This is a genomic window from Sphingomonas sp., assembly GCF_035910975.1.
Lineage (GTDB): Bacteria > Pseudomonadota > Alphaproteobacteria > Sphingomonadales > Sphingomonadaceae > Sphingomonas.
The window spans coordinates 171,573-272,076 of sequence record NZ_JAMHWM010000005.1 but is presented as its reverse complement, the minus strand read 5'-3'; the positions used below and the strand labels follow the sequence as shown (position 1 = coordinate 272,076).

Genomic DNA, 100,504 nt, shown 5'->3' with positions numbered 1-100,504 from the left:
GCGCAGCCCGTTGCGGTTGACGAGCACGATTCCGCTCAGCACCCGGCGATCATCGACCCGAGGCTTGCCGCGGCTCTTGGGAAAGAACGGATGCAGGCGCTCCATCTGCTCTTCCGTCAGCCAAAACAGGTCACTCATCCGCAGTATCCTTGCGGAGCCTGAAGCAGATCGCAGCCCTCACATCAATGGGTCCTGACCCTAAGTGGCGGAGCGGGTGGGAGTCACACAGATCGTATATCAGGTTGAATAATAATATGATTTGCCGGATGGCAACTGGGTGCCCCCTATAACGCCCCCGGCTGGCGGCTGATGGCGGGCCGCACTCCAGTGTACGACTTTACTGATTGATTAGCTGACACAAGCGGTCACGTCCTACCAGCCGCCTCCAGTCTTTCCCGCAGGACGCGCAGGGTCACCACCTGCCGCTCTTGGAACCGCTTCACCATGCCAGCGAGGCGAAGGTTGATCTTGTCCTCCTGGCCGAAAAACCGGTGGCGGTTCCGATATCGCTCCAGCCGCCCGTTCCGCCGATCGGGAAACAGCAAAAAGCGCTCCACGGCGGCACCGCCGTCAATCACCTCGTAAGCCTTCGGCATGTCGTCGAGGAGGCCGTCGTGGATGAGCAGGTTCCGGACGAGTTCAACCTCATGCACTTCATCGCAAGGCTCGAACAACGAGCCCCGTGGCGCGCCCATCTCAAGGCGTTTGCGCTGTCCGAACAGGAAGTTAGCCGACCCCAAGCGCGGGTAGGAGCTGAAATCCAACGGCAAGCCTTCGGTCTCGCGTGCGAGCTTCGCTAGGTAATCCAGCAAACTGTGCATGCGAATGAAAAGGAAGCCGAGCGTCGAATTGAGCCGGGTGACGTTGGGAGACGTACTCCAGCGTAATCCGTCCTGCTGGGCGATCTCAGGCGTGAAGAAGGGCTCCAGGTTGAGAATGCGATAGAATTCGCCTGTGAGCTGGCTGACCTCCTTTGTGCACTCCTGCACCGCCGCGACGAGAGAGCGGACGTCGCAAAGGTAGAGGAAGCGGTTCAAATCCGGGAACGTCGCCAACCGCTGGATGGCCCGCTCGAACTGCTCCCTTGTCACCGACGATTCCGAGTTCAACCCGGCCTCGCTCAGGAATGACGGCAGCCCAGGAAGGCTCGCGTGATACCTTTCGATACCGTTAAAGACACTAGCCGCCAGCACATGGTGGAGCCTGACGCATTCCTCCTTCACTGCATACAGCCCATCATCGTCGAGTGGCCGCCAGCTGCCCATCGGCTCCAGCAGAAACCCTGCGTCATTCCTGCCGTCCCGAAGACGGCTTGGAATGCCGTTCACGTGAAGCACCATGGAATCTGGCCCGACGGGTGACAACCCGGTGTGACCGCTCACGCAGGTCCCGGTACGTTCCCCAGGCGCAGATCCGCCTTACGGACGGAGGGCTTCACGTTGGAATCCACCACGAACTTGACCACGTGCGCGGGTTTATCGGTTACCAGCACCGAAGGCTGGAAGCGCTTCTCGCTGGCCAATTGCTTGACCAACGGCATGAGCGGCTTCCTCTTGTCGGGCGGGAAACCGGTCGGCCAGTAGGCCTCGTCGCAGGGACGCTCCCAGTAACCACCGGCGTTGTAGAACACCATCGGCGTCGGTGACTGCCCCTCGCCCAGATAGTAGTTCTGCGTCGCGTCCTGGAATACCTCCTGCACCGTGCCGGCATTGCCCTCGAAGTAGATGATGCCCTTGTTCGCCAGCGTGACGAGGCCGTCCTCGCGGAGACTGTTGTAGAACATCTTGCTGTGGTGGCTCGCGAACATATTGGGCGGTTCGTGGCCGTAGAGCCAAGTCGGGATGCCCAAGCTGAACTTCTTTTCGGCAGGCTGCGCGTCCCAACTACCCAGGATCTTGGCGCGCGCCTCCATACCCGTGCTCCGCCACGCCTTATCCTCGAATCCCTGGTTCGTGAGGATTGCGCGCACCTCGGCGACCTTAGCATCGGTCTCTCCGGCAAGAAGCGCCCCGAGATTTCCGGCTTCCATCAAGCCGGGACCGCCGCCGGTCAGGATGAGATATCCCTTCTCGGCGAGCGCCTTCGCGATCGCCACGCACTCCCAGTACACGTCGGCCTTTCCAGCCGCGACGTCCTCGTCGCTCAGTCGGCGCTTGAAGTCATGGCCACCCATGATCGCCACAACGTCGCGATCCCTCAGAAACGACCGCACCGACTCCTCCTGCACCGTGTCGTGCAACCGCGCCGCGATCGCCTTGACGGGCTCGAGGTTGCGCGGAACGTTCTTCTTCACGTTGAAGAAATCGAAGCCCGCGAAATCCGGCGTTCCCTCCCAGCCCGAACCGTCCGCGGCGATGCCGGCATACAGATCCGCGACCGTGTAGATGCCCGGCGCGAAGGCCGGGAGTGAGGGAGGCAAGGCCGGCAGATCGGTCACGAGCCCGGCCCCGTCGGCGCGTATCCTGGCGAACACCGCGTCGCCTAGGTCGCACCCAAGAAAGGCGCATCCCTTCAGACTGTGGCGCGACAGAACCTGATCGAGGGACCTCAGGTCAACACCCTGCACCGTCGCGGTCTCGACGACGCCCGAATTCGCCCACTTTTCCGCAGCCGGCAGATCATCAATGAATATCATTACTGTGCCCTCCCAATCGTTATACTAGCTCAGCATTCCAGTTATCAAAGTCGTTTCTAAAGGCTGGCAGCGCTGATCCCACTAACCAATGAAGCGTGTTCGGGCCACTTGACGAACATGCGCAGTATCCGCCTCGGTCGAGCACCATGTCTGCTGGAAGTCGCACAAGAAAAGCACTGTACCCGTAAACTGCGAAGGCTTTGACAACCCCAACAGGTAATGGCCAGACGACGGCACGCACTGGCGAGGTCGATCGTCTTGCTGCTATACACGAAACAGCGCCAGCAGGGCTGCCCCGAGCGTCGTGGCTGGACAGATCACCGAGGGGAGGCCCGAGTGGCGGACTACGAAAAGATCCTTCTGTCCGAATTGGGGATGCACCATCTCCGCACTCCGAACGAGCTCCTCGTTCCGGGTCAAGTCCAGATTCGCCGCGGCAACTTGCCGTTCGGAAGGTTCACGCTCGACGATGTCTTCGATGGCGACTTCACCGGGGTCAGTACCGGCGCTCCCGCCCGGATGGCGGACATCGAGCGGACATCGTCGAACGCCTATGCGATCGACGGCTCAGCGACGTTGACGGGACCGCTGTCCTGGATCGCACGCGCACGCGGATCGATCGGTGCGACCGGCGCCAAGCACGTTCAACTCACCGCGCTGACCGGCGAGATCGTCGAGCTGGATCAAGGAGCGCTGCAGCGAGCTTTGCATGGTGCGACCGCGCGGATGGAGGGCCCGCTCGATGGCGACAGCGTCGCAGTGGTCGTCGTGGCTGTCGCCTCGGTGAAGGAGTTCTCGGTCAAGTTTGACGACGACCGCGGCGCAAGCGTCGCGCTCGACGCATCGGCGGCTGAGGGACTGACCGCCGAGCTTGGCCTGTCAGCCAAATCGACCAGCGCCGGGGGGCTGTCCTTCAGTCTCGACAAGCCGGTGCCGTTTGCAGCCAGGGTTTGGCGGGTCGAACGCAAGTTGCTCGGGCGACGGCTGAGCATCGGGACTTTCCGCGGACCCGTCGAGCTACTCGGCGAGGGGGTCAAACTCGATCCCGACTTCGTCGCGGCGGTCGGCCTGGTCGAGGATGCGATCGACCTGCCGGACTGATCAGAAGGACCAGACACGACGATGCACACATTCCCCGTTCAACGTCGCGAGCACCCAGATGTCGCGCGCCAGGCCCTCTTCATCCCGATGGTCGAACAGCGTCGCGGTTTGGCCGAGCTCGATCCCGTCCAGTCGACCGCTCGTCGACAGTTCGGTCCGGAACTGATCGGAGAAGTCCACCGACCCCGACGAATAGAGTGATAGCTCCAGACTGCTGCGCGCGATCGCTTCTGGAGCGACCAGGCGAACCGCCTTCAAGTCGCCGACCCTCGCGGGCAGTGCGCCAAGCAGACGGGCCCTGAAATGAATGACACGCCGGTCATGAAGATCGACCGTCGCATCGACCCCGACGAGGCAGTCAACGTCAAGCGACTCCAAGGCGCCGCGCACGATGGTCTCGAACTCAGGCCCGGCGTTGTTCCGGATGGCGGCATGGGCCGCCAGCCCAGTCTGCTCGTCGGCTAGAGCCGCCACAGACAGGAGATCCTCGGTCAGATCGTCGATGTCGCCGCTCGCCACGTGCGCCGCCATCGAATCGAGGAGCCGCAGCGCACGGTCCTGTCGCTCTTCGGTTGTAGATCCGTCTAAGCCGAGACGCGCAATCTCGTCGCGCGACTGGCCCACCGCGACCCGCAACTCCGCTTCGACGCCCGGATGCAACCTAACGATTACCTGATGGACGCCCACGGTCCTTATCGGCTGCACCATGACGACGTCAGAAGGCTCGAACGCGAGCCCAAGGCCGCGTGCCTCCCGCGCGATCAGCTTGGGCGAGACCGACCCATATAGCGAACCCATCGACGTCGCGGCCATGACGATGGGGAGCGTCAGGCCGTCGAGCGTAGATGCGAGTTCCTGAGCTCGCTTCGACCTGCGGCGGTCGGCATCCTCGATTACGCTGCGGCGGCGCTCGAATTGCTTGAGGTTTTCGGCGGTGGCACGGATCGCACGGTTGGTCGGTATGAGGAAGTTGCGGGCATGGCCAGGACGCACCTCGATAACATCACCAACTTGGCTGACTGTGCCTCTCCGTCGGAGAGGCTGCAGCAGGATCACGTTCGTCATTCTACGCCACCTTGCTGAATTGGAGGGAGCGCGAAACCAAACGGGCCTGCTCCGGGACAACGAGTTCCGCAGGACCGATGTAGCGATACACGAAGGCCGTGAAGTCATCGCGCTCGAGCCGGTGCACCCGCGCGTCGCTGAAGGCGCGGAAGACGCGGCTCTCCCGGCTTAGCCGATCGTAGAACTCGCGGGTGAAAGGCATCGTCCTGTCGTCGAGGACAGGGCAGAACGGGCCGATCACCGCTGGAACACCGCAATCGCCGGTGAAGTACTCAGCCCAACTTCCTTCAGGTACCTCGTCCGGGGAACCCCAACCATCCCCCATCCGAGCGCCTGAGCAGGCGTTCAGCATGATCGCCGCCACCCTCGCACCGGGGTCGGTGAACGCGCTCTGCGTCGCCTCGTAGTCGTTCGTGAGACGGATCGCACGGACGTCCCGGTCCTCGACCGCATGGCACTGGAAATGAATCCAGGAAGCGGTCGAACCCTTGAACAACCGATCGATCTCCGCCTGCGCCGCACCGCGGTCGCTCACCAGAAGCTGGGTGTGAGGCTCGACACCATTCGGGAACGCCACGTCGAGCGCGTTCATGATCCCGTCGTCGTCATGGTTGCCGCAACTCGGCACCATCTCGTCGTGGAAGAGAACCGCGCCGGACCCGACCACGAGCCCAGGCCGCCGTCCGTTCTGACTCCATGCGTCCGGTCGACTGCCAAGCATGTTGGCGAAACGCCCAACGCCGCCGATCGGCGCCTCGAAGCTGAGAAGCTCGATCGGAACCGGGGCACCTAGTTGATAGATCAGAGAGCCCTTCGCCGAAGCCAGCGCCTCGGTCACCGCCGCGCGCTCCGCGCGTGCGCGCTGCGGGGTGTCGTGGCCGAGAAGCACATCCGACAACTCGGAGCCGATCGCAGTCAGATTGTCGATCACACCATCTGGGTAGCGCGTGTTGCGCATCTCGTCCGCGACGAGCTTCTCGACGTGCCGGACACCCCTAGAAGCGGTGGACGCAGGAGCGTGGAAGCGAAACTGGTCGTCACCGATCAATATCTCGGTGACCCAGCTGGGCGCCCCCCGCCACGTGCGGATATACACATTGACCCTGATTGTGTCAGGCGGCCGCGGTTTCGGCTCCAAACGCGTGGCGATCCCCTGACTTGTCATTCCGCCCCAAAACCCCCAGTTCGACCAAGTCGAATTTGGCAAGTTGGCCGAGAGTTGAAGTGCAGGTCAAGACCGGTTGATGCCGTAATGACCCGCTTTCAGAGTATAGAATGACCCGCTCCCCAGCATAGGCGACCGCCGAACGCCCTTCCGACGTCCCATCGTCGTAGAGCGAATAGCGGATGCGCTCGAGTCTCGACGGTTTCTTCAAACCAAATGAGACCCGAGCCTGGAAGTCGGCGGCAACCTCGATGGCGATCAGCCCTCCCTCGACCCAACTATGTCTGAGCGACCGGAGCGCCAACGGGGTGGTGCCGAAATCGAGCTCCGGCTCGTCACCGAGATCGAGGGCTATGCGGCCAAGATAGCGCCACGATGCGTCGGCGTGACGTGGGGGTAGAGCCCAGCCTTCACTGGTCGTGGCCTCGCATTGCACGAGCAGCGCGGGAATCACCTCGAAGCGTAGCCGCTCGATTTCCAACGCTGCGGAGTCGTCGAAGAAGCTCGGCTGCATCGCACGCTCCGCCCGTCGATGGGCCGATGAGGCAAGGGCCGCCTGCCAAGGTGCGCCCAGCTCGCTGAAGCCCTTACGCGCGTGGCGCAGAGCCTGCACCGTTGCGGGATCAGGCGCCTTTCGCGTCGCTCGAGCCAGCTCCCACCACAGTAGCGTCGACGTGAGCGAGGACGGACGCCCGCCTATCCCCGCAACCCCGCCGGCGCAGGTGCTGGCACATGGTTCCCTCGGATCCGCCGACAATCGGCGAAGCAGTTCCGGATAGTCGCCCGCGTGACGCGCGCGGTGGTCGTATCGCCTCCCCAGCACGAGTGCCGCACCCTCTTGGAAGCGCCCATCGAGGATCAGGTTCCGCAGCGCGGCGCGGACGTCGTCCAGGTTAGGGAGCCCCATCTGCTCCTGTGCGCCACTGATAAAGATCTCGACGGGTTGGTCGCCACTCATGACGGCGGCAACGGAGACCATGCCGCGCGTGCCCGTGAGCATCTCGTCCAGGATCTCGACGCGGCGGCTGGCAAGGGCGCTAAGCAGGCGTCCACGCTCGTCCTCGGTCGCGACGAGGGCGACCAGATTAAAACTGGACGGCAGTGACGACATGACCATTCCTCGAAGAGCGGAAGGGCTAGTGTCCGCATTGAATCAGCAACTCAGATTCGGAGCAAGCGGATTCTGTCGCAGAGCAGCCCGAATGGTGCGCGCCAGAGGCCCTGTGAGAATGCAGCACGTCGGGGCAGGTCAGGAGCCACCCTGATTCTTCGTGGCGTGGCGCTCGGCCATGTAGCGGCCGGGCGAAATGCCGAGCGCCTTCTTGAACATCGTCATGAAGGCGGGGACGCTCTCATAGCCGAGGTCCGTGGCAGCCTGCTGAATGGTGGTGCCACCGGCCATCCATTGCACCGCCAGCACGATTCCGAGCTGCTGACGCCAGCGACCAAAACTCATGCCTGTCTCACGCCTGATCGATCGCAGCAGGGTGCGCTCGCTCATGCCAGCCCGCGCAGCCCAGCTAGCCACGGTGCCGCGCTCGGCGGGTGCGGCGATCATCTCGCCCGTGACTTGCCGCAAACGCGCATCAGCCGGCATCGGCAGGTGCAACCCCTCGACCGGAGCCATCACCAGTTCATCGAGCAGTACCGCCAGCAGTCGAGCATTTGCCCCAGCTTCCTCGTAAAGCAGCGGAAGGCCCGCCGCCCGCACCAGCAGTTCGCGCAGCAACGGGGTAGCAGCGATCGTACGGCAAGCGGCCGGAAGTCGACTGTCGACCTGATCACTGATGAAGGCGCCATAGCCCTCGAGCGCACCGGTGACCTTGATCGAGTGCAGCGCCCCGCCGGGTATCCAAATCGCGCTGCGCGGCGGCACGATCCAAAGTCCGCCTTCGATCTCGCACGCCAAGGCACCCCGCTGGACGAGCAGGATCTGCCCTTTGAGATGGCGGTGCGGCTGCAGCTCGAAATCGACTATCATCTCCGACTTCATGCCGTAGGTTACGATGGCACGCGGCACATCGTCTGGCTCCGTCCATTCCAGCGGTTCGGAACGCTCGTTCAGCAGCGGCACGCGGAGGCACCTGACATGGCGGAAACGAGTAAGATTCTGTCAGTCCTTCGAAGTGACGACACCGCACTGGGCGATTACCTTTCGAACATGCGGCCGTCGAGTGGATTGGCGCGACAAGCGATACGGCCACCGTGGTCGGCGTCATGGATACGGTCGGAGCCGAGGAAAATGCCGCATGGCCGCGTCATGCGGTCGCCCGGAAAATCGAGAAAACGACATGAACACGCGCAAGAGAATCCTGATCAGCGGCGGTGGAATCGCCGGGCCGGCCTGCGCCTATTGGCTCGATCGCCATGGTTTCTCGGTCGTCATCGTCGAAAAAGCCGCCAGCCTTCGCAGTGGAGGCCAGAACGTCGATGTGAAAGGCGCGGGGCAACAGGTGATACGCGAGATGGGCCTTAACCATATAACGAATATGCCGGTCGAAGACGGACGCGGCTTGAGACGAGTGAAGTCGCCTTCGTAAAACGGTATGACCCGCGAAAACCAGATTGAGGACCATCGTGAAGCACAAGTGGGCGATCCAAGTCGCCAGCAACTATTCCTGGTTCGAAAGCCTCGTCGACCGGCACAACCCTGTCGATGTCGGATTTCTGGTCGACACCTACGACGCCCAGCCGAACCAATACGCCATCGTCTCCCACCATCTCGACGACCTAACCGACGAACGTGAGGTAATCGACCGCGCGACGGCGCTGGTGTCGCTGCTCGACGGCGCCCTCCACCTGCAGCAAAGCCATTACGCCGGCATGCACACGATCGACCTGGTCGACCTAGACACGGAATACCGGTCTTCATTCGCGGACGGCAGCGTCCTTGCCGACCCTTTCTCGTCCAAGTGGAGCATGGCGCAGATTCCACAATCCTACGGGCAGCTCCGACTCCCGACAGAGCGTATGCTCTTCATGGCGAGAACCGACGAACTGACCCGCGACATGCTGAGGTTCCTGGGCGTCAACGGTCCAACCTGGATCACACTCTATGCGCTCAAGGACTACATGAAGCGAGGTGGATGGGACGAGAACATGGTCGCCACCGCTGCGGGCGTGCCCGATAACGAGGTCGTGCGCTTCCGCCGCACCGCGAACAACCCGGCGGCGGTTGGGCCGTTCGCGCGACATGGCGAACAGGGGCATGAACCGCCCAAGGTGCCCATGGCGCTCGGCGAGGCCAGCAAGCTCATCCTGTCTGCGACCGGTAAGTTCCTCGACCAGCGGGCGAAGACACTAAAGGTTGCCGGCGCATACATCGCGCAGCAAACTGCAAAGCGCTGACCATATGTCGCGGCGCCAATGTCTGGGTGATGAGAAGAGCAGGTATGCGTCCGCACTGGCAGACGCCTGAATGCACGAGATCATCAAACCACGCTTCGATGCGCTCGCGGGCTACGTTCGCGCCCCCCAGATCCTGTCGCTCGTTCAGGAGGCCGCCTGGTTCGCGTCTGATGGCGAGCGCCTTTTAGGGTTGATCGTCTGGGACCGGATCGACCACGACTTCGGCTGGGTCGTCCTGGGCCGGGACCGGAAGGCCAGATTCCGCGCGATCGCGCAAGACGCGTCGCTGCCCAGCTTCGCCGCCGCGCGCGATGCCTTGGACACCGCGATCGATCTGTACCATCGACAGCCGGACGAGGATTACCACCAAGGAGACGAACGGGGTCGACCTATCGACTTCTTCGCGCCCGTCGTGCCGGCGGCCAGACTGAACCCCAACTTCCGGACGCTGGCCGAACAGCCCCGCTACTCTCCCGCGCGTGACCTGGTCGCTGCGATGATGCGGTTCCACGAGGACACCGATGGGAACTTCATCGAGCAGTTCCAGACGACCGGCTGCGACGCACGCCTATGGGAACTCTACCTCTACGCGGCCTTCACCGAGATAGGCTACGCCATGAGGCCGGACGCGGTGATCCCCGACCTCGTCCTCTCCGGCCGCCTCGGACGCATCGCCATCGAGGCTACGACCGCCAACCCGCCCCAAGGCGTCGCTGTCCCGCCACACCGCACCCGGCAGGAGATCGACGCGTATCTGGCGGACTACGTGCCCATCAAGCTGGCGCGGGCGCTGACACGAAAGCTGAATCATCCGCAGCCGTACTGGCAAGCTGACAGCGTGGACGGGGCACCGTTCGTCATCGCGCTTCAGGACTTCCATGCCCCGGGAGCGATGACGCGGATCGTGCCGATCGCGACCGAATACGTCTTTGGGGTCCGGCATTCCATCGTTGAAGGCGCGATCCAAATCGAGCGCATCGGTGAGCATTCGTTCGGTCGGATGCGCGAGCCGTCGGGATTCTTCGACCTGCCCAACGCCGAGAATGTGAGCGCTGTGATCCTCAATCCACTCGGCACGCTGACCAAGTTCAATCGCATGGGGCAGATCGCTGGCTTCGGCGACCCCCGGGTCCGGATGGTCAGACAAGGGCTCGCCCGCGGCGAAAGCAACGACGTCGACCCCCGACCTTTCAACTTCAGGCACGACGTATCGAAACCCGAATACACCGAGAGCTGGGTCGAGGGCATGGTGGTGCTGCACAACCCGCGAGCCCTAATACCGCTGGAACCAGACCAGATTCCCTACGCAAACCACGAATTCCTGCAGCCGGACGGCAGGATCATGTCGCTCCTACCGGAATTCCAACCATACATGTCGAACACCTCGATCACGCTGGACGGCACGACGGAAACCGTGCCCGACGAGGGTGGACCGGAGATCGATGCATGACGCAGGACGAACGTCAGCCCGGGTCCCCCTCCGCCGCGACGGCGGAGAAGTCGGTCCCCCCGTCGGCCAGGATGCGATAGCCGATCGTCAGCGCATCGCTGGCAGCGCCGCGGCTGTCGTCTTCGACCTTGAGCACCCTCACCGCGGCGTAGAACCCCTCGACATTGCGGATCACCGCGACCTCGCCCGTCTTCACCGTCCTGACGCGCGACGAGTAGTCATGCGCGGTCGCATCGACGACCTCGCCGATCTCGCCGGCGCCGCGCGCGATGGCGATACCGTGGATCGTGCCAGGGTCGTTCATGAGGTGGATGCTCGCATCGCTGGCCTTGGACCACGCCGTCTCAAACGCAGCGGTGCCAGACCCGATCATGTACCGACCGTTGTGCGCGGCATAATCGAACGTGACCTCGCCCGAAAGCGCGCTCGACGCAGGTGGCGGCACGTCGGAGGCCTTACCAGCGGTCGGCGCTACGCCGATCTTCTTGGCGATCTCGACCGCAAGCTGGGCAGGGGTGAACCGGTCGGCGCGCAGGAACTGAAGCGTATCGGGCAGCCCCGGCACCTCGCTGTCGTCGAAACGCACGGGCAGGATGTATTCGGCGGCGTCCTTCATCTGACGGCTAATCGCCGCCCGCCGCTCCTGACGCGTCCAGGCCTTGGCGACATATTCCGCCGAGATGAACATCACGACATACTGCGCGTCGTTGGCGTAGACATGGTGGAAATGCTCCGCACCATCCTTCCCCCACAGTGCATTCGCTTGGAACTCGTCGTAGAAGACGGCGACATGCCGCGCGGCGAGCGCTTGGGCAACATCGTGCACATAAGCACGTTGCTCCCCGGCGAACGACAGCGCGACCTGAAAGGCCCGGGCGGCGGTTGCGCTTGCCACGGGGGCGGCGCGCTGGGGTTCCGGCCGAGGCTCCGCCTGGGCTGGCTCACCCCGCGCCCGGTCGAGACCGACGTCGAACTGGCGGAAGCGATAGTCGATGCGACCCATCAACCCCTCGACGCGGCGATTGATCACCTCCGTCGCAGTGCCCCGTCCGATCATATCCAGCCACTTGTCGAGATCGGTCGCACCGCGCAGCGCGGGCACCAGGTCACGCGCACGAAGGAAGGCCTGATCCCGGCACGTGGCGTAGTCGGTGCCGGGCACTGACTGCATGTGGCGCAGGACGCCGAATGTCTCGTCGAGCGATGCATCGAACCGGTTCTCTATGATGGTCGCCAGCGCCTTCAGCGTGGCTCCAGAGCGCAGCAGCCCCTTGGCCGAATGGCTCGCGATCAGCTCCTCGGCATCGCGCTTTGCCTGACCGGCCGCCTCGTCTCGGATGGTATAAAGACGCGACAGGACGTCATTGACCGTTGGAATTTCCTCGTTCGCCATGGCGCCAATATAATCGGTTCCCGACAACGGGCCACCACCGTCAAGCGTTATAGCGCTCGGCCTGCCAGAAGAGCCGCGGAACCTTGGAACTGCCGCCGGATTTCCCATGTTCGACATGCACTTGCATGTGAGGCGGAGTAGAGCATGGCCAATGGATGGGCCCCCGATGGGGCGGTCCAGGATCAGATCGACGACAGCGTCAACGACGCATTGGCAGAAGCGCGCTCGCGACTGCCAAGCGGCGACGGCCTTGCCGAATGCGAAATGTGCGGCGACGACATCCCGGAACGCCGGCGCTTGGCGCTGCCCGGCGTCCGGACTTGCGTCGCCTGCCAGGGGGAACGGGATCGCAGCTACGTCGCGTCGAGCCCGTTCAACCGCCGCGGCAGCAAGGACAGCCAACTCCGGTGACGCTGACCGCAGTTCAGCAGCCGGACCTATTCGGTGCATCGCTGACGCCAGCGAAGGCCAGCCCGCCAAGCATCCCCGGGCTTCGGCTCTTGGCAGACTTCATCGGCGCCGAGGATGAGGCAGCGCTGATCGAGAGCATAGATGACCAGCAGCTGACGCCGTTCAAGTTTCAGCAATGGGAAGGGAAAAGGCTGACGACCTCGTTCGGCTGGGACTACGATTTCACGGTCGGCGGGATCGCGACCGCCCCACCCATGCCAGACTGGCTGGTACCGATCCGCGACCGGGCCGCCGACTTCGCGGGCTTGTCGCCGGACGCCCTCGTGCAGGCCCTGCTGATCCGCTACGATCCCGGTGCCGGCATCGGGTGGCATCGGGATCGCCCCGTGTTCGGCCACGTCGTCGGTATCTCACTAGGCAACAGCGCGACGATGCGGTTCCGCCGCCGGCGTGATGGCGGCTTCGGCCGCGCGAACGAGGAGCTCGATCCGCGATCGATCTATCACCTCTCGGGAGAGGCGCGGCATGCATGGGAGCACAGCATCACGCCGATGGATATGCCACGCTGGTCGATCACATTGCGAAGCCTTGCCTGAACCCATGCGCTTGGCTGGCGGCCACCCGGTGACGCCCGATGGGCGCTACTTCGTCGTGCGCGGTCGCCTGTGGAGGATGTCAGATCCGAGCATCGCACCGGAGCACCGCGAGCGGCTCGTCCAGGAATTGATGGCGGCACGACGCGCCGTGGCGTCCGCGCGGCGGACAACAGACGCAGCGGGGGAGAACGAAGCGCACGCCGCCGTCGACGCCGCCAAGCATGCACTCGGCGAGCGCGGGCCAGTATGGTGGGCCGACGGCGCGCCGGACCTCAACCGCCACATGGCGCGCACGACGCCCTACGCTGAATGGTATGCGGAAATCGCAGCTGCTTAGACACGGTGGCATGGGGCCACTTCACGATCGCGGTGTGAGCCAAATCCGCGGAGCAATGGTATGAGGTCGTTCGCTGACCGTCAGTCAGCCAGGAGAACATAGTGTCTAGCAGAGGTCATTTCGTCGGACAGATCATCGACGATCTGGACGCCATCGCGCAGCAGGTGCGCCGCCGGGGCGAGCTTGGCCAATTCGATTTGAACCGCACACTCGAGGACTTCTTCAAGGAGATCCTCAACCTGACGCTCGGTATCAATCTGCGCAATCTGAACGAGAAGCACAGCAACGCGCCCGGGCTTGATCTAGGGGATCCTGACGCGAAGGTAGCCTATCAGGTCACTTCGCGAGCCGATGGCCAGAAGGTCGGCGACACGCTGAAGAAGATCTCCGACGTCCAGCTGGCCGCTTACGACAAGATCTACATCTTCGCGATCGGCGAGCGCCAGAAGACATACAAGCTCGACCAGGCGGCTGCGGCGCGCTGCCGCTTCAACGACAGCCATGTCATCGGCATCACCGACGTCTGCCGATTGATCATGGGCGTCGACCTGCCGACGATGCAGGCGATCCACCGCAAGATCGCTGGCGAGCAGGAACGTATCCGCATCGAGTTGCAACCCAGGATCAACGGCGAATACGAGACGACGGTCCTCGACCAGATCGAATCCTTTCCTGACGTCCAGCGGTCGGATGCGTCCAAGCTGTTCAAGCACCCGGCGGCGGAGAGTCTGTTCACGCGCCGCAAGGATGCGCAGAAGGCGCTCGACGCCTTTATCGACGAACTCGAGCGCCTTCCCCGGACGACCCGCGAGTTCTACGGCTGGTTGATCGACAACTCCGACGAGCGGCTGGGCATCGGCAGCGAAGGGCGCCAGATCAACGCCGACCTCGTCGTCGCCAAGACGAAGGGGATGGCGTCGTTCGAGGCCGAGATCCGCCTACTCCGGGCGTGGAAGTTCATCGACCACGAGCAGGATGAGCCGCACCTCTCCGGGCACTTCAGCATCGACTATCCCGGTGCCCGCAGCACGGATCTCGATGAAGCCTTCTCGGGGTTCATCCGCGCGGAGGGGATATCTGCCAGCACCCTGTTCTCGACGATGAACTTCGCGCCGTTCGGGCCGCCGCCGTCGAAGAAGTAAAGCGCTCACCGACGGCGAGAAATGGAATGGTGGACCCGTGGCTATTCCGCCAGTCGCTGGATCATTCGGTCGACAAGCGCCTTGGCCGCGACGCGGTTCGCCGAGCATTCGTATATGAGCTCGAAGACCTTGCGGTAGGTCGCCCGTTCGCCCTTCGGCACCATGTCGAGGGGATCGGCCTCGACGCCTCCACCCACACGCGCGAGCTCGGCCTCGACCGCTGCGACCTCGTTCTCCAGCGTGGCGCGGCGACCTTCCTCAAGCGCCTCGGCGTCGAGCACCTTGCGCATCCGGGCAACCGACTGGAACACACGGCCCATCTCGGCCGCCTGCGTCCCGTCGGAGATCGCGCCTTGGCCGATGACGGCTAGGCGCTCGGCCGCCTCACGCCCGGCGGACTCGAACTCGCGCAGCTTGGAGCGCTGGGTTGAACTCGTCCGGCAGCGGCGCGCGATGTCCCGTCCGATCGGCGACAGCTGGTTCACGAGATTGGCGTAGTGCGTGTTAGCCTCGAACTCGTCGCGCCGCCCGTTCGGGACGATGCGTCGGTCAAGGATATGCACCTCGCCGACCGTCCAGGCGTTGAACCTCGCCTCAGGAAAGATCTGCTCGAGGATGGTGTGATCGCCGACCTGTATGTTGCCCGCGCGAACGCGCACACCCTTGGCCAACGCGCCCACAGGGATCGCGCCGCGATAGTCATGGTGGGCAAACCACCCGACCGCGGCCAGACCACCATCCATGCCCGGCAGCTCGAGCAATGTCAGTTCGTGAATGTCGGTGGTGCTGGCACCAAGGTCGATCGCATCGCGGTGCGGGCGCGTGATGGGCTCGCCGCCGTCGATGGTCACCTGCAATTCGGCGAGCGGACCGACGGCCCGCAGCGCCTCGACAATCGCAGCGCCGTGGTGGAATTGCGGTGCGAACGGCAACGGTGCCACCTGCGACAGATAGGCGTGGACGGCGACGGGATCGAGCAGCCGGTCGCCGCGCTGGCGCACGATCTTCCCGATCTCGACTTCAAAGAAGCGGGGCGGCGAGTCGGCAGCGGGCAGGACGCGGACGTCGACGACATGCGCGACGACGCTGGCGAGGTCGCCAGCGTCAGGGTCGGCGAGCGCCGCGCGAAGGCGGCGCGCGTCCCAAGTCACCTCGGTAACCAGATCCTCGTCCTGCGCGCGGGTGCGGAACGTCAAGTATTGCGCATAGCCGAGCGCCGCCAGTCGGCCGACCCCACGGAAGCCGCGCGCCTCTGTGCCACGCTTGCCGCTGCCACCCAGGGCGAGCAGTCGGTCGAGGACGTCCGCCCGCGGGATCGCGGTGCCGTTGTCGCGGATGCGCACCACGCGCTCGCGCTGGTCGAGCGTGACCTCCACGCGGCCCGGCTCGTCGGCGGCAAGCATTCCCCGGCGACGGGCGTCGTCGATCGCGTCGGCGGCATTCTGCAGATATTCGCGATAGGCGGTCAGCGGTTCGACATACATCGCCGACGAGACCAGCTCGAGCAGATCCTTGCCGATCCGGACGTCATGGGTAGTGGGGCCGTGGTCGTCGCGTGCCATGTCTTGAGCCTTCATGCCGCCATCGGAGGCATCACCGCGTCGGGCGTCTCCGACGTGTCCTCGAAATCCAGTCCCGCGTCCTCGACGCGCTCGTCCTCGGCCAGACCCCGATTGACCTCCTCTGCGGCTTCGGCGCGCCGACTGTTCCACACACCGACCCACTCCTCCTTCGGACGCGGCACGTAGAACGGAAGCACAGCGCGCAACGCATCGGAGTCGGCGTCGTCACGCAAGGTATGGAAGTGCCGAGGATCACGGGAGGAGAGCAGGCCGAGCAACTCGGCCCGGTCTGTCTCGGTGAGCCGGTTGAAGGCGACGCGGTAGTCATCGAGCTCCGGCCTGCCGGGTCCGTTCTCGTAATACTCACGATTGAAAATGAAGTCGTGGGGAAGGGCGAGGATGCGCTCGTAATCGGCGAACGTGTCGCCGAAAGCATGCTTGAAGAATGTCGGCTCGCCGCTGACGACGCCATGCGTCGCTTGCAGGACGATCTGCATCGAGCGGAGCTGGAAGCGGGTCCACTTGTCGCCGATATGGCCGCGATCCGGGCGATCCGTCGGTTGGAAACGCATCGGAAACGACCAGATGCGGACACCCAGTTCCTCGTTGAGGGTGACGTTCAGCCGCATTCGCTCGAACAGGTCGTCGGGGCCGTCGTGGAAGTTGTAGAGCATGTAGTTCGAAAGGTCGTGCAAGCCATATTCATGCGCATACCTGACCGCCTGCTCATACGGCTTGCGAACGCCGAGATGGTCAAACGCGATGCGCAGGGGGCGAAGCGCGATCGAGGCCAGTTCGCGCAGGTACATCGGGTCCTTGCAGAGGATCCGCGCGTCCACGCCCTGGTTGAAGTCGACGCGCCGCTGGACGGCGACCCTTTGCCCAGGCCGTTGCAGCTTTGCGCCAGGCGTGAAGCCGAGATCGCGGATCTCCGCCATAATCTCCTTGAACCGCGCCGACGCAACGACGTTGTTGTCCATCAGGATCAGGTCTTTGCGGGGACCGTACAGCTCGTCGATGGCACGCACCACGCCGGTCAGCGAATCCGTGTCGCGCTGCATGCCTTCGAGCTTGGGCACCCCGCAGAAGTGGCACTTTCGGATACACCCGCGCGAGGTGTAGGCGAAGTAAGCGTCCCTTACTGGATAGCGATACTCGACCTGGTCGAGGATCGAGTAGTCGGGGATCAGATCCTCGATCGGCTTGCCGGACAGGTCGTCGGCGTAAAGTTCCTCTGCGAACTCGTCGAGCTGCAGGGATTGCGCCGGCGCACCGCTCAGAAGGCCCTTTATGAAGCGGACGCCGTGCCAGCGGCCCTCGTCCAGGAACCGCTGGTGCATCAGCGAGGCCGCGATGCCGCCGACGAACACCTTGTCGGCCTGACCGTTCGCGACCTGCAGGGCGAAGTCGATCGTCTCGGCGATCTTGGGATACTCGAACGAGAAGAGGGTGGTGACGTAGATGCGGTCCCACGCCTGGTCGAGCACCGACCGGTCCCTGCCCTTCACGAAGCGCACCCGGTCGTTCTTGCCGCGGGGGCCGTGATACTGCGCGATCTTCATAAGCCCCAGCGGGGGGTACTTATTCTTGTAGTCGGGCTCGATGAGCAGGATGTTCCGATTAGCCATTGGCAACCGCCAATCGGGGGCGGCGGCGAAGTTCGCGCAGGATATCCGCGGCGCGCCGCGCGCCGCCCTCCCCACCAAGTCCGCCGAGTGGACCATCACTGCTCCAGTCCAGCAGGGGTGCGATGTCGCCGACCAACGCGGCGAAATGAGCGGTGTCACACCGCGCCGTCGCCGCCGCCTCGAGAACGAAATCGGCGGCTAATTCGGTCAGGGCGTAGACGCCGACCCCTTTCGTAACCAGGCTTCCCCGTGGCTTGGCGAACGCGTCCGGCATGACCATCGCGACCGCCAACCAGAAATCGTGCGCGATGCGCGCCACATCGTCGAGCGATCTCGGCTTCAGCCGTCTGGTGAGAATACGGCAGGCCTTTTGCATCGTGCGCAGCGACGCGCGACGCTCGAGTCCCGACACCTGGTTCCCGCCGAGGTCGAGGCGGTTATACCATGGCGACGTTGGTTCGTTCTTGAGGTGGAGCGCGACCAGCAGCTCCGGCTTCTCGCTGGCCAGATCAGCGCAGAGCTGGGCATCATGGAAGTCGAGCAGGCTGTTCGACAGGCCCTTCGCCTTGCCGTTGATCACACCGAAGATCTCCATCTCCTCGCGCTCGGTGAGCCCGACGAACGTCATAAACGGCAGTTCGACGTCGAGGTCCGACAGATGGCCGAGGCGATGCTGGCAATCGACCTGCGCGAGCGGCTTTGCCCCCCGCGCCAAGTTCAATATGACGCCCTCCCCACCACCCTGCAGACTCCAACCGTCACCGTCGCTTCCGCGGAGGTTGAACGTGAGTGGGATCGTGGTGCTTTCCGGCCGCTGGGCGTAGCGTCTGAAGTCGAGGCTATGCCGGGAATTCAGGCGCCGCTGGTAGCCGCGCCCAGATGCCTCGTCGAGCACATCCGCGAAGCTCGCGCCATGCAGCACCCGCGCAGACGCGAAGCCTAGCAACACCGGCCTCTCGAGCGACTTGCCGCGCATGCATGGCAAGGTCGTCATCTTATTCATCGGCACCGCCACAATGCCGAATCTGCATTCTAGGAATACAGATAGCAACCTAGCGACAAGCGTCCGATCGGCGCGAAGGCACGGTTCACCGCATATCGGAAAACGCGAAGGCTGGAAGGAAAAGGCGCGCGCACGTGCACGCGATAGGCGGCAGCGGCCGCCAATGTCACCGCAGCGGCGGTTTCTTCGATCCAACAGGGAGAGAGGAAAAGATATGCAGCTCTGAACCAGCCGCCCCAGCGATCATAGGATCCAGCAAGTTAACAAACCGTGCACGCCGACGGCGTCGTCACGGAATTTTTTCCATCGCCGCAGCGCCACCACGCCCCACGCGCCGAAAGGACAGCCATGAACACCGCTTTCGACACCACCAGCATGAACCACATGATCACCGCGATCAGCCAAGAAATGCGCGGCGCATCCCGCAAGACGCACCCGGAGTGCGACACACTATTCATCGGCGGCCCGCCGCCCAGCGACCTCGACCAGCACGCACTCGCCCAATTCGGGCTGAGCAAGAACTGGAAGGTCGTCTACCCGTCGTTCGATCCAGCCGATCCGATGCGTGGTCCGGTCGGCTGCTACGTCGTCGTGACCGACGGGCTGTCCGAGACGATGGTCCTGACGGACGGCCGACTCTGGAAGAACGACCGCCGCAGCATGACCGTCATCGTGTTCGCCAAGCTCGGTATCACGATCCGGGTCAGCTCGAAGGGACGGCTCGTCGTGCGCGACATGGTCGGACGTTACCACGACCACGGCTACGACCTGGCGCTGGAGGGCGTCGCGACGCGCGCCGCGCGTCGGCCTGGCCACACGACGGTCATATCGACCATCGGGCAGCTGCCCACGGTGCTCGACATCCGCACGATGAACCAGGTGTTCGCGAACGCGGAATAATGTCCCGGTGACACGGTGGCGGGGGTGGCTCAGGCCGTTCCCGCCATCCCACCGCTAGGTTCGGTTCCCGACAGGCCGCACCGGCAACGCCCGGAGCGCGTCGAGCACCACGGCGCTCGCAATGACGTCGGCGCGGTTGTAGTCGATGATACGCTCGAGCACGGCGGGATCGCCCGTCCGGCGCCACTCGTCATACCATGCGATACTGCTCGCTCCGCCGGCGTCGGCGGCGTTCCACCTGAACCCCTGCGACTTCGCGATGGCCTTCAGACCGTAGGAGGGCAAAGGCCATTCCGTAGCGGGCGCGACGACGTCGCTGTAGAGATCGACGACGCGCGGCGCGGCGAACAGCGCCTCGACATCGTCCGCGGCGCACACCTCGGGATACCGCCGTTGAAGCATGCGATACGAAGTCCGTTCGTATGGCGAATAGTAGTAGATCGCAGTCGCTTGGTCCGAGGTCAGCAACGCCCACACCTCGGCGAACGCCCGCCGCTCGCCGTCGTCGCCATCGGCGAAGAACGGGATGAAGCGCTCGGTCCAGGCAGCCGGTCCGCCCGTGCGCTCCCAGATTCCGTGCAGGTAGACCAAAGGGCCAGCCGTCGGGTCGGCCTCGATATCGAGGTGCCATTCGCGACCGTAGACGGGCAGGTCCAAGGGCTCTCGTGCGTAGGGAACCGCGCCCGGCGTCGTCGCGAGCAGCGCCCGGTCGCGGAAGCGTTCGAGGCGCGCCATCCCGAGCCCGGGCACTGCGCGCTCGCCCCGCTCCGAGCGGAGGCGGTCGATGTCGAGCTTCGCCAGCTCCGCGCGGTTGGCGGCGAGAGGCTCGATCAGCGTCCGGAGCGAGCGGCCCATTCCGGCGATCAGCGTCAGGTCGTCCGCGTCTTCCATCTCGACCGCGCACACGTCACGCCAATGGCACAGTCCGCACAGCGCCCCCGAAGCCCCGCGTGTCCCGGCCCGGCCGTGGACGATCGCCCGTGCCCTGGCGAGCAGGGCGGCCGCCCGTTCGGACATCGTCCCGCCAGGTGCCGGCGCATCGAGCTCGAACCAAGCGACTTCGCCATCACCACCAACAATGAACGCGCGGGAGGGATCGCCTATGCCGAGCTCGCCGAGCAGGTGCGCGTAGAGCCACACCTGGGCGCCATACTCCATCTTGGGCCGGATTCCGTCCGGCATGAACGGCGTCCCGTTCTTCGCGTCACCGGCGAACCAGACGCCGTCGCGGCGCGACAGGATATCTGGTCGGCCCAACAGATCCCCGTGTCGGAGTTCCGCGCCGAGGACGTGGTCGGCGTCGACTTTCAGCGCCTTCAATGTCGCAGTGAAGCGATCGGCGCGTGCCACTTCGCGCAGATCGACGACGGTGCCGGCCAACGCAGCGAGGACCTTCTCCTCATGCGCCATGCCGCCGTTCCACAGGAGCTCCACGAAAGGCGCGACGGGCGCGCGCGCGTCGGCGTCGCCATGGGCGTCGAGCCAGGGTCGACGTTCGCAGACGACGAGGTCGCGCAACATCGACGCGGTGACGAGGCGCCCGTCAGAAATAGACGTCGCGGTCATCGTCAATAGCCGAAGGGAGGGGGAAGGACACCCGGACGGTGGTGCCCACCGGTCCGGACTCCATGTGCAACGAGCCGCCGCCGCGGTCGACCAGCTGCGACACGATGCCGCGGCCCAGCCCAGTCCCCGATGACCGCGCGCCAGGACGTACACCCGCGCCGTCGTCGCTCACCGCGAGCACCACATCGTCGCCGACGACTTCCAGCGACACCAGCAGCAAGCCGGCGCGGCCATCGAGCGCGTGCCGAACCGCGTTGGTGATGAGCTCCGCTGCGACCAGGACGAAACGGCGCGCCGTATCTCCACCGATCCACGTATCCGGCAGGCTGAGCCGCATCTCGCTACGGCTGGCGGCCGCCGCGCCACCCGCGATCGCCGCACATACCGAGTTGAGGTCGGCGGCGACGTTCACCTGGCGGCGCACCGGGCGCGCTAGGATGCGGTTGAGCTCACCGAACGCCTCGAGCCGACAGACCGCGCTCTCGACCAGCCGTGCGCTTGCCGTTGGTTTCGCCCGGTTCGCCAGCCGCATCGCCGCCATCGCAGCGGCGACCTCGTTGGCGGTCCTGTGCGCGAACTCGTGCAGCAGCAATGCGTCGTCGCAGACCAGGTCGAATGCCGCTGGCTCGGCCAATCCCGGCGATTCCATCATCAGACTTCCCCTTCAGAGCGACACATATCACTCACATATTACTACTCACAAGTAGTAATATGGTTCCGTTGGTTGTGTTCCCGTCCGATCGCGGGACGACGGATGCGTCGGTTCCGGGCCGAGTTTCCACAGGAACACGCGCCCGCACGCGGGAGCGCGTTGCTGTCGGGGCGCGCAAGGTCCATGATGAGCGTCCGCGAACGGCTAGACGGGGGCGGGCGGCCGTGATTGGGGGATCTAAATTGAACGCTGACTGCCGATGGGACAGCGTTCCCGACCGGATAGCGACGCCGTCCTAGGTCAATGGCGACGCGCACCGGCATCCGGATTTATGGCGCGGACCGCGCCCCGACACCGTCAGCGGAAAGCCGCGGCGCGTGAGGCTGCCCGAGATCGCCCCAAGCAGATCCGAATGCCAGCGGCAGATCGTCGAAGCGTTGAACTCGGCCAAGGTGCGCCTGTTCGTCGACGCCAGCGTGCTCATCCACTGCTACGAGATGAGCCGCAGCGCGTGCGAGGAGCTGCTGAATGCGCTGGAGGGGCTGGGTGATCGGGTGCGCGTGCCGATCTGGGCCGCGAAGGAGACCTGGGAGCACACGCGCGCGCTCCCGTCGCGGCAGCCGCTGAGGAAGGTCTCTGGCAGCGTCACCAAGGCGATCGCCCAATTCCGCACCGACAGCCTGCGATTCGTCGACGCACGCACCTTCGAGGACATGACGGCCGATCAGTTTACAGCGGAGGTCGACAGCCTCGTCGCCGCCGCCGACGCCCTTACGCGGCGCACCGAACGGTTCGAACCGGCGCACGACTACGCCAATGCCCGGCTACTACCGTTCATCGCCGACCATTCGCCGTCATCGGACATGCCGGCGATCTACGACGAGGTCAGCCGGACCGGCGAGCAGCGTTACGCACACGAGGTGCCTCCCGGATTCAAGGATGGCGGCACCAAGGAGCCGGCACCAGAAGATCAGGCGGAAGGCTCGACCGCTCAGCTGAAGGGCAAGAAGCGCAACCGTTTCGGCGACCTGATCATGTGGCTCGAGGCACTTCAGGACTGCGAGGCCGGCGAGAGCGAACACCTTATCGTTCTGACCCGCGACAACACCAAGAAGGACTGGGTCTACAATCCCGAGCGCGTGACCGACGACGATGATCGTCTTACCCAGAACGGCGGAGTGGTCACGCTGCCACTACCGCTGCTCGCGCAGGAAGCCCACCGGCGCTGCCCCACGCTGCAGAGCGTGCATGTCATCTCGCTCGAGATGTTCACCCAAGTGCTCCGCTCCAATTTCGGTGGCCGCGTGTCCAACCTGATCCGCGCGCTTCAGCCAGGCGCCGCGGCGCGCCGGCCGACGCGTCCGGCCGAACGGCCAGATCGCGCACCAGCTGGCGGCGCTGCGGCTGCAAACGTCACGTTCAGCTCCGCCGACATGCTGTTCGAGCCAACCGAAGAACAGGCAGCCACGCCGATCTGGCAGGCGATCGCGGGACTGCGCGCCGAGGGTTGGACCGCGCAGAACGAGGCCGCGACTGCCCTGACCGCCCTGCTGCCCGAAGCGGGTCCCGAGGAGGCCAAGCAGATCGGACGTGGCATCGTCGCCGCGAGCAACGAGGATGCGCTGGGCCCACTCGAGCTCGCCGAAGAGGTCCTGGCCGACCCCGAGGCGAGCGCAGAGGTGCGCGCCAACCTGCTCGTCGGCATGCTCGCCGAGACGTATTACAGTGAGGAGGGCGAGGCGAAGAAGCCGCGCGCCCACCCAGAGATCACTGCGAGCCTATTCGCGCACGCCGCCGACGCCGATACGCGCCAAGCCTACACCGCCGCAGTCGGCGTGCCGCTCGAACCACTGCGCCGCGCCTATCTCGCGCTGCCCGAGGAAGATCCTCGCACGCTGCGCGTCGAGATCCAGCTCGCGGACAACACGTTGCAGGGTCTGCAGATTGAGGGCCGCGAGGTGCTGGAGCAGGACGCTCCCGGCTCGCGGCAGATCGTCACTGGCGGCCGCGCCGCGATGATGCCGGTGACCGAGTTGCTGAAGGCGGTCGCTGCGGAATTCGTGGTGCCGTTCGACATGCTCGCGGTCGACGGCCCGACAAGCTACGACGTCGAGATCCCCGAGCGGTTCGGCTTCGTCGGATGGGGACCGGAAACCGGGGAGCAGCTTAGGTGACGTCGCAGCCAGTCAATCCGGAAGCCGTGATGGTCGGCTCCTATTCGCTCGAAAGCCTGACCACAGGCATGTACGAGGACCCGCTGCACTGCGTGCGCGAATACGTGCAGAACGGCTTCGACGCGATACGCGCCGCCCGCGCCGAAGCGATCCTCGCCGAAGCGGACGGACTGGTGACCATCTCCATCACCGGCACACTCAAGCGGCAGACGCTGACCATCGACGACAATGGGATCGGAATTCCGGCCGCGGACGCCGTCGGCGCGCTGGTCTCGGTCGGGGCCAGCCTCAAGCGGTCGAACGCCAACGCAGGGTTCCGCGGCATCGGTCGTCTCGCCGGGGTCGCCTACTGCACATCGCTCAGGTTCACGACGACGACGCGCGGCGAAGCTGTCGCGACCGTCGTGGACTTCGACTGCGGACGGATGCGCAGCTTCATGCGGCCAAGCGCGGATGCCCAGGACGTGCGCACCGTGATCCAGTCCTGTGTCACCACGTCGGAGGAGGCTGCGGCACCCGACGCGCACGGCACCAAGGTCGAGATGATCGGACTGACTGGTCTCGGCATCGAGTTCGCCGAGATCGAGAAGCTGGTGCCCTATCTGCGGCAGGTCTGCCCAACCGACTATTCCGACCGCTTCACCTTCGCAGGCCGCATTCGCGCCTTCGCCGCCGGCGTCGGCCAGTCGATCCCGGTCATCGAGGTCGAGACGCGCTACAAGCGCGAGCGGACTCAGATCCTCAAGGCGTACGATGACGCTACCCCGACATCGAAACCGAAGTCGCCGTCAACGATCACCGATGTCGAGATGGTCAGCTCCGCCGAACTCGGCTGGTTCGGATGGATCGGCAAGTCGAACTTCAAAGGCGAGCTCACCGACGACACGGTCGCCGGCATTCGGTTCAGGGTTAAGAACATCCAGATCGACGGCTCGGACCTGATCGAGACGCTCGCCGCCGAACTGACCACGGGTGGCACCGAAGGACGGCTCCAGCGCTACGCCGTCGGCGAGGTCTACATCTTCAATCAGGCCGTCGTTCCCAACGCGCGGCGCGACGGGTTCGAGGACGGGCAGGCGTGGCGGCAGATACGCGCCGACATCAAGTCGAAGATGGCGAAGCGCGTCGTGACTCTCGTTCGCGCCGCGTCCACCAGCCGCCCGAAGATCAAGGCGATCGCCAACGAGATCGCCACCCTGACGCGACGCCTCGCGGCCGATACCGTCACGGCCGCCGACGCCGACGCGATGGACAAGCAGCTCGACGGTCTCCTCGCCCGTTTGAAGCCCGACAAGCTCACCGGCGGCGAGCCGCACGAGATCGGCGGCTACGTCAGCCAGGTGAAGGGCCTGAAGGAGCGCCTGCAGGAACTGAGGTCGAAACCGCCCACCGACTCTGGAAGCGGCGACGGTGCAGGCGCTGGCACCGGCGACGGCGGTGGTGACGATGATGGCGGTGCCGGTGACGGCGGCGGCGGCCAGGATGGTGGCGGCGCCGACGACGGAGAGGACGACGGTCAGGATGACGCCGACGAGTGGACCGCGGACGAGGTCCTGCCGGCGCTGCGCGCGGTCATGATCCGCGAGCTCGGCGCCGAGGAGACCGATCGGCTCTTCGACCTCGCGTTCGACGATCTGCAAGGCTGATAGCCGACAGACTTCCGACATAGCGGCTCCAACTCGCGGGCCTACCGCGACCGAAAGCGCGTGGATGTAAGGACATCCTTCCGCACCCTTAGCCATGAACTGAAAGTGCCATCGGCGGACGACCACATCGTCCGCCTGCGCAGCGCTTCGCCGCGCCCGAACGCCTTCAGGGACAAAACCGGCAACGTCCGCCCGCACCGCGTCGACGCGGGCGACCTCACACGTGCGCAATCGACGCGACCGAAAGGAACTCCCATGACCAGCAAGACCGGGCGCCGGCTATGGCGCCTCACGTTCGGCCGCCGGATCCGCGACGACGCGATCTTCAACCGCGACGGCGAGATCGCCGAGACCTGGATCGAGAGCGACGCCGCCGCCCGCATCAAAGCTCTGGTGGCGCGCGGTGCCTACTCCACTGACGAGCCGCTGCGCCTCTCGATCCTGTCGGCGGGCCCGCCGAAGACCATCATCGGGACGGTCGTGTGCACGGCGGAGGCGATCGCGGAATGGGATCCGTCGCTGACTGAACTTCCCCCCGGCGACCCCCTGACTGCCGGAACCCGGTCGCCGATGGTGACCCGACTGTCGGTCGTGCGCGACGTCCACGCCGCGCTGTCCAAAGGCGCGGAGGCAGGTATGCTGAGCCAGCGGCAGGTCGACCAGGTCGCGCTGCTCGTGCGCGAGCTGCTCAGCGCCCGGGACTAGCGGGCAGCGGTGACCAGTCCTCCCCGTCGTCGGCAAGCAGCTTGTCCGACACGTCGACCCCGAGCGCCTTCAGCGCCTCGTTGTGCTTCATGATCGCCTGGATCATCGCGCGTCTGGACCAGCGCCGGCGGTCCTTCATCAGCGCCGACGTATCCTCGGGCGCATCGGGCCGGCTCAGGTGCGGCGCCCAGGCGGAGAGGTAGGGTTCGCGATAAAGCGTGGCGGTGCTGAACGTCCCGCCATATTCCTTGGCGACCCGCTTGCGGAACGTCTCGTGATCCGGATCATTGCGCTTGAGCGCGAAATGGATGATCGCACGCTCGACCGCACGCATTCGCTTCGCACCGTCGACCGACCGTCCGCGATCGATCCCGCGCATGTTGCTCCTGACGACCTTCTCGGGATCCTTCCATTCGCGCCCGTCGAGCTCGGCGGTCAGCCGCCCCACCATGTGCTCAAGCGCGACCAGCAGGCGCGCGAGCGTCAGATGATCCTTGTCGAACAGGTACGACGGCCCCCGACGCCCTATCCGCGACGTGCCGATGCGCGTGCGGGTGCGCCGCCGACCCATGAACCGACCCTGCGCATCCCGTCGTTTCGGGGCAGCCGTGGACACGGCCTTAGCCACAGAGCGACAACGTCACGAGGGTTGCCTGGACATGGGCGTTGAACCGCTCGGCCGCGGCCGCCGCGTCGATGGCCGCCGACAGGTCGTAGCTCTTCGGCATCGCCGAGCCCGGGCTGTGGTGCAGCAGCACGCCGATCTCTTGGTAGCTCGCGTCCTCGAGACCCATGGCGGTCGCGAACGTGTAGCGCCCGTCGTGCGAGGTCATGTCGATCACGCCGATGAGCAGCACGGTGCCGTAGAGGGCAAGCTCCTCCGGGATCACCATCTTGCCATCATGCTGGAAGAGGTAGCGCGCGGGCGGCAGTCCGCGGTCGCTTTGGCAGAACGGGACCATCGGAAGCGTCGGTTCGCCCTTGTCGTCCATGCTGCCGAGATAGAAGCGGGTATTCGTGAAGAGCTTCGCCGACTTCATGGCGCCGGCCGACTGCGCGTCGAGGCCGAACTTGCCATGGGTCGACCATCCCTTCGGCTGCAGCGCAACGTAGGGTTGCATCTCGCCATCGACCTTGTGCGACCGGAAGCAGTCCGGGCCCAGTCTGATCTGCAGGATCTCGCCGATGCGCGCACCCCAGCGGATGCCGTAGCTGAGAGCGATGCGGGCGTAGGCCATCGCATGGTAGAACTCGACCAGCGGGATTACGATCAGGCTGTCCTCGGCTTCCGGATCGTCGCCGCGCGCGAACATCGCGATATCGTGATCCTGCGATGAGGGGATCAGGATACCGCGCTTCGGCGAGTCGTATTCTGGCAACCCGTGCCGGGCTGTCCGCTCGCGCCGTCCAAGTTTCACCTTCTCGGAATGGCGGTCCGTCCAGTCCAGAACATCCCACCGGAACAGGTCGACCCACAACGGCTCGACCGCCTCGCCGTCCGGATCGGCCGGCGTGGTGCCACGGTAAACCAGGTGGATCTTGCCCCACCGTCCCGCGTCGTGCTGGACACCGTATGCGCTGCCCTCCCCATGACCCGCAGGCATCCGCCGTTTGACATCCTTGAGTCGATACGATCGGTCGTGGGCGATTGTCAGCAATTCACCTTCGGAGAAGAGTTCGAAGTCGATCGTCTGATCCGTCACGCCGAGCGAACCGTCCGCCCGCACGACCGGCCCGGTCCAACCGAATCCCACCCGCAGTCCCGCATCCATCCGTTGCCGCGCGGTCGGCATCTGCTCGGCGAGCGCAGTGAGAAGCCCCTCCAGCTGCGCGACGCGGTTCTCCATCGCCGCCAGGATCAGCGTCAGCGCCGAAACGATCGGCTCGACCTTCTCGAGACGCTTCCCCTTGCGCGGCTTCCCCAGCTCCTTGATCCTGACATTCAGTCGGTTCTGGTAGCCATCGGCATCGTGGTGCAGTGCCGGCAGGCAGCAGGTCAGCAATTCGGCGTCGTCGCCGAGCACGAGTAGCGCCAGCTTTCTCGCCGTGGTGTCCGCGATCCGCCAGGCAGCCGCCGTCTTGACCCGCGGTTCCTCGATATCAAGCGGAAGAAGCAAGCCTGACGCGTAGAGGTCGAGAGAACGCGTGACGTCTTCCATCGACGTCGACGACTTGAGCTTCATGATGTTGGCGTGCCGGCAGTGATAGCGCACCCACTCGCGCTGATTGGCGAGCGAGTTGCCCTCGGCGGCCTTGGCTATCAGGCAAAGTGCTCCCCGCAACCGGATCGGGCCATCCGGCAGCGCACACAGTCGGCCTACCGACGCCATCGTTGGCAGCACGGTCGCCGGATGTCGCACCTGCGCAAGGTGCGACCGGAACCGGTCGCGCGCCCACGGCGGAAGGATTTCGAGCAGGTCGTCCAGGTCACCGGTCAGACCTCGCCGGTAGTGGTGCGCCCCTTTTCCGACCATCAGGTCTAGCCGGGTCCGCGCCTCCGCGATCAGCGGCTGCGAACCGAGCAAGGCGGTCATGCTGTGGCAGTGCGCACCGTCCTTCCCGAAGAACGCGAGATACGCCCTTAGGGCCACGTCGGGGTGCGGAACCGAGTTCGCGTAGAGGTTGGTGCGCACGCGCCGGTAGAGTTCGAAGAACCCGTCGCCAGGTCCGCGCCCCTCCTTCGCCCACCGCTTCTCCTCCGCTTCCATCCAACCGACGAAGGCCTCCCAAACCGATCCGACCGACCTGTCTCCTCCACGACCGGGCCTGAGGGCCATCGAACGAAACGGGACAGTCACACCCAGCGGCTTCAGCAGTCTGCGTGCCGGCTTCGACACGTGGGCCGCCGCCGAAAGCGTCCAGATGTCGACGCGCTCATGGAAGTGGCGTCCATCGCCCGATGATGCCCTGCGCTCGCCGATGACCAGCCGCGCGCCACGCGACGCGCCTGAAACGCGCGCCTCGCCTGTGCCGGGGACGCCGTGCCGGCGGACCGCGTCGGCGGACACCGTTTCGGACACCGGCGCCACGACTAAGCGAGCCCCGACAGCATCGCGGCGGTCGCGGCGGCGCCCGCCTGGAACGCCGAGGGCTTCTTGACGGTGGAGACGGCGACCTTCTCCGTCGTGCGCTCGTTGAACGTACGTGCCGAGCGGTGCGCCAGCTTCACCACGTGGTGCGCCGAATACCACTTGAGCATCCGCTCGCCGCTCTCCCAGCCCATGTAGGCGATGATCGCCTTGCGCTCGGCGATCTGCTCCACAGCCGACATCGTCAGGCATACGTCCAGCCGGTGGTGCACATATTCGTGTCGCAGATAGTGGAACGACAGGTAGCGACGCCTGCCGGTCAGGCGATACTCGACGTCGTCGATGAACAGGCCCTGCCGCTCAGCCGCGCGGCGGAAGAAGCGATACATCCTGAGGTAGGGAACCGCGTTCACCCCGTCCTCGGTGAACAATGGCATCTGCTTCAACGCCGCGCGCTTCTTCGGATTGGCGGCCCATGCCTTCAACCGCGCGAGCGACATGCCCGATGCGCGCTTGCGCGGTCCGTCGATGAACCGATAGATCCAGGCCATCTGCTCGTCGCCCGGGATAAGCTCGATAACGGTCGCGCCCTCGCTGCCCTTCGTCGTCGCGGTAATGTGTTTGCCGATGTCCTTCGCTGCCGGGCCGCACAGCACATCGTAAATCGTCACCGAGGACACGGAGCACCAGCGGCCACCGCTGTAGCGCGCGAGCCGCGCCAGCCCCTCGATCGCCTCCGGGGTCCCGATGGCCTTCATGCCAACCAGCAGCCGGTCGAAGAACCGCGGGTCGTCGTAGCGCGGGGCGGACGAGGTATCCTTGCCCATCCGCAGCAGACGGTCGGTGTCCGAGCGGTAGCCACGGCCCTTGCGGTTCTCCACCACGTGCGCGCCGCCGGTCCGGCTGAGCTCCTTATTGACCTTGGTCGGATCCTGTCCGCCGAAGACGATCTCCCTCAGTCGTGCGGTTACGTCGCCCAGCGCAACCAGCGCACCGGCGACGCGGCCATGGAGCTCGCCCTTCGGGTGGAGCCATCGGCTGCCGTCCTTCTCCTTCGCGCCCTTCCACGGGATCTCCAGCTGCGCCACGAACGCGTCCGCTACCTCTCGGCAACCCGCGACGCTGGCGATGAACCGCTCGGCCGCGTCCGGGAACTTCCGGTGCGCCACGTTCAACAGCCACAGGAAACTCGCCAGGCTGCTCATCCCGGTCGCGCGGTCCGGCATGGCTGCGAACATCGCGCTGCCGGCGCGCGATATCTGCCGGTGCTGCTTCCCGCGGGGGCCGATCAGCCGGAACGGCACGTCGTGGCCGACCTCCTCCCAGCGATAGGCGTCAAATCCGATGGCGAGCTTCATGGCAGACCATATAGGCCGGGTCAGGAACAAAAGGAACCCTCTTGCGCCATTTGAGCTTTTCCGTTGTTGTCGAAAAGCGGTATCGAAGAGCGCTAGCAGCGCCGCTCGCTCGACTTTTTCTCTTGATTTTTCAATGAGTTGCTGGAATGGGCGGTTCCATTCTCACCTGTGCCGGGTGCGGAAAACCTGCCCTTTCGCCGAGTCATCCGTTTCGAACAGACCATTTTTCAAAGTTCGGTCGGATAATAGCCGATTCTGAAGGTTTTCAGGTGTGGAGCCACAGGTGAGAATGGCCCCCTAAAATCGCTCGCCAAGCCCAAAAATTAGCTTCAGGTGCCGGTCCTGCGCTTGACCTTGATGAACACCTGGCGGCCCGCAACGTCCGCCCATTCGTTCAGCGCCGCCCGGACGCGTTCCGTCTCGTCACGAGGCGTCTTCGCCAACTTCGCCAATGATGCATCCAAGGCCGTAGCCAGCGAGCCCGCGTTGACGGTTACAACGCGCCGGCCCTCCTGACCGCTGCGCCGCATCACAGCCGCGAAGTCCTTCGCGTCGCCCATTTCGACCGACCCGGCGTCATTCTTCTTCGCCGACAGCCCAGCCGGGTGGACCAGAATGAAGTCGTCGAGGGGCGTCGACCGCGATATCCAAGCCCGCGCCAAAAAGGGGCCGGACTCTGCCCACGATGCGTCGACGAGCGCCGCCGCCTGACGCGGCGCGATGCCCGCCGCCAGCAACTCGAAGGTCAGGACGAGCTTCAGGAAATCGGCAACGCCGAACTCCGCGCGGCCGCCGCTGCCGACCTTCTCCACCGTGGCAGGGAAAGGAATGCGCTGGAAATACTTCAGCCGCGCCTCAAGGACGTTGGCCTTGGCGTCGGGATGCAGTCCGGCCAGCACCGTCAGTATCTGGCCGAAGCCCAGGTTCATCGTCGCCTCCGCTCCAACCCTACGCGGCAGACCGGAACATTGGAAGGTCATCCGAAGCATCAGACGCTCGCCTCCTCCAAGATAAATTTCGCGTTCGCTGGCCGAAACCGAACTCAAATCCTAGAACTGGTAGATGAAGACCTTGGCATACGAAAACGTCGGGCCAGACCCGCGCGGATCGACGATCCGAACCCTGGTGGACGCCGCGCTCGGCGACGCGCGACTGCCCATCGGAACGCCCGCGGCCGACGCCATATATGGCCTCTTCCTATCCGAAGCCCGGCAGAAGGGATGGGATATGGCTGAGAAAGCGTGGTCGGAAATCGACGCGGAGACGATCCGAGCCATCGCCCAGGAATTCGAGCTGATGGCCTGGCAAGGCAACCGCATGGACTACCCGCTGCCCGCAGGCACTGAGATGATCGCGTGCATCGGTGGGTTCGTGATCGTCGATGCCGAGCAACTCGGCGTCGACATCGACCGGCCCGGCCTTCATCATTCCGCCGACATGCCCGGCCGGCCCGGCGGCTCGAACCTCGACCTCCTCATGCGGATCATCGAAGAGCTGAGCGCGAACCTCGCCTGCAGGGCAATTGGCATGCCCGAGCTCGTGGTCCGTCTCGTAGACCGCCATCCCGAGCACCACCTGCAGTTCCCGCCGTTCGCGCCGGCCGACAACTTGGTCCTTCAACGCAGCATGGATTTCTCATCGAGCGGCCTGATCTGCTCCTTCGATCGCAGCGAGATCGAGACGATCGCGACAGGCGTCGTGTCCGACATGAGCAGGCTGTACGCCAGCCCGCACATCTTCGCTTCGCGCATCCGGAATGCTCGGCGTGCGGTGGAGGCGATGGCGGCCCATCTGCCAGACGTGCATGTGCGCGCCATGACGCTCGACATCAGCAACCAGTATTCGCAGGGGGACATCCTCGCGGCGGAATTTGAGGCATGGGACCACGCATTCCGGCGGGGGATCGTCGTCCATACGATCGGCCAGCGGTTCGGCTGGAGTGCGCCCCTCGACGTGCCGGGTCTGGACCGGGCCGATACCGTCGCCGCGGTTCACGCGAAGGGCGCCCACGGCTGGGTGAGCGGCGTGGCGCGCTCGATCCTGGAGGCCGCTCCCGGCGGCCCGGCTGCGGCACTCGCCGAGCTTGCGGAGGGGTTCGAGACAAACGTCGTGCTCGCCACCAGCACCCGTCCCCTGAAGCTGCGCCTGTTCTGGCGCCACGGCGTGATCCGCGTCGCCACCCGCGACGGCGACGGCGTCGAAGTCACGGACGAAGTCCTCACGCTACGCCGCCAGGCATTCCCCGAGACGGTGATCACCGCACTGAAAGGCCAACCACTGCACGCAGTTCTCGACAGCCCGTTCCGCTGCGGGTCGCGGATCGAGCATGCCGAGAACAAGGACGGAAACGTGGTGGTCCGCATCAAGCCAGACCCCTGGCTGGTGAACTGCGAGAATGGCCAGATGTGGCCTGACGCTCCGGCCAAGGCGCGACGGACAGGAGTGCCACGTACGGCGAAACTACCGAAAAAAGGATAGGGAGCATGGATGAAGCCGATCGCGGCGCGCAGCGCTACAGGCTCAAGAAATACGACCGGGGAGATCGCCTGCGAACTGGCGCCGCGACGGCGACCGAGCGCGCCAACGCCATCCTCGCCGACCGCCCTGCCGGCGGCTTCGGTCGGCTGACCGTCGCCCCGGGCCTGCCTTACGATCCCGAAAGCGTGATGATCCAGGTGAGGTCGGAAGCATCGGCCGATCTGGCTGGCGCGGAAATGCGCTACGGGGCGCCCAGCGGGACACCCGGCCGGACCTATGTGAAGGTGCTGACCGACGAGATCGTCAGATCGGCAGAGATGCTCTGGGACCGGCGCGCGGCCGCGGCCACGCTGGTCGAGCAGGTCAGGGCGCGGATCGCCGAGACGCTCGGCGGCGATTTCGCGGCCGCCCACGATCCTGCGGTCACGGCCATCGGCGTCGCGGTCGGCGCGTCCGACGGTAGCGTACAAGTCGTGCTCGACGTGGAAACTCTGGGACCCGGCCCAAGCTGGGGGACGAGCCGCACGCAGGGAATGTCCACCGACAGCCTCATCGAGAGGCTGCGCAAGCGGGTAGACGAGCATGTCGATTGCCACGACACTCTGGCCGCCCTCCGTGCCGACCGTATCCGCGGGCGCGCCCAGGACACGGCCGTCCGCGTGCTGCGGGAGGTCGGCATGGACATCGACTTCGCGACCGCCAGTCTCGCGCGCACGGAGCGGCTGGTGTTTGAATTCGGCGATCAAGACGACGAGTTTGTCTGCGACCTCGGCTGGTCGGGCGGCCTCATCAAGTGCCAGCTTTCGTCGAAGGCGCGAGGCTGGCAGCTAATCAACGATGCGCTCTGGATCGACGACGTATCATTCCCCGACGTCCTCCAGGACAGCCTCGTCGGTCGCCGGCTGGGTGAGGTGTTCAGCAACGACCTGCTGCCGTCCGATGCGGTGATCACCTTCGCCGAGGAGAGGCCGGACGGCGCGAAGCACATCCGCCTCGCAATCCCGACGGTCCCAATCCCGGATCCGGACGACAGGCTCGGCTTGGTCATGAAGCGCCGGCTTAGGAGCTGAACGGCGTGCTGGCGCGCCGACGGATTCCCAGGTTAGCCGGTTAGGCCTTTACCGCGACCGATCACGCGCCAGGTGTGTCGAACAATGCGACGACGCCCTCGGCGGCCATCGCCGTGCACTCCCCGATCAGCGCGTCCAGCAGCTGCTCGACGTTACCGGTGTCGTAACCGGACGACGCCAGCGTGTCCGCGCGGAGCCCAAGGAACGCGCGGGTGTAGGATTCCTTGTGCTCGAGCGACCCTTGGTAGGTGTCCATCTCCTTCTTGAAGTTCGTCCAGACGACGCGCGGCGGCGGATAACCCTTCAGACGGTGGTCCAGATAGCATTCGATCGCCGCGGCCCGGCCGTTGATGTCCGCCTGGTTATCGCCTTCCGGTCCCCGCGCCGGAAAGGATCGAAAGCATTCCAGCGACGGCAGCAGCATCGCCCGCAGGTTCGGCGGCAGCGTCAGCGTGCCGACCTTTCCGAAGGCGTCGGCCCCTTCCGCGTCGTTGTCGAACACGAAAACCGTCTGATTGTGGACGTCGATCTTGGCGAGGCCCTCGGCGAACTTGAGGAGGTTGCCGGTGCCCGGGAACGGGTGCCGCTCGCTCACGTCGATGAAGCGGAAGAAATCCGCGACGTCGGGGCGAAGAAGCGCGAGGCCGTGCCGGAGTATATGGGCATCGGAACTGCCCTCGGTCGCGATCAGGAAAGTCTCACGGCGCCGGGCCGACGGGACGAACGCCTCAGCCGTTGCGTAGCCGTTCTCGACGAGCTCGCCGTAGTGCCAGAGCACATCCGTATCGAGGTTCACCCCATTCCCGGCGAAAATGCGGAGCATCAGGTAGGGATGGAGGATGTTGACGCAGGTGCCGAAGTAGCTGCGCTCCGACCAGGCCATGTCATCGTGGTCGAAGCCCCGCGGGATCCGTTCGATGACGTCTATGTCCGACACGAACCTGCCCTTCGGCTTCCGCCGGTCAACCCATTCGTCGTCGGACGTGAGGAACTTGTCGTCCAGGTCGACGATCGGCTGCCGGTTCGCGAAGGCACAGAACTCGTCGAACGACAACGGGTCGGGGATCGGCGGGTCACCCTCATCCTGGAGCGATTCCCGCTCATCCTTCCACTCGACGATCCAATCGGAATAGGCTTTGCGCGCCACATCCAGCGTAAAGCCGAGCATTTCGAGCCGTGGGACGACGTGCCTCAGTTTGCGGACGAAGGCCCACTCCATCGGGGTGGGGTCTTCGCCCTCATCCTCGCAATACTCGCAGTCGATCTGATCGCTACGCACCGTTTGCCGATCGGCTGGCTGGAACAGCGCACCGTGATCGGGGCCGCGATGGTTCTTGGCGTACGTCATGCCAATTCCGCCGAGCTTCAGCTGTATCTCCGTTCCCACGCTACCTAATCACCTCATCTGCCACTGGCTGGCCCAACGGTCGGCTCCACGCAATCGCGTTAAGCCGCCGCGCACTTGATCGACCCGGACGGACTATCAGAAATCGATCAGGGGCCGATATTCGATCAGCCAAGGCGCGATCCCATATTGCCCGAACCGTTCGCGCCGCTTCTCGACATCGCCGAACACGCTGACGATCCACCGCGTGCTCGCCAGATCCACCCGCCGCATGATCTCCTCAAAGTAGGGTTCGTCCACTTCGGCCATCCCATGCCCCATGATCAGGATCTCGCGGAGTCCCGCCAGCCCGTCGAAGAACGGTCGGTTCTCCTCCAGCAGCTTGTCGGTTGGCTTGAAGGTGTCGGCGAAGAACTGGTCGATGTATTCGATACCGTCACGCACGCGCCAGTCGTCGTCCGGCCCTACCGGTCCGAAATTGAGGCTATCCTCCGGTGCGCGGCTCCACCCGTGCCCCAGAACCAGTTCGGAGGCAGGATCGGCAGCGTCGCCGTGAATGTGCAGGATGCGCTCGCGAGCGACGCCGTAGATCTGTTCGAGGGTCGGCGTGTAGTTGAACGACAGGAAGACAGCGGTCGGATCGACGTTCAGCGGACGCCCGACCGTGCCCCTCTGCGGGATCGGCAGACCGCGCACCCATTCGGCGAAGCGCCCACGCAGCCCAGACGACAGGCCGGTCGCGATCTGCTCGAGCTCGTACTGGAAATCGCCATACCCCTCATCGTCGAGGAACTGCGATGCGTAGTCGACCGCTTGGTCCTGATCGAATTCGGCAAGGCAGGTCTCGAAGTCGGCCCAGAAGCGCGCATCGGCCGAGAAATACTCGCCGACCATACGATAGACGGTGGGATCGGCGGCGGCGAGATATCTGGCGAAGTCGCGGAAGTCCGACGGTATGCCGTGATAGCGGTCGAAGCCGTTGCCGATGACGTATAGCCGGGTCGGCGCGGCAACGGTCCTGAAGAGGTCGGCGTGGGTCATCGCGCGTTAGATATGGCCAGCGGGTTAGGTTAGACAGGACCTTCGCGCCCCGCGTCGGGGCACCGACTGCGATGCGCGCCGCAGGTGAAGGCTCGCAATACCCATTGCACTGCGAAACCCAAGATGCCGATCCCCCAGTCGTATTTCGAACTCCGTGACGTCCCGCCGCTGCAGGGTCGATCCTGGATCCCGTTGCGCCTGGTCGTCGAGGCCGAGTTAGAGCCGCCCGCGGCGGACATCGTCAGGATCGAGGAGTGGACGGGCATCGCGACCGCCGCGGTCGACATCGCGCATCGCGACGTCGCTTCCAAGATGGGCTGGACCGGCGACCTCGACATGACGCCGCATCGATCGGCGGTCGAACGCTGGGGATACAGCTCAGTCGACATCTTCCGTTCAGGGCGCCAGCCGATCGGCATCAATCTGGTCATCGACCAGCACGTCGAGGAAGAGAGCCGGAGCATCTGGCACCTGCATCCTGATCTCGTCGTCGCGCTCGGCCTGGTCCGCGAGGAAGACACCTGGTTCCGGCCCGAGGAAGGTTGGGTGGAGGTCGCACGGCTCACGCGGGACGATGGAGGCAGCCCGAAGCTGCTAGAGATCAAGGCCGAGTTCCTCCGCGACTACCTCGCGGCGCGGGGGATGGCGCTCTACTGCTCAAGCTACCGAGAGCGGATCGCCGTGGTAGCGACCAAGCCCTCCTTCAGCTGGCCAAAGGGTCGATTGAAGGAGGAGAAGGATGGCGACCAGCGCGAATGCACGTTGATGGATGCGGACTATCCCGATCCCAAGGGTCACTTCTGGGTGCGGGGTGCGCTCTGGCGGACGGAATGGGTCGAACCCGGAATGCTCAGCACGCGTGTGCGCGGCGATGACGATCCACACACCACCACGTTCGCGCTGAAGAACGACGGCTCCCGGGCGAGCGCGCCGGATCTCATCGGCGCGATGGCATGGCTCCATTTCGAGCCGGCGGTCGTCGCGGCGCTGCTGCGTCACCGGGGCGGCCGCCTGCGCTGGGCGACCGGCGAGACCGGCGCAGTGGGGGCGACGGCGAGCGGGGTCCATTTCGGCGTCAACGATCTCGGGCGGATCACGGTCTTCGCGAAGGACATCGGCCGTCTGCAACCCTGGGAGCAGCGTGTGTGGAGCGCGCACAACGCGACGCCGGACGGCGGCGTCTCCAAGGAACTCTTCGCCGCGCAGATGGAGGTGAACCCCGCGGCGACCACCGCGCCGGAGTACATACTCCCGGCGGCGATCGCCGCGGTCGATGACGCATTCCGCAAGCGGTATGGCACGCCTCTGCTGCGTGACCATGACAGCGTGCCCGGCCTGCTACGGCGTTCACACCGTTTCCTCGCCGCCGACCCGGACGGACTGCTCGAGCTGTCGAAGGAGCTCACCCGCGTCTTCATCGAGCGGATCGACGTCGACGCGATCGCCACGGCGCTGGCCCTTCCCAAGGGGGACAAGAAGCCGGGTTCGTTGAAGGCGCTTGAGAAGCTCGCGGCAAAGCACGGATCCGAAGGCGCCGCCGCGACGATGATGGCCCCGCTGTTCGGCATCTACGATCTCCGTCTCGCCGACGCCCATCTCGGCGGTGGCAAGATAGCGAGCGGCAAGCAGCGTGCCGGCGTCGACGACAGCTATCCGCCGGCGATGCAGGGCCGGCAACTCATCCAGAGTTTCGTCGACGCCCTGCAGGCGATCGCCGGCACGTTGGTCTAGCCGTGCACGGGCCGTCCCCCTTGAACGACGCGGAGGTCGACGCGCTGATCGCCGTTGGCCACGATGTGCTCCTCGCCTTTCCGTCGGCACCCGGCGCATGCGTCATGATGAGTGCCCTCTATGTGGGCAGGCTGCATAGCCTGGGTTACCGATCGGCGAGTCTCGTCGGCGGGATGCTTGCGATCGACGGTGCAGCCGTATTCGGCCACTCCAGGGTGACGGATGACTTCAGCAGGACAAACCTCGACTGGGGCGGTCATGCCTGGATCACCTTCGGCGAGTATCTCGCCGACGTATCGCTGGTGACCACCGCATACAGCAGCAAGGCCCCACGCCGCTTGGCTGACCGCGTGCGAAACCTGCGAAAACCCAATCAACGCCTCTACATCGCGACGCCGGAGGCCGCGTCTACGCACGACGGGCTGACCTTCACTCCACAGATCCAGTTCACAGACGACGAGCTGACAGCGCTTTATCGTGGTGCCCTTACCTTCCTGTCTTGATGATTGCGGTGGCGCAGGCGAAAGGCGAGATGCAGCGCGGCGATCATGCACCCGCGCCCCACGCCATTGCGTCCGCTTCGAGCAACTCGCTGTCGGCGAAGCGATGAAGGTGGGCGCGGCCCGCGCAGGGACCGCGCAGCAGGTCGCCGATCGCAGGCAGACCTCGGCGCAGCGGCACGGTCGATCGCTCGCGACGGGCCATCACGTACAGTAGCAGGATCGCGGTACCGATCACGTCGACCTCGCATCGCTCGACCTCGTAAGGCAGAGCGGGTCCGCGCCCGGCAACAGCCGGCCCGCGCAGGGCGAAGCCGACGCTGGCACAGGCGTCTTCGAGGCTCGCCCAGCGCAACGCACCGTCCATGCTCAGGTCCATCATCACGTCGATGTGCTCGGCGGTTCCGCCGGCGATCGCCTCCGCCGCGCCGCTCTCGCACTGCCACCACCGCATCTGGCGCAAGCGCAACAGCGGCAGGTCGTATGCCTTCCCGTTGAAGGTCGCGAGGAGGCCGCCCTCGGCAACGCGCGTGAGCGCGGTCTCGGCGTTCGCCAGAATGTCCTGCTCGGAATACTCGTCCCGGTGGAACGAGGTGAGCTGGTATCCGGTGCACACACCATCCGGCCCGCGCACGAATTCCAACGTGCTGACGTTGATGATCTCGTTCAGCGGCGAACCCTTCGGAACCGCGCCACCGTTGCGCCGTCCGGTCAGCAGACGCGCAAAACGGTCGGGCGCCGCCTCGACGTCGAGCACCAGACAGGGGATCATTGTGGACGTCATCGAACTATCCGCTCCGCGAAGTCGGCGGGGAAGGTCAGCCCGAACACCAACCGGTGGCCATCGACGCCGCGCTGGAACTGCCCACGCAGCAGCCTGACGATGTTCCTGGCGCGGAGCATCGCGACCGTCGCCGACGCGCAGGACACTGGATTGACTGCGCCTTCGACGCCAACGCCCACCACGAGCCCGTCGTCGTCGTGCGCGATCGCGATGCACATGCGCACCGACTGGCCCATCGGCACGCTCTCCTCCAGATAGTAGAAGAGGTCCGCAACCACTGTCGCCAGCCGGCGTGCGCGATGGGCGTCCATCGCGACGTCCTCCACCGACGAGAGCATCGTCCCGACGACGTCCGACGCCATCTGGATATGCGAGGCCAACCTGCCGAAGAACCGGGCGCAGTCGATCGTTCCGTCTGCGCTGCCGGAAAGCGTGCACTCGACCATCCGCGCGGCGCGTCGACGCCTTCGGTCGAGGTCGGGCACGTCGCCGCCCAGAGGCGCGGGATGCCGCTCACCGAGCCGCCGACGGCGGTCGACCAGCGCACGGCCGATCAGATGGCGCAGAAGGGTGGACTGGCCATCGCCGTCGATCGGGTAAACATATCGCGACATCGCATTCGCCTCAGCATCGAGACGAATACTACTCACAGGTAGTATATTTGTTCCGTTCTTCCCAAGCGACGTGACTGATAGGTCGCCTCAGACCGCTTTCTTAAGCACTCCGCGTGGACGGCTAGGCTTCCGCTCGGCGGGGTTCGCGACGAGTTGCTCGATGCCGGCCATCAATTCGGCGAGCGTCAAGCCGAGGCCTGTCGCGATCTTCCCGATGTTGCCGAGCTGGATGTTCTGCATCCCGGCCTCGACACGCCAGATGTAGCGCGACGCGAGGCCACTGCGCTCACCGAGCGCCTCCTTCGTGATACCAAGACGGTCGCGCTCCTGCGTCACGCGCGTGCCCAGCGCGATGGCCAGCGCCGCCCAGTCCTTCTTCTCACCCCCCGTCGTCATCGCCACACGATACCGACGTCGGACCGCCACGGCTAGCGGCGCGCCTTATGAAAATTAGTTCTCCCCGGACGAAGGATTGATGGAAAGAATGAATCACCGCGCATCGTCGCGGCGGCGTCGGCACCTTCCGTGGCCGCCGCGGCACCCCATATCGTCGCGATGACGAACGATGCCGCCGACCCGACGGGATACGCCGCGCGCTACCGCGCGCTGACCAAGGACACGCGGCAGTGGCTCAGCTACCATTTCGCGGAGGGGCGGGTCACCCCGTTCGGCCATAGGTTGGCCAAGGCGCTGGCGGCGTGCGACGCGCGGCTACCCGGTGCGGGCGAACGCTTCGTGCGCGAGCTCGCCGAGACGCGCTACATCCCGACGAAGGACGATCCCGACGCGTGGAAGCAGGGCTACGAGCAGCTGGTGCAGAAGCTCGCAGAGGTGCTCGTCACACGCGTGGTGGTCGACGCCGACTGGCCGGCCGGCACGACGTTCGCCATCGAGCCGACCAACCCGGCGACCGGGGGTAGGCCGGATCTTGTCGTTGACGCACCGTCTCGGCAATGGCTGTTCGAGATCAAATGCCCCTCGTTCGTAAAACACCAGGAGCAACGGGCGTCGCGCGGCCAGCAGCTGCCCGTTCGAGGGCCGCTCGGAGCGGACGCCGCCATCCGGGCGGACGCGACGCTGCCACGTGACAACACGCTGAAGGACTTCCTCGTCAGCGCGGAGAACAAGTTTCGCGACTTCTCCACCGAACCGAGGACGGGCATCCTGGTCGTGCTGTGGGACGGATATGTGTTCGAGGCGACGTCCGCGCTCAGCCACGAGGAGGCGGGGCTTCTCACTGCGAAATCGTGGCACCTCGATGCAGGTAACCGGGTTCCATTCGACGCGGTCGACGGCGTCATCATCCTGAACCATCTCGAGATCCTGAAGCTCGCGCCGCAGGAACAGCGGACGCGTCGCGACGATCCGTTCACGATCGGTGGCTACGACCAGCCGCCGAACGTCTGGTGCCCGAACCTTGGTGGTGGCGAACTGGATCCATTCGTTGCCGGCATCTTCGACGCGACCCCTCTCGGAAACATGGTCGCCGGCGACTACACGCCCAAGGACTACGTCATGTGGATCGATCTCGACCGGGAGCGCTAAACCGCCGGTCGTTGGCGCGGCGAATTGCAGTCAGGCGGATCCGTCGCCCAGCTTCGTGCCCTTCTTCGCCTTGAAGTTCTCGATCTTCTGGTCGTCGGGCCGCGATGCCTCCCACTCGCGTTCCAGCTCGGCGCGGTGCTTCCTGACCGCCTTCAGGACCGCGCCGATCCCGACCACCCCCTCGTCGCCCGCGATTACCCTTGGGTGCTCCGCGATAGACACGTTCACCTTAACCTGGCCGATCTCGACCGTCACGTGCGGGAAGCCGGGGTGCTTCGATTCGTTCGGGAACAAGTACATCGGGTAGCCCGTCTTCACCCCGACGCGCTTCTCAACCAGCAGCCCGTCGGCCGGCAGGCGGATGCCACCGGCCTCCTTGTATCCTTCGGTCAGAGCGTCGTGCAGACCAACCGACACCAGGACGTCGTCATGACGGATGGCGACGCCGATGTTGGTTCGTTCGAGCGCGTCCCTGAGCAACCCATCAACCACAGCCGATGCCACGCCCTCGTCGCGCAGTGCGGCCGCGACGACCGGCGCCGCGGCGCGCTCGGCGGCTCGCAGTTCCATGCCTCTCTCCACGAAGGGAGCCATCGCCGTCCCCAGTCGAAGCGCGAAATCGAGTTGGTCGGGGCTGGCAGGGGGCGTTCCGGTCATCGCCCCAGCATACACGGCCCAGTCGCGGCGGCCATGTCGGAGGCCTCATTATGCCGTCGTCAACCTAGCTCCTATAACCTTGGTGGAGACATGACGATGAACACCACTTCGCCCTATCTGATCGACGAACCGCCAACATCGACCGGGCGCGCGCTGCTGGCCAGAGCGTTCGCACACTGGTGCGTGTTGCACCATGGTTACGCACCCGAGGAGGTTGCCGCCGCGCTCGGCGGGGATGCGGAAGTGGGGCGAAGCGTGCTGCAGAATGTCCGGTTCGGGGCCAGGCTACTCGGCGAGCTGATCGCCGCCGAAAGGCTGAACACATTCGCGCGACCATTCGGTGCCGGCAGACCCGAGCGGATACCGGCCGGTGACTGGGAGCTGGACGACTTCACCGACCGGTTCGCCCGCTCGGCGATGAACCCAAAGCGTCCGTTCGACAGCGACGCCGAGCCCACGCACTGGATCTTCGTCGATCTCGAGGGTTTCAACACGCTGGTTGAAGAGAGCTGCGCGGACCTGCAGCCAGTGGAGCGGGCCGCGCGCATCATCCGCCGGATCGCGCCCGAGGAGCACTTGCCGCCCGCCACCGGCACATCGTCCGATGACCACGTCCGGCTGCCTGAGGTCATGCGGCGAACGGGCATGTCGCGCAGCACCATCTATCGCCGAATCGAGCAGGGCCGGTTCCCGTCGCAGATCGACATGGACGGCAACATCTCGGCGTGGCGCGAAGGTGAAATTGCCTGTTGGCTGCTTAATCCCAGATAGTCGCCTGCCACTAAGCCAGGCGAGTGCCACGATCCAACGCTGCACCCAAGGCCCATGAATCGGAGCGGCATCCGCACTAGGTCCTCGCCATCAGCGCTCGACGCGCCGCCGCCGGCCCTCGACCAACGCGCTGGCAGGATCAGCCTCCGCCATAATGAGTTCGGCCCAGTCCTCGGCTAGCTCGCGGCGGCGCTCCATGTAAGCGCTGCGATTGTAGACCAGTTCGGTGTGGGACATCCCGGTCGGAGTATGCGCCAGCATCAGGTCGATGATCAGGCGGTCGATCAGCAGGCGCTCGGCACCCGGGTGGGTCCGCTCGATCCTGCTGTTCATGATCGTGCTGAACGAACTCCGCCATCCGTGCGGCACGTGGCGGCCCTTCCAACCCTCGCGGTTGTAGAGGTAGCCAACCGCGTTCTCCGACAGGGGCTTGGTCGATTCGCGGCCGCCCGGGAACACCAGACCGCGGCCGCTCGAGAACGGGCGGACGGCCCTGAGCACCTCGACCGCGGCACCTGACAAAGGGACCTCGTGCTCGAAGGCCTCGTCCTCCCGCAGATCGAGCTCCTGCTTCATCTTCGCGGCGGGCACGCGCCACAACGCTTCGGGCGTTGGAGCGTCGGGTTTCGTCCAATCGACGCCCTCAATCTCCGTCCACAGTACCTCGCGCACCATTCCCGGGCGCTGCGCGGTCAGCCCTAGGAACCGCGAGCTGAGGCGGGTGACAGGCGACGCGGCTGCACGGTCGATGTCTCGTATGAATGTTCTCAGTTTCACGATGTCGGTCAACGCCGGCCGCCGCTTCTTCGGGGGCACCGGCTTCATCGCGTCGCTGAGGTTCGAGGCGGGATTGGCGTTCTTTATCCCGGCCGCGCTCGCGAACTTGAACACCCGTTCGGCGCGCTGCCGCAGCCGATGGGCCGTCTCGATCGCGCCGCGCGCCTCCACCTTGCGCAGCGCGGCCAGCACCAGCCCCTCGTCGATCTGGTCAACGGGAAAGCCGCCGATCTCAGGGAACAGGTTCTGGACCATAGACGTCATCACGTCGTCCGCGTGCACCGGCTTCCACCTGGCGATCTGGCTCGCGTGCCATTCGCGTGCGAACTGCTCGAACGTGTTCTCGTGTCCCGCCTGCCGCGAATGACGCGCGCGCTTCGATTCGAGGCCCGGGTCCTTTCCATGGCGGAGAGCGAGCTTCGCATCGTCGCGCATTTCGCGGGCGCGCTTGAGCGAAACATCGGGATAACTACCAAGCACAAGCCGCCGCTCCTTGCCGCCGAAGCGGTATTTCAGTCGCCACGACTTGTATCCAGCCTTCGTCACGAAGAGGTGCAGGCCTCCGCCGTCAGGCAGCTTGTAGTCGCGGTCGCGCGCTGGCGCGGTGCGCACCCGAGTGTCGGTCAGCATCGATGCCCCCAGGAGTCAGATAGTGATGCCCCCTCGATGCCCCCGGCTTGTGTGCACTTGGATGATGCGGCCTGACACGTCATGCGACACAAAGTGGCAGGAATCCTGAAGTTTTCAAGCCATCTGACACAACATGAAACAGGCTGGGAAACCCAAGTGGCGGAGCGGGAGGGATTCGAACCCTCGATACGGTTTTGCCGTATACTCACTTTCCAGGCGAGCGCCTTCGACCACTCGGCCACCGCTCCGCATTGCTCTGGACGGAGAGCGACCTAGGGGGAAGCGGCGCGTCCTGCAAGTCGGTTGCTCGAGCGCGCGGAGCGTGCCAGCATCGTGCGCATGTCGATCGCTGCCCTGCTCGCCGCCACACTCGCTCCGGTCATGTCCGTTCAGGCCGCACCGGCCGCCGCGCCGCCGCCCAGGCCGTACGACGCGCTACCCGGCGACTGGGTGGCGATCCCCGACGACGAATTGCTGGTCTTCACGCTGGCGAGCGGCCGACGGTTCGTCGTGCGGCTCGCGCCGATGCGCTACACACCCGTCCATGTCGACAATATCCGCAAGCTGGCGCGGGCGGGGTGGTGGGACGGCGAAACCGTCTACCGGGTGCAGGACAATTACGTCGCGCAATGGGGCGACGCCACGGAGAAGAAGGCCCTGCCCGCGAACGTCGTCGCCAATCCGCCGGCCGAATATGTCTGGCCGGTGTTCGATGCGGTCACGACGCTTTCGAAGGCAGATCCCTATGCCAGCCGTGCCGGGTACAGCCGCGACGGCTGGCCGGTCGCGACGAACGGGCGCGAGGCGTGGATCCCGCATTGCTATGCCATGGTCGGGGTCGCGCGCGATCTGGCGCCATCGACGGGATCGGGCAGTGATCTCTATGCCAACATCGGCCATGCGCCGCGTCACCTGGACCGCAACATCGCTATCGTCGGGCGGGTGATCGACGGCATTGACGCGCTGTCGACGCTGCCGCGCGGCACCGGCGGCGGGCTGGGACTGTACGAGGATGCGAAGCAGTATGTTCCGATCGCGACGGCCCGGCTGGTGAGCGACCTTCCGGCTGCCGAACGCCCGCGTTACCAGTATCGCACGACGGAAGGGCCGCGCTTCGCCGCGTGGATAAAATCGCGCGAGAACCGCGAGCCGCCGTTCTTCACGGTGCCCGCGGGCGGGGCAGACATCTGCAACGCGATGCCGCCGGTGCGCAAGGCGCCCTGACGGTCGGGATCGTCGGCACGGACCGGCTTTTCTTTCCGCTGCGGCCTCCTATTTTCCCGGAAGCTGAAAGGGGCGTTTGATGGCCGAGCCGATCCTTGCCGTCCGCGGCGTTTCCAAGATTTATGCGTCAGGCCAGCGCGCGCTGGAGGCGGTCGATCTGGATATCCGCAAGGGTGAGATCGTCGCGCTGCTCGGCCCCAACGGCGCGGGCAAATCGACGCTCATCAACGTGATCTGCGGGGTGGTGAAGCCGTCTTCGGGGACGATCACGGTCGGGGGGCACGACGCGATCCGCGATTTTAAGCCTGCGCGCATGATGATCGGCCTGGTGCCGCAGGAACTGTCGGTCGACATGTTCGAGACGGTGATGGCGACGGTGCGCTTCAGCAGGCGGTTGTTCGGCCGGCCGGGCCATGACGCCTATCTCGAACAACTGCTCAAGGACCTGTCGCTGTGGGACAAGCGCGACAGCAAGATCATGGAATTGTCGGGCGGGATGAAGCGGCGCGTGCTGATCGCCAAGGCGCTTTCGCATGAACCCGACATATTGTTCCTCGACGAGCCTACCGCCGGGGTTGACGTATCCCTGCGGCGCGACATGTGGAAGCTGATCGGTTCCTTACGCGAACGTGGCGTTACGATCATCCTAACGACGCATTACATCGAGGAGGCCGAGGAGATGGCCGATCGCGTCGGCGTCATCACCGGCGGGCGGCTGCTGCTGATCGAGGACAAGGCGGCGCTGATGAAGAAGCTGGGCAAGCGCGAGATGGACATCGCGCTGGTCGACCCGATGACGGCGGTGCCGCTCGAACTCGCCGAATGGTCGCCCAGCCTGGAGAATGACGGCGCGACCTTGCGCTATGTGTTCGATGCGCAGGCCGAGCGGACCGGAATTCCGTCACTGCTGCGCAAGCTGGGCGACATGGGGATCGCGTTCAAGGACCTGGAAACGTCGAAATCGAGCCTGGAGGACATCTTCGTCGACCTGACCGCGCGGAAGGAGGCGGCGTGATGAACCTGCACGGCGTCTGGGCGATCTATCGCTTCGAGATGGCGCGCGCGCTGCGCACCCTGTGGCAGAGCCTGGTCACGCCCGTCATCACCACCAGCCTGTATTTCGTCGTGTTCGGCGGCGCGATCGGCAGCCGGATGCAGTCGGTCGACGGGGTCAGCTACGGCAGCTTCATCGTGCCCGGCCTGATAATGCTGACGCTGCTGACCAATTCGATCGGCAATGCCTCTATCGGGATCTACTTCCCCAAGTTCACCGGCACGATCTACGAATTGCTCTCCGCCCCCGTCTCCGCGATGGAGATGGTGATCGGCTATGTCGGCGCGGCGGCGACCAAATCGGTGGTGCTGGGGCTCATCATCCTCGCCACATCGGCGTTCTTCGTCGATCTTCGCGTCGAACACCCGCTGGCGATGGTCGCGTTCCTGATCCTGACGAGCGTGGCATTCAGCCTGTTCGGCTTCATCATCGGCATCTGGGCGAAAGGGTTCGAGCAGCTCAACTTCGTGCCGGCGCTGCTGGTGACCCCGCTCACCTTTCTGGGCGGCGCCTTTTATTCGATCAGCATGCTGCCGGAACCGTGGCGGACGGTCAGCCTGTTCAACCCGGTGGTGTATCTGGTCAGCGGGTTCCGCTGGAGCTTCTTCGGCCAGGGCGACGTCAGCATCGCGTGGAGCCTGGGCTTCACCGCCGGGTTCCTCGCGCTGTGCCTGGCGGTGATCGCGTGGATTTTTAGGACGGGGTGGCGGCTCAAGAACTAAGTCCCTCTCCCAGTGGGAGAGGGAATAAAATTTACAACCGGTGCTCGCCCTTCACCCAGCGCACCGTGCCGCTGGAGGCGCGCATCACCACGCTTTCGGTCGTCATCCTGTCCGCGCGGCGCTTGACGCCGGCGAGCAGCGATCCGTCGGTCACCCCGGTCGCGGCGAAGATGCAGTCGCCCTTCGCCAGATCGGTCAGGTCATAGATGCGGTCGAGGTCGGTGACGCCCCACTTCGCCGCGCGCGAGCGTTCGGCGTCGTTGCGGAACAGCAGCCGGCCCTTGAACTGCCCGCCGATGCAGCGCAGCGCCGCGCAGGCCAGCACGCCCTCCGGCGCGCCGCCCGAACCCATGTAGACATCGACCGTGGTTTCCGGATCGGTCGTCGCGATCACGCCCGCCACGTCGCCGTCGCCGATCAGCATCACGCCGCAGCCGATCGCGCGCAACTCCGCGATCAGCGCCTCGTGGCGCGGCCGGTCGAGGACGCAGGCGATGATCTCGTGCGGCTGGACACCCTTGGCGGCGGCGATCGCATGGACGTTCTCGGTCGGCGATTTCGCCAGGTCGATCGTCCCTTCGGGATAGCCCGGACCGATCGCCAGCTTTTCCATATAGACGTCGGGCGCGTTGAGCAGGTCGCCTTCCTCCGCGATCGCCAGCACCGCGAGCGCGTTCGGCCCGGCCTTCGCGGTGATCGTCGTGCCTTCGAGCGGATCGAGCGCGATGTCGATCCGCGGCCCCTTGCCGATCGCCGACCCGACCTTTTCGCCGATGAACAGCATCGGTGCCTCGTCGCGCTCGCCCTCGCCGATCACGACGGTGCCGTCCATGTACAGATCGTTGAGCGCGGCGCGCATCGCCTCGACGGCGGCGGCGTCGGCGGCTTTCTCGTCGCCGCGGCCGACCAGTTTCGACGCGGCGATCGCCGCCGCTTCGGTCACGCGCACCATTTCGAGCACCAGGACGCGGTCGAGCACCTTGCTGGCGGTATCGGTCATGACATCCCCTTGTATATTGCGCGCCGCCTAGCGGCGGGGGCCGGGCTTGTCGAGGCTGCGAAAGCCCGGCACGATGTGCGGATGCTGATCGCTGCCCTCCTCCTGATCGCGCCGCAGGAACCGTTCGCCGCCTATCGCGAGGCGACGCGCGCCGAACGCCCCTGCGCCGAGGCGCGGACGGCGGACGAGGTGACGGTGTGCGGTCGGCGCGAGGCGGACAAGCGCTTCCGCGTGCCGTTCGTCGAGGTTCCGGTGCGCGATCTGGTGCCGCGCGAGCGCGCCGCGTTGCTGGAGGACAAGATCGAACGGTGCGGGCGCGAGTTGATGTTCCGCGGTTGCGGCATGGTCGGGGTGACAATGACGACCAGCGCGGCGGGGACGACGCTCAAGCCGCGCAAGCCGGCGCCGTGAGCCTCGCCGTGTTGGTTTGAACTAAGAGCGAAGCGGGTGCCCTGGCCGGCCACGGGCAAAGCCCGTGGCGTCGGACACGCCTCTGGCGCGCCGGCCGGGCTGGCGCTCATCCTTGCCCAACGCTGCGCGTTGATCTCGGGCGCTCAGCCTCAGCCGAGAATATGCATCCACATCGGTTCGCCGGCCAGGCTCTGCGATCCGCGCAGCTTCTCCAGCGCCGCCGCGACGCTGCGCTCCGGGCCTTCGTGGGTGACGATCGCGACCAGCGCATGGCCGTCGGCGGAGGTGCCGCGCTGGATCAGGCTCTCGATCGAAACGCCGGCGTCGCGCATCGCGGCGGCGATTTCCGCCAGCACGCCGACCTTGTCGACGACGGCGAAGCGCAGATAGGCGCGGCCGCGGCGTTCGCCCGCGTCGGCGGGGGCGGGGTGGGCGAGTGCGGTGGCCGGCATCGCGAAGGCCGGGCCGAATTCGCCGCGCGCGATGTCGATCAGGTCGGCGACGACGGCGGACGCGGTCGGTCCGTCGCCGGCGCCCCGGCCCTGGAAGAACAGCCGGCCGACGAAATTGCCGTCGGCGACCACGGCGTTGAGCGATCCGGTGGTGTGCGCCAGCGGGTGATCGACCGGCACCAGATGCGGATGGACACGCTGGAACAGGCCGCCCGCGTCCGCCTCCGCCACGCCGACCAGCCGCACGCGGTAGCCGAGCGCCGCCGCCTCGGCGATGTCGGCGCCCAGCACGTGGCGGATGCCGGTCACCGCCACGTCGTCGAACGCCGGCTGGGTGCCGAACGCCAGGCTCGCGAGCAGCGACAATTTGTGCGCGGCATCGACACCGTCGATGTCGAAGCTGGGATCCGCCTCGGCATAGCCAAGCGCCTGCGCCTCGGCGAGCACCTCGGCGAAGTCGCGACCTTCCGCCTCCATCTTTGACAGGATGAAATTGCAGGTGCCGTTGAGGATGCCGTAGACGCGCTCGATCGCATTCGCCGCCGCGCCCTCGCGCAGCCCCTTGATGACCGGGATGCCGCCGGCCACCGCCGCCTCGAACTTCAGCGCCGCGCCCTTCGCCTCGGCCGCCTCGGCGAGTTCGAGGCCATGGTGCGCCAGCATCGCCTTGTTGGCGGTGACGAACGCCTTGCCCACGCCCAGCGTCTTGCGCGCGAGGGTGAGGGCGGGGCCGTCCGATCCACCGATCAGCTCGACGACGACGTCGGCGCCAGGGTGTTCGGCGAGAGCCGTGGTGTCGTCGATCCAGTCGAAGCGCGACAGATCGACCCCGCGATCCTTGGCGCGATCGCGCGCGGAGACGGCGACGACCTCGATCCGGCGGCCGGCACGGCGCTCGATCAGATCGCGGTTGGCGTCGAGCAGGCGAATGACGCCGCCGCCCACGGTGCCAAGCCCGGCCAGTGCTACGCGAAGCGGTTCGGTCACGGTCGTCCCCCTTTTACAGGGGATTGCGCCTAGCGGCTAAGCCGGTCGCAGAACAAGCCCGCATCCGGCCAAGAAAAGCTACTTCTTGATGAGGCCGATCTCGACCAGCCGTTCCTGCAGGTAATCATGGCTGCTGATCGGCGTTTCGTAGCGGTTCGGGCGATCCGCGCCGATCGTGCCGGGCAGCGTTTCGATCATGAAATCGGGCGCGGGGTGCAGGAAGAACGGCATCGAATAACGCGAGAAGCCGCGCCGTTCGGGCGCCGGGTTGACGACGCGGTGGGTGGTCGAGGGCAGGACGTGGTTGGTCAGCCGCTGGAGCATGTCGCCGACGTTGACCACCATCGCTCCGGCGGGCGGCTTGACCGGAAGCCAGGTGCCGTTCTTTTCCAGTAGTTCGAGCCCCGCCTCCTCGGCGCCGAGCAGCAGGGTGATGAGGTTGATGTCCTCATGCGCGCCGGCGCGGACCTCGGGCGCGTCTGCGGCGACCGGCGGATAGTGGAGCAGGCGCAGGACCGAATTGCCGTCCTCCACCGCATGTTCGAACCAGTCCCGGTCAAGGTCGAGGTGCAGCGCGATCGCCGACAGCAGGCGCAGGCCCGCATCATCCAGCGCCTTGAACAGGTCGAGGAAGGTCTGGCGGAAACCGTCGGGCCGGTCCGGCCAGAGGTTCGCTGGCATGTGGCTTTCGAAGCGGTGGCCCTTCGCCAGTTCGCGGCCGACGTGCCAGAACTCCTTCAGGTCGACATGCGTCGCGCCCTTGGCGATCTCGGTCTTGAACGGGGTGTAGCCGCGCGCACCACCGCCGCCTTCGACGAAGAACCGGCGCTTGTCCTCCTCCGGCTGGTCGAAGAACGCCCTGGTCATCGCCCAGGCGCGTTCGACGACATCGTCCGGCACGCCGTGGTTGCTGACCATCGCGAAGCCGAACCGCTCGAACGATTCGCCGAGCGCGTGCGCGAAGCCTTTGGGATCGGCGGCCTGCGAGGCCATGTCGAGCAGCGGAACCTGGGCCATCGGAGTATCGGGCATCGGGGCGAGTCCTGTGAATATCGAAGGTTCTATATAGCGGCCCAAGCGAGCCAAATCATCCCGTTCGCCCTGAGCTTGTCGAAGAGCTGTCCTTCTTGCGCGCAACATGGCCTGCGGCCCGAAGAAAGGGCAGGGCTTCGACAGGCTCAGTCCGAACGGGCCGGGGGGCCTCCTGTCAGATCGCGTCGAGCGCCGCCGCGAAATCGGCGATCAGATCGTCGGCGTCCTCGACCCCGATCGATATGCGCACCAGCGAATCGGTGATGCCCAGCGCGTCCTTGCGCTCCTGCGGCACCGACAGGTGGGTCATCCCGGCGGGGTGCGACGCCAGCGTCTCGGTGCCGCCCAGGCTGACCGCCAGCTTGGCGATCTTGAGGTTGTCGAGGAAGGCGAACGCCTCCGCCTCGCCGCCCTTAAGATACAGCGAGAAGGTCGATCCCGCGCCCGAACAGTGCCGGCGATAGATATCGGCCTGCCGCGGATCGCCGCCATTCTCCAGGAAACCGAGATAGCCCACGCGGTCGACCTTGGGATGATCGCGCAGGAAGGCGCAGACCTTCGCCGCATTTTCGCCCGCGCGGCTCATCCGCAGCTCCAGCGTCTCCAGCGAACGCAGCAGCATCCAGGCGGTATTGGGATCGCAGATCGTGCCGATCGTGTTGCGCATCAGGCGGATGGTGTTGATGTGTTCCTTCGACCCCAGCACGCCGCCGGCGACCAGATCGCTGTGCCCGCCGGCATATTTGGTCAGCGAATAGACGACCAGATCGGCGCCCTGCTCCATCGGCTTCGCCCACAGCGGGCCGAGGAAGGTGTTGTCGATCGCGATCGGGGGCCTCGCATCGCCGAAGATCGCGTCGCGGCTGGCCGTCACCGCCTCGACGTCGACCAGCGCGTTGGTCGGGTTGGCGGGGCTTTCGAGATAGATCAGCGCGACGTCGCCGTTCGCCTTCGCCTGTGTCATCACCGCATCGATCTGCTCGCGCGTCGCGCCGGCAGGGAAATCGAGCCACTTCACCCCGAACTTGCCCAGGATGCGGCCGATCAGCGTCTCCGTCGCGGCATAGAGCGGCCCCGAATGGACGATGGTGTCGCCGGGCTTGACCATCGCGAGGAACAGGGTGGCGATCGCCGACATGCCGCTGGAGAAGGCCAGCGCGTCCTCCGCCTCCTCCCAGATCGCCAGGCGATCCTCCAGGATTTCCTGGTTCGGGCCGTTGAAGCGCGAGTAGACAAGGCCTTCCGCCCCGCCGGGCCGCTTGCCGGTCACGCCCTCGAAATGACGCTTGCCGGCGGCGGCGTTGGGGAACACGAAGGTCGAGGTCAGGAAGATCGGCGGCTTCAGCGACCCTTCCGACAGCATCGGATCATAGCCGTGGCCCATCATCAGGGTCGAAGGCTTCAGCTTCCTGCCGCCGATCGTCTTCGGGCCAGGGTCGCCCTTGCCCTGCGGGGCGGGGGCGCCGGTCACGTCTGCTTCGGTCTTGTCGGTCATCGTCCACTCCGGGTGTCGTATGGCGGAGTTCTAGCCGATCGTATCAATCGAAACCAGTTAGCCCGATGATGCTGATCTGCCGTCCCGCGTCGCCCTCGCCGCGATGGGTGCTGCGGCGATAGCTGAAGAAACGCGCTTCATCGGCATAGGTGTCCGCGCCGACGATCTCGACGGTGCGGACACCGGCGGCGGCGAGACGGTGGGCGACATAGCCGGCGAGGTCGAACATCGCATGGCCGGGCGCGGCGTCGCGGAAGAAACGGTCGGCCTCGCCCGCATCGGCGACGAAACGGGCGCGGAAGGCCTCGTCCACTTCATAGCTCGCCTGCGCGATGCACGGGCCGATCGCGGCAACGATGCGGGAACGGTCGGCGCCCAGCGTCTCCATCGCCAGCAACGTCGTGTCGGTCACGCCGGCCAGAGCGCCCTTCCACCCCGCGTGCGCCGCCCCGACCACGCCGGCGTCACGATCGGCGAACAGCACCGGCGCGCAGTCGGCGGTCAGGATTCCGAGCGCGATGCCCGGCCGGTCGGTGACCAGCGCGTCGGCATGCGGGCGCAGCGCGTCGTCGAATGGTTCGAGTACCGCGACCGCCTCGGCGCCGTGAACCTGATGGACGGTCGCGAGCCGGCCGCCGGGCAGCACGACATCGGTCGCGCGCCGGCGGTTCTCCGCGATCAGGGCCGGGTTGTCGTGCGATCCGGTGCCGACGTTCAGGCTGGCATAGCCGCCGTCCGAGACGCCGCCGGTACGGCCGAGGAAACCATGCGCGACGCCGTCCAGCGCGGCGGCGCGGATGACCTCCACGTTCACAGCGCGAGTACCATCATCCGGTCCTCGTCGACATGGTCGCCGACCGCGAAGTCGAAGCGGCCGACATCGACGAAGCCATAGCGCGCGTAAAAGGCCTTGGCGCGGTGGTTGTTGACATAGACGCTGAGCGCCAGCGTGCCGGCGCCCCGCGCGCGGGCCTGCCCTATCGCCCAGTCCATCAGCACCGGCCCGGCCCCGTCACCATGGTGCGAGGCAAGGACATAGAGCTGGTAGAGTTCGACCGCGTTGGCGTTTTCCGCGTCAGGAATGGGCAGGGCGTTGGGCCCAACCTTGGCGAAGCCGACGATGCGCCCGTCGTCGATCGCGAGGCGGATCGCGAAATCGGGGTCGCCGATCTGGCTCGGCAGTCCGTCCGCTCCGAAGGCCTGGTCGAGGAAGGCTGACAGGTCCTCCGCGCGATAGAGGCTGCCGAAGGTGTCGGTGAAACTGCGTTTCGCCATCGCGGCGAGTTCGCACCCGTCGCCGGGCACGGCGTCGCGACAGGCGATCATGCGAACCCCGCCGGCACTGGCCAGCCGGGCGCGGTGACCGCGATCACGCCGAACAGGTCGCCCATCTGGCCATCGTTCACCAGCCGGTTGCGCGCGACGATCACGTCTTCGCCGCCCTTGACCGAAAGCGTCGCGGCGCGCGCGTCGATGCCCAGCGCCTTCAGGAAGTTGCCCTGGCTGACCGGTCCGTGCACCACCGCGCCTTCCGCTCGCGCGGCCTCCGCCAGCGTCGCGAAATCGACATGGGCGGTCAGATCGGCGTCGCCCGGCGCGTCGAACGGGTTGGCGGGGGCGTGCCCCTTCACCGCCTGCAGCGTCTCGCCGATCGCCGGGCCTTCATAGCCATAGTCGATCACCAGCGCCGCGCCGCCTTGCGCGACGATCCGTTGCGCCAGCCCGCGCATCACCGTGACCCCCTGGGGCGATGTTTCCAGGATCGATCCCTCCGCCGCATCACGCAGGTGATGCGGGATGATCGGGTCGAACACCGTGTTGCCCATTACCGGCAGGAACAATGTGTCCTGGCACGCGATCAGCCGCTCGCGCCAGCCGTCCACCGTCTTCACCAGCTGGCGGATCGGCAGCGCGTCGAAGAACTCATTCGCGACGACGATCAGCGGACGATCGTCGGGCAGACCGACGAGTTCCATGCACCATTCGGCCGCCGGCACCCGTTTCGCCTGTTCGGCGCGCAGCAGGGGCGAGGTTTCGACGAAATGCACGCCGGGCGCGAAGCCGCCGGTATCCATGACGCGCAGGGCGTCGGCGGCCAGCGTGCCGCGCCCCGGCCCGAGCTCCACATAATCGGCCGGCGGGCGTCCGGTGCGCGTCCACAGGTCGGCGATCCATGCGCCGACCAGCTCGCCGAACATCTGCGAAATCTCGGGCGCGGTGGTGAAGTCGCCGCGCGCGCCCAGCGGGTCGCGGGTCGCGTAATAATGGGTGTTGGCCGCCGCCATGAACTGCGACAGCGGGATCGCCCCGCCCAGAGTGATCGCGCGAGCGAGGCGTTCGGGCAGCAGGTCCGCGGCGGAGTTTTCCTGTCGGGTCGGCTCGGTCATGCGATGCTGGGGCCGCCCGCGATCGGCTCGACACGCTCGCGCCGCCCCTTGGCCGTGGCGATCAGGTACAGGCCGCCGATAATCATCGGCAGGCACAGGATCTGGCCCATATGGATCGTGGTCGCCAGGAAGGTGCCGTGGAACTGGGCGTCGGGCTCGCGGAAGAATTCCACGATGAAGCGGAACACCCCGTAGCCGAGGATGAAAGTGCCGACGAGCTTGCCCGGCTCATAGCGCGCGTCGGTGCGCCAGAAGAGATACCACAGGATCGCGAACAGCACCGGCCCTTCGAGGAAGGCTTCGTACAGCTGGCTGGGGTGGCGGGCGGGATCGGCGGCGAATTCCACCGTGCGCGGGAACACGATTGCCCAGGCGACATCGGTCGGCTTGCCCCACAATTCGCCGTTCACGAAATTGGCGAGGCGGCCGAAGAACAGCCCGAACGGGGCACAGCAGGCGACATAATCGTGGATGCGCAGCCAGTTGAGCCCATGCTTGCGCGCCAGCAGGATGATCGCGGCCGTCGTCCCCAGCACGCCGCCGTGGAGCGACATGCCGCCGTCCCACAGCCGCAGGATCGACAGTGGCTCCAGGATCATCTGCGGCTGGTAGAACAGAACATAGCCGATCCGCCCGCCCAGGATGATGCCGAGCGTCGCGTAGAAGACGAGGTCGTCGGCATGGCGCCGCGCCATCGGCGCACCCGGCTGGGCGAGCAGCCGGAGCAGATACCACCAGCCGACGAGGATGCCGGCGATATAGGCCAGCGAATACCATTTGAGCGTGAACACGCCGAGATCGAGGGCGACGGGGCCGATGCCCAGGTCTTCGTAGCGGATGTGGCCGGCGGTGTCGGTGACCGCGGCGGCGAGCATGGGCAGGAGCAAGGGCCGATTTCCCGAACGATGGTGTCGCGCCTTGCTCTAGCGGGCGGTGCGGCGCGGCGATAGAGCGGGTTCAGATGAACGACCGATCGCCTCCGCAGGTAAGTTTCGCGCCGGTTCCGGGCCGTGCCCCGGCGACGGCCGGGGCCCGGTATCGGGCGATGGGCGACAGACAAGACCGACCGGCACCTGGACCCCGGCTTTCGCCGGGGAACACGCCCGGACGATCGCCTGTCTGCCGCCTACACGAGACGGGCGACACGGAAGGCACGGGCCATGCAGGTTAGCCGCCGCGCGCTGATGGTGGGCGGGGCGGCGGCGGGGCTGGCGGTCGCCTGGGCGGTGTGGCCGCGCGAGCATCGTGCCGGGTTGCCGGTGGCCGAGGGCGAGACGGCGTTCGGCGGCTGGATCAAGATCGGCATCGACGGCCATATCGTCGTCGCGGTGCCGCAGTGCGAACATGGGCAGGGCGTCTATACCGCGCTGCCCCAGATCGTCGCGGACGAACTCGGCGCGGACTGGCGCACCCTGGGGGTGGAGGCATCGCCGCAGGGCGCGCTCTATGTCAATCCGTTGGCGGCCGACGCGATATTCGGCCCCTCGGCCGGCCCCGATGCATGGCTCGGCCGCGAGGCGCCGATGCTGACCGGAGCGTCTTCCTCGATCCGCCGATTCGAGACGCCGCTGCGCGAAGCGGCTGCGGCGACCCGCTCGCTGCTGTGCAAGGCGGCGGCCCGACGCTGGGGTGGCGACTGGGAACAATGCACGACCGTGGATGGGTTCGTGATTCTGGGCAAGCAGCGCGCCCGGTTCGGCGAACTGGCGGTGGCGGCGGCAGACGAGGATATCCCCGACGACCTGCCGCTGCGCGTCGGCGATGAAGGGCGGCTGACCGGTGCCGCCGTGCCCCGGCTGGATGCGCCGTCGAAGGTGGACGGCAGCGTCAATTTCGCCGGGGACGTCCGCCTGCCCAACATGGCCTTCGTCGCGGTGCGCCAGGGGCCGGCGGGGGGCAGCCGGCTGACGCGGATCGATCGCGCCGCGGCGGATCGTGTGCCGGGCGTGACGCAGGTGATCGCCAACGACAGTTTCGTGGCGGCCGCGGCGACCGACTGGTGGGCGGCGAACCGCGCGCTGGGCGCGCTCGCCCCCCGATTCGAGACGCTGGGGCCACTCGCCGACGATGCGTCGATCAACGCCGCGCTCGAAGCGGCGCTGGCTGCCCCGGGAGCGCGCGTCGCGGGGACGGGCGATGTCGCCGCCGCCTTTGCCGCCACGCGCGTGTTCCGCGCGGACTACCGCGTCGCCTGTGGCGTGCCGGGCGCGATCGAGCCGGTGACCGCCACCGCCAGCTTCGAGCACGGCCGACTGCTGCTGTGGATGGCGAGCCAGGCGCCGATGCTGGCGCGCGAGGCGGCGGCGCGGCTGCTGGGCATCCCCGTCGGCAACGTCGTGCTGCACCCGATGATGGCGGGCGGATCGTTCGGCGCGAATCTGGAGGTGCAGATCGCCGAACAGGCCGCGCTGATCGCCCGCGAGCTCAAGCGTCCGGTGCAGGTCACCTGGTCGCGCGCCGAAAGCCTGATGCAGACGCCGGTGCGTCCGCCCGCGATCGGCCGGATGACGGCGAAGCTGGGGCCGGCGGGGGCGATCACCGGGTGGCACGCGGCGATCGCGACGCCGCCGCTTGGGCGCATCCTGCGCGAACGACTTTCGGGCAGGGCGGCCGTCCTCGCGCCCGATGGCGATCCGGTGGCGGTGGATGGCGCGTCGCCGGCCTACCGCCTGCCGGCCTGGGCGGTCGATCACCATTCCGCCGATGTCGGCGTTCCGGTCGGCTGGATGCCGGGCGGGGCGCATGTCGCCAACTGCTTCTTCACCGAATGTTTCCTCGACGAACTGGCGCGCAAGGCCGATGCCGAGCCGCTGTCCTATCGCATCGCGATGCTCGGCGGCGCCCCGCGCCTCGCGAGGTGCCTGTCGACGGTCGCCTCGCTCGGGGGCTGGCAGGGCGGGGTGGCCGGCAGCGGACAAGGGATCGCGGCGCATGCGATGCGCGGATCGTTCGTCGCGCTGATGGTCGAGGGTGGACTGGGCGACGGCGGCGTGCCGCGTATCGACCGGATGGTCGCGGCGGTCGATGTGGGACGTGCGGTGAACCCCGACCTCGTCCGCCAGGCGATCGAGGGCGGGCTGATCCAGGGGATCGCCGTGGCGACCGGCGCGACGACGGGCTTCTCCGGCGGACTCGCCGATGTGCGATCATTCCGCGACCTCGGACCGCCGCGCCTCGCCGGCACGCCCGACATCACGATCGAACTGATCGAGAGTGACGCCGATCCCGGCGGTGCGAGCGAGATCGCGATTCCGGTTGTCGCGCCCGCACTCGCCAACGCGATCTTCGCCGCGACCGGCCGGCGGCTGCGGACCCTGCCGCTGTGACGCCCGCAGGCCATCCGCCCGTGCTCGCCTCCAAAATCGGGGTGCTGCTGGTCAATCTCGGCACGCCGGACGCGGCCGATGCTCGTGCGGTGAAGCGCTATCTGCGCGAATTCCTGTCGGATCGCCGCGTCGTGGAAATCCCCCAGCTCCTCTGGCAACCGATCCTGCGCGGGATCATCCTCAACACCCGGCCGAAGAAATCGGCGCACGCCTATCAGCAGGTGTGGAGCGATGCCGGATCGCCGCTCGCCGCGATCACCGCCGCGCAGGCGGCCGCGCTCCGCCATGCGTTCGGCGACGGCGTCATCGTCGATTGGGCGATGCGCTATGGCAATCCGGCGATCGCCGACCGGCTGGCGGCGCTGAAGGCGGCCGGATGTCAGCGTATCCTGATCGCGCCGCTCTATCCGCAATATTGCGCGGCGACGACCGCTACCGCCAACGACAAGGCGTTCGCTGCACTGGGCGCGATGCGCTGGCAGCCGGCGGTGCGCACGCTGCCGCCCTATCACGACGATCCGGCCTATATCGCCGCGCTCGCGGCGTCGGTCGAGCAGGGGCTTGCCGCGCTCGATTTCGTGCCCGACGTGGTGCTCGCCAGCTTCCACGGCATGCCGCAGCGCACGCTGGAGCTGGGCGACCCCTATCACTGCCATTGCGTGAAGACCGCGCGGCTGCTGGGCGAGGCGCTGGGCCGCGAGCTGACCATCACCTTCCAGTCGCGGTTCGGGCGCGCGAAATGGCTGGAACCGGCGACCGATCGGGTGCTCGACGCGCTGCCGGGCGAGGGCCGGCGCAAGGTGGCGATCGTCGCGCCGGGCTTCTCGGCCGATTGCCTCGAAACACTGGAAGAACTGGCGATTCGCGGCCGGGACAGCTTCATCACGGCCGGCGGAACCCATTTCGCCTATCTGCCCTGTCTTAACGCCAGCGAGCGCGGCGTCGCGATGCTGCGTACGATCCTCTCGCGGGAGCTTGCGGGCTGGGTGGACGTTGCCTAGCCTTGAGTCTGAACAAAGGGAGAGAGATGCCATGGCACGTGTAGCGATCGTCACCGGGGGCACGCGCGGAATCGGCGAGGCGATCAGCGTCGCGCTGAAGGATATGGGGATGACCGTCGCGGCCAATTACGCTGGCAACGACGAGCGCGCGCGCGAATTCACCGGGCGGACCGGCATCGCCGCCTACAAGTGGGACGTCGGCGATTTCGATGCCTGTCAGGCCGGTTGCCAGAAGGTCGCCGACGAACTGGGCCCGGTCGATGTGGTGGTCAACAACGCCGGCATCACCCGCGACGGCACGATCCTGAAGATGACCTACCAGATGTGGAAGGACGTCATGGACACCAATCTGGGTGGCTGCTTCAACATGGCGAAGGCGACTTTCCCCGGCATGCGCGAGCGCAAGTGGGGCCGGATCGTCAACATCGGATCGATCAACGGCCAGGCGGGCCAGTACGGCCAGGTCAACTATGCCGCGGCCAAGAGCGGCATCCACGGCTTCACCAAGGCGCTGGCGCAGGAAGGCGCGCGGGCCGGCGTCACGGTGAACGCGATCGCGCCGGGCTATATCGATACCGACATGGTCGCGGCGGTGCCGGCCGACGTGCTGGAGAAGATCGTGGCGAAGATCCCGGTCGGGCGGCTGGGCCAGGCGACCGAAATCGCGCGGGGCGTCGCGTTCCTGTGTTCCGAGGAAGGTGGGTTCGTGACGGGCTCGACGCTCAGCATCAACGGCGGACAGCATATGTACTGACGGGCGCAGGCGCGACTGTGTTCGCGCCGATGCGCGGCAAGCCGCGCAGCGCCCGGCACGGCCGGCGGCGCTGTAGGCGCCGTCCGACGACGCGGGATTCACTCCCGCGTCGGGGCCAGTGGGTCGGAATCCGTGTGCCAGTCAGCGCCGGCGGCAAAGCCGCCGTCGTCGGCCGGGCTATGCCCGCCGGCCGGTTGTGATCGCGCGCTTCGCGCGTCAGCATTCGCTTCGATCACAACGAACACGGGCCGGCTCCTTTCGGAACCGACCCGTGCCCCCGATACGCCACCCGGGGGATGGTTTCCCGCCGCTACGCCACCCGGCGGGAAAATTGTGAAACTCTGGCGGGTGGGGCAGCGGCGGAGCCGCTGCCCGTCGGTCGGGTCTGGCGACCCGCCGGTCGCGTCGCGCTCTGCGCTTCGCGCACCGGCGCCGTCCCGCGGCTTTCGCCGGGGCGACGCGCCTTAGCGCGACCGGCGGCAGCCCTGCGGCGGATCCGACTTGTCGATCGCGCGGCCGGCGATCGCGCCGATCGCGCCGCCCAGGATCGCGCCGAGCGTCCGGTCGCCGCCGCGTCCGGCCAGCGTGTGGCCGGCCAGGCCGCCGGCGATCGCGCCGATCGCGGTGCCGCCGTCGCCGTCCTTGCACGGATGTTGCGCACGGCTGTTGTAGTAACGGCGATCCTGACCGCGATACCCGCGGTTCTGGTAGCCGTAGTCATTGTAACCGCGGTCTTGGCCGTAGCCGCGGTCATAGCCGTAGCTGCGGTCATACCGCTGCGCCATCGCGGGCGTGGCGGGGATCAGGGACGCGGCACCCATCGCGAACGCGGCGCCGGCGAGCGAAAGTTTCTTAAACATGGTTCATCTCCTCGCGTCTTCGTTCGGCGGCGGTGCGACTCGTCCGCCCTCGACAATCGACTGATTCGCACAAACCCGGTGGCGCGATGCTGAATGCGGCTGTTATCCCCCGTTCAGCGAAACCGCTTCCGGTTCGGGCGCGGGCGGGTAAGAGCGGGGGCGTCCATGCGCGTCCTCGCCCTCATCCTGTTGATCCTGCTGCTCACCCCGTCGTGGAGCGGGCTGGAGCGCATGCCGCTCTACAGCGGCACGCCGCGGGTGACGGTGAAGCCGGTCGATCTGGTGCGCAGCGATCCCGCCCGCCGCACGATTGGCCCGCTCACCTACCTTGGTGGCGTCCAGTTGAGCAGCCGTGATCCGGCGTTCGGTGGATTTTCGGCGATGAACGTGTCCGGCACGCGGTTTCGCCTGCTGTCGGACGGCGGGCTGACCTTCGCCTTCACGATGGACGACGACATGCAGCCGAGCGATCTCGCCTTCGGCCGGCTTCCCGATGGCCCGGGGCGCGGATGGGAAAAGCGCGACCGCGACAGCGAATCGATGGCGGTCGACCCGGCCACCGGCCGCGTGTGGGTGGGGTTCGAGCGCGCGAATGCGGTCTGGCTCTATACGCCGGTGCTCGACCGGGCGATTCGCGCGCGGGCGCCGGTGGAGATGGCGGACTGGCCGCTCAACGGCGGCGCCGAATCGATGGCGCGGCTGGCGTCGGGCCGCTTCGTCATCCTGTCGGAGAGCGCATGGGCGAAGGGCGGGGGCAGGCAGGCGCTGCTGTTCGACCGCGATCCGACCGATCCCGCCGCGCGCAGCATGGCGTTCCGCCTCGTCACGCCGCCCGGCTATCGCGCGACCGAGGCGGTCGAGTTGCCCGACGGCCGGCTGCTCGTCCTGGCGCGCCGCGCGAGCCTGGAAGGCGGCTTCACCGCGCGGCTTTTGCTCGCCGACATCTCGCGCATCCGCCCCGGCGTCGCGATTCGCCCGGCCGAGCTGGCGCACTTCGCGGGGCCGGTGATCCACGACAATTTCGAGGCGCTGGCGGTGACGCGCGAGGGCGGTGCGACGATCGTGTGGATCGCGTCGGACGACAATCCGCCCAGCCTGTTCCAGCGCACGTTGCTGCTGAAGTTCCGGCTGGACCTGCCGGCTCCCGCACAAAGCAAACGCCGCCCCGGCCGATAGGGCCGGGACGGCGTTTCGCGAAATCCCGAACGGGAAAGGGGCTTTACGCCGCCTTGGTCTCGGACAGCTTCTTGGCGACGTCGCGCTTCAGGCGGCGCGCGCGCAGCGACAGCTTGTCGTCGCCGGTCTTCAGCAGCCAGTTGTCGAGACCGCCGTTATGCTCGACCGAGCGCAGGCCGTGCGTCGACACGCGCAGACGCACGCTGCTGCCCAGCGCGTCCGAGATCAGCGTGACGTTCTGCAGGTTGGGCAGGAACGTGCGCTTGGTCTTGTTGTTGGCGTGGGAGACATTGTGGCCCACCTGCCGGCCCTTGCCGGTCAGCTCGCAAATGCGCGACATCGCTATAAATCCTGTGTCTACGGTTTCCCGGAAAGGCCGCGCCCCTAGCCTGCGGTGGCGTAGGCGTCAACCGATTCTGCCGTCGCGGGGTGCAACCAGCCGGCCCGTGCCGCGTTTGGTTACGCGACCGATTCGATTTCGCCCAGGGAGGATATGTCATGCGTGCGTTGCTGGTTCTGGTCGGCCTGGCCGCCGTTGTGCTGATCGTGCTGATGTTGCTGGGGATGGTTTCGATCGGCGGTGGTAGCCTGCCGCGCGTAGCGGTCGAGGGCGGGCAGGCGCCCAAGGTGGACGTCGGGACGATCGACGTCGGCACCGTCAACAAGACGATCGCTGTGCCCAGGGTGGAGGTCCAAAAGGCCGACGGCGTGGAGAGGGCCGCGGCGCCGAAGTGACCGCTACGCCGGGCCGGATCGTCGCTGCGCTGCTGTTGCCGCCGCTCGGCGTCTATCTGAGGCGCGGGGCGGGGGCGGAGTTCTGGACCGCCGTCGCGCTGACCCTGATCGCCTTCGTGCCGGGCCTGATCTTCGCGTTGTGGAGCGTGCTGCGGCCCGAACCCGCTGTCCCGGCATGACACCGGCGCCCGGCCTGTCGTAAGGCTGGAGCTATGTTTCCCCTGCCAGTCCCGATGCGCGCCGCGATCGACGCAGCGCGCGCCGCCGCCGAGATGGGCGAAGTGCCGGTCGGCGCGGTGATCGTGCGGAACGGCGCGGTGATCGCGACCGCCGCCAACGCGCCGCGCCGGCTGAGCGATCCGACCGCCCATGCCGAGATGCTGGCGATCCGTGCCGCCGCTCAGGCGCTGGGCCGCGACCGGTTGGAGGACTGCGACCTGTGGGTCACGCTGGAGCCGTGCGCGATGTGCGCCGGGGCGATCGCCCATGCCCGGATCGCGCGGGTCTATTATGCGGCCGCCGATCCGAAGGGCGGGGCCGTCGAACATGGCCCGCGCGTCTTCGGCCAGCCGACCTGCCATCACCGGCCGGAGGTATATTCCGGCATCGGCGAGGGCGAGGCCGCCGCGCTGCTGAAGGATTTCTTCGCGGCGCGGCGGTGATCGTCGTCAGGCGCCCTGGGTGACCGGCACGATCTTGATCTCGACCCGGCGGTTGGCGGCGCGGCCCGTCTCGGTATCGTTCGAGGCGACCGGCTGGGTCTTGCCGAAGCCGCGGGTGCCGAGGCGCGCGGACTGAACGCCGCGACCGGCCAGATAGTCTGCGACCGCGGCCGCGCGGCGTTCGGACAAGGTCTGGTTGTAGGCGTCGCTGCCCACCGAATCGGTGTGGCCGTACACGTCGACATAGGTCTGGTTGTACTGCGCCAGCACTCCCGCGACCTGATCGAGCGTCGGGCGGAACTGCGGCTGCACGCTGGCGTCGTTGAACGCGAAGGTGATGCCGGCCGGCATGTTGAGCACCAGATCGTCGCCCTGGCGGGTCACCTGCACGTCGGTGCCGGCGGTGCGCTGGCGCAGGTCGCGCTCCTGCCGATCCATGTAAGCACCGATCCCGGCGCCGGCGAGGCCGCCGATGCCGGCCCCCACGATCTTTTCGGTGCGGTCGCGCCTGCCGCCGACCAGGTCGCCGAGCAGATAGCCGCCCACCGCGCCGCCGATGCCGCCGATCGCGGCCTTGGAAATGGTGCGTTCGCCGGTTTCCGGGTTGGTCACGCAGGCACTGGTCAGCGCCATCGTGGCAATCGCCGCACCCAGCAGCAGCTTCGATCGAATCATATGGTCCTCCTTTTTGGCTCTCGGCGCCCCAACCCGCCTCTGCGGCCTATTGTTCCGCCTGTGAACTGAACGCGAGGTGACGAGACGGTTGTGTAAATGCCAGCTTCCTGCGTAAGGAGGCAACGACCACGTCCATGAGCGCGCTCCCCCCCTTTCCCTGGATCGACGTCGCGATCATCCTCGCGCTCGTCGCGCTCAATGGTGTCTTCGCGATGAGCGAACTCGCGATCGTCTCGGCGCGCAAGGCGCGGCTGGAGGCGCTGGCGAAGTCCGGCAAGCGCGGTGCGGCCGCCGCGATCGCGCTGGCTGCCGACCCGGGCAAATTCCTGTCGACCGTCCAGATCGGCATCACCCTGATCGGCATCCTCGCCGGCGCCTATTCGGGCGCCAGCCTGGGCACGCCCACCGCCGCGCGGATCGAGGCGCTGGGAGTCGAGCCGGCCCTGGCCGAGAATCTGGGCTTCGCGATCGTCATCGGCCTGACCACCTTCGCGTCGCTGATCGTCGGCGAACTGGTGCCCAAACAGTTCGCGCTGCGCAGCCCGGAGCCGATCGCGTCGCTGGTCGCGTTGCCGATGACGTGGCTGGCGGTCGCGGCCAAGCCGGTCGTCTCGCTGCTCGATTCGACCAGCGGCCTCGTTTTCCGCCTGCTGGGGCTGAACCGCGAATCGGAAAATCAGGTCACGGCGGAGGAACTCCACCTGATCGTCGCCGAAGCATCGAAATCCGGCGTGATCGAGGAGCATGAACGCTCGATCATCTCGGGTGTCGTGCGCCTCGCCGACCGCCCGGTGCGCGAGGTCATGACGCCGCGCACCGACATCGAATGGCTCGATGCCGATCTGGCCGAGGTGGACCTGCGTGCACGGCTGGTCGAATCGCCGCACACCCGCCTGCCGGTGGCGGAGGGATCGGTCGATGCGGTGATCGGCGTCGTCCAGGCGCGCGACATCGTCGAGGCGCTGGTGCGCGGCGTGCCGCTCGACCTGCGCGCGCTGATGAAGGTCGCGCCGGTACTGCCCGACCAGCTCGACGCGATGGACGCGCTGGGCGTGCTGCGCCGCGCCGAGGTGCCGATGGGCCTGGTCCACGACGAGTACGGTCATTTCGAAGGCGTGGTGACGCCCGCCAACCTGCTCGCCGCGATCGCCGGCGAATTCGCCTCGGACATCGACATCGGCACCGAACGCTCGGTGGTGGAGCGCGAGGACGGCTCGCTGCTGGTCTCGGGGTCGATGCCGGCCGATGCGCTGGCCGAACGCCTCGGCCTCGATCTCGACGAGGACCGCGACTATGCGACCGTCGCCGGGCTGGCGCTCGCCATCCTGAAGCGCCTGCCCGAGGAGGGCGAGGTGTTCGCGACGCAGGGCTGGCGCTTCGAGGTCGTCGACATGGACGGGCGCAAGATCGACAAGCTGCTGGTCAGCCGCAACGACTGACCTGAACCGGCGGCGGAGGGGCGGATGATGATTTCGAAACGCCCGGGCGCCGCGACGATGATGCTGGGCCTGCTGGCGCTTTTGATCGCCCCGGGGCAGGCTGCGGCGATGCAGGATCCCATCGTCATCGCCCATCGCGGCGCGAGCGGGCTGCGGCCCGAGCACACCATCGCGAGCTACACGCTGGCGATCGAGCAGGGCGCGGACTTCATCGAACCCGACCTGGTGCCGACGAAGGACGGCGTGCTGGTCGCGCGGCACGAGAACGAGATTTCGGAGACGACCGATGTCGCAGTACGCCCGGAATTCGCAGGCAGGCGGACGACGAAGACGATCGACGGCGCGCAGGTGTCCGGCTGGTTCACCGAGGATTTCACGCTCGCCGAATTGAAGACCCTGCGCGCGAAGGAACGCCTGCCGCTGCTGCGCGGCACTGACCACGACGGCCTGTACGAGGTGCCGACCTTCGCCGAGGTGGTCGCGCTGGCGCGAAAGCACGGCGTCGGCGTCTATCCCGAAACCAAGCACCCCAGCTATTTCGTATCGATCGGGCTGGAGACCGACACGCCGCTGCTGGCCGAACTGAAGAAGGTGGGCTGGGATCGCGCCGACGCGCCGGTATTCATACAGTCGTTCGAGGTTGACAACCTGAAGCGGCTGAAGGGCAGGACGGCGGTGCGGCTGATCCAGTTGATGGATGCGAAGGGGGCGCCCTCCGACGGCGCCGTGTCGAGCTATGCCGCGATGACGACGCCCGAGGGGCTGAAGGCGGTCGCTGCGTACGCCTACGGCATCGGCCCGGCCAAGGCGATGATCCGCGACGGCGAGGCCGTGCCGACTAGCCTGGTCGCCGATGCGCATGCGGCGGGGCTGAAGGTGCATCCCTGGACGTTCAGGGCGGAGAATGCCTTCCTGCCGGCATCGCTTCGTTCCGGGCTCGATCCGCGCGCTCACGGGCGGCTGGACGAGGAGATCGCACGCTATCTCGAACTCGGCGTCGATGGTTTTTTCACCGATTTTCCGCTAGATGGGGTGCACGCCCGCGACGCACGCCGGCGCGCGCGCTGAAAGGCCGGTGTCCATGCGTATCCCGTTCCTGATCCTGCCGGTCGCCGCGCTCGGCCTGTCGGGCTGTATCGCCAGGACCGCTGTCGACGTCGTCACCCTGCCGGTCCGCGCGGTCGGGCAGGCGGCGGACTGGGCGACCACCAGCCAGGACGAGGCCGACCGCAACTATGGCCGCAAGATGCGCAAGGCCGAGGAGCGGGAGGGCAAGGAACGCCGCGCGTGGGAAAAGCGCTGTCGCAAGGACCCCGAGGGCTGCGGCCCTTATGACGGCTATCGCGCGAGCTACGATCCGCGGGTGCGGTAGCGCACGGACAGGTTCCCCGGCGCAGGCCGGGGTCCAGTCGCACCTGACTTCCTCGGGTTGGCGCGCTTCGTAACCGGGCCCCGGCCTGCGCCGGGGAACGCTGCTTTGCCCTTCTATGCGTGGGGATCGGGTTCGCACGATGCGCCCAGCACCCGCGCCACCGCCAGCAAAACCTCCGGCTGCAACTGCACGCCCAGATGGCCGCTGATCACCTCCACCTCCGCACAGTCGCCGCCGCGGCACGCCTGTCCGCTGACCAGCCCGTCCGACGCGCTCCAGATCGCGGTCGCCGGAACCGGCAGGGGCGCGACGATCTCGCGGCGCAGTGCCTCGACGCGCGGATCATCGACGCGCTCGCCGGTGAACAGTTCGAACGCGCGCCACACGCGGGTCGCGCGGGGATGGCCGGCATAGGGCGAGGATATCGTCACCACCTCGCGCACCAGCTCCGGGCGGCGATGCGCGACGAGGCGCGCCATGATCCCGCCCAGGCTGACGCCGATCAGCGTGACCGGTCGCCCGCCGCCGATCGCCTCGACGCGCTCGATCAGCCGTTCCGCCTCCGCGCCGATCGTCCGCGTCCCCAGGTTGCGGCCCAGCCCCCAGCCATGGGCATCATAGCCGATCCGGCCGAGGAAGCCGCGCAACGCGGCATTCGAGCGGTCGGAGTTGAACAGCCCCGGCAACAGCATCACCGGCCGTCCGTCGCCCGCCTGGCCGATAGGCAGGCGACGCCAGCGCCACGCGAGCCGCGCGACCGTCACCGCCGCGCGCGGCCATTCGCGGAGCGTGAGCGACAAGGGAGGCGGCGGGAGGTCGGTCATTCGGGCAGCGACAGCATGACGCTGGCGGAGAAGGGCGTCCAGCGCCCGGTGCGGATGCCCGCGTGGCGCAGCGCCTCGCCGACCCAGGCGTTGCAGGTACGGATCGCGCTGTATCGGCCGCGCGCGGGGTAGAAGGCGTCCCACGCGCCATAGCCGTGGACCGCCGCACCGGGCGCGAAACTCGCGCGGACGAAGGCGACGAGGCGCGCATATTCCTCCGGCCGCAGCGTCAGCGCGCGGACGCGCGGGCCGGGGCGTGGTTCGGGAATCGCATCGACGTGCATCGCGGTCGCGTCGCTGCCCGTCGCGGCGCGCCATACCGTGCCGGGCCGCACGTCCCACCACGTCGGCGTCCCGACATAGAAGGCGCGATCGCCCCAGCCGAAGCTGCGCCAGCGATGACCGGCGTATCGCGGGTCGCGCAGATGCTCGGGCCGGACGATATCCTGCCATCCCTGCGCCGGCAGCACGATGCCGGCGTGGATGCCATCGTCCTCGATATAGATGCGGATGCCGCGTTCCGGCGCGGTCCAGTCGCGATTGGCGGGAATGACTGCGCCCAGCAGTCCAGCCGCCAGATAGCCGCAGATTGCCAGTCCGATGATGCCGATCAGGCGGCCGAGGCTGCGGTATCGTATCATATGCGACTATGTTATGCGGGCTGGATGGCCGATGAAACGCATGTGCTGGATCGCCCGCCCGAGGGCGCGAACCCCGACTGGACGATCCCGCAGGACTGGGCGCATTACTCGGCGGAGGACCATGCGACCTGGGATATCCTGTTCGCGCGCCAGGCGAAACTGCTGCCGGGCCGCGCATCGGAATCCTATCTGCGCGGCCTCGACGTGCTCAAGCTGTCGAAGCCGGGCATCCCTGATTTCGAGGAGCTGTCCGATCGGTTGACGGCGCTGACCGGGTGGAGCGTGGTCGCGGTGCCGGGGCTGGTTCCCGACGACGTGTTCTTCGATCACATGGCCAACCGCCGCTTCGTCGCGGGCAATTTCATCCGCCGGCCCGACCAGCTCGATTATCTGCAGGAACCCGACGTCTTCCATGACGTGTTCGGCCATGTGCCCATGCTCGCCGATCCAGTGTTCGCCGATTACCTCGCCGCCTATGGCCGGGGCGGCCTGCGTGCGCTGGAGCTGGGTGCGCTCAAACAGCTTGCCCGGCTCTACTGGTATACGGTCGAGTTCGGGCTGATCGCCGAGCCGGAGGGCCTGCGCATCTATGGCTCGGGCATCGTCTCGAGTTTCGCCGAATCGAAGTTCGCGCTCGACGATGCGAGCCCCAATCGCATCGGCTTCGATATGAAGCGGGTGATGCAGACCGACTACCGGATCGACGATTTCCAGCAGACCTATTTCGTGATCGACAGTTTCGACGACCTGTTGCGCCAGACCGTCGAGACCGATTTCGCGCCGCTGTACGCGGAGATCGTCGGCAAGCCGGACATCCCGGTCGATGCCGTGCTGCCGGCGGACGAGGTCATCACGCGCGGGACGCAGGAGTATGCGCGAAGCAAAGTCTAGATATCCAGCGCCCAGCCATCGCGGCCCTTGGGATCGGGCGGGGTGAGCGGGACATAGCGTTCGGCGCCCGCCGTAAGCCGCAGGATCGTCCAGTCACCGCGCCGATCGACCTCCGCCAGCGTGCAGCCGCAGGCCGCGAACGCCGCGACCACCGCCTCGCGCTGTGTGTCGAGCAGCCCGGCCAGTACGATCGTGGCGTCGGGCGCGGCGATCGCGGCGACTTCGGGCGCCATCGATACCAGCGGCCCGGCGAGGATGTTGGCGATCAGCAGGTCATAGGGCGCCGCGCGAGTGATCGCGTCGCTCAGCGCGCCATCGGCGACGATCAGCTCGACACCCTCGATCCCGTTGAGCGCGGCATTCTCGCGCGTCACGTCGATCGCGGCGGGATCGATATCGGTCGCGACGATCGCAGCCGTCGGCCACAGATGCGCAGCCGCAAAGGCGAGCAGGCCGGTGCCGGTGCCGATATCGATGACGTTGCCGAAACCGCCATCCGCCAGCCGGTCGAGCATCGCCAGGCATCCGCTGGTCGTCGCATGGTGCCCCGTGCCGAACGCGCGGCCGGCATCGATGCGGAATGCGCGGCCACCCGGCGGGGGTGCGACCGGATGTGCCTCGGTATGGACGACGAAGCGTCCCTCGGCGATCGGCTCCAGCCCGGCCTGGCTCATCGCCACCCAGTCCTGCGCGGTCAGCGGCTCGACGACGGGTTCGATGCCCGCCGCGCTCGGCACCAGGGCGCGCAACTGGTCGAGCATCGCCGCGCCCGGCCGCGCCTCGCTATACGCATCGAGCCGCCAGCGGGTGACGTCGTCCTCCGCTTCCTCGGTGGTCATCAGCACCGCGTCGATCGCCAGATCGTCGGCTGCGTCGATCGCCTCGGCCTCCGCGCGGGTGCAGGGGAGGCTGGTGCGCCAGCTGTCGATCTCGGCCATCGGCTTTCTTCCAAAAAACGGTTGGCACCCAATCGGACATTGCGCGCGACAAATCCAGCCGTGACGGCGTAAGGGGCCGGCAATGACCAGCGCGGTTCCCCGTCCAGGCCAAGCCAAGGCCCTGCCGCTCGCCGCGCTGTTCGCGTCGAACATGGCGCTGGCGTTCGGTCCGTGGTTCGTGCGGCTGGCCGACGTCGGGCCGGTCGCGGCGGGCTTCTGGCGGATCGCGCTGGCGACGCCGGTGCTGCTCGCCGCGGCGATGCTGCTCGGCCAGAACCCGGTGCGGCAGGCGCGCGGGCTGTGGGGCGTGCTGGCGCTCGGCGGCCTCGCCTTCGCCGCCGATCTTGCCGCGTGGCATGCCGGCATCCATCATACACTGCTCGCCAACGCGACTTTGTTCGGCAATGCTGCGACGCTGATCTTCCCGATCTATGCCTTCATCGTCGCGCGCAGCTGGCCCAGCCGGACGCAGGGGCTCGCGCTCGGCATGGCAGCGGCGGGTGCGGCGCTGCTGATGGGGCGATCGGCACAGCTTTCGTCGCAGAACCTGATCGGCGACCTGCTGTGCCTGACGGCCGGGGTGCTCTACGCCGTCTATTTCGTGACGATGGCGCGCGCGCGGGAAACGATGCAGCCGCTGCCCGCGCTCGCACTGTCGTCGCTGCTCGGCACCGCGCCGCTGCTGCTCGCGGCGATCCTGCTCGGCGAGCGGGTGTGGCCGGGAAACTGGACGCCGCTTCTCGGCCTGGCGATCGTCAGCCAACTGGTCGGGCAGGGGCTGATGATCTACGCGCTCGGCCATCTGACGCCGCTGGTCGTCGGTATCGCGCTGCTCACACAGCCCATCGTCGCGGGTGCGATCGGCTGGTTCGCCTATCACGAGCGGCTGGGGTTGCCCGACCTGCTCGGCGCCGCGCTGGTCGGCCTCGCCCTTGTCCTCGTCCGTCGCGGCAATGCGCCGCAACAGCTTGAACCGGCGGGCGCGGAGGGCCACAAGGAGCGGTGATGGCACTGGAAGACGCAACGCTCGACGAAATCCGCGCCGCGCTGGCCGGCGACGTCGCCGCCAATGCCGCGTTTGATGGCTGGAACGTCCGCGCGGTCGAGGCGGCCTCCGCCTTGCACCGAGTGGATCCCGACGTTGCGCGCCTCGCCTTTCCCGGCGGCGCGGTCGACATGATCGACGCCTGGTTCGCCGCCGTCGATCGCGCGATGCTCGACCGGCTGCCGCCCGACGCCCTCGCCGCGATGAAGATCCGCGAACGCATCACTGCGCTGGTCGAGACGCGGCTCGACGTGCTGGCGCCGACCCGCGAGGCGTTGCGCCGCGCGATCGCGATCCTGGCGATGCCGCAGAACCTTTCCGCCGGCGCTCGGCTCGGCTGGCGCGCGGCCGACGTGATGTGGCGGGCGGCGGGCGACACCGCGACCGATTACAACCACTATACCAAGCGCGCGATCCTGGGCACCGTCTATGCCGCGACGACCCAGGTGTTCCTGAACGATGAAAGTGACGGCCATGCCGATACCCGCGCGTTCCTGGCGCGGCGGATCGACGGCATCATGCGCTTCGAAAAGGTCAAGGCCGGGTTCCTCGCGCAGCGCGACCGCCTGCCGAGCCTCAGCCGCTTTGTCGGCCGGCTGCGCTACCCCATGCAATAGCGTCCCGCCGCCGACGCGCGACGGGGCTGGCGTCCGCCGGATGTCATTGATAATCGCTCGCAGGAAATGACCCCTCCGCCGCTCCGACTCGCCGATGCCCGCCGCAACACCCCCGCCACCGTCGCCGCGATCGACTGGTCGGCGCTGTCGGATGCCGAGACGCGTCGCCTGCGCGAGTTCGGGCTGGACGAGGGCGTGGAAGTCGAACTCCTCCACGGCGCCGCGCTGGGCGGCGGACCGGTCGCCGCGCGGATCGGCCGGATGAGCATCACCTTCCGCAACCACATCGCCCGCGCGATCACCGTACAGCCCGCGGCATGAGCACGATCCCGCTGGTCGCGCTGGTCGGCAATCCCAATGCCGGCAAGTCGGCGTTGTTCAACGCGCTGACCGGCGCGCGGCAAAAGGTCGGCAACTATCCCGGCGTCACCGTGGAGCGCCATGCCGGCCGCCTCGCACTCGACGACGGTCGCCCGGTCGAACTGGTCGACCTGCCGGGCACCTACAGTCTCGACCCCTCGAGCCCCGACGAGGAGGTGACGCGCGACGTCGTGCTGGGCCGGCAGGACGGCGAGCGACGCCCCGACGCGATCGTCGTCGTCGTCGACGCGACCAACCTCGACAACCACCTGCGCTTCGTCCTCCAGCTGCGCACGCTCGGTTTGCCGATGGTGCTCGCGCTCAACATGGTCGATATGGCCGCGCGCGACGGGCTGACGATAAACGCGTCGGCGCTGTCGGCCGAACTCGGCATTCCCGTCATCGAGACGGTGGCGGTTCGTCGTCGCGGGCTCGATCTGCTGAAGGCGGCGCTTGCCGACACGCTCGCCGCGCCGGCCATTCCCGCGACGCCCGCCCCGCTCGATCCCGACATCCGCCATTTCCAGCGCGAGGCACGCCGCATCGCGAACGCTTCCACGCTCCAGGCGCCGCGTGGCCGGCAGGTGACGCGCACGATCGACGCGGTCGCGCTCCATCCTGTGTTCGGCCCCGTGATCCTGCTCGCTCTGCTGTTCGTCATGTTCCAGGCCGTGTTCAGCTGGTCCGAAGCGCCGATCGGCTGGATCGAGGGCGCGCAGGCGTGGCTGGCCGATGCCGCCGTCGCCGGCCTGCCCCCGGGTTTCCTGCGCGACTTGGCTGTAGAAGGTATCATCAACGGCGTCGGATCGGTGGTGGTTTTCCTGCCGCAGATCGTCATCCTGTTCCTGTTCATCCTGCTGCTCGAAGCGTCGGGCTACATGGTCCGCGCGGCGATGCTGATGGACCGGCTGATGGCCGGCGTCGGTCTGTCGGGGCGCGCGTTCATCCCGCTGCTCTCCAGCTTCGCCTGCGCGATCCCCGGCATCATGGCGACCCGGTCGATCCAGGATCCGCGCGAGCGGCTGACGACGATCCTGGTCGCGCCACTGATGACCTGTTCGGCACGCCTGCCGGTCTATGCCGTCATCATCGGCGCGTTCATTCCGGCGCGCCAGGTGGCGCCGGGCGTCGGCCTCCAGGGGCTGGTGATGTTCGCGCTCTACATCGCCGGCATCGTCAGCGCGATGCTCGCCGCGGTCCTGATCCGGCGGACGGCTGCCAAGGGCGTCGGCGGCGGTTTCCTGCTGGAAATGCCGCGCTATCAATGGCCGTCGCCGCGCGACGTGCTGATCGGACTCGTGCAGCGTGCCTGGGTGTTCCTGCGCCGCGCCGGCACGATCATCATGGGCGTCACCGTCGCGCTGTGGCTGCTCGCCAGCTATCCGGTCGCTCCCGAAGGCGTGAAGCAGAGTGAATATTCGGTCGCCGGCCGCATCGCCAGCGGGCTGGAGGTCGTGCTGCGCCCGATCGGCTTCAATCACGAGATGTCGCTGGCCGTGATCCCGGCGATGGCCGCGCGCGAGGTCGCCGTCTCCGCGCTCCAGACGGTCTATTCGATCGACGCTGAGGACGAGGATGCCGGCGCCGCCGCACTCGGCGACCGCCTCGCCGGCCGCTGGAGCCTCGCCACCGCGCTCGCCTTCCTCGCCTGGTTCGTGTTCGCGCCGCAATGCCTGTCGACGATCGCCGTCGTCCGGCGCGAAACCAACGGCTGGCGCTGGCCGCTGTTCATGCTCGCCTATCTCTTCGCGCTCGCCTGGCTCGCGGCCGGCGCGACTTACTGGATCGCCGTCGCCGCCGGTTTGGGCTGAAGGCTGCGAAGGGACTGGCGCCCGCGCAAGCGCGCTGCTAGGCACCCTCCCCACGCACCGGCACCCGTAGCTCAGCTGGATAGAGCGCTGCCCTCCGAAGGCAGAGGCCACAGGTTCGAATCCTGTCGGGTGCGCCATTTTCGATCCGACAGGTGATCGAGAAAGCTGCATAAATGGGCGGATTGTTGTCCGCCGCTCCCCACTCCGCTCCCGCATCTGGTCGCGATCATGCGCGAACAACGGCGAACACCACCGCTCCCGAGCCGGACCGCATAAGTGGTTCTTCGCCTTTGCTGTCCATCTGATCCCGACGTCTTTGCAACGATCGGAGATCCACCCTGAGCGCATTTCGCCCGCTGACGCCCAACGAGGCGATTGAGCTGGTCGAGGCAGCAGAGGTTGGTGACGCTGCTCGGCTGATCCAAGACTTCGCAGCGGCAGGCGTCGTGAAGTCCTACGCGATGGTGCGCGAGGCGATCGAGCCCGGCGACCTGACGCAGCCGGCGACCGCCGTGCCTGTCGAGACAGCCCAGCGCCGTCGCCCCGATCTGTCGGTGCTGAATACCGACGTGCTTCCGATGATGATCGCGGAGGCCGGTCGCGCGCTCGGCTGGGGTCGCACGAAGATCAACGACCTGATGAAGTCCGGGCGACTGGACCGACGAGAGATCGACGGCGGGGTCCGGATAACCGTTGCAAGCGTGAAGGCGCTGGCGGGCGTAAGTCCGCCTGTTCCGCTATGCGGCCGCGCGTGGCTGTAATCGTCGCGCCATGCCCCCAGCACCGACCGCGCATGGCTCAGGGACGCGAACAGCGTCCGGCATCAGCGGCCCGCCGCGAACCGCGATGAACGTTTCATCGCGCCACATCACACAGATCGGCGTCGCTTCCCGCGATACGTCCAGTCCAGCGAACAGCGCCTTGACCTGTATCCTTCGTTGAACCCGAAGGAGACAGGATCGCAGCCTCTCAGCCAGCGTCATAGGTCCAATGACCCGATCTCAGACCATTGGGAAATTCGGCATCCAGCGACCGTGTGACGTTATTTGACGCAAACCGGCGGTTCCGATTGCACCGACTATGACGTCCCAGCGGCTAGTACCGCTGCATTTATCAGGGAAACTGGATCCCAAAGCGGCTATAATGGGCAGAAAGTCAAAGCAATCGTCAGTGTGCGTCTGCACGCGACGGCGTTGATCGGGCCCGCAATTCGGCCACGATCACGCCGTGGAACGCCGTATTGATCCTGAACCCCAGCATCAGCAGGCCGGAGATCGCAATGACCGCGGCGGGCAGATAGCCGGCCATCATCTGGAGGCGGTCAACCGTCGTCGCCGTCTGCTCGACATTGGGTCTCAGGCCGGCCCACGCCAGCGCGTATCCCATCGCCAGCCCGCCAAGCGAATAGCCCACCTTGTTCATGATCGACAGCAGGCCGAACGCATAGGCCTCGGCGCGGCGGCCCTTCTGCCAATGGCCGAAATCGACCGCGTCGGCGGTGAGCGCATAATAGTTCATCTGAATCGAGCTCTTGCCGACCCCGATCAGGAAATACAGCGCGAGGACGACCCATAGCGCGGGCATCGTCAGGCTGGAGATCAGCACGCACCCCAGCACGATCATCGCCGACCCGGCCGTCCAGGTCGCCGCCTTGCTGGTCCGGCGTACGATGATCGACCAGCCGACCGGGGCGATGATCCCGCCAAGCGCCGCGAACAGCACTGCATATTTGGCGTGCTCGGCATCGGCGCGGACGTATTTGAAATAATAGATGATGCTGCTGTTGAGGCACAGATAGCCGACGAAGAACAGCACCGTCGCGGCGAAACAGTAGAGCAACTGCGGATTACGCAGGATCAGGCCCATCGCCTCGCCGAAATGCCCGGTCTCCGCCGCCATCTGCTCGGTCTGGCCCTCCTGTTCGCGCGACAGGAGCCCCGAGACGAGCAGCGCAACGAATACGATGACGCCGCCGATCACGGCGAAATAGGTGAAGCCCGTGGCGGCGTTGCCACGGCCGAGCCATGCGATCACCTCCAGCCCGAGATAGGCCGAGGTAAGGACGCCCAGATTGCTCCACGCCGCCTTTACCGACCCGATCGAGGCGCGCTCGTCGGCGTCCTCGGACATCCGGCTTATCAGCGACGAATAGGGCGTCAGGATGAACCCGTAGACGAACCGGTAGGTCAGATGCGTGACGAACGCGTAGATCAGAAGCCCTTCGCTCGCCAGCGACGGGCGGATGAACATCGCCGCGAACGCCAGCGCGAAGAAGCCCGAGCCGTAGATGACATAGGGGCGATAGCGCCCGAACCGCGACGTCGTCCGCGAGGTCAGCCACGGCACGACCAGATTGACCGCAATATCGACCGCCGATCCGATGAAGATGATCCACCCGGCCTGGGTCGCGCTCAGCCCGAACACGTCAGTGTAGCAGTAGATCATCAGGACGGTGAACGCGGTCTGCGCGATCGCCAGCCCGTAGAGGCCCAGCCCATAGCCGTGCTTCGTGACAAGTGGGACACGGACGACGCTGGATGCTGCGGCCAAACGCTCCTCCCATTCACTCAAATTATTGGTCGAACCAATGATATATGAAATGGCGTCAAGCGCAAGCGACGTCGGCTCCGCCGCCCGACGCGGCACCGGCCGCGTGGCGGGCGAGGCGATAGGCGAACACGATCCCCGGCCCCAGCGTCGTTCCCGGTCCGGGATAGGTGCCCGCCATGATCGAATTCATGTCGTTGCCGCAGACGTACAGCCCGGGGATCACCCGGCCGTCGTCGTCCAGCGCGCGGGCGTCGGCATCGGTGGCGAGGCCGATGCTGCATCCGATCTCGGCGGGCCAGATTTCGATCGCGCAGTACGGCCCCTCGCCCAACGGGCCGAGGCAGGGGTTTGGAGCGGTTCCGGGATCGCCGTTGAAGCGATTGAGCTCGCTCTCGCCTTTGCCGAAGTCGGGATCATGGCCGGTGCGGGCATAGGCGTCGTTGCGCCGCGCGCTGTCTTCCAGTCCATCCGGATCGACGCCGATCTGCCGGGCCAGCATGGCGAGCGTCGAGGCGGCATATATGTACCGGCTGTCGGTGAAGGGACGCAGGTTGGTGGTGCCGGGGTGGATCGCGCCCAGGCCGAAACGCCGCACGAACGCAGTGGAGCAGACGAGGTAGGCGGGGATCGCCGGGGTGGAGGCGTTGCGCGCGAACATCGCCTCGACGAAATCATGGTAGGAATCACCTTCGTTGACGAACCGCCGGCCGGATCGATCGACCGCGATGATGCCGGGCTTTGCGCGATCGAGCGACAGGTGCGGGAACAGGCCGGTCGTTCCATTGGCTCGCGCGATCCGGGAGACGGGTGTCCAGAATGCGGCACTGCCCCGCCTCGCCGCGGCAAGGGAGGCGCCGATCGCCATTCCCGCGACGATGCCCTCGCCGAGATTCTGCTCGGACGCCATGGAGTCGGCGGGCGCAGGAGCCGGCATAAGTCGCGCGCGCAAATCCGCGTTGCGGGCGTATCCGCCGGTCGCCAGCACGACCCCTCGCCGCGCGAAGATCCGCCGCGTTCGGCCGCCGTAGCCCACCACCGCGCCGACGACGCGGCCATCGCGGCGGATGAGTCCGACGAGCGGGCTGTCGAAAGCGATCTCCACGCCCGCCGTTTTTAGGCTGGCGTAGAGTCGCGCGACGAGCGCGTTGCCCATCATCAGCCGTGTCCCGCGTGCGTAGCGCAGGCGATCGGTCAGGTAGCGCACGAACAGCCGCGCAGAATACAGGAATGCCGACGGGGAGCGGAACCGATCCAACAGTCTGGGGATGTCGGCCTTGCCGACCATCATTCCGCCCAGCACCATGAATTCGGGGATCGGCGGGCGGACGCGCGCGAAATCCGCGCCCAAGCGCCGGCCGTCGAACGGGACCGGCATGATCGCCCGTCCCGCGACCGCCGCGCCGGGCCGGTTCGCTTTATAATCCGGGTGGCGGCCGCATGGCATGAACTGCACGTCGCTGCGACGCATCAGATAGGTGATTGCCGCATCGCCGGACGCCAGGAACGCGCGCCGCAGGCCGTGATCGTCATCTGCCTCGATCAGTGCGTCGAGATAGGTTTCGGCCGCCTCCGCGCTGTCGGCCATCCCGGCGTCACGGCTGAGCGTGTTTCCCGGGATCCACAGGGTACCGGCCGAGGTCGCGGCGGTCCCGCCGACCTGGGACGATTTCTCGCAGAGCAGCACGTCGAGCCCCTCGATCGCGCCGACCAGCGCCGCCGTCATGCCGGCCGGACCCGCACCAAGTACCAGCAGGTCCACGGTTGCGTCCGCCGGCGCCGCCGGGGTCACGGCCGCATCCCGTCGCGATCGGGCACGCGGGGCAGCGGCGCTCCGCGCGTGACTGGCCTGCAATAACCCCCTACAGCCGCCAAGACCGAGCGATCCCGCCGGCGCGAAATCGCCGGACGGGCGGCCCAGGACGAGCGAAGCAGAACAGGGATGACGAGCCTCGCCGAACTATATTTGAAACCGGGCCATCTCATTCGCCGCGCGCACCAGATATCGTGGGCGCTGTTTCTGGAGGAATGCGCGGACCATAATGTGACGCCGGTGCAATATGCTGCGCTGGTCGCGATCGGCCAGCATCCCGGCATCGACGCCACACGGCTGTCGGCGCTGATCGCGTTTGATCGCTCCACGACCGGCAACGTGCTCGAACGGCTCGAAAAGCGCGGTCTGATCTCGCGCGACCGCAGCGCCGGAGATCGGCGCCAGAAGCTGTTGCAGTTGACGGCGGACGGCGCGGCGCTGCTTGTGGTCTGCCGCGCCGGGGTCGAGCGCGTGCAGACGCGGCTGCTCGAGCGGCTGTCGCCGCCCGACCGGACGGCGCTGACGACGATGCTGGCGACGATCGTCGATGCCGGCGGCGACGATGCGCCCGCGTCCGGCGATACCCGGCGGGTCGCGCCGTCGCGGGAATGACCGTCAATCCGCCCGATCATGGCCGGCGCGCGGCGTGTAGCGAAAGAACGACAGCATCTCGACGGCGCACAGCGCATCGCTCGCTTCCTTGGCGTAGCGCGTCTCCACCCACAGGAAAATCCCCTCGCCGATCGACGTGCTCTTGGGCTGGACATCGGTGATGGTCGATACCGACACGATGCGATCGCCGGGATAGACCGGCTCATGATAGCGGGTATCGACCCCGGTCACGATGACGCGGTCGCCGGGTCCGGGCACGAATTCGAAAACCGGTGGGCCAGGAACATAGGGTTCGAGCGAGAGGGGGTCGCCGACGGTCCAATAGGCGCGGGTGGAGATCGGCCGCAGCATGCTGACAGGCGCCACCGCGTCGCGATAGCCGTGTGCGCGGGCCACCCCGGGATCGGTGTGGATCGGGATATCGACGCCCTGCACCTCCAGCTTGCGGCGGAAGTCGGCGATCGTGGCGGCGTCGACGCCGGTGCGCGGCGGCAGGCTGCGCCCGATCCATGCGCGGGCATCGTCGAGCGTGCCAGGGATCAGCTTCAGCGCCATTCGGGCGCCCCGGCGGTTAGGATTGTGAAGGCACGTGTCACGCCGCGAACCGTGCGCGCTCGGCGGCCTCGGCGGCGAGGATCCCGATCCGGTCGAGTTCGGCGCGCATCACCTCGATCTCGCTGGCCGGCGGCATCAGATACGGTCGCCGCACGTCGCCGCCCGGTTCGTCCATCACGCGCAACGCCATCTTGACCCAGCGCGCGCTCGACGGGCTCCACCGGCCCGACAGCTTGTAGAGGCGCAGGATCATCGCCATCTTCTCGCCGGCGCTGGCCATGTCGCCCGCGGCAACGTCGCGCGCGACGCCCATCAGCAGGTTTGGGCAGACATTGCCTTCGGCCGCCTGGCACCCGTCCAGCCCCATCTGCAGATCCTGCAGCAGCGTCGCGGTTCCAGTGTAGACGGCGACATCGTCCGGCACGGCGTCGCGCACCTGCAGCGCGGTCTCGCTGCCGGCGGCGATAACGTGGACCGCGCGGATTTGGGAGAAGCTCTTGGCGAGCTGACCGATCAGCTTCGAGGAGGGCGACCACGACGAGGCGGCGCGGTGGATCGACAGCGCGATCGGATGGTCGATCGCCCGCAGCACGTCCTCGTAATAGGCGAGCTGCTCGTCGGGACGCGGCCGCATCCCGTGGCCCGCGTCGAGCGCATAGAGTTCGACGCAATCGACGCCGACGTCGATCGCCATGCGCATCCACGCGATCAGTTCGGCGGCGGACCGCGGCTCCGGGGGATTGGCGTGGACCGGCACCCGGCCCTTGAGCTCCTCGACGCCGATCTCGAAGACCCTGCGCCGTTCCTCTTCGCTCAGGGCATAGCCTTCGCCCGATCCCGGACTGCCGAGATATACGCCGACACCGGCATCGCGCAGGCGCCGCAGGTGCCGGCGAAAGCCGGTCTCGTCGAGCGCGCCGTCGTCGGTGAACGGCGTGGTGCTCATCGCGAACACGATCTTCCTGGATGTCATCGCCTATCGTGCCTCGCTGTCGATCGGAAAGCGCACCTCGCACTCCCCCGTCGTGGTGATCCTGTCGTCGGCCTGAATCCGGATCGTCACCGTCACCAGCCGCGATGCCGCGTCGGACACCGCCGATGCGACGGTCCCGGAGCATTCGAGGATGCTGCCCACCGGGTTGAATCCGCCCAGTCTGAGCGCGATGCGTTCGATCCGAGCGTCGAGGCCCGCCCATTCGCGGACGGTGAATTCCGCCACCGACTGCAGGAAAACATAGTTGGTGAAGGCGCCCGGCGCGCCGCCGGTCCGGGCGACGTCCATGTCGTGATGGATCGGCGCGAAATCGCGATTGACCCCGGCTTCCATCACCAGCCGCTGCAACGACAGCGGCACGCGTCGCGGCGGGATGGTCGCGCCGACATCGAACCGCGGATCGCTATCGCGAAGCGGGGCGGTCACGACGCCGCGCTCACCCAGCCGCCGCACGGCGCGCGGCGAGCTCGGCCAGCACCTCGTCGGTATGCTGGCCCAGCGTCGGCGGGGCGGTGAAGCTGGCGGGGCCGCCGGCCTTGATCGGATTGCCGACCATGCGCTGGCGCGTGCCGTCGGCATTTTCGACCTCCACGATCATCTCGCGCCGCGCGACGGTGGGGAAGGCAAAGGCCTCGTCGATCGTCTGGACCAGCGCGACGGGCACTCCCATCCGCTGGAACGCGGTGACCCAATGATCCGAATCATGCTTTGCGAACGCGTCCTCGATGATCCGTTCGAGTTCGACGACATGCCGGCGACGATCGTCGATCGTGCGGAACCGCGGGTCATCGAGCAGGTCGGGTCGCCCGAGCGCGTTGACATAGCCCGACCACCAGCGCGGTAGCGCGCTGGGCGTCGCATAGACGAAGCGCCCGTCCGAACATTGATAGGCGCGGCTGGGCGGCATGTTGGCCAGCCGGGTGCCGACCCGCGAATAGACGATGTCGTGAGTGAAATAATCCTGCGCCTGCCAGACCAGCAGGCTGAGCTGGGCGTCGAGGATCGATACCTCGACATAGCGGCCCGTCCCGTCGCGGTTGCGTGCCTGGAGTCCGGCGAGGATCGCGACCGACGCAAACAAGGCGCCGGCGGTATCACCGATCTGGTAGCCGACCCGCGCGGGCGGTCCGTCCGGATCGCCGGTGATGCTCATGACGCCGGAGATCGCCTGGACCAGCGAGTCGGTCGCCGGAAGCTCGCCGTACGGCCCGACGCTGTCGAAACCGCAGACCGCGCACATCACGAGTTTCGGATTGAGCGCGTGCAGCGTCGTGAAATCGAACCCGAGCCGCTCGATCACCCCGGCGCGGAAGTTGTGCACGACGACATCGGCGTCGGCGAGCAGATCGCGCAGCGCCGCCTTGCCGGGATCGCTCTTCAGGTCGAGCACGATACCGCGCTTGTTGCGGTTCACGCTGTAGTAGAAGGTGCTGTTGCCTTCTGAAATGAACGGCGGGATCAGCCGCGTCGGATCGCCGCCGGGCGGTTCGACCTTGATGACCTCCGCGCCGAGATCGCCGAGCAGCATCGTCGCGAACGGGCCGGAGATGAAATGCGACAGATCGATAATCTTCAACCCGGTGAGCGGCGCTGCGTCGGGGCGGGGCGGGGCGGTCATGCGGTACGATCCTTCTTGGCTGCGTCGGGGTCGCCGATCCGGCGATTGCCTCGGAGCCGGTCGGACGCCCAGCGGAGCTGGGCGGCAATTTCACCAGGTGCCTTGGGCAACATGTCGAGCACGCCCTGTTTGATAAGGCGCATGCAGTCGGGATCGTTCGCCGCCAGCGTCCGGGCCCAGGCCAGCGCCGCGTCGGCGGTGCCCCCGGGTGCGACCATCGCGTTGACCAGTCCGGCGCGGTGCAGGTCGGCGGCGCTGTGCGTCTGCGCGAGCAGCAGCATCTCCATCGCCAGTTTGTGGGGTACGCGCGCCGCCAGCGCCGAGGCGACGCCCTTCGAGAAGCCGATCCGCGATTCGGGGTAGCTGAACACCGCCGTGGCCGACGTCACCGCGAGATCAGCCTGCTGGAGCAGGATCATCCCGCCGGCGATGCAATAGCCCTCCACTGCGGCGATGATCGGCTTCGTCACCCGCACGCCCAGGTTGGGCGCCCAGCGCGACCCGCTGCGCGGCGGATCCTTCATGTCGACGCCCGACGAGAAATTGCCGTCCGCGCCGCCGAGGATGGCGACGACGTCCGCGCCGTCCTCGAAGCGCTGCCACGCTGTTTCGAGGCGGCCGGCCATGTCCTCGTCGATCGCGTTCCTGCGCGCGGGCCGGTTGAGCGTGATGAACGCGATGCCGTCGCGTGAGTGATAGAGGACGCTGTCGGTCATGCCGCCACCCCCTGCGCCGGGACCAGGAAGGCCCGCAGATCAACCGTAGGATCCTCGATCGCCGCCGACGGGATGATGGCGCGCGCCGCCAGCAGCTTGCGTGCCAGCATGTGCCCGCGCGAATCGTTGACCGATTCCACCGCAAGCAGCCGCCCACTGTCGAGGTGATAGACCGAGAAGCTCGGTTGGCGCATATCGCCGCGCACGATCGCCCGGTCGTCGCCATCGCCGCCGACGATCCCGGCGGTCTGTAGTCGCAGGCCGTGCTGGTCGCTCCAGAACAGCGGCACCTGATCGTAGCGGTCGCCGCCGGCGAGTAACTGGGCGGCGACGAACCGGCCCTGATCGACCGCGTTCTGCACCGATTCGATCCGCAGCGCGCCGCCACGGTCGTCGTCGCGAAAGCGTGCGCAATCGCCGATCGCCCAAATGTACGGATCGGTCGTCCGGAGCCGATGATCGACGACGATACCGTCCGACACGGCGAGTCCCGCCGCGTCGGCAAGCTCGGTGTTCGGCACGACACCGATCGCAACCAGCACGACGTCGGCCAGAATGGCACCGTGGGGCAGCAGCGACAGTTCGACATGATCGCCGATCCGGGTACAGCCCTCCAGTGACTGGCCGAGCAGGATGTCGATCCCGGCGTCGCGGTGGTGGCGTGCGATCGCCGTTGCCACCAGACGGCTTGCAGAACGCGCCAGCACCCGGTCCGCCACGTCGATGATGGTGACCCGACGACCCATCGCGGCGGCGCAGGCCGCCGCTTCCAGACCAAGGAAGCCGGCACCGATAACCGCAACGCTGTTTGCAGTCGCGAGCGCGGCGCGCAGCGACGAAGCCTCGACGTGTGTCCGGACATGGTGGAGCGCGCATGCACCCGCGCCGGCGACCGTCAGTTCGCGGTTGCGTGCGCCCGTCGCCAGCACGAGCTGCGTGTAGGGCACCGCGTTGCCGTCGGACAACGCCACGCACCGCGCGGCCCGGTCGATCGCGCGCACCTGAAGCCCCGGCCGGTAATCGATCGCGTTGGCATCCAGCCATTCGGCGGGGTGGGTGACCAGTCCGGCCGGTTCGATCGACCCGAGCAACAGCGCCTTCGTCAGCGGCGGCCGTTGGTACGGCAGGCCGGGTTCGTCGCCGATCAGCGTGACCTTACCGGCAAAGCCCAGGTCGCGCAGCGACTGCGCGGCCTGCATGCCCGCCTGGCCTGCGCCGACGATTACCACGCCGGCGGGTGCGCCGCCGTCGTCCGCCAACCGGGGGATCACGGACGACCTACCATGCGACGGGCAGTTGCTTGACGTGGAACACCATCGTGTCCTCGTCGAATTTCAGCGTGTCCGCCGGTACGGCCAGGCGCAGGTTCGGCAGGCGCCGGAGGATGGTCTCGAACGCGATCTCCAGTTCGATCCGCGCGAGCGGCTGGCCCAGACATTGGTGGATGCCGTAAGAGAAGGCGAGGTGATCGTGCCGCGGCCGGAAGATGTCGAACGCGTCGGGATCCTCGAACACGGCGGGATCACGGTTCGCCGCCGACAGGAGCGCGAAAATCCCCTCCCCGGCCTTGATGGTGACGTCGCCCACCGCGATGTCGGCGGTCGCGACGCGCACCGAATTGAAATGCACGATCGTGCTGAACCGCAACATCTCCTCGATCGCCGGCTTGAGCATCGCCGGATCATCGCGGACCGCTTCGAACTGGGCGCGATCCTGCAGCAGGCTCAGCATCCCGAGCGCGATCTGGTTGGCCGAGGTATCGTGCCCTGCCGCGTACAGCAGCGATGCCATCTGCACGCCTTCGTCGTGGGTGATCGCGCCAGGCAGGATGAAGTCGCGCGCCATGCGCGACAGCAGGTCGGCGTCGCCCGGTTCGGCCTCCTTCTGTCGCAGGATGTCGCTGATGAGGGCGAGCATCTGGTTCGCCGCCGACCGCACGGCCTCCGGATCGCCGTTCAGTTCGTTGCGCTGCTCGGTCCACGCCCGCAACTGATCGTGGTGTTCGTACGGCACGCCCAGCATCGTCGAGATGATCGTTGCGGGCATCGGCATCGCGAAACCCTCGCGCAGGTCCGCCGGCGAGCCCGATGCGATCATCGCGTCGAGCAGTTGGTCGGCGACCTGCTGGATCGCGGGCCGCAGCGCCTCCAGCCGCTTGATCGTGAACTCCTTGGTCAGCACGCGGCGATATTTGGAGTGTTCCGGCGGATCCATGTTGATGAAGGTCTTGCGCACCGAAAGTTGCGCGGCGCGCGCCGACGAGAAGGTCGGGAAACCCGGATTGCTGGTGACGGCGCTGGCATGGGGGCTGGCAAGGACCGTCCGCACATCCTCCCACCGGGTGACGATCCACGCGGCGTTGCCATTCCACAGCCGGACCCGCGCGATCGGCTCGCGCTGGCGGAAGAAGGAGTAGAGCTTCGGCGGGTCGAGCGGCGGCGTTTCGCGACGCGGCGGAAAGGCCGGCAGCGTCGCCGCGTCGACCGGTATCGTCGTCATGCCTCGAACACTTCGATCGCCAGCGCCGGACACAGCCGGGCAGCCGATTTCACCGCCTCGCGCCGGTCCTCGGTCGGCACCGTTTCGAGCAACTCGACGATCCCGTCGTCCTCGTTCTGGTCGAACACGTCGGGCGCGGCGACGACGCAGTGGCCGGCGCCGATGCATTTGTCCGGATGGATAACAATCCTCATCGACCTCTCCCCCGACGCACGCGCCATGTCCTAGCAAGCGAGCTTTACTGATAGCATAATCGCTCTGGATCAACCATTGTACCTTTACTCTGGCTAGAATAATGCTCCGTATACTGTCAAGTCAGACGACGCGTGGCCCACGCGATCGGAAGGGAGGTCGACAGTGAAAGTCTATCAGGCGCTTGCCCATGCGCTCGCCGACAACGGCGCCCGGACCCTGTTCGGCGTGATCGGCGACGCGAACCTGATGCTGGTCGACAGCTTCGTCCGCGAGGTCGGGGGGCGGTACGTCGCCGCCGCGCACGAGGCGGGGGCGGCGATGATGGCGATCGGCTTCGGCGGGTCGGGCGCAGGCCTCGGCGTCTGCACCGTTACCCACGGGCCCGGCCTCGCCAACAGCCTGACGGCGTTGATCGAGGGCGTGAAATCTACCATGCCGATGGTGATGCTGTGCGGCGATACCGCGGTGCTCGATCGTGACAGCAACCAGAACATCGCTCAACGCGAGCTGGTTCTCGCGACCGGTGCCGGGTTCGAGCAGCTGCGCGACGCGACGACCGTCGCGGTGGACGTCGCGACGGCGATCCGCCGGGCGCTGGCGGAACGCCGTCCGATCGTGGTGAACGCGCCGATCGACCTGCAGGCGTACGAAACGGAATATGCACCGGCTCCCTACCGCGCGCCGCAGATGGCGTCGGTCCCGCTCGACGGGCGCGACATCGACGATGCCGTGGGGGTGATCGCCGCGGCGCGCCGGCCGATCGTGCTGGTCGGCCGCGGCGCCCGCGACGCCCACAGCCTGGCGGCGATCTGCCGGCTCGCGGAGCGGATCGACGCGCCGCTGGCAACCACGCTGAAGGCCAAGGACGCGTTCGTCGGCCATCCATACAACCTGGGCATCTTCGGCTCACTATCGGCGACGCCCGCGCTTGATGCGATCAGCGACAGCGATTGCGTGCTGGCGTTCGGTGCCAGCCTCAATCGCTTCACTACGATCGACGGCGCGCTGCTGCGGGGCAAGCGCACCGTGCAGATCAATCGCGAGCCCGGCGAGCCCGGACGGCTCTGGCGACCCGACGTCCCGATCGTCGGCGAACCCTCGGCGGTCGCGGATCGACTCGTCCATTGGCTCGACGTCGCGGAGATCGCCGGATCGGGCTGGCGATCCGAGGCGCTGGCGGCGGCGATCGCGGCATATCGGCCGGACAATCCCAGCGCCGGCGACTCGGCCGGCGCGATCGACATTGTCGAGGCGCTCCGGTTTCTGGACTCGGCGTTGCCGGCGTCGCGGATGCTGGTCACCGATGCCGGCCGCTTCGTGGGCCAGGCGTGGCGGCACATCGCGGTGCCGGGGCCCGACGGCTTCCTGCCGGCCGGCGGCTTCGGATGCGTCGGGCTGGGCATGGCGCAAGCGATCGGCGCGGCGATGGCGCGCCCCGACCTGACCACCGTGCTCGCGGTGGGTGACGGCGGTTTCATGATGGGCGGGCTGGCCGAGTTCAACACCGCTGTGCGCCATGGCATCAACCTGGTCGTCGTGCTGTGCAACGACGGTGGCTACGGCGCCGAGCATGTCCAGTTCCGAGATCGCGGCATGGACCCGGCGCTGTCGCTGTTCGACTGGCCCGACCTGTCGCAACTGGCGCGGGCGCTGGGCGGGGATGCCGTCACCGTTGCCGGACGCGACGATCTGGCCCGCGCGGCGTCGGCGATCGCGGCGCGCGAACGCCCTCTGGTGATCGAACTGCGCCTCGACCCGGACCGCATTCCGCCGATCAAATAGGCGTCAGCTGCCGTCCGACAGCGTGGCGCGGCCACCCAGGCGCATCACGATCGCAAGCTCGTCGCGCCACGATCGCAGCAGGTTTCGGACCTCCTCCTCGCCGCCTGCCGCGAGCGCGTGCGCCCAGGCGCGGCCCGTCAGGCAGGCCTGTGCGCCCCGCGATGCTGCCCGGGCGATATCCATTCCGCCCCGGATACCGCCGTCCATCAGTACCGGTACGCGGCCGCCGACGGCTTCGACGACCGGGCCGAGCGCCTCGATCGTCGATCGGACGCCGCCGAGTTGCCGCCCGCCATGGTTCGAGACGATGACTCCGTCGGCGCCCAGATCGACGGCGCGGCGCGCGTCTTCGGGATCGATGACCCCCTTGACGACAAGCCGCCCCCGCCACGCGCTGCGCAGACGTTCCAGCGCCGCCGGGGTGACCGGGACGACCTGCCCGGGCCTGCCGCCCGGCATGTTACCGAAAGCGTGCGGTCGGCCGCGCAGGTAGACGTCGTACAACCAGCGCGGATGGCACAGGCCGTCGGCGACGCGCGCGGCATGCGATGCGATCGTCGGACGCGCACGCAGCGGCCGCCGCGCCTCGCGGAACCGCACGCCCGGCACGGGCACATCGACGGTCAGGATAATCGTGTCCACGCCCAGGTCGGCGATCCGCGGCAGGAATGCGTCCAGCCAGTTCGGGTCGCTCAGCAGATAGAGCTGCATCCAGGGTGCGACACCGCAACCGCGCACGACCTCTTCGATCGAACAAATTGCGAAGGTGGACAGGACGAAGGGGATGCCGGCCGCGGCGGCGGCGCGCGCCGCCTGCACTTCGCCGCGACGCGCCATCATCCCGGCGAAGCCGACGGGAGCGAGCATCAACGGCATCGACCATCGCCGGCCGAACAGCACGCACGAGGTGTCGATCGCGTCGATATCGTTCAGCACGCGCTGCGGCAGATCGATCCTGTCGAGCGCATCGCGGTTGCGCGAGGCAGTCGACTCGTCGAATCCGCCGCCTTCGACATAGTCGAACAACAGGCGCGGCAGCCGGCGTCCCGCGCGGTCGCGGACATCGCGCCAGTCGATCCAATCATGCTCCATGCGATCAGCCGCCGCGCGTGCGGCGGGGGAAGCGCGGCGGGCCGGGGATCATTCCGCGCGGTCCACGCGGCTGATCGCGACGGGAACGTCGGTCATGCGCGGCTGGCCGGTGAAGGGATCGAAGATCTCGTCGGTCGCGACCAGGCGGTTGGGGCTCGATCCGAACACCGCCGGGTCCGCCGAAGGATCGTCCGCCGAACCATAGCCGAAGGCGATCGACACCATCCCGCGCCGGAGATGCGCATCGGCCGCGACGATCGCGCGGATCGCGCCGAGCGGCGACGTGATCGCCACCTCGTCATCCTCCACGACGCCAAGCTCGCTCAGGTCGTCGGGGTGCAGATAGGCGGGATTGTACGCCAGGCCCCGGTTGCTCGCGGCCTTGCGCGTCGAGTTGTTGGCATGGTTTTCCCGCCGGCACAGCATCCGGTACGGATATCGCGCATCTGCGGGCTCGCGCAGTCGCGTGATCGATCGCTCCAGCAGGCGCATCATCTCGGGATGCCCGACCTCCAGCCGGTCGACGTTGCCGGGATCGCCGGGTTCGACGACGATCAGGCCCTCGTCAAAGACATGGCCACCGGGGAAGCGCTTCACCGTGTCCAGCGGCACGCGGCTGCCGGCGGTGAACAGCTCCAGCAATTCCTCGGTCCGCGGTTTCGCGTCGATCGGGATCTTCGGCGTCGTCGGCGGGTGGCCCCACGGCCGCACTTCGACTGGGTGCCCCATCCGCACCATCAGTTCGTAGAAGATCTCCCATTCCTCCAGCAGGTCCGATCCCGCCGGCCGCGGCACCACCGCGTCGGTATATTGCGAATGCGCCAGCGCCTGCCCGTACCCGGCGCGCAGCGACAGCCCCTCGGTGCCGATCGATGCCGCCGCGACCTCTAGCGGCAGCGTCGGCGCCAGGACATAGTCCGCCAGATGCGCGGATTGCGACATCCACGGATCGATCTGGACGAACAGGTCGAGCGAGCGGAGCGCTTCCACCACGCGCCGCTGGTCGGGAAATGCCACCGCCGGGTTGCCGCCCCAACAGATCAGCGCGCGCACCTGTCCGTCGCCGGGCGTCAGTATCTCTTCCGCCAGCGCCGCCACCGGCATGCCGGCGCGCGATTGTTTCAGGCCGCGGACGCGCATCCGCCCGCCCAGCGCCCAGTCGGCATCGGGCGCCCGCGCCTGCGCCCGCGCGCGCGCCGGCGGCAGCAGCGCCGGCGACGCCTTGATGACGTCTCCCGCGCGCATCCAGCGCCCGCACAGGGTCTCGAGCACCTGCACGAGATATTCGACCAGCGTTCCGGCGGCCGTCATGTGCGGGCCGGTCCCCGCCATGGCATAGCCGCGCCGCGCCCCCGCGTAGGTCCGGGCAGCAGCGACGATATCGCCAGCACGCACCCCGGCGGCGGCGGCGACGGCGGCGACCTCGATCCCGTCGAGTTGCTCGCGGAGCGCGTCGATGCCGGTGACATGGCGCGCGACGAAGTCGTGGTCGATCCGCCCTTCGGACAGGATCACCTTTATCATCGCGGCGAGGATCGGCACGTCATGGCCCGGCGCGGCCTGGAGGTGCACGGTCGCGCGTTCAGCCACCTGCGTGCGGCGCGGATCGATGACGATCAGCTTGCACCCCCCGGCGATCCGGTCGACCAGCCAGCGGCGCGGCGAACCGGCCGGGAAACCCGTGTAGGTGTTCCACGGATTGATTCCGATCAGCAGGATCGCCTCCGGCGCATCGAACCCCTGCGGCGGCGCCCCCCAGCTTCCCAGGAAGGATTGGGCGACGTGCTTGCCGCCCTTGTCGATCGTGTTCGGATCGAACCGCATGTTCGTGCCGATGGCGTCGAAGAACGCGTCGTAGAACGGCGCGGTGACCGGGCGGCTGCCGACCGCCGCCTGCGTTCCCCAATAGCCGGCGATCGCCCGCGGACCGTGACGATCGACGATCCGCGCGATGCTGGCGGCGATCTCGTCCAGCGCGTCGGCACTGGCGATGCGATCGAAGCCGCCATCGGCGCGCCGCCGCACCGGGTGCAGCAACCGGGCCGGGTCGGTCAGATAGTCGCCCTGCGACCGACCCTTCACGCAACTATAGCCGCTATATTGCGGATTATCGGGATCGCCCTCCACCGTGCGCACCCGTCCGTCCTCGACCAGGACATTGATCGCGCACTGGTTGATGCAGCAGCGGCAGATCGATTTCCTGAGCTCGATCATCGCGGCGTGCCCTGCGCGCCGATCCGCGCCATCGCGTGGCGATCGACCAGCTTCACCCGGGGGCGGCCGGCCAGCCGGCCCTGCGCACGTTCGTGGCGGTCGATCGAACGCCAGTCGGCCAGGCCCGCGCTGCGCGTGATCGTCGCGGCGAGGCTTTCCGGCATCGGCCCACCCGCCGCCAGCCGCCCCGCGCGGTGATCGTCGAGCAGCGCGGCGACGGTCTCGCGCGCGCATGCCCGGTTGCTGCCCATCGACCCCGACGGGCCGCGCCTGATCCACCCGGCGACATAGAGTTTCGGCCGCGCGTCGCCGGTCGCGGGGTCGATCACCCGTCCGCCGGCACTCGGCACGGTCCGCGTCCGATCGTTGAACGGCATGCCCGCGATGGCGGAACCCGCATAGCCGATCGACCGCAGCACCAGGCCGGCTTCGAACAGGTCTTGCTCGCCGGTGGCGACCGCCGCCGCGCGACCATCGGGGCCCACCTCGATCCGGTTCCGCGCGAATCGCACCGCCGACACCGTTTGCTCGCCGATCAGTTCGACCGGCGACCGCTGGAACACCAGCCGCAGCGGGCGACCGGGCAACGGCGCCTGCCGCGCCAGGCGGTGGAGGATGCCGGCCTTTTCCGCCCCCGCCCAGCCTTGCGGACCTTGGCCGGAAAGCAGCGGCGCGGCGGTGTCTGCCGGCAGGTCCACGCGCAACGAAAAGGCCCGCGACGCGGCGAGGCCCAGCAGTTCGGGCGCGGTGAAGGCGGCGTCGGCAGGCCCCCGCCGCCCGACGACGACGACCTCTCGAACCCGGCTGGCCGCCAGAGCGTCGAGCGCATGGTCGGCGATATCGGTGTGCCGCAGGGCATCGACATCCGACGCCAGCACGCGCGCAACGTCGAGCGCGACATTGCCGTTGCCGATCACCACCGCCCGTTCGGTATCCAGGTTGAACCTGCGGTCGGCGAAATCGGGGTGGCCGTTGTACCAGCCGGCGAACTCGGTCGCCGAATGGCTGCCGCGCAGATCCTCGCCGGGGATCCCCAGCGCGCGATCGGCAAGGGCGCCGGTGGCGACGATCACCGCGTCATACGTCGCCTCAAGCTCGGACAGCGCGATGTCGCGTCCGATCTCGACCCCCAGGACGAGCCGGCATCGCGGATCATCGGCGATCCGCTCGAAGATGTCGGCGATCTGCTTGGTCCGTGGATGATCCGGCGCCACACCGAACCGCGTGAGCCCCCATGGCACCGGCAACCGCTCGAACAGGTCGATCGTCACGTCCGCGCCGGAATCCAGCAGATATTCCGTGGCAAAGGCCCCGGCCGGTCCAGACCCGATCACCGCGACCCGCAAGGCTCCGGCGCCTTGCGATGCGCGCGACAGCGGTCGGTCGGCGCGGCGGGGGACGTAGGCCGGAGCGGTCGGACCCTGAAAGAAGCGCGCGGCGAGATCCCGAAAGGCGTCGTTCTCTTCGGTCAGGTCATAGTCGGCGTCGATCGCGCCGACCGGGCAGATATCCAGACACGCGCCGCAATCGATGCAGGCGGCGGGATCAATGAAGAGCATCTCGGCCGTCGCATATCCCGCCTCGTCGGGCGTCGGATGGATGCAGTTGACCGGGCAGACCGTGACGCACGACGCGTCGTTGCAGCAGGACTGGGTGACGACGTGGGTCATGCTGACCGGCGGTCAGCCATGCCGCACTGTCGTGGCCGGGCGTCCGGCCATGAACCGGTCGATGCGATCGTCGGTGTAGCCGAGCACGTCTCGCAGCACCTCGCGCGTGTCCGCGCCCAGCGCCGGCGCCGGTCGTGGCTGCGGCATCGCCACTCCTTCGAGGCGGAAGGGTGGCGCGACGTTGGGAACGCGTCCGGCGACCGGATGGTCGAGATGGCCGAACAGCCCGCGATCCTTCGCCTCCGGTGATTCGACCGCTTCGGCGACCGATCGTACCCCGGCTGCGGGTATGCCGACCGCCTGCATCGCCTCCGCCCAGGCCGCGCGTGTGCGCTGGCGAAAGATCGGCGCGAGGATCGCGGTGAGCGCCGCGTGGTTGCGCAGTCGCGCGCCGTTGGTGGCGAAATCCGGGTCGTCCGCCAGGTCGGGCCGGTCGATCACCGACCGCGCGAGCGCGACGAACATCCGGTCGGTCGAACACGACATCACGAAATCGCCGTCGGAGGCGGAGAACAGGTCCGCCGGCGCGCCGACCTGCGAGCGATTGCCGGTGCGCCCCTGGTCGGCGCCGTGCCACAGGTAGGTGACCGGGAAATAGGCCGACAGCGCGACGCCGACGTCGAACAGCGCGACCTCCACCTTCTGGCCGCGGCCGTTGCGCAGGCGGGCGATGACGGCGGCCTGGATCGCGTTGAGCGTCATCATGCCGGTCGCCACGTCGATCGCGGGCGCGGCGATCCGCACCGGCGGCGCGTTCGCATAGCCGTTCACCGATTGCAGCCCGCAATCGGCCTGCACCACGGGATCGAAGCCGGGACGCGTCGCGAAGGCGCCGCGCTGACCATAGCCGGTGACCGAGCAATAGATCAGGCCGGGGTATTTTGCGGCCAGGGTTTCATAGTCCAGGCCGTAGCGATGCATCACGCCGGTGGTGAAATTCTCCACCAGTATGTCGGCGCCGGCGATCAGGTCCTTCGCCACTGACAGGTCGTCGGGCGACTTCAGGTCAAGCTCGATGCTCCGCTTGTTGCGGTTCATCGCGATGAAGACGCTGCTGAGATCCCCGCGCGTGGGCTGCAGGCGCCGGGTGTCGTCCCCGGTGCCCGGCTGTTCGATCTTGATGACGTCGGCGCCCAGATCGCCGAGCAGCATCGTCGCATAGGGCGCGGAAATCTGCCGCGAGAAATCGACCACTCGCATTCCGGCGAGCGGTAGCGGCACGTCCGCCGGCCGATCGCCAGACCGCGTCACGCGACGGCGCCTTCGCGGCGCAGGTCGGCGATGCGCGCTGGCGCAAGGCCCAGTTCGGCCAGCAGCATGTCGGTGTCGGCGCCCGGCTGGACGGGCAGGGCGGGCGGGGCGGCTGGGGTGCGGCCGAAGCGCGGTGCCGGCGCGGGATGGACGATGCCCGCCACATCGACGTGCGCGCCCCGCGCGCGCAGGTGCGGGTCGGCGGTGGCTTCGGCCGGCGTCAGCACCGGCGTCACGCAGGCGTCGAGCGCCTCCGCCGCCTGCGTCCATGCGTCGCGCGTACGCGTGCGGAAGGCGGCCGCGAAGCGCGCACGCAGCACCGGCCAGCCGGCGCGGTCGTGCTGTCCGGGCAGCGCCTGATCGGCGAGGTCGAGCAACGTCAGCAGTTCGGCGTAGAAGCGCCCTTCGACCGCCGCCACCGCGACATGGCGGCCGTCCAGCGTCTCGTAGGTCGTATACCATGGCGAGCCGCCATCGGTAGCGTTGGTGCCGCGTTGGTCGTTCCACTGGCCGGCGGCCATGATCCCGTACAGGCTGGTCATCAGCGAGCTGACGCCGTCGATCATCGCGCAATCGACCACCTGCCCCCGGCCGGACTTCGCCGCCTCGAGCAGCGCGGCGACCACACCGAGTGCGAGGAACAGCGATCCGCCGCCGAAGTCGGCGACGAAATTCAGTGGAATCGCCGGCGGCTGGCCGCGATGACCGATCGAATGCAGCGCGCCCGACAGTGCGAGATAGTTGAGATCATGGCCGGCCTTCGGCGCCAGCGGGCCGTCCTGACCCCAGCCAGTCATGCGCCCGTAGACCAGCCTGGGATTGCGATCGGCGAACACTTCGGGACCGAGGCCGAGCCGTTCCATGACGCCCGGCCGGAAGCCTTCGACGAGCGCATCCGACCCGGCGATCAAATCCGCCGCGATTGCCACCGCCGCGGGGGACTTCAGGTCGAGGCGGATGGAGCGCCGGTGACGCCGGGTCGTTTCGAACCGCCAGTCACGGCCGATCCCCAGATCGACCGCACCGACCCGGTCGATCCGGATGACGGTCGCCCCCATGTCCGCCAGCAGCATCGCGGCGTAAGGAACCGGGCCGACCGTCCCGAACTCGACGATGCGACACCCGGCGAGCGGGCCGGACGGGGCGTGCGCTGCCTGCCCGCTCAGTCGATCCTGCACCCGAATGCCCCGCCCCGGACCGTCAGCGACGGATCGAGACCGACAGGGCGACCGATCGGGCGCGCTGAAGCAGCGAGTAGACCAGGCCGGGTGATGCCGCCAGCACGGTCGAGGTGTTCTGGACCTTGGCGTTGGACAGGTTCTTGCCGACGACCGCAATCTCCCACGACCGGTCGCTCGGCCCGAAGCTCGCGCGCATGTCGTACTGCTGATAGCCTTTCTGGAACACCAGCGGGTCGTTCGCCGCGGTCAGGAAGTAGGACGACGAGTGGAACAGGTTCGGCTCCAGCCGGAACTGGTTGACGCCGACCGGCAGCGCCACCGTCAGCCCGACCGTCGCCGTCAGCTTCGGCGCGAACCCGAGCGGCTTGCCGGTCAGATTCTGCGTACACGTCGCCCCGCTGGCGACGATCTGCAAGGTGGTGCAGGCGGCGCCGGGATAGGCATTGAACTTGGCCACGATGTACGACGCGGCGGCATTGAACGAGATCACGTCGGACACCCGCATACTGCCGGTGAACTCGATACCCTTGGATGTCGCCGACGATGCGTTGTTGACACTCTGGATCGACGCGCCGGTCGGGCCGATGATGTTCACCGCCTGCTGGAGGTCCGAGAAGCGCGACAGGAAGCCGTCGATCGAGAAGAACATGCGGCCGTCGAACAGCGTGCCCTTCAGGCCGACCTCATACGCATCCGCGCTCTCCGAATCGAACTGGACCGGCGTGTTCGAATCGCTGTAGCCGCCGGCCTTGAAGCCGTTCGCATAGGTGGCATAGGCCGTGACGCTCGACGTCAGATCATATTGCACGCTGACCGACGGCATCAGCTGCGAATAGGTGGTCCGCGGCCGGGCGTAGTTGGCCGGATCGAAGCCCGAGCCGGGATAAAGCTTGGCCTGGGTGGCGAGATCCAGCGGCTGGAATTCCGCCATGGGATCGTTTCCGCCGCCGATCCCGACGATCGCCGCGCGCGACGCGTTCTTCAGGACGCTCGTGTACCGCAGGCCCAGGCTCGTGCGGAACCGCGGGGTGAACTTGTAGGTCAGCTGGCCGAACACCGAACGTGTCTGATCGACCTGATCGATCTGGCGATTGGTGCCGATCGGGGTGTTCGCATTGGTGACCGGCGCGCCCGCCGCGCCGATGGTGGTGCCGAACAGCGACGAGAAGGTGCTGCCGCGCAGGTGGCCACGCGAATAATAGGCGCCCACCATGTAGTTGAAAGCGCCGTTGCCCTGCGATTCGAGCCGGACTTCCTGCGAGAACATGTTGAACTTCTCGTCGAACGTCGTCGGCGAGTAGAAGAAGCCGCCACGGCCGGTGATCGGCAACGGCGTGAAATTGCCGAAGGTGGTGTCGTCTAGATCGCTGTAGCTGGTCAGGAAATTGAGCGCGACGGGGCCGAGGTCGAACCGGTTGGACCAGGCTACTTCGAACGAATCGAGATCGAAGCTCGACGGGCCGGTGTCCGCCCGGAAATCGAACTGGTTGTCGATATCGGGTCCGCGCAGTGTCAGGTACAGCGCGCACGGGCCGCGAACCGTCGGATAGCCGGCCGGCGGCGGACAGCCGCGGATTTCGCCGTAATAGGTGCCCTTGTCGCGCTGCCGGACATATTCGAGCCGCAGATCCGATTCGAACGTGTCGCTGGGCTGCCAGCGCAGAGACCCACGAATGATCTTTCCACGCAGGCGCGGTCCGTGCATGTCCTCAAAACGATTGTACGTAAACCCGTCCATGCCCGAAATCTGGCCCGCGACCCGGACCGACAACGTGTCCGTGACCGCCCCGGTGACGCCTCCCTCGATGATGTATTGGCCGTCGGTGGGCGAATAGAGGAGCTGGCCGTTGTAGCCGAAGGTGCTGCTGGGCTTGCGCGTGGTGATGTTGATCGCGCCGGCGACGGTGTTGTTGCCGAAGAACGTGCTCTGCGGGCCGTTCAGCACCTCGACCCGCTCGATATCGAACAGGGTCGCCTGGACCGATCGCGAGCGTGGCCGGTAAACACCATCGACGAAGGTGCCGACCGCCTGTTCGAAACCGCCGTTGACGCCCGATCCGACGCCGCGCAGCTGGATGTTGTTCGACGTGGTGTTCTGACCGATGTGCACCCCGGGCATGCGGGTCGAAAGGTCGATGAGGTCGACGGTACCGCGCTTCTGCAGCGTCTCGCCCGACGTCACCGCGACCGAGATCGGCACGTCCTGAAGCCGTTCCTCGCGCCGGCGGGCGGTGACGACGATATCGCCTGATACCGCCGCCGGGCGGTCGGCGTCCTCGGGCGCGCTGGCGGCCGGTCGCTCTGTGTCAGACGGCGGGGTTGCAGCGGTTTGACTGGCGGCGGGAGACGCAGCCGTGAGCACAACGGTCCCGATAAGGACATCGCGAAAACCAACCATGGCAATCCTCCCGCAAGCTCTTTGGTTGAGCCTTAGCGCCATTTCTTCACCTAGATCCGCCGGCACGCAAATATTATTGTCATATGAGGTAAGAGCGAGGCGACCATCGAGGCCATTGGTCCAACTATTTACATTATCGAGGCTTCCCGGCATTGCGCGGCAAAAATCCGAAGCCGCCGAGCGCCTGGGGAGCCGGAATGACCTTTGCCGACAACAAGCCAATGTTCTGGCAAAGGGTGAGGTCGGCTCCGATGGCGCGGGGTTTCGGCATGGAATACGACATTGTCGGCGGCGATGTTCACGTCCTCCAGCCTGCACATCCCAGACTGTGCGACCGCTTCGGCGCGATCGACACGGCAGTGATCCCCGCCCTCGTCGATCAGGCATGTAGCGCGACCGCGCTTCGCTCTCGCGACACCTATCAACCCGCGGCAACGCTTGACCTGCGGGTCGACTGGATCGCGCCCACGCTGCCCGGACACGGCGTGGCGGTACGGCCGCGGGTGATCGGCGCGACCGACGCCACGGTACTGGTCGCTGCGGAGGTGGTGGACGCCGACGACCGTCGCCTTCTCGCGACCGGTATCGTCACGATGGCGCTGGGCCGCCTTCCGGGCGGGAAGCGCGCCGAGATTGATGCGCCGGTTCCCGATGCGGGTGCGCTCGCGGTCGATCGACTCGACGATTACGACTCCTATCTCGCGCTTGCCCCGGTCGATGGTGGAATGATGCTCGATCCGTTGCCCAGGCATGTCGGGAGCGTGCTGGTGCCGGCGGTGCACGGCGGCGTCGTCGCATCGGCGCTGTGCCGAATGGCGGATCGGCTGGCAGCACCGGGCCGCCGCCCCGTCACCCTGACGACGCATTACCTGCGCGCGACGATGGCGGACGCGCCGTCGCGATTGTCGGGCATCGCTGTGAAGGAGGGACGGTCGGTGAGCATCGTCGAGGCGAGAATAGGCGCCAGCGGGCAACCCGACCGACCGACTGCGACCGCCATCGTCACATACGCCGGTTGAGGGCAGTGGCGCGGGCAGATCAGGGAAACGACATGCTGCAGATCAACGCGGGAACGACTTTGGCCTTCCACGGCAGAGTGGCGGTCGCCACGCTGGACTTTCCTCCGGTCAACGCGATGTCCCCGGATTTGATGGAAGGTCTCGCGCTGGCCATCGACCAGGCCCTGGCGACGCCCGATGTCGGGGCGATCATCCTGATCTGCGAGGGGCGGACGTTCATCGCCGGCGCAGATTTGAAATCCCTCGGCAAGGTCAAGCCGCGGATCGATTTCGCCGCCCTGCAGGATCGGATCGACGCCGCGAGCGCCGTCACCATCGCGGCGATCCATGGTACCGCGCTGGGCGGCGGGCTGGAGACCGCCATGACGTTCCAGCATCGCATCGCAGTGCCGTCGGCCCGATTCGGCCTACCCGAGGTCAAGCTCGGTCTGCTGCCCGGCGGGGGCGGCACCCAGCGCCTGCCGCGCCTGATCGGCGCCGAAGCCGCGCTGGACGTGATGATCGGCGGCGATCAGATCCGGATCGACGAAGCGGTCCGCATCGGGCTGGTCGATCGTGTCGCGCGCGAGGGCCATCTGCTGGCGGACGCCATCGCTTTCGCCGAAGAACTCATCGCTGCCGGCGCGCCGCGGCGGCGCATCCGCGACATCGACGACCGGATCGCCGCCGACCGCGCCGACCCAGACCTGTTCGCGCGATATCGCGCGTCGCGATCGGCGTCGCTGGGGTCGGTCGCCGCGCCGGCCGCGATCATACGCTGCGTCGAGGCGGCCGTCGCCGGCGACTGGGCCGCCGGCCTCGCTGTGGAACGGGCGGAGTTCGCCGTCCTGCGCGACGGCAGTCAATCGGCGGCCCTGCGCCACCTGTTCATGGCCGAACGCGCCGCGCAGAAGCTCCCCGGGATCAACGGCTCGGCCGTGCCGCCGATCGTGTCGGTCGACGTCGCGGCGCATCGGGCGCTCGCGGTCGCCGTCGCGGCGGCGGGGCTGGGCGGCGGCGCCGCGGGAACGCCGGCCGATCTGATCCTCCTCGATCCCAGCCCGGCCGGCCAGCCGCCGGGCGGCATCGCCCCATCGACGATCGTCGCGGTGGCCGACATGGGCCGCGCCGCGGTGTTTCCGGCTGATCGCTGCGTCGCGCTGCGGGCGCACCGCGACGCGGCGGACCGACTGGCGTTCCTGGAAATCGCCCCGCTGGATGCCTCCGACGAGACACTCGCCAGGCTGGTCGCCTTCGCGCGTCGGATCGGCGTTCCCGTCGCGATACTTCAGGACGGCGCCGGCTTCGTCAGCGATAGGCTAATCGCATCGCTCGAACAGGCGGCCGCGGCGGCGCGCGGCGATGGCGGCAGCACCGAGGCGGTCGACCGCGCGCTCGCGGCATTCGGGATCGATCGCGGCGTGGCGCCGGCGCCCGACGAAACCACGGCCACCGCGGCGGTGCGGGACGCGATGCTGTTCCCGATCGTCAACGCGGCGTTCGCCGCGATCGACGACGGCCGAGTCTCGCGCGGTTCGGACATCGATCTTCTCGCCACGCGCGGCCTGTTCTGGCCGCCGCACCGGGGCGGGCCGATATGGTATGCCGGCCACGTTGGCGCCGACACCGTCGTCGCGGGCCTGCGCGCACGCGGGATCGCTCCGGCCCG

96 protein-coding genes and 2 tRNA genes (1 of these 98 running past the window's edge) are annotated in these 100,504 nt (G+C 67.1%); 43 read left to right on the top strand and 55 right to left on the bottom strand.

The genetic code is table 11. The features are described from left to right. From VYI76_RS01355 to VYI76_RS01345, 3 genes are all read right to left on the bottom strand, one after another. The coding region (locus tag VYI76_RS01355) for a transposase (protein ID WP_443018882.1) at nt 1-138 on the bottom strand (138 nt) is incomplete at its 3' end. A gap of 227 nt (nt 139-365) precedes the next feature. Further along, nucleotides 366-1,382, bottom strand: coding sequence for a hypothetical protein (locus VYI76_RS01350; RefSeq protein ID WP_326522965.1), 1,017 nt, complete (start codon nt 1,380-1,382; stop codon nt 366-368). Beyond that, nucleotides 1,379-2,635, bottom strand: coding sequence for an LOG family protein (locus VYI76_RS01345; RefSeq protein ID WP_326522964.1), 1,257 nt, complete (start codon nt 2,633-2,635; stop codon nt 1,379-1,381). The genes VYI76_RS01350 and VYI76_RS01345 overlap by 4 nt, the downstream gene beginning before the upstream one ends. A gap of 336 nt (nt 2,636-2,971) precedes the next feature. Here VYI76_RS01345 and VYI76_RS01340 point away from each other — a divergent pair, with 336 nt between their 5' ends. Beyond that, the gene (locus VYI76_RS01340) at nt 2,972-3,736 is read left to right on the top strand and encodes a hypothetical protein (protein WP_326522963.1); all 765 of its coding nucleotides are present in this window, start codon (nt 2,972-2,974) and stop codon (nt 3,734-3,736) included. Here the strand turns inward: VYI76_RS01340 and rplI are convergent, their stop codons facing one another. The 4 genes from rplI to VYI76_RS01320 all read right to left on the bottom strand — a co-directional run bounded on the left by rplI (nt 3,737) and on the right by VYI76_RS01320 (nt 8,040). Further along, nucleotides 3,737-4,801 carry a 50S ribosomal protein L9 gene (rplI, locus tag VYI76_RS01335; RefSeq protein WP_326522962.1) on the bottom strand — a complete coding sequence of 355 codons (1,065 nt, stop codon included), beginning with the start codon at nt 4,799-4,801 and terminating at the stop codon, nt 3,737-3,739. Between the two features lies 1 nt (nt 4,802). Then, entirely contained in the window at nt 4,803-5,897 is a 1,095-nt protein-coding gene (locus tag VYI76_RS01330) for a hypothetical protein (RefSeq protein ID WP_326522961.1), read from the bottom strand. 16 nt (nt 5,898-5,913) lie between these two features. After that, nucleotides 5,914-7,077: a hypothetical protein gene (locus VYI76_RS01325; RefSeq protein WP_326522960.1), complete on the bottom strand. Its 1,164-nt coding sequence runs from the start codon at nt 7,075-7,077 to the stop codon at nt 5,914-5,916. A 138-nt stretch (nt 7,078-7,215) separates the two neighbouring features. Continuing rightward, nucleotides 7,216-8,040: an AraC family transcriptional regulator gene (locus tag VYI76_RS01320; RefSeq protein WP_326522959.1), complete on the bottom strand. Its 825-nt coding sequence runs from the start codon at nt 8,038-8,040 to the stop codon at nt 7,216-7,218. A 175-nt stretch (nt 8,041-8,215) separates the two neighbouring features. On the opposite strand from VYI76_RS01320, the gene VYI76_RS01315 reads away from it, so the two are divergent. The 3 genes from VYI76_RS01315 to VYI76_RS01305 all read left to right on the top strand — a co-directional run bounded on the left by VYI76_RS01315 (nt 8,216) and on the right by VYI76_RS01305 (nt 10,764). Beyond that, on the top strand, nt 8,216-8,506 hold the full coding sequence (locus VYI76_RS01315; RefSeq protein ID WP_326522958.1) for an NAD(P)-binding protein: 291 nt from the start codon (nt 8,216-8,218) through the stop codon (nt 8,504-8,506). Nucleotides 8,507-8,543: 37 nt separating this feature from the next. Further along, entirely contained in the window at nt 8,544-9,314 is a 771-nt protein-coding gene (locus VYI76_RS01310) for a hypothetical protein (protein ID WP_326522957.1), read from the top strand. A gap of 70 nt (nt 9,315-9,384) precedes the next feature. Continuing rightward, nucleotides 9,385-10,764 carry a hypothetical protein gene (locus VYI76_RS01305; protein WP_326522956.1) on the top strand — a complete coding sequence of 460 codons (1,380 nt, stop codon included), beginning with the start codon at nt 9,385-9,387 and terminating at the stop codon, nt 10,762-10,764. A 13-nt stretch (nt 10,765-10,777) separates the two neighbouring features. Here VYI76_RS01305 and VYI76_RS01300 read toward each other — a convergent pair whose 3' ends face one another. Then, the gene (locus VYI76_RS01300) at nt 10,778-12,157 is read right to left on the bottom strand and encodes a TIR domain-containing protein (protein WP_326522955.1); all 1,380 of its coding nucleotides are present in this window, start codon (nt 12,155-12,157) and stop codon (nt 10,778-10,780) included. A gap of 144 nt (nt 12,158-12,301) precedes the next feature. On the opposite strand from VYI76_RS01300, the gene VYI76_RS01295 reads away from it, so the two are divergent. The 4 genes from VYI76_RS01295 to VYI76_RS01280 all read left to right on the top strand — a co-directional run bounded on the left by VYI76_RS01295 (nt 12,302) and on the right by VYI76_RS01280 (nt 14,643). Beyond that, entirely contained in the window at nt 12,302-12,568 is a 267-nt protein-coding gene (locus tag VYI76_RS01295) for a DksA/TraR family C4-type zinc finger protein (RefSeq protein ID WP_326522954.1), read from the top strand. After that, nucleotides 12,565-13,164, top strand: a complete 600-nt coding sequence (locus tag VYI76_RS01290; protein ID WP_326522953.1) for an alpha-ketoglutarate-dependent dioxygenase AlkB — start codon at nt 12,565-12,567, stop codon at nt 13,162-13,164. Before VYI76_RS01295 ends, VYI76_RS01290 begins: the two co-directional genes overlap by 4 nt. Before the next feature lie 4 nt (nt 13,165-13,168). After that, nucleotides 13,169-13,501 carry a hypothetical protein gene (locus tag VYI76_RS01285; protein WP_326522952.1) on the top strand — a complete coding sequence of 111 codons (333 nt, stop codon included), beginning with the start codon at nt 13,169-13,171 and terminating at the stop codon, nt 13,499-13,501. 101 nt (nt 13,502-13,602) lie between these two features. Beyond that, nucleotides 13,603-14,643, top strand: a complete 1,041-nt coding sequence (locus VYI76_RS01280) for an SMEK domain-containing protein (protein ID WP_326522951.1) — start codon at nt 13,603-13,605, stop codon at nt 14,641-14,643. Nucleotides 14,644-14,684: 41 nt separating this feature from the next. Here the strand turns inward: VYI76_RS01280 and VYI76_RS01275 are convergent, their stop codons facing one another. From VYI76_RS01275 to VYI76_RS01265, 3 genes are read right to left on the bottom strand one after another with little or no spacing between them, the layout of a single operon-like run. Continuing rightward, entirely contained in the window at nt 14,685-16,205 is a 1,521-nt protein-coding gene (locus tag VYI76_RS01275; RefSeq protein ID WP_326522950.1) for an ATP-binding protein, read from the bottom strand. Nucleotides 16,206-16,216: 11 nt separating this feature from the next. After that, a complete protein-coding gene (locus VYI76_RS01270) occupies nt 16,217-17,929 on the bottom strand; it encodes a radical SAM protein (protein ID WP_326522949.1) in 1,713 nt (570 codons plus the stop codon). Beyond that, a complete protein-coding gene (locus tag VYI76_RS01265; protein WP_326522948.1) occupies nt 17,826-18,836 on the bottom strand; it encodes a DGQHR domain-containing protein in 1,011 nt (336 codons plus the stop codon). The genes VYI76_RS01270 and VYI76_RS01265 overlap by 104 nt, the downstream gene beginning before the upstream one ends. 348 nt (nt 18,837-19,184) lie before the next feature. Between VYI76_RS01265 and VYI76_RS01260 the strand changes: the two genes are divergently transcribed. Further along, a complete protein-coding gene (locus VYI76_RS01260) occupies nt 19,185-19,736 on the top strand; it encodes a hypothetical protein (RefSeq protein WP_326522947.1) in 552 nt (183 codons plus the stop codon). Between the two features lie 54 nt (nt 19,737-19,790). On the opposite strand, the gene VYI76_RS01255 is transcribed toward VYI76_RS01260, so the two are convergent. Both VYI76_RS01255 and VYI76_RS01250 read right to left on the bottom strand, forming a co-directional pair. Further along, on the bottom strand, nt 19,791-21,302 hold the full coding sequence (locus tag VYI76_RS01255) for a TM0106 family RecB-like putative nuclease (RefSeq protein WP_326522946.1): 1,512 nt from the start codon (nt 21,300-21,302) through the stop codon (nt 19,791-19,793). Further along, the gene (locus tag VYI76_RS01250; protein WP_326522945.1) at nt 21,280-21,954 is read right to left on the bottom strand and encodes a sensor histidine kinase; all 675 of its coding nucleotides are present in this window, start codon (nt 21,952-21,954) and stop codon (nt 21,280-21,282) included. The genes VYI76_RS01255 and VYI76_RS01250 overlap by 23 nt, the downstream gene beginning before the upstream one ends. A 377-nt stretch (nt 21,955-22,331) precedes the next feature. On the opposite strand from VYI76_RS01250, the gene VYI76_RS01245 reads away from it, so the two are divergent. From VYI76_RS01245 to VYI76_RS01235, 3 genes are all read left to right on the top strand, one after another. Then, nucleotides 22,332-24,128, top strand: a complete 1,797-nt coding sequence (locus VYI76_RS01245; protein WP_326522944.1) for a PIN-like domain-containing protein — start codon at nt 22,332-22,334, stop codon at nt 24,126-24,128. Then, nucleotides 24,125-25,774, top strand: coding sequence for an ATP-binding protein (locus tag VYI76_RS01240; protein ID WP_326522943.1), 1,650 nt, complete (start codon nt 24,125-24,127; stop codon nt 25,772-25,774). Before VYI76_RS01245 ends, VYI76_RS01240 begins: the two co-directional genes overlap by 4 nt. Before the next feature lie 255 nt (nt 25,775-26,029). After that, the gene (locus tag VYI76_RS01235) at nt 26,030-26,479 is read left to right on the top strand and encodes a hypothetical protein (protein WP_326522942.1); all 450 of its coding nucleotides are present in this window, start codon (nt 26,030-26,032) and stop codon (nt 26,477-26,479) included. Here the strand turns inward: VYI76_RS01235 and VYI76_RS01230 are convergent. The 4 genes from VYI76_RS01230 to VYI76_RS01215 all read right to left on the bottom strand — a co-directional run bounded on the left by VYI76_RS01230 (nt 26,463) and on the right by VYI76_RS01215 (nt 31,795). Then, a complete protein-coding gene (locus tag VYI76_RS01230; protein WP_326522941.1) occupies nt 26,463-27,050 on the bottom strand; it encodes a hypothetical protein in 588 nt (195 codons plus the stop codon). The two genes, VYI76_RS01235 and VYI76_RS01230, sit on opposite strands and share 17 nt — an antisense overlap. Before the next feature lie 49 nt (nt 27,051-27,099). After that, on the bottom strand, nt 27,100-29,508 hold the full coding sequence (locus tag VYI76_RS01225; protein WP_326522940.1) for a hypothetical protein: 2,409 nt from the start codon (nt 29,506-29,508) through the stop codon (nt 27,100-27,102). A gap of 2 nt (nt 29,509-29,510) precedes the next feature. Next, nucleotides 29,511-30,866, bottom strand: coding sequence for a hypothetical protein (locus VYI76_RS01220; protein ID WP_326522939.1), 1,356 nt, complete (start codon nt 30,864-30,866; stop codon nt 29,511-29,513). A 329-nt stretch (nt 30,867-31,195) separates the two neighbouring features. Further along, nucleotides 31,196-31,795: a hypothetical protein gene (locus tag VYI76_RS01215; RefSeq protein ID WP_326522938.1), complete on the bottom strand. Its 600-nt coding sequence runs from the start codon at nt 31,793-31,795 to the stop codon at nt 31,196-31,198. Between the two features lie 133 nt (nt 31,796-31,928). Here VYI76_RS01215 and VYI76_RS01210 point away from each other — a divergent pair, with 133 nt between their 5' ends. Both VYI76_RS01210 and VYI76_RS01205 read left to right on the top strand, forming a co-directional pair. Next, nucleotides 31,929-33,344, top strand: coding sequence for a hypothetical protein (locus VYI76_RS01210; protein WP_326522937.1), 1,416 nt, complete (start codon nt 31,929-31,931; stop codon nt 33,342-33,344). Between the two features lie 5 nt (nt 33,345-33,349). Then, complete coding sequence (locus tag VYI76_RS01205) at nt 33,350-34,414, top strand: hypothetical protein (protein ID WP_326522936.1); 1,065 nt, start codon at nt 33,350-33,352, stop codon at nt 34,412-34,414. 61 nt (nt 34,415-34,475) lie between these two features. Here VYI76_RS01205 and VYI76_RS01200 read toward each other — a convergent pair whose 3' ends face one another. Both VYI76_RS01200 and VYI76_RS01195 read right to left on the bottom strand, forming a co-directional pair. Further along, the gene (locus VYI76_RS01200) at nt 34,476-35,801 is read right to left on the bottom strand and encodes a HEPN/Toprim-associated domain-containing protein (RefSeq protein ID WP_326522935.1); all 1,326 of its coding nucleotides are present in this window, start codon (nt 35,799-35,801) and stop codon (nt 34,476-34,478) included. A gap of 96 nt (nt 35,802-35,897) precedes the next feature. Continuing rightward, on the bottom strand, nt 35,898-36,800 hold the full coding sequence (locus VYI76_RS01195; RefSeq protein WP_326522934.1) for a bacteriophage abortive infection AbiH family protein: 903 nt from the start codon (nt 36,798-36,800) through the stop codon (nt 35,898-35,900). 123 nt (nt 36,801-36,923) lie between these two features. Between VYI76_RS01195 and VYI76_RS01190 the strand changes: the two genes are divergently transcribed. Together VYI76_RS01190 and VYI76_RS01185 are read left to right on the top strand one after the other, a co-directional pair. After that, nucleotides 36,924-38,531: a hypothetical protein gene (locus VYI76_RS01190; RefSeq protein ID WP_326522933.1), complete on the top strand. Its 1,608-nt coding sequence runs from the start codon at nt 36,924-36,926 to the stop codon at nt 38,529-38,531. Between the two features lie 20 nt (nt 38,532-38,551). Then, complete coding sequence (locus VYI76_RS01185) at nt 38,552-39,034, top strand: hypothetical protein (RefSeq protein WP_326522932.1); 483 nt, start codon at nt 38,552-38,554, stop codon at nt 39,032-39,034. A gap of 43 nt (nt 39,035-39,077) precedes the next feature. Here VYI76_RS01185 and VYI76_RS01180 read toward each other — a convergent pair whose 3' ends face one another. The 3 genes from VYI76_RS01180 to VYI76_RS01170 all read right to left on the bottom strand — a co-directional run bounded on the left by VYI76_RS01180 (nt 39,078) and on the right by VYI76_RS01170 (nt 40,825). After that, complete coding sequence (locus VYI76_RS01180) at nt 39,078-39,788, bottom strand: hypothetical protein (protein ID WP_326522931.1); 711 nt, start codon at nt 39,786-39,788, stop codon at nt 39,078-39,080. A 23-nt stretch (nt 39,789-39,811) separates the two neighbouring features. Further along, complete coding sequence (locus VYI76_RS01175; protein WP_326522930.1) at nt 39,812-40,429, bottom strand: hypothetical protein; 618 nt, start codon at nt 40,427-40,429, stop codon at nt 39,812-39,814. A gap of 87 nt (nt 40,430-40,516) precedes the next feature. Then, on the bottom strand, nt 40,517-40,825 hold the full coding sequence (locus VYI76_RS01170) for a helix-turn-helix domain-containing protein (protein WP_326522929.1): 309 nt from the start codon (nt 40,823-40,825) through the stop codon (nt 40,517-40,519). A 159-nt stretch (nt 40,826-40,984) separates the two neighbouring features. Between VYI76_RS01170 and VYI76_RS01165 the strand changes: the two genes are divergently transcribed. Next, the gene (locus tag VYI76_RS01165; protein WP_326522928.1) at nt 40,985-41,974 is read left to right on the top strand and encodes a hypothetical protein; all 990 of its coding nucleotides are present in this window, start codon (nt 40,985-40,987) and stop codon (nt 41,972-41,974) included. A 30-nt stretch (nt 41,975-42,004) separates the two neighbouring features. On the opposite strand, the gene VYI76_RS01160 is transcribed toward VYI76_RS01165, so the two are convergent. Next, nucleotides 42,005-42,544 (bottom strand): hypothetical protein, encoded by a 540-nt coding sequence (locus VYI76_RS01160; protein ID WP_326522927.1) that lies wholly within the window; start codon nt 42,542-42,544, stop codon nt 42,005-42,007. A 177-nt stretch (nt 42,545-42,721) separates the two neighbouring features. On the opposite strand from VYI76_RS01160, the gene VYI76_RS01155 reads away from it, so the two are divergent. After that, nucleotides 42,722-43,402, top strand: coding sequence for an AlpA family phage regulatory protein (locus tag VYI76_RS01155; protein ID WP_326522926.1), 681 nt, complete (start codon nt 42,722-42,724; stop codon nt 43,400-43,402). Between the two features lie 90 nt (nt 43,403-43,492). Here VYI76_RS01155 and VYI76_RS01150 read toward each other — a convergent pair whose 3' ends face one another. Next, nucleotides 43,493-44,809: a tyrosine-type recombinase/integrase gene (locus tag VYI76_RS01150; protein ID WP_326522925.1), complete on the bottom strand. Its 1,317-nt coding sequence runs from the start codon at nt 44,807-44,809 to the stop codon at nt 43,493-43,495. A gap of 157 nt (nt 44,810-44,966) precedes the next feature. Continuing rightward, nucleotides 44,967-45,057 (bottom strand) — tRNA-Ser (locus tag VYI76_RS01145). Between the two features lie 91 nt (nt 45,058-45,148). Between VYI76_RS01145 and VYI76_RS01140 the strand changes: the two genes are divergently transcribed. The 3 genes from VYI76_RS01140 to VYI76_RS01130 all read left to right on the top strand — a co-directional run bounded on the left by VYI76_RS01140 (nt 45,149) and on the right by VYI76_RS01130 (nt 47,809). Beyond that, complete coding sequence (locus VYI76_RS01140) at nt 45,149-46,033, top strand: peptidylprolyl isomerase (protein WP_326522924.1); 885 nt, start codon at nt 45,149-45,151, stop codon at nt 46,031-46,033. 79 nt (nt 46,034-46,112) lie between these two features. After that, nucleotides 46,113-47,048, top strand: coding sequence for an ABC transporter ATP-binding protein (locus tag VYI76_RS01135; protein WP_326522923.1), 936 nt, complete (start codon nt 46,113-46,115; stop codon nt 47,046-47,048). Further along, a complete protein-coding gene (locus VYI76_RS01130) occupies nt 47,048-47,809 on the top strand; it encodes an ABC transporter permease (protein ID WP_326522976.1) in 762 nt (253 codons plus the stop codon). Before VYI76_RS01135 ends, VYI76_RS01130 begins: the two co-directional genes overlap by 1 nt. 31 nt (nt 47,810-47,840) lie before the next feature. Here the strand turns inward: VYI76_RS01130 and glpX are convergent, their stop codons facing one another. Next, nucleotides 47,841-48,809, bottom strand: a complete 969-nt coding sequence (gene glpX / locus VYI76_RS01125; protein WP_326522922.1) for a class II fructose-bisphosphatase — start codon at nt 48,807-48,809, stop codon at nt 47,841-47,843. 81 nt (nt 48,810-48,890) lie between these two features. On the opposite strand from glpX, the gene VYI76_RS01120 reads away from it, so the two are divergent. Further along, nucleotides 48,891-49,220, top strand: coding sequence for a hypothetical protein (locus VYI76_RS01120; protein WP_326522921.1), 330 nt, complete (start codon nt 48,891-48,893; stop codon nt 49,218-49,220). Nucleotides 49,221-49,369: 149 nt separating this feature from the next. Here VYI76_RS01120 and VYI76_RS01115 read toward each other — a convergent pair whose 3' ends face one another. The 7 genes from VYI76_RS01115 to lgt form a co-directional block, all read right to left on the bottom strand. Beyond that, on the bottom strand, nt 49,370-50,659 hold the full coding sequence (locus VYI76_RS01115) for a homoserine dehydrogenase (protein WP_326522920.1): 1,290 nt from the start codon (nt 50,657-50,659) through the stop codon (nt 49,370-49,372). Between the two features lie 78 nt (nt 50,660-50,737). Next, entirely contained in the window at nt 50,738-51,691 is a 954-nt protein-coding gene (locus VYI76_RS01110; protein ID WP_326522919.1) for an isopenicillin N synthase family dioxygenase, read from the bottom strand. 175 nt (nt 51,692-51,866) lie between these two features. After that, nucleotides 51,867-53,186, bottom strand: coding sequence for a cystathionine gamma-synthase family protein (locus VYI76_RS01105; RefSeq protein ID WP_326522918.1), 1,320 nt, complete (start codon nt 53,184-53,186; stop codon nt 51,867-51,869). Between the two features lie 43 nt (nt 53,187-53,229). Next, a complete protein-coding gene (pgeF, locus tag VYI76_RS01100; protein ID WP_326522917.1) occupies nt 53,230-54,000 on the bottom strand; it encodes a peptidoglycan editing factor PgeF in 771 nt (256 codons plus the stop codon). After that, nucleotides 53,997-54,512: a GNAT family N-acetyltransferase gene (locus VYI76_RS01095; RefSeq protein WP_326522916.1), complete on the bottom strand. Its 516-nt coding sequence runs from the start codon at nt 54,510-54,512 to the stop codon at nt 53,997-53,999. The genes pgeF and VYI76_RS01095 overlap by 4 nt, the downstream gene beginning before the upstream one ends. Then, nucleotides 54,509-55,573, bottom strand: a complete 1,065-nt coding sequence (locus VYI76_RS01090; protein ID WP_326522915.1) for a class I SAM-dependent methyltransferase — start codon at nt 55,571-55,573, stop codon at nt 54,509-54,511. Before VYI76_RS01090 ends, VYI76_RS01095 begins: the two co-directional genes overlap by 4 nt. After that, nucleotides 55,570-56,448, bottom strand: a complete 879-nt coding sequence (gene lgt, locus VYI76_RS01085; protein ID WP_326522975.1) for a prolipoprotein diacylglyceryl transferase — start codon at nt 56,446-56,448, stop codon at nt 55,570-55,572. Before lgt ends, VYI76_RS01090 begins: the two co-directional genes overlap by 4 nt. Nucleotides 56,449-56,733: 285 nt before the next feature. Between lgt and VYI76_RS01080 the strand changes: the two genes are divergently transcribed. Genes VYI76_RS01080 through phbB form a run of 3 tightly spaced genes read left to right on the top strand, consistent with a single transcriptional unit; the run spans nt 56,734 to nt 60,654 of the window. Continuing rightward, nucleotides 56,734-58,899 (top strand): xanthine dehydrogenase family protein molybdopterin-binding subunit, encoded by a 2,166-nt coding sequence (locus VYI76_RS01080; protein WP_326522914.1) that lies wholly within the window; start codon nt 56,734-56,736, stop codon nt 58,897-58,899. Continuing rightward, entirely contained in the window at nt 58,896-59,900 is a 1,005-nt protein-coding gene (hemH, locus tag VYI76_RS01075) for a ferrochelatase (protein WP_326522913.1), read from the top strand. The genes VYI76_RS01080 and hemH overlap by 4 nt, the downstream gene beginning before the upstream one ends. Nucleotides 59,901-59,931: 31 nt before the next feature. Continuing rightward, nucleotides 59,932-60,654, top strand: a complete 723-nt coding sequence (gene phbB / locus VYI76_RS01070) for an acetoacetyl-CoA reductase (RefSeq protein WP_326522912.1) — start codon at nt 59,932-59,934, stop codon at nt 60,652-60,654. A 464-nt stretch (nt 60,655-61,118) separates the two neighbouring features. Here phbB and VYI76_RS01065 read toward each other — a convergent pair whose 3' ends face one another. After that, nucleotides 61,119-61,514, bottom strand: a complete 396-nt coding sequence (locus tag VYI76_RS01065; protein ID WP_326522911.1) for a glycine zipper 2TM domain-containing protein — start codon at nt 61,512-61,514, stop codon at nt 61,119-61,121. 165 nt (nt 61,515-61,679) lie between these two features. Here VYI76_RS01065 and VYI76_RS01060 point away from each other — a divergent pair, with 165 nt between their 5' ends. Continuing rightward, the gene (locus VYI76_RS01060) at nt 61,680-62,690 is read left to right on the top strand and encodes an esterase-like activity of phytase family protein (protein ID WP_326522910.1); all 1,011 of its coding nucleotides are present in this window, start codon (nt 61,680-61,682) and stop codon (nt 62,688-62,690) included. Nucleotides 62,691-62,733: 43 nt separating this feature from the next. On the opposite strand, the gene rpmB is transcribed toward VYI76_RS01060, so the two are convergent. Then, nucleotides 62,734-63,030 (bottom strand): 50S ribosomal protein L28, encoded by a 297-nt coding sequence (rpmB, locus tag VYI76_RS01055; RefSeq protein ID WP_326522909.1) that lies wholly within the window; start codon nt 63,028-63,030, stop codon nt 62,734-62,736. A 158-nt stretch (nt 63,031-63,188) separates the two neighbouring features. Between rpmB and VYI76_RS01050 the strand changes: the two genes are divergently transcribed. From VYI76_RS01050 to VYI76_RS01040, 3 genes are read left to right on the top strand one after another with little or no spacing between them, the layout of a single operon-like run. Continuing rightward, the gene (locus VYI76_RS01050) at nt 63,189-63,425 is read left to right on the top strand and encodes a hypothetical protein (protein ID WP_326522908.1); all 237 of its coding nucleotides are present in this window, start codon (nt 63,189-63,191) and stop codon (nt 63,423-63,425) included. After that, nucleotides 63,422-63,604: a YqaE/Pmp3 family membrane protein gene (locus VYI76_RS01045; protein ID WP_326522907.1), complete on the top strand. Its 183-nt coding sequence runs from the start codon at nt 63,422-63,424 to the stop codon at nt 63,602-63,604. Before VYI76_RS01050 ends, VYI76_RS01045 begins: the two co-directional genes overlap by 4 nt. Before the next feature lie 54 nt (nt 63,605-63,658). Further along, nucleotides 63,659-64,087 (top strand): nucleoside deaminase, encoded by a 429-nt coding sequence (locus tag VYI76_RS01040; RefSeq protein WP_326522974.1) that lies wholly within the window; start codon nt 63,659-63,661, stop codon nt 64,085-64,087. A 6-nt stretch (nt 64,088-64,093) separates the two neighbouring features. Here VYI76_RS01040 and VYI76_RS01035 read toward each other — a convergent pair whose 3' ends face one another. Further along, nucleotides 64,094-64,762, bottom strand: a complete 669-nt coding sequence (locus VYI76_RS01035; protein ID WP_326522906.1) for an OmpA family protein — start codon at nt 64,760-64,762, stop codon at nt 64,094-64,096. Nucleotides 64,763-64,896: 134 nt separating this feature from the next. On the opposite strand from VYI76_RS01035, the gene VYI76_RS01030 reads away from it, so the two are divergent. From VYI76_RS01030 to VYI76_RS01020, 3 genes are read left to right on the top strand one after another with little or no spacing between them, the layout of a single operon-like run. After that, entirely contained in the window at nt 64,897-66,201 is a 1,305-nt protein-coding gene (locus VYI76_RS01030) for a hemolysin family protein (RefSeq protein ID WP_326522905.1), read from the top strand. 60 nt (nt 66,202-66,261) lie between these two features. Beyond that, nucleotides 66,262-67,269 (top strand): glycerophosphodiester phosphodiesterase, encoded by a 1,008-nt coding sequence (locus tag VYI76_RS01025; RefSeq protein ID WP_326522973.1) that lies wholly within the window; start codon nt 66,262-66,264, stop codon nt 67,267-67,269. 13 nt (nt 67,270-67,282) lie between these two features. Next, on the top strand, nt 67,283-67,573 hold the full coding sequence (locus tag VYI76_RS01020; RefSeq protein ID WP_326522904.1) for a hypothetical protein: 291 nt from the start codon (nt 67,283-67,285) through the stop codon (nt 67,571-67,573). Nucleotides 67,574-67,686: 113 nt separating this feature from the next. Here the strand turns inward: VYI76_RS01020 and VYI76_RS01015 are convergent, their stop codons facing one another. Both VYI76_RS01015 and VYI76_RS01010 read right to left on the bottom strand, forming a co-directional pair. Continuing rightward, nucleotides 67,687-68,373, bottom strand: coding sequence for an esterase/lipase family protein (locus VYI76_RS01015; RefSeq protein ID WP_326522903.1), 687 nt, complete (start codon nt 68,371-68,373; stop codon nt 67,687-67,689). A 20-nt stretch (nt 68,374-68,393) separates the two neighbouring features. Then, complete coding sequence (locus tag VYI76_RS01010; protein WP_326522902.1) at nt 68,394-69,038, bottom strand: TIGR02117 family protein; 645 nt, start codon at nt 69,036-69,038, stop codon at nt 68,394-68,396. A 24-nt stretch (nt 69,039-69,062) separates the two neighbouring features. Here VYI76_RS01010 and phhA point away from each other — a divergent pair, with 24 nt between their 5' ends. Beyond that, nucleotides 69,063-69,929 carry a phenylalanine 4-monooxygenase gene (gene phhA, locus VYI76_RS01005; protein ID WP_326522901.1) on the top strand — a complete coding sequence of 289 codons (867 nt, stop codon included), beginning with the start codon at nt 69,063-69,065 and terminating at the stop codon, nt 69,927-69,929. Here phhA and VYI76_RS01000 read toward each other — a convergent pair. Continuing rightward, nucleotides 69,926-70,867, bottom strand: coding sequence for a 50S ribosomal protein L11 methyltransferase (locus tag VYI76_RS01000; protein WP_326522900.1), 942 nt, complete (start codon nt 70,865-70,867; stop codon nt 69,926-69,928). The two genes, phhA and VYI76_RS01000, sit on opposite strands and share 4 nt — an antisense overlap. An 82-nt stretch (nt 70,868-70,949) precedes the next feature. On the opposite strand from VYI76_RS01000, the gene VYI76_RS00995 reads away from it, so the two are divergent. The 6 genes from VYI76_RS00995 (at nt 70,950) to VYI76_RS00970 (ending at nt 75,461) form a co-directional block, all read left to right on the top strand. Beyond that, nucleotides 70,950-71,873 (top strand): DMT family transporter, encoded by a 924-nt coding sequence (locus VYI76_RS00995; protein ID WP_326522899.1) that lies wholly within the window; start codon nt 70,950-70,952, stop codon nt 71,871-71,873. Next, on the top strand, nt 71,873-72,529 hold the full coding sequence (locus tag VYI76_RS00990; RefSeq protein WP_326522898.1) for a COQ9 family protein: 657 nt from the start codon (nt 71,873-71,875) through the stop codon (nt 72,527-72,529). Before VYI76_RS00995 ends, VYI76_RS00990 begins: the two co-directional genes overlap by 1 nt. 66 nt (nt 72,530-72,595) lie before the next feature. Further along, nucleotides 72,596-72,850 (top strand): FeoA family protein, encoded by a 255-nt coding sequence (locus VYI76_RS00985; RefSeq protein ID WP_326522897.1) that lies wholly within the window; start codon nt 72,596-72,598, stop codon nt 72,848-72,850. Further along, nucleotides 72,847-74,700 (top strand): ferrous iron transporter B, encoded by a 1,854-nt coding sequence (gene feoB / locus VYI76_RS00980; protein WP_326522896.1) that lies wholly within the window; start codon nt 72,847-72,849, stop codon nt 74,698-74,700. The genes VYI76_RS00985 and feoB overlap by 4 nt, the downstream gene beginning before the upstream one ends. A 60-nt stretch (nt 74,701-74,760) precedes the next feature. Beyond that, a tRNA-Arg gene (locus VYI76_RS00975) sits at nt 74,761-74,837 on the top strand. Between the two features lie 309 nt (nt 74,838-75,146). Then, nucleotides 75,147-75,461 (top strand): hypothetical protein, encoded by a 315-nt coding sequence (locus VYI76_RS00970; protein WP_326522895.1) that lies wholly within the window; start codon nt 75,147-75,149, stop codon nt 75,459-75,461. A 406-nt stretch (nt 75,462-75,867) separates the two neighbouring features. Here VYI76_RS00970 and VYI76_RS00960 read toward each other — a convergent pair whose 3' ends face one another. Then, nucleotides 75,868-77,250, bottom strand: coding sequence for an MFS transporter (locus tag VYI76_RS00960; protein ID WP_326522894.1), 1,383 nt, complete (start codon nt 77,248-77,250; stop codon nt 75,868-75,870). A 55-nt stretch (nt 77,251-77,305) separates the two neighbouring features. Continuing rightward, nucleotides 77,306-79,039, bottom strand: coding sequence for an FAD-binding protein (locus tag VYI76_RS00955; RefSeq protein ID WP_326522893.1), 1,734 nt, complete (start codon nt 79,037-79,039; stop codon nt 77,306-77,308). Nucleotides 79,040-79,189: 150 nt separating this feature from the next. Here VYI76_RS00955 and VYI76_RS00950 point away from each other — a divergent pair, with 150 nt between their 5' ends. Beyond that, a complete protein-coding gene (locus VYI76_RS00950; RefSeq protein WP_326522892.1) occupies nt 79,190-79,672 on the top strand; it encodes a MarR family winged helix-turn-helix transcriptional regulator in 483 nt (160 codons plus the stop codon). Nucleotides 79,673-79,675: 3 nt separating this feature from the next. Here VYI76_RS00950 and VYI76_RS00945 read toward each other — a convergent pair whose 3' ends face one another. From VYI76_RS00945 to VYI76_RS00910, 8 genes are read right to left on the bottom strand one after another with little or no spacing between them, the layout of a single operon-like run. Continuing rightward, nucleotides 79,676-80,227 carry an FAS1-like dehydratase domain-containing protein gene (locus VYI76_RS00945; protein ID WP_326522891.1) on the bottom strand — a complete coding sequence of 184 codons (552 nt, stop codon included), beginning with the start codon at nt 80,225-80,227 and terminating at the stop codon, nt 79,676-79,678. Nucleotides 80,228-80,264: 37 nt separating this feature from the next. Beyond that, on the bottom strand, nt 80,265-81,200 hold the full coding sequence (locus VYI76_RS00940) for a dihydrodipicolinate synthase family protein (protein WP_326522890.1): 936 nt from the start codon (nt 81,198-81,200) through the stop codon (nt 80,265-80,267). 3 nt (nt 81,201-81,203) lie between these two features. Continuing rightward, on the bottom strand, nt 81,204-81,647 hold the full coding sequence (locus VYI76_RS00935) for a hypothetical protein (RefSeq protein WP_326522889.1): 444 nt from the start codon (nt 81,645-81,647) through the stop codon (nt 81,204-81,206). A gap of 10 nt (nt 81,648-81,657) precedes the next feature. Beyond that, the gene (locus VYI76_RS00930; RefSeq protein WP_326522888.1) at nt 81,658-82,839 is read right to left on the bottom strand and encodes a CaiB/BaiF CoA transferase family protein; all 1,182 of its coding nucleotides are present in this window, start codon (nt 82,837-82,839) and stop codon (nt 81,658-81,660) included. Continuing rightward, the gene (locus VYI76_RS00925) at nt 82,836-83,555 is read right to left on the bottom strand and encodes an enoyl-CoA hydratase/isomerase family protein (RefSeq protein ID WP_326522887.1); all 720 of its coding nucleotides are present in this window, start codon (nt 83,553-83,555) and stop codon (nt 82,836-82,838) included. The genes VYI76_RS00930 and VYI76_RS00925 overlap by 4 nt, the downstream gene beginning before the upstream one ends. Next, nucleotides 83,552-84,826: an NAD(P)/FAD-dependent oxidoreductase gene (locus tag VYI76_RS00920; protein WP_326522886.1), complete on the bottom strand. Its 1,275-nt coding sequence runs from the start codon at nt 84,824-84,826 to the stop codon at nt 83,552-83,554. Before VYI76_RS00920 ends, VYI76_RS00925 begins: the two co-directional genes overlap by 4 nt. A 7-nt stretch (nt 84,827-84,833) precedes the next feature. Next, nucleotides 84,834-86,054 (bottom strand): cytochrome P450, encoded by a 1,221-nt coding sequence (locus tag VYI76_RS00915; protein ID WP_326522885.1) that lies wholly within the window; start codon nt 86,052-86,054, stop codon nt 84,834-84,836. After that, nucleotides 86,051-86,248: a ferredoxin gene (locus VYI76_RS00910; protein ID WP_326522884.1), complete on the bottom strand. Its 198-nt coding sequence runs from the start codon at nt 86,246-86,248 to the stop codon at nt 86,051-86,053. The genes VYI76_RS00915 and VYI76_RS00910 overlap by 4 nt, the downstream gene beginning before the upstream one ends. 163 nt (nt 86,249-86,411) lie before the next feature. On the opposite strand from VYI76_RS00910, the gene VYI76_RS00905 reads away from it, so the two are divergent. Further along, entirely contained in the window at nt 86,412-88,031 is a 1,620-nt protein-coding gene (locus VYI76_RS00905; RefSeq protein ID WP_326522883.1) for a thiamine pyrophosphate-binding protein, read from the top strand. Nucleotides 88,032-88,034: 3 nt separating this feature from the next. Here the strand turns inward: VYI76_RS00905 and VYI76_RS00900 are convergent, their stop codons facing one another. From VYI76_RS00900 to VYI76_RS00875, 6 genes are read right to left on the bottom strand one after another with little or no spacing between them, the layout of a single operon-like run. Next, complete coding sequence (locus VYI76_RS00900; RefSeq protein WP_326522882.1) at nt 88,035-89,123, bottom strand: alpha-hydroxy acid oxidase; 1,089 nt, start codon at nt 89,121-89,123, stop codon at nt 88,035-88,037. 48 nt (nt 89,124-89,171) lie between these two features. Further along, a complete protein-coding gene (locus VYI76_RS00895) occupies nt 89,172-91,337 on the bottom strand; it encodes a molybdopterin-containing oxidoreductase family protein (RefSeq protein ID WP_326522881.1) in 2,166 nt (721 codons plus the stop codon). Then, nucleotides 91,334-93,007 (bottom strand): FAD-dependent oxidoreductase, encoded by a 1,674-nt coding sequence (locus tag VYI76_RS00890; protein WP_326522880.1) that lies wholly within the window; start codon nt 93,005-93,007, stop codon nt 91,334-91,336. The genes VYI76_RS00895 and VYI76_RS00890 overlap by 4 nt, the downstream gene beginning before the upstream one ends. Nucleotides 93,008-93,019: 12 nt before the next feature. Beyond that, nucleotides 93,020-94,258, bottom strand: a complete 1,239-nt coding sequence (locus VYI76_RS00885; RefSeq protein WP_326522879.1) for a CaiB/BaiF CoA transferase family protein — start codon at nt 94,256-94,258, stop codon at nt 93,020-93,022. Then, entirely contained in the window at nt 94,255-95,436 is a 1,182-nt protein-coding gene (locus VYI76_RS00880; protein WP_326522878.1) for a CaiB/BaiF CoA transferase family protein, read from the bottom strand. Before VYI76_RS00880 ends, VYI76_RS00885 begins: the two co-directional genes overlap by 4 nt. Nucleotides 95,437-95,458: 22 nt before the next feature. Next, nucleotides 95,459-97,801: a TonB-dependent receptor gene (locus tag VYI76_RS00875; RefSeq protein ID WP_326522877.1), complete on the bottom strand. Its 2,343-nt coding sequence runs from the start codon at nt 97,799-97,801 to the stop codon at nt 95,459-95,461. A gap of 305 nt (nt 97,802-98,106) precedes the next feature. Here VYI76_RS00875 and VYI76_RS00870 point away from each other — a divergent pair, with 305 nt between their 5' ends. Next, nucleotides 98,107-98,856, top strand: coding sequence for an acyl-CoA thioesterase domain-containing protein (locus VYI76_RS00870; protein WP_326522876.1), 750 nt, complete (start codon nt 98,107-98,109; stop codon nt 98,854-98,856). A gap of 32 nt (nt 98,857-98,888) precedes the next feature. Beyond that, a protein-coding gene (locus tag VYI76_RS00865; protein ID WP_326522875.1) for an enoyl-CoA hydratase-related protein crosses the window boundary here: on the top strand, nt 98,889-100,504 show its 5' portion. 43 nt of this gene lie beyond the right edge of the window; only the first 1,616 of its 1,659 coding nucleotides appear in the window; its start codon is at nt 98,889-98,891; the stop codon falls past the right edge of the window.

Bases quoted from the DNA above. Each gene is read 5' to 3' on its own strand.
- VYI76_RS01345 (WP_326522964.1), bottom strand. From the start codon at position 2,635: ATGATATTCATTGATGATCTGCCGGCTGCGGAAAAGTGGGCGAATTCG.
- rplI (WP_326522962.1), bottom strand. From the start codon at position 4,801: ATGACGAACGTGATCCTGCTGCAGCCTCTCCGACGGAGAGGCACAGTC.
- VYI76_RS01325 (WP_326522960.1), bottom strand. From the start codon at position 7,077: ATGTCGTCACTGCCGTCCAGTTTTAATCTGGTCGCCCTCGTCGCGACC.
- VYI76_RS01315 (WP_326522958.1), top strand. From the start codon at position 8,216: ATGGCCGCGTCATGCGGTCGCCCGGAAAATCGAGAAAACGACATGAAC.
- VYI76_RS01305 (WP_326522956.1), top strand. From the start codon at position 9,385: ATGCACGAGATCATCAAACCACGCTTCGATGCGCTCGCGGGCTACGTT.
- VYI76_RS01300 (WP_326522955.1), bottom strand. From the start codon at position 12,157: ATGGCGAACGAGGAAATTCCAACGGTCAATGACGTCCTGTCGCGTCTT.
- VYI76_RS01295 (WP_326522954.1), top strand. From the start codon at position 12,302: ATGGCCAATGGATGGGCCCCCGATGGGGCGGTCCAGGATCAGATCGAC.
- VYI76_RS01285 (WP_326522952.1), top strand. From the start codon at position 13,169: ATGCGCTTGGCTGGCGGCCACCCGGTGACGCCCGATGGGCGCTACTTC.
- VYI76_RS01275 (WP_326522950.1), bottom strand. From the start codon at position 16,205: ATGGCACGCGACGACCACGGCCCCACTACCCATGACGTCCGGATCGGC.
- VYI76_RS01270 (WP_326522949.1), bottom strand. From the start codon at position 17,929: ATGGTCCACTCGGCGGACTTGGTGGGGAGGGCGGCGCGCGGCGCGCCG.
- VYI76_RS01265 (WP_326522948.1), bottom strand. From the start codon at position 18,836: ATGAATAAGATGACGACCTTGCCATGCATGCGCGGCAAGTCGCTCGAG.
- VYI76_RS01260 (WP_326522947.1), top strand. From the start codon at position 19,185: ATGAACACCGCTTTCGACACCACCAGCATGAACCACATGATCACCGCG.
- VYI76_RS01255 (WP_326522946.1), bottom strand. From the start codon at position 21,302: ATGACCGCGACGTCTATTTCTGACGGGCGCCTCGTCACCGCGTCGATG.
- VYI76_RS01250 (WP_326522945.1), bottom strand. From the start codon at position 21,954: ATGATGGAATCGCCGGGATTGGCCGAGCCAGCGGCATTCGACCTGGTC.
- VYI76_RS01235 (WP_326522942.1), top strand. From the start codon at position 26,030: ATGACCAGCAAGACCGGGCGCCGGCTATGGCGCCTCACGTTCGGCCGC.
- VYI76_RS01230 (WP_326522941.1), bottom strand. From the start codon at position 27,050: ATGGGTCGGCGGCGCACCCGCACGCGCATCGGCACGTCGCGGATAGGG.
- VYI76_RS01220 (WP_326522939.1), bottom strand. From the start codon at position 30,866: ATGAAGCTCGCCATCGGATTTGACGCCTATCGCTGGGAGGAGGTCGGC.
- VYI76_RS01215 (WP_326522938.1), bottom strand. From the start codon at position 31,795: ATGAACCTGGGCTTCGGCCAGATACTGACGGTGCTGGCCGGACTGCAT.
- VYI76_RS01210 (WP_326522937.1), top strand. From the start codon at position 31,929: ATGAAGACCTTGGCATACGAAAACGTCGGGCCAGACCCGCGCGGATCG.
- VYI76_RS01205 (WP_326522936.1), top strand. From the start codon at position 33,350: ATGGATGAAGCCGATCGCGGCGCGCAGCGCTACAGGCTCAAGAAATAC.
- VYI76_RS01195 (WP_326522934.1), bottom strand. From the start codon at position 36,800: ATGACCCACGCCGACCTCTTCAGGACCGTTGCCGCGCCGACCCGGCTA.
- VYI76_RS01190 (WP_326522933.1), top strand. From the start codon at position 36,924: ATGCCGATCCCCCAGTCGTATTTCGAACTCCGTGACGTCCCGCCGCTG.
- VYI76_RS01175 (WP_326522930.1), bottom strand. From the start codon at position 40,429: ATGTCGCGATATGTTTACCCGATCGACGGCGATGGCCAGTCCACCCTT.
- VYI76_RS01170 (WP_326522929.1), bottom strand. From the start codon at position 40,825: ATGACGACGGGGGGTGAGAAGAAGGACTGGGCGGCGCTGGCCATCGCG.
- VYI76_RS01165 (WP_326522928.1), top strand. From the start codon at position 40,985: ATGACGAACGATGCCGCCGACCCGACGGGATACGCCGCGCGCTACCGC.
- VYI76_RS01160 (WP_326522927.1), bottom strand. From the start codon at position 42,544: ATGGAACTGCGAGCCGCCGAGCGCGCCGCGGCGCCGGTCGTCGCGGCC.
- VYI76_RS01155 (WP_326522926.1), top strand. From the start codon at position 42,722: ATGACGATGAACACCACTTCGCCCTATCTGATCGACGAACCGCCAACA.
- VYI76_RS01150 (WP_326522925.1), bottom strand. From the start codon at position 44,809: ATGCTGACCGACACTCGGGTGCGCACCGCGCCAGCGCGCGACCGCGAC.
- VYI76_RS01140 (WP_326522924.1), top strand. From the start codon at position 45,149: ATGTCGATCGCTGCCCTGCTCGCCGCCACACTCGCTCCGGTCATGTCC.
- VYI76_RS01135 (WP_326522923.1), top strand. From the start codon at position 46,113: ATGGCCGAGCCGATCCTTGCCGTCCGCGGCGTTTCCAAGATTTATGCG.
- VYI76_RS01130 (WP_326522976.1), top strand. From the start codon at position 47,048: ATGAACCTGCACGGCGTCTGGGCGATCTATCGCTTCGAGATGGCGCGC.
- glpX (WP_326522922.1), bottom strand. From the start codon at position 48,809: ATGACCGATACCGCCAGCAAGGTGCTCGACCGCGTCCTGGTGCTCGAA.
- VYI76_RS01120 (WP_326522921.1), top strand. From the start codon at position 48,891: ATGCTGATCGCTGCCCTCCTCCTGATCGCGCCGCAGGAACCGTTCGCC.
- VYI76_RS01110 (WP_326522919.1), bottom strand. From the start codon at position 51,691: ATGCCCGATACTCCGATGGCCCAGGTTCCGCTGCTCGACATGGCCTCG.
- VYI76_RS01105 (WP_326522918.1), bottom strand. From the start codon at position 53,186: ATGACCGACAAGACCGAAGCAGACGTGACCGGCGCCCCCGCCCCGCAG.
- VYI76_RS01095 (WP_326522916.1), bottom strand. From the start codon at position 54,512: ATGATCGCCTGTCGCGACGCCGTGCCCGGCGACGGGTGCGAACTCGCC.
- VYI76_RS01090 (WP_326522915.1), bottom strand. From the start codon at position 55,573: ATGACCGAGCCGACCCGACAGGAAAACTCCGCCGCGGACCTGCTGCCC.
- lgt (WP_326522975.1), bottom strand. From the start codon at position 56,448: ATGCTCGCCGCCGCGGTCACCGACACCGCCGGCCACATCCGCTACGAA.
- VYI76_RS01080 (WP_326522914.1), top strand. From the start codon at position 56,734: ATGCAGGTTAGCCGCCGCGCGCTGATGGTGGGCGGGGCGGCGGCGGGG.
- phbB (WP_326522912.1), top strand. From the start codon at position 59,932: ATGGCACGTGTAGCGATCGTCACCGGGGGCACGCGCGGAATCGGCGAG.
- VYI76_RS01065 (WP_326522911.1), bottom strand. From the start codon at position 61,514: ATGTTTAAGAAACTTTCGCTCGCCGGCGCCGCGTTCGCGATGGGTGCC.
- VYI76_RS01060 (WP_326522910.1), top strand. From the start codon at position 61,680: ATGCGCGTCCTCGCCCTCATCCTGTTGATCCTGCTGCTCACCCCGTCG.
- rpmB (WP_326522909.1), bottom strand. From the start codon at position 63,030: ATGTCGCGCATTTGCGAGCTGACCGGCAAGGGCCGGCAGGTGGGCCAC.
- VYI76_RS01050 (WP_326522908.1), top strand. From the start codon at position 63,189: ATGCGTGCGTTGCTGGTTCTGGTCGGCCTGGCCGCCGTTGTGCTGATC.
- VYI76_RS01040 (WP_326522974.1), top strand. From the start codon at position 63,659: ATGCGCGCCGCGATCGACGCAGCGCGCGCCGCCGCCGAGATGGGCGAA.
- VYI76_RS01035 (WP_326522906.1), bottom strand. From the start codon at position 64,762: ATGATTCGATCGAAGCTGCTGCTGGGTGCGGCGATTGCCACGATGGCG.
- VYI76_RS01030 (WP_326522905.1), top strand. From the start codon at position 64,897: ATGAGCGCGCTCCCCCCCTTTCCCTGGATCGACGTCGCGATCATCCTC.
- VYI76_RS01025 (WP_326522973.1), top strand. From the start codon at position 66,262: ATGCTGGGCCTGCTGGCGCTTTTGATCGCCCCGGGGCAGGCTGCGGCG.
- VYI76_RS01020 (WP_326522904.1), top strand. From the start codon at position 67,283: ATGCGTATCCCGTTCCTGATCCTGCCGGTCGCCGCGCTCGGCCTGTCG.
- VYI76_RS01010 (WP_326522902.1), bottom strand. From the start codon at position 69,038: ATGATACGATACCGCAGCCTCGGCCGCCTGATCGGCATCATCGGACTG.
- phhA (WP_326522901.1), top strand. From the start codon at position 69,063: ATGGCCGATGAAACGCATGTGCTGGATCGCCCGCCCGAGGGCGCGAAC.
- VYI76_RS01000 (WP_326522900.1), bottom strand. From the start codon at position 70,867: ATGGCCGAGATCGACAGCTGGCGCACCAGCCTCCCCTGCACCCGCGCG.
- VYI76_RS00995 (WP_326522899.1), top strand. From the start codon at position 70,950: ATGACCAGCGCGGTTCCCCGTCCAGGCCAAGCCAAGGCCCTGCCGCTC.
- VYI76_RS00990 (WP_326522898.1), top strand. From the start codon at position 71,873: ATGGCACTGGAAGACGCAACGCTCGACGAAATCCGCGCCGCGCTGGCC.
- VYI76_RS00985 (WP_326522897.1), top strand. From the start codon at position 72,596: ATGACCCCTCCGCCGCTCCGACTCGCCGATGCCCGCCGCAACACCCCC.
- feoB (WP_326522896.1), top strand. From the start codon at position 72,847: ATGAGCACGATCCCGCTGGTCGCGCTGGTCGGCAATCCCAATGCCGGC.
- VYI76_RS00950 (WP_326522892.1), top strand. From the start codon at position 79,190: ATGACGAGCCTCGCCGAACTATATTTGAAACCGGGCCATCTCATTCGC.
- VYI76_RS00945 (WP_326522891.1), bottom strand. From the start codon at position 80,227: ATGGCGCTGAAGCTGATCCCTGGCACGCTCGACGATGCCCGCGCATGG.
- VYI76_RS00940 (WP_326522890.1), bottom strand. From the start codon at position 81,200: ATGACATCCAGGAAGATCGTGTTCGCGATGAGCACCACGCCGTTCACC.
- VYI76_RS00930 (WP_326522888.1), bottom strand. From the start codon at position 82,839: ATGACCGCCCCGCCCCGCCCCGACGCAGCGCCGCTCACCGGGTTGAAG.
- VYI76_RS00925 (WP_326522887.1), bottom strand. From the start codon at position 83,555: ATGACCGACAGCGTCCTCTATCACTCACGCGACGGCATCGCGTTCATC.
- VYI76_RS00915 (WP_326522885.1), bottom strand. From the start codon at position 86,054: ATGACGACGATACCGGTCGACGCGGCGACGCTGCCGGCCTTTCCGCCG.
- VYI76_RS00910 (WP_326522884.1), bottom strand. From the start codon at position 86,248: ATGAGGATTGTTATCCATCCGGACAAATGCATCGGCGCCGGCCACTGC.
- VYI76_RS00900 (WP_326522882.1), bottom strand. From the start codon at position 89,123: ATGGAGCATGATTGGATCGACTGGCGCGATGTCCGCGACCGCGCGGGA.
- VYI76_RS00895 (WP_326522881.1), bottom strand. From the start codon at position 91,337: ATGATCGAGCTCAGGAAATCGATCTGCCGCTGCTGCATCAACCAGTGC.
- VYI76_RS00890 (WP_326522880.1), bottom strand. From the start codon at position 93,007: ATGACCCACGTCGTCACCCAGTCCTGCTGCAACGACGCGTCGTGCGTC.
- VYI76_RS00870 (WP_326522876.1), top strand. From the start codon at position 98,107: ATGGAATACGACATTGTCGGCGGCGATGTTCACGTCCTCCAGCCTGCA.